General features: G+C 69.8%; 82 protein-coding genes and 1 tRNA gene (1 of these 83 only partly in view). 40 read left to right on the top strand and 43 right to left on the bottom strand.

Annotated features, from left to right (window positions below):
• Positions 1-95: 95 nt before the first annotated feature.
• Genes paaC through AB0O24_RS01760 form a run of 4 tightly spaced genes read left to right on the top strand, consistent with a single transcriptional unit; the run spans position 96 to position 3328 of the window.
• Positions 96-932, top strand: coding sequence for a 1,2-phenylacetyl-CoA epoxidase subunit PaaC (gene paaC, locus AB0O24_RS01775; RefSeq protein ID WP_275796052.1), 837 nt, complete (start codon positions 96-98; stop codon positions 930-932).
• The gene (gene paaD, locus AB0O24_RS01770; RefSeq protein WP_275796050.1) at positions 926-1411 is read left to right on the top strand and encodes a 1,2-phenylacetyl-CoA epoxidase subunit PaaD; all 486 of its coding nucleotides are present in this window, start codon (positions 926-928) and stop codon (positions 1409-1411) included. The genes paaC and paaD overlap by 7 nt, the downstream gene beginning before the upstream one ends.
• Positions 1411-2550 carry a 1,2-phenylacetyl-CoA epoxidase subunit PaaE gene (paaE, locus tag AB0O24_RS01765; protein ID WP_363372108.1) on the top strand — a complete coding sequence of 380 codons (1140 nt, stop codon included), beginning with the start codon at positions 1411-1413 and terminating at the stop codon, positions 2548-2550. The genes paaD and paaE overlap by 1 nt, the downstream gene beginning before the upstream one ends.
• A 7-nt stretch (positions 2551-2557) precedes the next feature.
• Positions 2558-3328, top strand: a complete 771-nt coding sequence (locus AB0O24_RS01760) for an enoyl-CoA hydratase-related protein (RefSeq protein ID WP_363372106.1) — start codon at positions 2558-2560, stop codon at positions 3326-3328.
• Here the strand turns inward: AB0O24_RS01760 and AB0O24_RS01755 are convergent.
• Positions 3315-3809, bottom strand: coding sequence for a hypothetical protein (locus tag AB0O24_RS01755; protein ID WP_307385656.1), 495 nt, complete (start codon positions 3807-3809; stop codon positions 3315-3317). The genes AB0O24_RS01760 and AB0O24_RS01755 overlap by 14 nt on opposite strands.
• Before the next feature lie 83 nt (positions 3810-3892).
• Between AB0O24_RS01755 and AB0O24_RS01750 the strand changes: the two genes are divergently transcribed.
• On the top strand, positions 3893-4627 hold the full coding sequence (locus AB0O24_RS01750; RefSeq protein WP_363372104.1) for a hypothetical protein: 735 nt from the start codon (positions 3893-3895) through the stop codon (positions 4625-4627).
• A gap of 57 nt (positions 4628-4684) precedes the next feature.
• On the opposite strand, the gene AB0O24_RS01745 is transcribed toward AB0O24_RS01750, so the two are convergent.
• Positions 4685-4969 carry a Fe-S cluster assembly protein HesB gene (locus AB0O24_RS01745; RefSeq protein WP_363372101.1) on the bottom strand — a complete coding sequence of 95 codons (285 nt, stop codon included), beginning with the start codon at positions 4967-4969 and terminating at the stop codon, positions 4685-4687.
• 136 nt (positions 4970-5105) lie between these two features.
• Positions 5106-5957: a LuxR C-terminal-related transcriptional regulator gene (locus AB0O24_RS01740; RefSeq protein WP_363372098.1), complete on the bottom strand. Its 852-nt coding sequence runs from the start codon at positions 5955-5957 to the stop codon at positions 5106-5108.
• Between the two features lie 144 nt (positions 5958-6101).
• On the opposite strand from AB0O24_RS01740, the gene AB0O24_RS01735 reads away from it, so the two are divergent.
• Together AB0O24_RS01735 and AB0O24_RS01730 are read left to right on the top strand one after the other, a co-directional pair.
• On the top strand, positions 6102-6455 hold the full coding sequence (locus AB0O24_RS01735) for a DUF485 domain-containing protein (protein ID WP_275797705.1): 354 nt from the start codon (positions 6102-6104) through the stop codon (positions 6453-6455).
• Positions 6452-8068 carry a cation acetate symporter gene (locus tag AB0O24_RS01730; RefSeq protein WP_363372096.1) on the top strand — a complete coding sequence of 539 codons (1617 nt, stop codon included), beginning with the start codon at positions 6452-6454 and terminating at the stop codon, positions 8066-8068. The genes AB0O24_RS01735 and AB0O24_RS01730 overlap by 4 nt, the downstream gene beginning before the upstream one ends.
• A 144-nt stretch (positions 8069-8212) precedes the next feature.
• Here AB0O24_RS01730 and AB0O24_RS01725 read toward each other — a convergent pair whose 3' ends face one another.
• The gene (locus AB0O24_RS01725; RefSeq protein WP_363372093.1) at positions 8213-8746 is read right to left on the bottom strand and encodes a methylated-DNA--[protein]-cysteine S-methyltransferase; all 534 of its coding nucleotides are present in this window, start codon (positions 8744-8746) and stop codon (positions 8213-8215) included.
• 199 nt (positions 8747-8945) lie between these two features.
• Here AB0O24_RS01725 and AB0O24_RS01720 point away from each other — a divergent pair, with 199 nt between their 5' ends.
• Together AB0O24_RS01720 and AB0O24_RS01715 are read left to right on the top strand one after the other, a co-directional pair.
• Positions 8946-12653 carry an AAA family ATPase gene (locus AB0O24_RS01720; protein ID WP_363372090.1) on the top strand — a complete coding sequence of 1236 codons (3708 nt, stop codon included), beginning with the start codon at positions 8946-8948 and terminating at the stop codon, positions 12651-12653.
• A gap of 5 nt (positions 12654-12658) precedes the next feature.
• Positions 12659-12916: a hypothetical protein gene (locus AB0O24_RS01715; protein WP_363372087.1), complete on the top strand. Its 258-nt coding sequence runs from the start codon at positions 12659-12661 to the stop codon at positions 12914-12916.
• 47 nt (positions 12917-12963) lie between these two features.
• On the opposite strand, the gene mscL is transcribed toward AB0O24_RS01715, so the two are convergent.
• Genes mscL through AB0O24_RS01700 form a run of 3 tightly spaced genes read right to left on the bottom strand, consistent with a single transcriptional unit; the run spans position 12964 to position 14344 of the window.
• Positions 12964-13383, bottom strand: a complete 420-nt coding sequence (mscL, locus tag AB0O24_RS01710) for a large conductance mechanosensitive channel protein MscL (RefSeq protein ID WP_058595036.1) — start codon at positions 13381-13383, stop codon at positions 12964-12966.
• Positions 13384-13430: 47 nt separating this feature from the next.
• On the bottom strand, positions 13431-13730 hold the full coding sequence (locus AB0O24_RS01705) for an FmdB family zinc ribbon protein (RefSeq protein WP_363372083.1): 300 nt from the start codon (positions 13728-13730) through the stop codon (positions 13431-13433).
• A 17-nt stretch (positions 13731-13747) separates the two neighbouring features.
• Complete coding sequence (locus tag AB0O24_RS01700; protein ID WP_363372080.1) at positions 13748-14344, bottom strand: 5-formyltetrahydrofolate cyclo-ligase; 597 nt, start codon at positions 14342-14344, stop codon at positions 13748-13750.
• A gap of 62 nt (positions 14345-14406) precedes the next feature.
• Here AB0O24_RS01700 and galU point away from each other — a divergent pair, with 62 nt between their 5' ends.
• The 4 genes from galU (at position 14407) to AB0O24_RS01680 (ending at position 17335) form a co-directional block, all read left to right on the top strand.
• Positions 14407-15297, top strand: coding sequence for a UTP--glucose-1-phosphate uridylyltransferase GalU (gene galU / locus AB0O24_RS01695; protein WP_058595103.1), 891 nt, complete (start codon positions 14407-14409; stop codon positions 15295-15297).
• A gap of 4 nt (positions 15298-15301) precedes the next feature.
• Positions 15302-15925, top strand: a complete 624-nt coding sequence (locus AB0O24_RS01690; RefSeq protein WP_275801035.1) for a GNAT family protein — start codon at positions 15302-15304, stop codon at positions 15923-15925.
• Positions 15926-16117: 192 nt separating this feature from the next.
• Complete coding sequence (locus AB0O24_RS01685) at positions 16118-17167, top strand: hypothetical protein (RefSeq protein WP_058627547.1); 1050 nt, start codon at positions 16118-16120, stop codon at positions 17165-17167.
• Between the two features lie 92 nt (positions 17168-17259).
• Positions 17260-17335 (top strand) — tRNA-Ala (locus tag AB0O24_RS01680).
• Positions 17336-17408: 73 nt separating this feature from the next.
• Here the strand turns inward: AB0O24_RS01680 and AB0O24_RS01675 are convergent.
• Entirely contained in the window at positions 17409-17843 is a 435-nt protein-coding gene (locus AB0O24_RS01675) for a VOC family protein (RefSeq protein ID WP_363372076.1), read from the bottom strand.
• A 112-nt stretch (positions 17844-17955) separates the two neighbouring features.
• Between AB0O24_RS01675 and AB0O24_RS01670 the strand changes: the two genes are divergently transcribed.
• Entirely contained in the window at positions 17956-18711 is a 756-nt protein-coding gene (locus AB0O24_RS01670) for an alpha/beta hydrolase (protein ID WP_363372073.1), read from the top strand.
• Positions 18712-18777: 66 nt separating this feature from the next.
• Here the strand turns inward: AB0O24_RS01670 and AB0O24_RS01665 are convergent, their stop codons facing one another.
• Positions 18778-20280, bottom strand: coding sequence for an MFS transporter (locus tag AB0O24_RS01665; RefSeq protein WP_363372069.1), 1503 nt, complete (start codon positions 20278-20280; stop codon positions 18778-18780).
• Positions 20281-20402: 122 nt separating this feature from the next.
• On the opposite strand from AB0O24_RS01665, the gene AB0O24_RS01660 reads away from it, so the two are divergent.
• The gene (locus tag AB0O24_RS01660) at positions 20403-21050 is read left to right on the top strand and encodes a TetR/AcrR family transcriptional regulator (RefSeq protein ID WP_363372066.1); all 648 of its coding nucleotides are present in this window, start codon (positions 20403-20405) and stop codon (positions 21048-21050) included.
• Positions 21051-21144: 94 nt separating this feature from the next.
• Here the strand turns inward: AB0O24_RS01660 and AB0O24_RS01655 are convergent, their stop codons facing one another.
• Positions 21145-22239: an oxygenase MpaB family protein gene (locus tag AB0O24_RS01655; protein ID WP_275799715.1), complete on the bottom strand. Its 1095-nt coding sequence runs from the start codon at positions 22237-22239 to the stop codon at positions 21145-21147.
• A gap of 116 nt (positions 22240-22355) precedes the next feature.
• On the opposite strand from AB0O24_RS01655, the gene AB0O24_RS01650 reads away from it, so the two are divergent.
• Positions 22356-22967, top strand: a complete 612-nt coding sequence (locus tag AB0O24_RS01650) for a TetR/AcrR family transcriptional regulator (RefSeq protein ID WP_307385671.1) — start codon at positions 22356-22358, stop codon at positions 22965-22967.
• A gap of 58 nt (positions 22968-23025) precedes the next feature.
• Here the strand turns inward: AB0O24_RS01650 and AB0O24_RS01645 are convergent, their stop codons facing one another.
• From AB0O24_RS01645 to AB0O24_RS01620, 6 genes are all read right to left on the bottom strand, one after another.
• Complete coding sequence (locus tag AB0O24_RS01645) at positions 23026-24612, bottom strand: hypothetical protein (RefSeq protein WP_363372062.1); 1587 nt, start codon at positions 24610-24612, stop codon at positions 23026-23028.
• Positions 24594-25337, bottom strand: coding sequence for an ABC transporter ATP-binding protein (locus AB0O24_RS01640; RefSeq protein ID WP_058614160.1), 744 nt, complete (start codon positions 25335-25337; stop codon positions 24594-24596). Before AB0O24_RS01640 ends, AB0O24_RS01645 begins: the two co-directional genes overlap by 19 nt.
• A 138-nt stretch (positions 25338-25475) precedes the next feature.
• Positions 25476-26768, bottom strand: a complete 1293-nt coding sequence (locus AB0O24_RS01635) for an ABC transporter permease (RefSeq protein ID WP_363372060.1) — start codon at positions 26766-26768, stop codon at positions 25476-25478.
• Positions 26768-27577 carry an ABC transporter ATP-binding protein gene (locus AB0O24_RS01630; RefSeq protein ID WP_363372058.1) on the bottom strand — a complete coding sequence of 270 codons (810 nt, stop codon included), beginning with the start codon at positions 27575-27577 and terminating at the stop codon, positions 26768-26770. The genes AB0O24_RS01635 and AB0O24_RS01630 overlap by 1 nt, the downstream gene beginning before the upstream one ends.
• Positions 27574-28617: an efflux RND transporter periplasmic adaptor subunit gene (locus tag AB0O24_RS01625; protein WP_363372056.1), complete on the bottom strand. Its 1044-nt coding sequence runs from the start codon at positions 28615-28617 to the stop codon at positions 27574-27576. Before AB0O24_RS01625 ends, AB0O24_RS01630 begins: the two co-directional genes overlap by 4 nt.
• A 159-nt stretch (positions 28618-28776) precedes the next feature.
• Positions 28777-30264 (bottom strand): amino acid permease, encoded by a 1488-nt coding sequence (locus AB0O24_RS01620; protein ID WP_275799707.1) that lies wholly within the window; start codon positions 30262-30264, stop codon positions 28777-28779.
• A 159-nt stretch (positions 30265-30423) separates the two neighbouring features.
• On the opposite strand from AB0O24_RS01620, the gene AB0O24_RS01615 reads away from it, so the two are divergent.
• From AB0O24_RS01615 to AB0O24_RS01605, 3 genes are all read left to right on the top strand, one after another.
• The gene (locus tag AB0O24_RS01615; protein ID WP_058627514.1) at positions 30424-30771 is read left to right on the top strand and encodes an Lsr2 family protein; all 348 of its coding nucleotides are present in this window, start codon (positions 30424-30426) and stop codon (positions 30769-30771) included.
• Positions 30772-30773: 2 nt separating this feature from the next.
• Positions 30774-31529 (top strand): acetolactate decarboxylase, encoded by a 756-nt coding sequence (locus AB0O24_RS01610; RefSeq protein WP_275799706.1) that lies wholly within the window; start codon positions 30774-30776, stop codon positions 31527-31529.
• A gap of 90 nt (positions 31530-31619) precedes the next feature.
• Positions 31620-31958 carry an Lsr2 family protein gene (locus AB0O24_RS01605; RefSeq protein ID WP_058613441.1) on the top strand — a complete coding sequence of 113 codons (339 nt, stop codon included), beginning with the start codon at positions 31620-31622 and terminating at the stop codon, positions 31956-31958.
• Positions 31959-32008: 50 nt separating this feature from the next.
• Here the strand turns inward: AB0O24_RS01605 and AB0O24_RS01600 are convergent, their stop codons facing one another.
• Positions 32009-33082, bottom strand: coding sequence for a Glu/Leu/Phe/Val dehydrogenase dimerization domain-containing protein (locus tag AB0O24_RS01600; protein WP_363372052.1), 1074 nt, complete (start codon positions 33080-33082; stop codon positions 32009-32011).
• Positions 33083-33446: 364 nt separating this feature from the next.
• On the opposite strand from AB0O24_RS01600, the gene AB0O24_RS01595 reads away from it, so the two are divergent.
• Positions 33447-33923, top strand: a complete 477-nt coding sequence (locus AB0O24_RS01595; RefSeq protein WP_363372049.1) for a YbaK/EbsC family protein — start codon at positions 33447-33449, stop codon at positions 33921-33923.
• A 133-nt stretch (positions 33924-34056) separates the two neighbouring features.
• Here AB0O24_RS01595 and AB0O24_RS01590 read toward each other — a convergent pair whose 3' ends face one another.
• From AB0O24_RS01590 to AB0O24_RS01575, 4 genes are read right to left on the bottom strand one after another with little or no spacing between them, the layout of a single operon-like run.
• On the bottom strand, positions 34057-36003 hold the full coding sequence (locus tag AB0O24_RS01590) for a glycogen debranching N-terminal domain-containing protein (protein ID WP_363372047.1): 1947 nt from the start codon (positions 36001-36003) through the stop codon (positions 34057-34059).
• Entirely contained in the window at positions 36000-36914 is a 915-nt protein-coding gene (locus tag AB0O24_RS01585; protein ID WP_363372044.1) for a carbohydrate ABC transporter permease, read from the bottom strand. Before AB0O24_RS01585 ends, AB0O24_RS01590 begins: the two co-directional genes overlap by 4 nt.
• Complete coding sequence (locus AB0O24_RS01580; RefSeq protein WP_307385681.1) at positions 36911-38044, bottom strand: sugar ABC transporter permease; 1134 nt, start codon at positions 38042-38044, stop codon at positions 36911-36913. Before AB0O24_RS01580 ends, AB0O24_RS01585 begins: the two co-directional genes overlap by 4 nt.
• Positions 38045-38046: 2 nt before the next feature.
• Complete coding sequence (locus AB0O24_RS01575) at positions 38047-39285, bottom strand: extracellular solute-binding protein (RefSeq protein ID WP_363372041.1); 1239 nt, start codon at positions 39283-39285, stop codon at positions 38047-38049.
• 188 nt (positions 39286-39473) lie between these two features.
• Between AB0O24_RS01575 and AB0O24_RS01570 the strand changes: the two genes are divergently transcribed.
• Positions 39474-40472, top strand: coding sequence for a LacI family DNA-binding transcriptional regulator (locus AB0O24_RS01570; RefSeq protein ID WP_363372038.1), 999 nt, complete (start codon positions 39474-39476; stop codon positions 40470-40472).
• Between the two features lie 121 nt (positions 40473-40593).
• Here AB0O24_RS01570 and AB0O24_RS01565 read toward each other — a convergent pair whose 3' ends face one another.
• Positions 40594-41367, bottom strand: coding sequence for an IclR family transcriptional regulator (locus AB0O24_RS01565; RefSeq protein ID WP_363372036.1), 774 nt, complete (start codon positions 41365-41367; stop codon positions 40594-40596).
• 61 nt (positions 41368-41428) lie between these two features.
• Here AB0O24_RS01565 and hutH point away from each other — a divergent pair, with 61 nt between their 5' ends.
• Positions 41429-42958 (top strand): histidine ammonia-lyase, encoded by a 1530-nt coding sequence (gene hutH / locus AB0O24_RS01560; RefSeq protein ID WP_363372034.1) that lies wholly within the window; start codon positions 41429-41431, stop codon positions 42956-42958.
• 20 nt (positions 42959-42978) lie between these two features.
• Here hutH and AB0O24_RS01555 read toward each other — a convergent pair whose 3' ends face one another.
• The 4 genes from AB0O24_RS01555 to AB0O24_RS01540 form a co-directional block, all read right to left on the bottom strand.
• Positions 42979-43443: a histidine phosphatase family protein gene (locus tag AB0O24_RS01555; protein WP_363372032.1), complete on the bottom strand. Its 465-nt coding sequence runs from the start codon at positions 43441-43443 to the stop codon at positions 42979-42981.
• A gap of 196 nt (positions 43444-43639) precedes the next feature.
• A complete protein-coding gene (locus tag AB0O24_RS01550) occupies positions 43640-43990 on the bottom strand; it encodes a gamma-glutamylcyclotransferase family protein (RefSeq protein ID WP_275799731.1) in 351 nt (116 codons plus the stop codon).
• A 38-nt stretch (positions 43991-44028) separates the two neighbouring features.
• Positions 44029-45300, bottom strand: coding sequence for a DUF445 domain-containing protein (locus AB0O24_RS01545; RefSeq protein ID WP_363372227.1), 1272 nt, complete (start codon positions 45298-45300; stop codon positions 44029-44031).
• On the bottom strand, positions 45300-46463 hold the full coding sequence (locus tag AB0O24_RS01540; RefSeq protein ID WP_363372029.1) for an acyl-CoA dehydrogenase family protein: 1164 nt from the start codon (positions 46461-46463) through the stop codon (positions 45300-45302). Before AB0O24_RS01540 ends, AB0O24_RS01545 begins: the two co-directional genes overlap by 1 nt.
• Positions 46464-46541: 78 nt before the next feature.
• Here AB0O24_RS01540 and AB0O24_RS01535 point away from each other — a divergent pair, with 78 nt between their 5' ends.
• On the top strand, positions 46542-46946 hold the full coding sequence (locus AB0O24_RS01535; protein ID WP_058595075.1) for a hypothetical protein: 405 nt from the start codon (positions 46542-46544) through the stop codon (positions 46944-46946).
• 28 nt (positions 46947-46974) lie between these two features.
• Here AB0O24_RS01535 and AB0O24_RS01530 read toward each other — a convergent pair whose 3' ends face one another.
• On the bottom strand, positions 46975-48180 hold the full coding sequence (locus AB0O24_RS01530; protein WP_275799733.1) for an MFS transporter: 1206 nt from the start codon (positions 48178-48180) through the stop codon (positions 46975-46977).
• Between the two features lie 385 nt (positions 48181-48565).
• Between AB0O24_RS01530 and nrdH the strand changes: the two genes are divergently transcribed.
• The 6 genes from nrdH to AB0O24_RS01500 all read left to right on the top strand — a co-directional run bounded on the left by nrdH (position 48566) and on the right by AB0O24_RS01500 (position 53918).
• Entirely contained in the window at positions 48566-48799 is a 234-nt protein-coding gene (gene nrdH / locus AB0O24_RS01525) for a glutaredoxin-like protein NrdH (RefSeq protein ID WP_058595077.1), read from the top strand.
• A gap of 28 nt (positions 48800-48827) precedes the next feature.
• Positions 48828-49268 (top strand): class Ib ribonucleoside-diphosphate reductase assembly flavoprotein NrdI, encoded by a 441-nt coding sequence (nrdI, locus tag AB0O24_RS01520; protein ID WP_275799734.1) that lies wholly within the window; start codon positions 48828-48830, stop codon positions 49266-49268.
• Positions 49250-51406, top strand: coding sequence for a class 1b ribonucleoside-diphosphate reductase subunit alpha (gene nrdE, locus AB0O24_RS01515; protein WP_275799735.1), 2157 nt, complete (start codon positions 49250-49252; stop codon positions 51404-51406). The genes nrdI and nrdE overlap by 19 nt, the downstream gene beginning before the upstream one ends.
• A 35-nt stretch (positions 51407-51441) precedes the next feature.
• Positions 51442-52416 carry a class 1b ribonucleoside-diphosphate reductase subunit beta gene (gene nrdF, locus AB0O24_RS01510; protein ID WP_013585931.1) on the top strand — a complete coding sequence of 325 codons (975 nt, stop codon included), beginning with the start codon at positions 51442-51444 and terminating at the stop codon, positions 52414-52416.
• Positions 52417-52521: 105 nt separating this feature from the next.
• A complete protein-coding gene (locus tag AB0O24_RS01505) occupies positions 52522-53301 on the top strand; it encodes a nucleotidyltransferase domain-containing protein (protein WP_363372025.1) in 780 nt (259 codons plus the stop codon).
• Positions 53298-53918, top strand: a complete 621-nt coding sequence (locus AB0O24_RS01500; protein ID WP_363372022.1) for a metallophosphoesterase — start codon at positions 53298-53300, stop codon at positions 53916-53918. Before AB0O24_RS01505 ends, AB0O24_RS01500 begins: the two co-directional genes overlap by 4 nt.
• Before the next feature lie 10 nt (positions 53919-53928).
• Here the strand turns inward: AB0O24_RS01500 and AB0O24_RS01495 are convergent, their stop codons facing one another.
• The 5 genes from AB0O24_RS01495 to AB0O24_RS01475 form a co-directional block, all read right to left on the bottom strand.
• A complete protein-coding gene (locus tag AB0O24_RS01495; RefSeq protein WP_363372019.1) occupies positions 53929-55368 on the bottom strand; it encodes a tetratricopeptide repeat protein in 1440 nt (479 codons plus the stop codon).
• 270 nt (positions 55369-55638) lie between these two features.
• A complete protein-coding gene (locus tag AB0O24_RS01490; protein ID WP_363372016.1) occupies positions 55639-56172 on the bottom strand; it encodes a hypothetical protein in 534 nt (177 codons plus the stop codon).
• Positions 56173-56381: 209 nt separating this feature from the next.
• Positions 56382-56678 (bottom strand): response regulator transcription factor, encoded by a 297-nt coding sequence (locus AB0O24_RS01485; protein ID WP_363372013.1) that lies wholly within the window; start codon positions 56676-56678, stop codon positions 56382-56384.
• A 282-nt stretch (positions 56679-56960) separates the two neighbouring features.
• Entirely contained in the window at positions 56961-57887 is a 927-nt protein-coding gene (locus AB0O24_RS01480; protein WP_275799738.1) for a nucleoside hydrolase, read from the bottom strand.
• Entirely contained in the window at positions 57884-58732 is an 849-nt protein-coding gene (locus AB0O24_RS01475) for a ribokinase (protein WP_275799739.1), read from the bottom strand. The genes AB0O24_RS01480 and AB0O24_RS01475 overlap by 4 nt, the downstream gene beginning before the upstream one ends.
• Before the next feature lie 97 nt (positions 58733-58829).
• Between AB0O24_RS01475 and AB0O24_RS01470 the strand changes: the two genes are divergently transcribed.
• Positions 58830-59222 carry a nuclear transport factor 2 family protein gene (locus AB0O24_RS01470; RefSeq protein ID WP_275799740.1) on the top strand — a complete coding sequence of 131 codons (393 nt, stop codon included), beginning with the start codon at positions 58830-58832 and terminating at the stop codon, positions 59220-59222.
• 21 nt (positions 59223-59243) lie between these two features.
• Here AB0O24_RS01470 and AB0O24_RS01465 read toward each other — a convergent pair whose 3' ends face one another.
• Both AB0O24_RS01465 and AB0O24_RS01460 read right to left on the bottom strand, forming a co-directional pair.
• Complete coding sequence (locus AB0O24_RS01465; RefSeq protein WP_275799741.1) at positions 59244-59729, bottom strand: hypothetical protein; 486 nt, start codon at positions 59727-59729, stop codon at positions 59244-59246.
• A 4-nt stretch (positions 59730-59733) separates the two neighbouring features.
• Positions 59734-60759 (bottom strand): FUSC family protein, encoded by a 1026-nt coding sequence (locus tag AB0O24_RS01460; RefSeq protein WP_275799742.1) that lies wholly within the window; start codon positions 60757-60759, stop codon positions 59734-59736.
• Positions 60760-61179: 420 nt separating this feature from the next.
• Here AB0O24_RS01460 and AB0O24_RS01455 point away from each other — a divergent pair, with 420 nt between their 5' ends.
• On the top strand, positions 61180-61644 hold the full coding sequence (locus tag AB0O24_RS01455; protein ID WP_275799743.1) for a DUF3817 domain-containing protein: 465 nt from the start codon (positions 61180-61182) through the stop codon (positions 61642-61644).
• Between the two features lie 8 nt (positions 61645-61652).
• Here the strand turns inward: AB0O24_RS01455 and AB0O24_RS01450 are convergent, their stop codons facing one another.
• The 5 genes from AB0O24_RS01450 to AB0O24_RS01430 all read right to left on the bottom strand — a co-directional run bounded on the left by AB0O24_RS01450 (position 61653) and on the right by AB0O24_RS01430 (position 66050).
• Positions 61653-62210, bottom strand: coding sequence for a hypothetical protein (locus tag AB0O24_RS01450; RefSeq protein WP_275799744.1), 558 nt, complete (start codon positions 62208-62210; stop codon positions 61653-61655).
• A 28-nt stretch (positions 62211-62238) separates the two neighbouring features.
• Positions 62239-63345, bottom strand: a complete 1107-nt coding sequence (locus AB0O24_RS01445; protein WP_275799745.1) for a class I SAM-dependent methyltransferase — start codon at positions 63343-63345, stop codon at positions 62239-62241.
• Between the two features lie 70 nt (positions 63346-63415).
• On the bottom strand, positions 63416-65080 hold the full coding sequence (locus AB0O24_RS01440; protein ID WP_363372007.1) for a thiamine pyrophosphate-binding protein: 1665 nt from the start codon (positions 65078-65080) through the stop codon (positions 63416-63418).
• A 16-nt stretch (positions 65081-65096) separates the two neighbouring features.
• Positions 65097-65246 (bottom strand): hypothetical protein, encoded by a 150-nt coding sequence (locus AB0O24_RS01435; protein WP_166671746.1) that lies wholly within the window; start codon positions 65244-65246, stop codon positions 65097-65099.
• A gap of 24 nt (positions 65247-65270) precedes the next feature.
• Positions 65271-66050: an EI24 domain-containing protein gene (locus tag AB0O24_RS01430; protein ID WP_363372005.1), complete on the bottom strand. Its 780-nt coding sequence runs from the start codon at positions 66048-66050 to the stop codon at positions 65271-65273.
• Positions 66051-66165: 115 nt separating this feature from the next.
• Between AB0O24_RS01430 and AB0O24_RS01425 the strand changes: the two genes are divergently transcribed.
• The 5 genes from AB0O24_RS01425 to AB0O24_RS01405 all read left to right on the top strand — a co-directional run bounded on the left by AB0O24_RS01425 (position 66166) and on the right by AB0O24_RS01405 (position 72548).
• Positions 66166-66999: a hypothetical protein gene (locus AB0O24_RS01425; protein ID WP_275799748.1), complete on the top strand. Its 834-nt coding sequence runs from the start codon at positions 66166-66168 to the stop codon at positions 66997-66999.
• A gap of 102 nt (positions 67000-67101) precedes the next feature.
• Positions 67102-69627 (top strand): ATP-dependent Clp protease ATP-binding subunit, encoded by a 2526-nt coding sequence (locus AB0O24_RS01420; RefSeq protein WP_363372002.1) that lies wholly within the window; start codon positions 67102-67104, stop codon positions 69625-69627.
• A gap of 488 nt (positions 69628-70115) precedes the next feature.
• Positions 70116-70997 carry an LLM class flavin-dependent oxidoreductase gene (locus AB0O24_RS01415; RefSeq protein WP_363371999.1) on the top strand — a complete coding sequence of 294 codons (882 nt, stop codon included), beginning with the start codon at positions 70116-70118 and terminating at the stop codon, positions 70995-70997.
• The gene (locus AB0O24_RS01410; protein ID WP_363371997.1) at positions 70994-71770 is read left to right on the top strand and encodes an LLM class flavin-dependent oxidoreductase; all 777 of its coding nucleotides are present in this window, start codon (positions 70994-70996) and stop codon (positions 71768-71770) included. Before AB0O24_RS01415 ends, AB0O24_RS01410 begins: the two co-directional genes overlap by 4 nt.
• Before the next feature lie 157 nt (positions 71771-71927).
• Positions 71928-72548 carry a hypothetical protein gene (locus AB0O24_RS01405; RefSeq protein ID WP_275799753.1) on the top strand — a complete coding sequence of 207 codons (621 nt, stop codon included), beginning with the start codon at positions 71928-71930 and terminating at the stop codon, positions 72546-72548.
• Positions 72549-72656: 108 nt separating this feature from the next.
• Here AB0O24_RS01405 and AB0O24_RS01400 read toward each other — a convergent pair whose 3' ends face one another.
• A complete protein-coding gene (locus tag AB0O24_RS01400; RefSeq protein WP_363371993.1) occupies positions 72657-73586 on the bottom strand; it encodes a GNAT family N-acetyltransferase in 930 nt (309 codons plus the stop codon).
• 91 nt (positions 73587-73677) lie between these two features.
• Here AB0O24_RS01400 and AB0O24_RS01395 point away from each other — a divergent pair, with 91 nt between their 5' ends.
• On the top strand, positions 73678-74085 hold the full coding sequence (locus AB0O24_RS01395) for a hypothetical protein (protein ID WP_081319288.1): 408 nt from the start codon (positions 73678-73680) through the stop codon (positions 74083-74085).
• 94 nt (positions 74086-74179) lie between these two features.
• Here AB0O24_RS01395 and AB0O24_RS01390 read toward each other — a convergent pair whose 3' ends face one another.
• Positions 74180-75826 carry a RecQ family ATP-dependent DNA helicase gene (locus tag AB0O24_RS01390; RefSeq protein WP_363371990.1) on the bottom strand — a complete coding sequence of 549 codons (1647 nt, stop codon included), beginning with the start codon at positions 75824-75826 and terminating at the stop codon, positions 74180-74182.
• A 205-nt stretch (positions 75827-76031) separates the two neighbouring features.
• Here AB0O24_RS01390 and AB0O24_RS01385 point away from each other — a divergent pair, with 205 nt between their 5' ends.
• Both AB0O24_RS01385 and AB0O24_RS01380 read left to right on the top strand, forming a co-directional pair.
• Positions 76032-77636: an ATP-dependent DNA ligase gene (locus AB0O24_RS01385; protein WP_363371987.1), complete on the top strand. Its 1605-nt coding sequence runs from the start codon at positions 76032-76034 to the stop codon at positions 77634-77636.
• On the top strand, positions 77633-78259 hold the full coding sequence (locus AB0O24_RS01380; protein ID WP_363371985.1) for a hypothetical protein: 627 nt from the start codon (positions 77633-77635) through the stop codon (positions 78257-78259). Before AB0O24_RS01385 ends, AB0O24_RS01380 begins: the two co-directional genes overlap by 4 nt.
• A gap of 93 nt (positions 78260-78352) precedes the next feature.
• On the opposite strand, the gene AB0O24_RS01375 is transcribed toward AB0O24_RS01380, so the two are convergent.
• Both AB0O24_RS01375 and AB0O24_RS01370 read right to left on the bottom strand, forming a co-directional pair.
• The gene (locus AB0O24_RS01375; RefSeq protein WP_058596910.1) at positions 78353-79213 is read right to left on the bottom strand and encodes an NYN domain-containing protein; all 861 of its coding nucleotides are present in this window, start codon (positions 79211-79213) and stop codon (positions 78353-78355) included.
• A gap of 915 nt (positions 79214-80128) precedes the next feature.
• A complete protein-coding gene (locus AB0O24_RS01370) occupies positions 80129-81112 on the bottom strand; it encodes a Gfo/Idh/MocA family oxidoreductase (protein ID WP_363371982.1) in 984 nt (327 codons plus the stop codon).
• 83 nt (positions 81113-81195) lie between these two features.
• Here AB0O24_RS01370 and AB0O24_RS01365 point away from each other — a divergent pair, with 83 nt between their 5' ends.
• On the top strand, positions 81196-81429 hold the start of the coding sequence (locus AB0O24_RS01365) for a M20/M25/M40 family metallo-hydrolase (RefSeq protein ID WP_275799759.1). Its footprint extends 1089 nt past the window's final position; 234 of the gene's 1323 nt are visible here — the first part of the coding sequence; its start codon is at positions 81196-81198; its stop codon lies beyond the right edge, outside the window.

Genomic DNA, 81429 nt, shown 5'->3' with positions numbered 1-81429 from the left:
AGGGACCTGACGCGGCCCAGGTGGCTGAGCCTGTCGAAGCCCCCGACGCGGGGGGCCGGTCCCTTCGACAGGCTCAGGGACCTGACACGGCCCAGGTGGCTGAGCCTGTCGAAGCCACCGACCCGCACGGCGACGTCTCTCTCGACGCCCGCGAGCTCGCCGCCGAGCTCGCCGGGGGAGAGGACCGCGCCACCGACCCCGATGTCGCCGCCTACGCGCTGCGCCTCGGCGACGACGCGCTGATCCTCGCCCAGAACCTCTGCGGCTGGATCGCCCGCGCCCCCGAGATCGAGGAGGACGTCGCCCTCGGCAACATCGCCCTCGACCTGCTCGGCCACGCCCGCTCCCTGTTGCGTTACGCGGGCAGCTACGACGGTCGGACCGAAGACGACCTCGCCTACTGGCGCGACGAGAAGGAGTTCCGCAGCGCCTGGCTCTTCGAACTCCCGAACGGCGACTTCGCCCACACGATCGTCCGCCAGCTCCTGGCATCCGCGTACCTCGTCGAGCTGTACCGCGACCTCACAGCATCCACCGATCCGGTGCTCTCCGCCGTCGCCGCGAAGGCCGAGAAGGAGGTCGACTACCACCGCGACCACGCCGTGCAGTGGACACTCCGCCTCGCCGGCGGAACCGACGAGTCGCGGCGCCGCTTCCTCGTCGCCCTCGACGACACCTGGCCGTACCTCGACGAGCTGTTCCGCGACGAACCGCTCCACGACCGACTCGACGGGGTCGCGGTGCGTCCCTCGACGCTGCGCACGCGGGTCGACGAGGTCGTCGCGACGGTGTTCGCCGAAGAGGACGTCGAGGTTCCCGGCATCCCGTTCTCGTCCGCCGGAGGTCGCCGTGGCATCCATCACCCGTCGTTCGGACCCCTGATCGCCGAGATGCAGGTGCTGGCCCGCCGACACCCGGGGGCGACATGGTGACCGCGACCGCCGAGTACGCGCGCAAGGTCGCCGCCGCCGTGGTCGACCCCGAAGTCCCGGTGCTCACGATCGACGACCTCGGCGTGCTCCGCGATGTGCGAGTCGACGGCGGCACCGTGACCGTCACGATCACCCCCACGTACTCGGGATGCCCCGCGGTCGAGGCGATCCGTGACGACATCGTGCTCGCCCTCACCTCGGCCGGTTTCGACCGTGCGGTCGTGCAGACCACCCTCACCCCGGCCTGGACCACGGAGTGGATGAGCGACGAAGGCCGCCGCAAGCTCGCCGAGTACGGCATCGCCCCGCCGACCGGGCGTGCTCCGGCCGGCCCCATCCGACTGAAGCTCAGCGTCGCGTGCCCCCGCTGCGGCTCGCTCGACACGCGCGAGGTCTCGCGCTTCGGCTCCACCTCGTGCAAGTCGCTGTGGGAATGCCGCGCCTGCCTCGAGCCCTTCGACCACTTCAAGGCCCTCTGATGACGATGACGGATGCCACGCCCTCGCGCGTTTCGACCACACCCGCCCCGCGCGCCCGCGCGCGCTTCCACACCCTGCGCGTCGCGGACGTGCGGCCCCTCACCCCGACCGCGATCGAGGTGACGTTCGCGGTTCCCGACGAGATCGCCGACGCCTTCGACTACGCGCCCGGTCAGTACGTCGCCCTGCGCGCCACGGTCGATGGGGAGGAACTCCGCCGCTCGTATTCGCTGTGCCGCCCGCCCGCTCGTGGCGCGATCAGTGTCGGCATCAAGCGCGACCCCGACGGACGCTTCTCGTCGTGGGCGCACGAGGGCCTGCGTCCGGGCGACGAGATCGAGGTCATGAGCCCGCAGGGCACCTTCGTCTCGAAGGCCTCGACCTCGACAGGGCACGTCGTCGCCATCGCGGCCGGCTCGGGCATCACCCCGATCATGGCGCTCGCCGCGGGCGTCCTCGAGCGCTCCGCCGACAGCCGCATGACGATCGTCTACGCCAATCGCTCGTCGACCGACGTCATGTTCGTCGACGAGCTCGCCGACCTCAAGGACCGCTACCCGTCCCGCCTCACGCTCCACCACGTGCTCTCGCGCGAGCAGCGCGCCGCCCCGGTGTTCTCGGGCCGACTCGACGAGGAGCGCCTGCGCCTGATCCTGTCGCGACTCATCGATCCGGCATCCGTCGATGAGTGGTTCCTCTGCGGTCCCTTCGCCCTGGTCGACGTGTGCCGCGAGGCGCTCGCCGAGGTGGGCGTTCCGCGCGAGCGCGTGCGCTTCGAGCTGTTCACGGCCGGTGACGGCGACGCCCCCGCACAGACCGGGGGAGCGCGCCCCGTGCGCGTCCGCGCCGACGAGCCCGTCCGCTCCATCGAGGTCACCCTCGACGGACAGTCGGCGCACGTCGACAGCCCGGTCGCCGCGAATGAGACGATCCTCGCCGCCGCCCTCCGTGTGCGTCCCGACGTGCCGTTCGCATGCGCGGGAGGGGTGTGCGGCACGTGCCGCGCGCGGGTCATCGAGGGATCGGTGTCGATGACCGACAACTACGCGCTCGAGCCCGACGAGATCGAGCGCGGATACGTGCTGACCTGCCAGTCGCACCCGACCTCCGACGCCGTGCGCGTCGACTACGACGGATAGGGATGCCGTGATCGACTACTCCTTCGCCGACGACCTCGCAATCATCACGCTGAACGCGCCCGCGCGGCGCAACGCGCTCGGTCTCGAGGCGCTGACTGCGCTCGCCGAGGCGTACGACCGCGCCGAGGCTGACGGCGCCCGCGCCGTCCTGCTCCGCGGCGAAGGGCCGTCGTTCTGCGCGGGACGCGACATCTCCGGCGTGGACCCGGCGACCGACGACGTCGCCGGATACCTCGACGCCACGCTCGCGCCGCTCCTGCGTCGCATGGCGGCTTTTCCCGCGCCGACATTTGCCGCCGCTCAGGGCGCGTGCCTCGGCGTGGGCCTCGGTCTGCTCATCGCCACCGACGTCGTCTTCGTCGCCGACGACGCGAGAATCGGCTCGCCCTTCGCCGCCCTCGGCGCGACCCTCGACTCCGGCGGTCACGCCCTGTTCGTCGAGCGCCTCGGCACCCACGCCACTCTCGACCTCATCTACACGGGCCGGATGCTGACGGGCGACGAGGCCGTGCGCGCCGGGCTCTTCTCACGGGTGGTTCCGGCATCCGAGGTCCAGGATGCCACCGAGCTCGCCGCCCGCCGGGCCGCGGCCGGACCGACCGAGGCGTTCCGCGCCAGCAAGCGCATCGTCACGGCGATCCGCGACGAGCGGCTGGGCCTGTGGGAGGCGATGGCGCTCGAGAACCGCGCGCAGGCCGCCCTCTCCCGGACGGAGGACTACCGCGAGGGCTTCGCCGCGTTCCAGGCGAAGCGCGCGCCGGTGTTCACGGGGCGCTGACGTCCGCGTCGCTCGCGCGCACGAACGGGAGGCACTGCCCGTCGTCGACGTTGCCGTACTCGAGGCACAGCCCCGGGCCGGAAGCTCGGAGGTTCACCGAGAAATCGTCTCGCGGATCGTGGACGTGAGGAATCACGGACACGGAGCCGCTGTCGCGCGTGCCGGTCGGGTCGAAGAAGAGCCACTCACCGTCCAGGTCGACCGTGTCGTTCCTGTCGAGCTCGACGGGCTCCGGTTGCGAGGGATCACTTGTCACCGCCGCGCGGGGAACATGCTCGAGTCGCACGGTGCCGTCTTCATCGAAACGGAGGATGGCGGAATGCTCGTTCTTCGGCGCTGTCCATTCGCCGATCAGATCGTCGCTCGTCTGGAGAGGAGGGGGCGAGGCAGCGCACGACCCGCACAGCGCGACGAGCAGAATGGGTGCCACCGTCTTCGCGACGCGCGAGGCCGCGGTGCCGAAGAGGGGCCGCGCTTCCATGGTCGCAGTATGACATTGCGCCGCGACCGGCCCGTCCGTCCGCGTGCGCCGCTCGCGCAGCCGGCCGGTGATTGAATCGGCTCATGTCGACAGACGAAGAAGCCGAACTCGCGCAGCTGCGTCACCGGGCGTACTCGCCCTCCGCCGACATCGCGTCGGATCCCGACGCCGTGCGTCGCCTGGTCGAGCTCGAGGCCCGGGCGGCCGCGGACGAGCGGGTGCCCGAGCCGGCCCCGGCGGCGCCAGACGAGCCCGTCGCCGCTCCCGAGGACGAGATTCCGGATGCCATCCCCGAGCGGTCGCGGTTCACGCTGCCGCGTCTGCGCCGGTCGACGGTGATCATGCTGGGAGCGGCTGCGCTCGTGGTGGCGACCCTCGCCACGCTGCTCGTCGTCGTGCAGCGCGTGCAGACCGACCCCCTCCAGGCCGGAGCGACGCAGATCGCGCGCCTGGCTCCGGACCCGACCTTCGAGGCGCCGAGCTCGCTCACCGTGGGGATCACGGGCAACGTCACGGCCTTCGAGGAGTTCGAGGGCTTCCGCGTGATCTCCCAGCCGTCGTACTTCGACGCGGAGGGCGCTGCCCGCTGCATGACGGTGTGGCAGCCGGAACTGCTCGACAGGGCGGGTGGTGGCGGGTTCTCGTACGACGGCAAGTTCTTCCTGACCACCTGCGGTGCCGGTTCCTTCCCGGCGAGCATGACGATGCTGCTCCGAGAAGAAACCCCCGAGCGCGCGCAGACCGACTTCCCCGCGGGGACCGCCCTGCAGTTCGTCTACGATGCGGCGAACAACGAGATCGTCGTCTTCCGCGGCTGATGTCGGAAACGACGATGCCCCGGCACGCGGCCGGGGCATCGTCGAACGGGGCGGTCGTCAGGCCGCGGTGGTCACCGCGAACTGCACCGAGCCCTGGGGGTCGATCTGCGCGTCGAGGACGCGGTCATCGAGCACGGCGGCGGCATCGGTGTCGAGGAACACGCGCGCGCCGGCGTTCTCGACGACGGCGTCCTGGGGCTGCGGACCGTCGACGACCGACAGCGTGAACTGCGACTCGGGCGAACCCGCGCCCTCGATGCGCACCCCGCCCTGAGCGGCGTCGGGGTACTGCGCGGTGATGGTCTTGACGGCGGTCGTGGCCTCTTCGGTGAGCGTCAGCATTCGTGGCTCTCCTTCTTTGTCGACGACAGGAGCCAGCCACGATGCCGAGAATCCGCGCGGCTCTCAACCTCTGGCATCCATTTCCAGGGGATTCCCACCGAGCGCTCAGAGGTCACACGAAGGGCCCGTGCGGCGATCAGGGCAGCAGACCCGCGCGCCTCGCCCGTGCGACGGCGGCGTGCCGCGTCGAGGCGTCGAGCTTGGCCATCGCCGACGCGAGATACGACTTCACGGTGGTCTCGCGGAGGTGAAGGGATGCCGCGATCTCGCCGTTCGTCGAACCGACGGCCGCGCACGCCAAGACGTCGATCTCGCGGCGCGACAGGTGGATGTCGGCGTCCTCGCCGGAGCGGGGAGCGTCGCCGGTGAGCGCGGCCAACCGTGCCTCGAGCTCCTCGAGTCGCCGGCGCACGTCGTCGTCACCGACCGTCGCGGCGATGCTGCGCAACTGCGCGTAGCTCTCGCGGATCTCCTCACGCACGCCGACGCTCAGCCCGGTGTCGCCCACCGGCATGCTCGAGAGGCGCCGATCCACTTCTTCGCGGACACGCAGTTCGGTGCCGAGTTCTCCGGCGACGTCGAAAGCCGGTCGCGCCTCGAGCTCGCCGACCGGGGCCTGTGCCCACGACCCGCAGTACAGGACGCCTCGCGCGTGACCGCGGACGAGCACGGGGACGGCGAAGAGGGTCGCGATTCCCTCGCCCAGAATGGCCCGGTCGTAGTCGTGGGTAATGGACCGCGCGGTGCGGTAGTCGAGCGTCATGCGCGGTCGTCGTTCGACGAGGGCCCGTCCGCCGAGGCCGCGCTCAGCGCGGACGACCAGGCCCTCGATACTGCGCGTGCGCGCACCGACGATCGTCGAGACGTGGACGGCGCCGTCGTGCTCCAAGCCGCCGAACGCCAAGGGGAAGTGGGTGCGGCGCGCGAGCTCGGTGACAGCGTGCGACACCAGCGTCGCGTCGTCGCGAAGAAGAGTCGGTGCTCCCACGAGAACTACCTACTTCCGGGGGTGACGGCTGCGTCGCCGCCTTTCGTAGCGTCGACCCTACCACCGGGAGCGCTACCACGATCCCGGGTCACCATCCCCCCATCGGTGCGAGGTTGCACCGGTCCCATGAGGCAAGGAGGCCACATGACGGACAGAAGGATCGACCCCGCTCGCGGGGGCGGCGTCGACTACATCACGGTTGAGGAATCGCCCCGCTTCCGCGAGTTGAAGAAGCGCCAACGCAGCTTCATCTTCCCGCTCGCGGTCGCGTTCCTCGTCTGGTACTTCGTCTACGTGCTGCTGTCGTCGTTCGCCCCGGCGTTCATGGCGCAGCCCGTGTTCGGTGCGGTGACGGTCGGACTGCTGTTCGGCCTCGGGCAGTTCGTCACGACCTTCGCGATCACGATGGGATACGTCGCCTACGCGAACCGTCGGCTCGATCCCATCGCCGAAGAGCTGCGTGACGAGCTCGAGCGCACGGAGCGGGGGTCGAAGTGAACGAGGTCTTCGGCACCGTCCACGCCGCCGTTCAGACGGTCGAGAACAACCCGGTTCTGAACATCTCGATCTTCGGAGCCTTCGTCGCGGTGACGCTGTTCATCGTCATCCGTGCCAGCCGCAACAGCAAGACGGCGGCGGACTACTACGCCGCCGGGCGTTCGTTCACGGGGCCGCAGAACGGCTTCGCCATCGCGGGCGACTACCTGTCGGCGGCCTCCTTCCTGGGGATCGTCGGCGCGATCGCGATCAACGGGTACGACGGATTCCTCTACTCGATCGGCTTCCTCGTCGCGTGGTTGGTGGCGTTGCTGCTGGTGGCCGAGCTCATGCGCAACACCGGCAAGTTCACGATGGCCGACGTCCTCTCCTTCCGGCTGCGGGAGCGCCCGGTGCGGATGGCCGCGGCCATCACGACCCTCGCGGTGTGTTTCTTCTACCTGCTGGCGCAGATGGCGGGCGCCGGCGGACTCGTCTCGCTGCTCCTCGGCATCACCGAGCGTCTCGGGCAGTCCATCGTCGTCGCGGTCGTGGGCCTGCTCATGATCGTCTACGTGCTCATCGGCGGGATGAAGGGGACCACGTGGGTGCAGATCGTCAAGGCGTTCCTGCTGATCGGCGGCGCCGTCGTCATGACGATCTGGGTGCTCGCGATCAACGGGTTCAACCTCAACACGCTCCTCGAGGCCGCCGTCGCCGCATCGCCGAAGGGTGAGGCGGTGCTCGCTCCAGGTCTGCAGTACGGCAAGAACCCGTGGGACTTCATCTCCCTCGCGCTGGCGCTCGTGCTCGGCACTGCGGGTCTGCCGCACGTCTTGATGCGCTTCTACACGGTGCCCACGGCCAAAGAGGCACGCCGCTCGGTGGTCTGGGCCATCTGGCTCATTGGGCTGTTCTACATCCTCACCCTCGTGCTCGGTTACGGTGCGGGCGCCCTCGTCGGACCGGATGCCATCCTCGCGGCACCGGGAGGCGTCAACGCGGCTGCTCCACTGCTCGCCCTCGCCCTCGGCGGACCGATCCTGCTCGGGTTCATCTCGGCCGTGGCCTTCGCGACGATCCTCGCGGTGGTCGCCGGTCTGACCATCACCGCGGCTGCCTCTTTCGCTCACGACATCTACGCGAGCGTCGTGAAGAAGGGGGACGTTCCGCCCGACGGAGAGGTGAAGGTCGCGCGGCGCACCGTCATCGTCATCGGCGTCCTCGCGATTGTCGGAGGCATCGGGGTGCAGGGGCAGAACGTCGCCTTCCTGGTCGCCCTGGCCTTCGCCGTCGCGGCGTCCGCGAACCTCCCGACCATCCTCTACTCGCTCTTCTGGCGCCGTTTCACCACGCGCGGCGCAGTCTGGAGCATGTACGGCGGGCTCGGCTCGGCTCTCGTGCTGATCGTCCTGTCTCCGGTGTTCTGGGGCACGCCCACCAGCGTGTTCGTCAACACCGGCGTGGCGATCTGGCCGCTGAACAACCCGGGCATCGTGTCGATCCCGCTGGGGTTCCTCCTCGGATGGCTCGGGTCGATCACCTCGCGTCGCGCCGAGGACGCGCGCAAGGCCGCCGAGATGGACGTCCGCTCGCTCACCGGCTTCGGCGCCGAGAAGGCGTCCAGCCACTGACGATCCCGTTCGGATCGGGAGCGCCCGGTCTCGTCGGCACCAGCCGTCGGGCCGGGCGCTTCCCGTTTCGGCGGCAGCGCCCGGGTCCGTCGTGCGTGGCCTCCCTCGTCGCCGCGCCGGTGCACCGGGCCGCACGAGAGGACGTCACCCACCCCCGCGCAGTCCCTCACGGAGCACGACGTCATTCTCCAGCGACAGCAGGTACTCCTTGACCTCGGGGTGTCCGCCGTACTCGCCGATCGATCCGTCGGCGCGCACCACGCGGTGAACGGGGACGACGATCGAGAAGGGGCTCTTCGCGCACGCCGTCCCTACGGCCCGCGCTGCTCCGGGCGCACCCGCCAGGATTGCGACCTCGCCGTACGACGCCATCTCGCCGTAGGGGATCTTGACGGTGGCCTGGAGCGCCGTCCGCGTGAATCCCTGCACCAGTCGCCAGTCGAGCGCGACGTCGAAGTGTCGTCGCGCCCCGTCGAAGTACTCGTCGAGCTGCGTCCGCAGGTCGACGGCGCCCTCGGGTTCGGGTTCGGGGAGAACCCCGAGCCGCTGCGCGATCTGCGCCCGAGCGAGGTCCATCCCGTCGTGCGCGACGTCGAGCCGCACCAGGGCCTCATCGACGAAAGTGAGCAGGATCGGGCCGACAGGGCTGTCGTATTCCGTGCTGGTGACTGTGTTCATGTGCTCATCCTCGTGACCGGGCGGACCGTCCGTCGGGGCGGCGTCGCGAAAGGGGGACAGCCCGGCGATTCGGCATCCTGGGGAGGAAGAGCCGATCCGACGGCGTGTCGCGGATTCCCGCAAAACCCGCCCCGGCTACGCCCCATCCGGGAATGCCCGGCTTAGTCTGGCAGGTGTGTGGCGAGCTGAGGAGGACACCGTGAGCGGTGCCGACGGAGACGTTCCCTCGTCGACCGTCGATCCGGGCGAGCTGCGACTGTCGGAGCCCGGCATCGTGGTCCGCCACGTCGCCGACCCCGAGCGCGATCGCATCCGCGCCGAGGCGGCCGCCCTGGGTGGCCGATCCACGCTGCTGCGGTTCGACGACGCGCTCGACGCCGGCATCGATATCACGAAGGCTCACCCCGGGTCGCTGCCCCAGTTCATCACCGGTCGGGCGACGCTGCTCTCCAACCTCTTCCGCGACGAGGTGGCGCTGCGCACCGCGCGACTGGCGGCCGAGCGCATCACGGCGAAGAACGTCGAGCTGCGCACCGCGCGCGGCCTCGAGCCCGTCCATCTCGCCGTGGGTCTCGCCGCGTGGAAGATCGGGGGAGTGGAGTGGTCCTCGCCCGTTCTGCTCCGGCCCCTCGCGATCCGTCGCCACAACGGCGATTTCGAGCTGAAGCTGCACGGTGCTTTCGTGATGAACCCCGAGCTGGCCCGCGCATTCCGCAGCCACCTCGGTATCCACATCGACAGTGCCGCTCTCGCCGGCCTCGCCTACGACCAGGGCGTGTTCAAGCCGCAGCCGGTGATCGATCACATCCGTCGCCTGACCACGCACGTCCCGACGTTCGTGGTGCACCCGCGCTTGGTCATCTCGTCGTTCGCCGACGTGGGCTCGGGCATGGCCCGCGACACGCAGCATCTCGACGACACGCTCCTGAACGCCCTCGCCGGGCACCCGGACGACCGTGCGCGGATCACCGTGCGCCGCGAGGACCCCGTCATCGTCAGCCCCGACGAGCGCCCGCCGGCGTCCGACACCCTCCTGCTCGACGCGGACGCTGAGCAGGAACGCGTCCTCGCCCGAATCGCCGCAGGCCACTCGCTCGCCGTCCACACGCTCCCCGGCACCGGTGGTACCCAGACCGTGATCAACGCGGTGGGACAGCTGGTGCACGCCGGAAAGCGCGTCCTCGTCGTCAGCGCCCGCCGCTCCACGCTCGACGGCATCCGTCACCGCCTCGCCGGGGTCGGTCTCACGGGGCTCGCGGTCTCGCCGAACCACGTGCGCCGCGACCTGATCCGCGCGATCGGCCGCAACGAGAAGGCCGAACAGCCCAAGGTCGCCGAGATCGACGACGCGCTGCTCCGCCTGCGCACCGTCCTTCGCGACTACCGCTCGGCCGTGACGGAGCCGCACCTGGCGCTGGGGGTCTCGGCCCTCGACGTTCTGCGTGCGCTCACGGCTCTGGCATCCACCTCCCCGCCGCCGTCGACCGCCGCCCGCTTCGATCTGGCGACCATGGAACGACTCGCCGGGCGCCGCGATGCGGCCGCGCGGGCGCTGGCGATGGCCGCGCGTCTGGGCGAGTTCCGTTTCGGACCCGACGACTCCCCGTGGTACGGCGTGAGCTTCACGCGCACGGAAGACGCGAGAGCGGCGCACGACCTCGCCGGCAAGCTCCACACGAACGACGTACCGCGCCTCCTCGAGCGCGGATACGAGCTCATCGCGCAGACGCGCATGCGTCCGTTCCAGACGGTGTCCGAGCTCGGCGCGTACCTGAAGCTCCTTCAGGGCATCCGCGAGTCGCTCGACCGCTTCAGCCCGAGCGTCTTCGAGCGCCCGCTCGGCGAACTCATCGACGCCCACTCACCGCGTCGCGACGCGTCGCCGATGAGCGGCCCGAACCGCCGTCGCCTCAAGCGCCTGTCGAAGGAGTACGTGCGCCCCGGCGTCCACGTCACCGACATGTACGAAGCGCTCGTGCGGATCCAGCAGCAACGCACCGAGTGGCAGCGCGTCGTCGAGGCCGGCGTCACGCCCGAAGTGCCCCTGGGCCTCGCTGATGTGCACGTCGCCTGGCAGCGCGTCGACGCCCTGCTCGGCGAACTCGATCAGATCCTCGGCCGTCAGGGGTCGGAGCGCCTCGCGACCCTGCCGGTGCACGAGCTCGTGCGCACGCTCGCGGGTCTCGCCGCCGAGTCGACGTTCTTCGACAATCTCGTCGAACGTGCGCAGCTGCGCTCCGAGCTCGCCCGCCTCGGGCTCGAGCCGCTGCTGGTCGAGCTGTCGGTCCGCCACGTTCCCGAAGAGCGCGTGGGCAACGAACTCGAGTTCGCGTGGTGGCAGTCGGCGCTGGAGCACCTCTTGCGCACCGACCGCGCGCTGCTCGGCGCGAACACCGCCGTGGTCGATCGTCTCGAGCGCGACTTCCGTCTCGTCGACGAGGCGCACGCTGCCGCCGCGGGTCCGCTGCTGGCTGCCGAGCTGGCGAAGCAGTGGCGCATCGGCATCGTCGATCACCCCGACGAGGCCGCGGCGCTCAAGCGTTCTCTGAAGGACGGGTTGCACACCGCGACCGAGATCTCGGATGCCGCGCCGACCCTGCTGCGTACCCTCGCGCCCGTGTGGCTCGCTTCGCCGTACGAGGTTCCGGACGTGCCGACCGACCTCGCCTTCGACGTCGTTATCATCGCGGACGCCGCGGCCCTATGCCTCGCCGAGGCCGCCCCTGCCCTGCGTCGTGCCCGCCAGGTCGTGCTCTTCGGCGACCCGGTGGTGCAGAAGCCCACCCCCTTCCGCGTGAGCGCGTCGATCACGCCGGCGCCCGACGAGGCGGACGACGTGCCTTTCGACGAGGTCTCGGTCTTCGAGCGCATCGCCGAGCTCCTCCCCGTCGAGACGCTCACCCGCAGCTACCGCGCGGGCGGCGAAGATCTGGCGCAGCTCGTCAACGATGCGTTCTACGGCGGTGAGATCGTCTCCCTCCCGTGGGCCGGCTCGTACCTCGGCCGCGGCAGCCTCAGCGTCGACTACGTCGAGAACGGCGTGGGAGCCCCTCACCCGGTGAGCGGCGCCGTCGAGAGTCCGGATGCCGAGGTCGCCCGCGTCGTCAGCATCGTCATCGAGCACGCGGTCAACCGCGCGTCCGAATCGCTCATGGTCGTCACCGCGAGCCGCACCCACGCGGAGCGCGTGCGCGCCTCCGTCGAGGCGGCGCTCGCGGGCCGTTCCGACGTCGCAGCCTTCGTGTCTCGGGATGCCGCCGAACCCTTCGCCGTGCTCACTCTCGAGGAGTCCGTGGCCGAGAGCCGCGACCGCGTGGTGTTCTCGCTCGGTTTCGGTCTCACCCGTCACGGTCGCGTTCTGAGCGACTTCGGTGACCTGTCGACCCCCGACGGCGAACGCCTCCTGACGGTCGGCATGACCCGCGCGCGGCGCTCGATGGTCATCGTGTCGTCGATCCGCCCCTCGGCCTTCGACGACGGGCGCCTTGAGCACGGGGCCGCGACGCTGATGGGCATCCTCGGGTCGGTTGCGTCGCGCGGCCGCGAGAGCCGCCTCGAAGACCTCGCCGATCCGCTCACTCGCGCTTTGGCACGGGAGTTGCGCGCGCTCGGCGTCGAGGTCGACCTCGACTACCGGGGACTCCTCCCGCTCGTGGCCCGCCACGGCGGAAAGGCCGTCGTCGCCGAGAGCGACCCCGAGACCATCGGCGAGTCCCTGCGCGAGACGCTCCGGCTGCGTCCGCAGATCCTGCGTCGTCTCGGTTGGCACTACGTGCGCGTGCACGCGTTCGATCTGTACAGCGACCCCGCGGGAGTGGCATCCCGGATCGCCGAACTGCTCGGCGTCGCACCCGACGACCCCGCCGACTCCGGGACCACCACCGAGCCCCTCGACCTGCCCGGTTGAACGTGATGAGCACGACCCCGGATGCCACGGGTACCGCGGGCGATCCGGACCCGGAGCTCCCGCGCGACAACGCTGCATCGCACGAGGAACGTCAGCCGGTGATCCGGATCCCCGGCGCGCGCCGTGCGCGGCTGCTGCCGGCACCGGGCACGACGGCGGAACCCGCCCCCGCGGACGACCCGCACCGGGGTGGAGGGCCGGGGCCGGTGGCATCAGGTCCGAATGACGACCGCATGCTGCGCGACGTTCCCCCGCACTACTGACGAACGGGCCCGCGCCGATGCCGGCGCGAGCCCGTTCGTCGAGGCGGTCAGGCCTTGTTCTGGCGCTCCAGGAGGTCGCGGATCTGCACGAGGAGCTCCTGCTCGGTGGGGAGCTTGGGCTCTTCGGATGCCGCGTCGGTGACGCCGGCGCGGGCGGCGGCGCGCTCCTTCCAGCGGTTCATCGGGAAGACGAACACGAAGTACACGATCGCGGCGACCGCGAGGAAGTTGATGACGGCGACGAGGATCGATCCGAACTCGAACGTCGCGATGCCGCCGAAGATCGTCGGAACCGAGAGGTTGAGGTTCGTCAGATCGCCGATCTGGAACACGAATCCGATGAGCGGATTGATGAAGCCCTGGACGATTGCGTTGACGATCGCGGTGAAGGCTGCACCGATGACGACGGCGACCGCGAGATCGATCACGTTGCCGCGGAGGATGAACTCTTTGAATCCCTTGATCACGTTTGGTCTCCTGGGGGGTCGAGGGTCTGCTGGCGAGGGGCGACGCGTCAGGACGACGACGAAGCCGTCGAAGTCGATGATGACGAGGTCGACGACGATCCGCCACCGCTTGCGCCGGTCGAGCTCGACGAGCCGCTCGACGACCCGCTGCTGGACGAGCTGCTCGACGAGCTCCGGGAGTCGGTGCGGTAGAAGCCCGACCCGTTGAACGTCACGCCGATCGACCCGTATTGCTTGCGGAGGTCTCCGCCGCACTCGGGGCATTCGGTGAGGGCCGCGTCGGAGAACGACTGGACGGCGTCGAAACGGTGTCCGCACTGCTTGCAGGCATACGAGTAGGTGGGCATGGTGCTTCTTTCGGGTGTCAGGCGGGGGAGGCGGCGATACGCACCGTGCGCGTCGGGGTCACGATGCCCGAGACGGGCTGGTCGTGCACGTCGCGCGGAACGTCGTCGACGAATTCGGAGTCGAAGATGACGGCGTAGACGGGAGGGCACTTCTCCATCGAGCCGAGGGTCTTGTCGAAGTAGCCCCGGCCCCAGCCGAGGCGCATGCCGCGCCGGTCGACCGCCGCCGCGGGGATGACGAGAAGATCGACGTCGTTCACGGCGATCGGTCCGAGCACGTCGCCGACGGGCTCGGGGAGGCCGAACAGTCCCTCGGCGATGTCGGCGTCGGGCGTGGCGACCGCCCAATCGAGCAGCCCGTCTTCGCGCGTGATCGGAAGAAGGACCCGGATGCCGCGCGCCACCGCACCGGCGACGAAGGCATGCGTGCCGGGTTCGGTGGTCGTGGACAGAAAACACGAAATGCTGCGTGCGCCGAGCCTTTCGACCAGGGCGTCGAGCTGTTCTTTGACGCCGTCCTCGGCGATTTCGCGCGCGTGCGCAGAAATGATCTGGCGTCGTTCGCGAAGATCGGCGCGTAATGCGCGCTTGGCCTGCTCGATGCTGTCGGGCATGCAGTAAGTGTAAGTGCGCGTCCCGTCACGCCGCCGTCACAGGAGACCAGTAGGGTATGCCCATGCCTCATAAGCCCTTCAAGGCCGTCATTCCGGCCGCAGGACTCGGTACGCGCTTCCTTCCGGCCACCAAGGCCATGCCGAAGGAGATGCTGCCGGTCGTCGACAAGCCGGCCATTCAGTACGTCGTCGAAGAGGCCACCGGCGCCGGTATCGACGATGTCCTGATCATCATCGGCCGCAACAAGAACAACATCGCCAATCACTTCGACTCGATGCCCGAGCTCGAGGCGAAGCTCCGCGAAAAGGGCGACAGCGACAAGCTCGCCAAGGTCGAGCACTCCTCCGACCTCGCCGATGTGCACATGGTGCGCCAGGGCGAGCCCAAGGGCCTCGGTCACGCCGTTCTTCGCGCGCGCAGCCACGTGGGCGACCACCCCTTCGCGGTCCTTCTCGGCGACGACCTCATCGACGAGCGCGACCCGCTGCTCACGACGATGATGGAGCAATACGACAAGCGCAACGCGACCGTCATCGCTCTGATGGAGGTCGACCCCGAGCACATCCACCTCTACGGCGTCGCCGCGGTCGAGCCCACCGAAGAGGACGGTGTGGTCAAGGTCACCCAGCTCGTCGAGAAGCCGAAGGCCGAGGACGCTCCCTCCAACCTGGCCATCATCGGCCGCTACGTGCTCGGACCCGACGTGTTCGACATCCTGGAGCACACCGAACCCGGCAAGGGTGGCGAGATCCAGCTGACCGACGCGCTCGAAGAGCTCGCCAACGGCGGCGGCGACGGTGGGGGCGTGTACGGCGTGGTGTTCCGCGGCCGTCGCTACGACACCGGCGACCGCGTCGACTACATCAAGGCGATCGTCCAGCTCGCCGCGGACCGCGACGACCTGGGCCCGGCGCTGCGTCCGTGGTTCAAGGAGTTCGCGGCGGGTCTCTGACCCCATGGATCTCTCCGTCCCACGACGGCACGGCGAGGTGTCGATCCGTCTCATCCGCAACCGCGATGCGCGCGTCCTTCAGCAGCAGCTGATCGACAACCGCTCGTGGTTGCGGCCGTGGGAGGCCACGAGCCCCGATGGTCCGGTGTCGTTCGACATGCGCCTCGGCATTCGGCGGCTCATGCAGCAATACCGCGACGGCGTCGGCGTTCCCTTCGTCATGGAGTGGAACGACGAGGTCGCCGGTCAGCTGAACGTGTGGGGTGTCTCGCGCGGCTCGCTCGCGTCCGCGACGATCGGGTATTGGGTGGCGGAGCCGTACGCCGGACGCAACATCACCACGATCAGCGTCGCGCTGGCCACCGACATCTGCTTCACCTCGCTGAACCTGCACCGGGTCGAGATCTGCATCCGTCCCGAGAACCACGCGAGCCTGCGGGTCGTCGAGAAGCTCGGGTTCCGGTACGAGGGGCTGCGCCGTCGATACATCCACATCGACGGTGATTGGCGCGACCACTACGCCTTCGCGCTCGTGCGCGAGGAGGTCCCGCACGGTGTGCTCGACCGCTACGAGCGCGGCCAGGTGCCGCCGGACGCCGCCCGCGTCCCTCCCGCCGACCGGCTCTAGTCTTTCGGTCGCTCCCGACCACTCGCGCCCGCGCCCGCGTGGCGAGACTGCATCGCGCTGACATTCCCACTGCAGGCTGCAATGGAGATGTCAGCTGGATGCAGTCTGGGCTGGTCGGCGGAGATCGCGCGGTCAGCGACGACACGCGCGGGGATGCCGAGCTGTGACCGTCCCGTGACCTACCGTGTTCACATGGGTGGACAGGTTCTCGGTGGCGGGGTGATCGTCTTCGTGGCGGTCGCGCTGTGGCTCGTCTATCTTCTGCCGTCATGGCAGAGCCGACACCGGTTCACCTCGGCCGAGCGCAACGCCGTCCGCCTCAACCAGGCGCTCCGCGTACTCGCCGAGACGGCGGAGACGCCCCGTGAGGTCCACCTCGAACTCACCGCGCGGACGGCGCACCAGCAGCAGAAGATCGCGCGTCAGGTGCAGGCCAAGAAGGCCGAGATCGAGCTCGCCGAGGCGAAGGCCCGACTCGAGGTCGCCCGCCTCGAGAACGCCCGCGACCGTGATCTCGTGAAAGAGCAGCGCGCTGCCGCCCTCGAACTCGCGCGGGCGGAACGCGCCGCCGCCGTGCACGTCGCTCGTGCCGAGCGCGCCGCGGCTCTCGAGAAGGCCCGTGCCGAACGCGAGGTGGCCATCGAGCGTGCCCGCGCCGAGCGCGCCGCGGCGGTCGCCCACCCCGAAGCGCGTCGTGCCAAGGCGCGCCGCCGCTTTCGCCTCGCCACGTCGGTATTCGCCCTCGCCGGCCTGATCGCGGCCGTTGCCGGAACCGTGATGGTCGTCGCCGGTGGGGGACCTGTTCTCCTCATCGCGGGTTCGACTGGGGTCGTGGCGTCCGTTCTCCTTCTCCGTCGTCTCGCGGTCGTGGCCTCTCGGGGCGTCGCTCGCCCGGCGGTCGTCGCCGAGGAACGCGTGGCAGCGGTGGTGCAGGACTTCGCTCCGGCGGCTCCTGCTCCGCGTCAGACCTGGACGCCGCGCGAGCTCCCGCGGCCGCTCGTCGCCTCGGCCGGCTCGCGCGCTGCGGCTGTCGTCGACGAACAGCTCGCCCGCGAGGCCCTGCGTGCCGCCGCCCGCGAAGAGGCCGCCCGCGAGATCGCCGCTGCCCAGGCTCCGACCCCGATCGAGACCGCGCGTCCGGCGGCTGCTCCCTCGCCGTACGCGGCGATGGGATACGTCGACGACACCGAGATCGAGGACCACGTTCGCCGACTGCTCGAGCGTCGCGCGTCGGGTCAGTGACAGGCCGCATGCCGCCCTCGGCATGACGCGCCCGGGCGGTCGGCTCCGCGCGGGCGTCGGGCTCGCGGCGTGATAGTGTTGTGGAGTTGTCCGGGCCTGTGGCGCAGTTGGTAGCGCGCCTCGTTCGCATCGAGGAGGTCAGGGGTTCGAATCCCCTCAGGTCCACCAGATAGCCAAGAAGAACCCCGCTCCGGCGGGGGTCTTTCTCGTTGCGAGGAACGCGGCTGCCGGCCTTCGTGTCTCAGGCTCTATTGCCTTCCGCCCACCCACCCGGCGCCGCGATGTTGAACATCCACGCCACGCCCCACGGGTCGATGATCTCGCCGTAGAGGTCGCCCCAGACCTGCTTCTCGAGAGGCTGGGTGACCTGGGCGCCGCGGTCGACGAAGCGGTCGTAGAAGCCCCGGACACGGTCCGTCTCGTCGCTCATGAAAGCGGCGTGCATGCGGCTCTTACCCCAGCCCTCGGCGGGTTCCTCGAAGCCGTCGGCGCCCATGATCGTGAAGCCGTCGGCCGAGAGCTCGGAGTGCATGACTCCGTCGGCGGGAGCGTCCGGGATGCCGAAGTCGGCGAAGGTGTTGATCGACAGCTCGCCGCCGAACACCGATTGGTAGAAGGTCATCGCCTCGCGGGCGGCACCGGCGAACGAGACGTAGACAACGAGGGAGGTCGACATCGAGGCATCCTTCTGCGTGGGGGATTCGCCCTCACGATAGACCTCCCGCGTTCGCCGCCGGAAGACCCCGATATGCTCGGGCAAAGCCCGCTCGCCCCTCAGGGAGAAGCCCATGATCCTCGCCCACGACGTGTCGGGTTCCGGCCCGCTGCTGGTCCTCCTGCACGGCATCACCGAGGATCGGCGCAGCTGGGATCCGGTCGATCTGACGCGGAGCTTCACGGTGGTCCGGGTCGACATGCGGGGGCACGGTGCGTCGGCGGCTGAGGAGCCGTACGACATCCCGACGCTCGCGGCCGACGTGCACGAGACGCTTGCGCAGCTCGCCGAGAACGACGTCATCCCCGCAGAGCTGCCGGTGGTCGTCGGCCACTCGATGGGTGGCATCGTCGCGACGGCCTACGGAGCGCTCTTTCCCGCCCGCGCGGTGGTCAACGTCGACCAGCCCCTGCAGCTGGCCGGGATGCAGGGGCAGGTGCAGCAGGCCGAGGAGATGCTCCGCGGCGACGGCTTCCCGCTGTTCATCCAGGCGATGTTCGCGCAGATGGCGGGCGGCCTGGATGCCGACGAGATGGCGCGGGTCGATGGCATCCGGTCCCCGAAGCAGGACGTGGTGCTCGGGATGTGGCAGCCGCTGCTCGAGGACTCTCCCGAGAAGCTGTCGGAACTCGTGACCAGCCTGACCAGGATCCCTGCCGACGTCCCGTACCTCGTGATCACCGGGCTCGATGCGGGTCCCGAGTACGCGGCGTGGCTGCAGCAGGAGATCCCGCACACCGTGCACGAGGTATGGCAGCCGCCCACCCACTACCCGCACCTCGTGGACCCGCAGCGCTTCGTGGCACGGGTCGAAGAGTTCGTCAGCTGAGAGCGGCGGGCCCGCCCCCGAGAGGGTGCGGGCCCGCCGTGTGGGGCGTTGCGTGCCCGCGGGGAGTCAGTGCGCCACGACGGGCTCGGCGGCTCCATCGGTCGGGGTCGGGCGCTCCGCGAGCAACGCCGCCGTCTCTGAGCGGGTGCGGAACAGCAGTCCCGCCACGACGGCGCCGACGGCGAAGATCCCGGTGGCCCACCAGTACACGGTGGAGTAACTGGCCACCGCGGCACTTGCGATGACCTCGGGCGAGGCAGGTGCGTGGGCGGTGATGTAGTCGGTCGCGGCGGCGGCGGCGATCGTGTTCAACATCGCCGTGCCGATCGAGCCGCCGACCTGCTGGCTCGTGTTCACGAGCGCCGACGCCACGCCTGCGAAGTGCCGGTCGACCCCGAGGGTGGCGGTCTGCATGGAGCCGGGCATGATCGTGCCCATCGCGCTTCCCATGACGACGAGCGCCGGCAGCACGTTCGCGACGTACGAGCTGTCCAGGTCGAGCCGCGTGAGGAGGAGCATGCCGAGCACCCCGAGCGTCATCCCGATCGTCACCATGATCTTCGGCCCGAAGCGCGGCAGGAAGACGTTCGTCGACAGCTGGGCCGCGAGAACGAGCATCACGATCATGGGCAGGAATGCGAGACCGGTCTGGATCGGGCTGAACGCCAGCGAGACCTGCAGGAAGTAGGTCACGAAGAGAAAGATGCCGAACATGCCGGCACCGGCCACGAGGATCGAAATGTAGGCGGCGGCGCGATTGCGATCGCGCAGCACCTGCAACGGAAGGAGGGGGTGGGCGGCGCGGCTCTGCCACGCCACGAAGGCGGCGAGCAGGACGGCGGCGGCGATCAGAGTGCCCCAGGCCAGGGGAGACTCCCACCCGTCGGTCTCGGCGTTCGCGAAGCCGAACACGACCCCGAACAGGCCGGCCGAGACGAGCAGCGTGCCGGGCACGTCGAGCCGCGGTCGCGGCCCGTGACGCTCGATGCGCGGGACGAAGACCAGCACGCCGATCACCGCCACGGCGGCGATGACGACGTTGATGTAGAGGTTCCAGCGCCAGTCGAGCTTCTCGGTCAGCACGCCGCCGAGCAGGAGACCGACGGCACCGCCGGCGCCGGCGATCGCCCCGAACACGCCGAACGCGCGGGCGCGCTCCTTCGGCACGGTGAATGTCGTCGTGAGGACAGCCAGCGCGGTCGGGGCCAGCAGTGCCCCGAAGGCGCCTTGGAGAGCCCGGGCGGCGACCAGCGTGGCGAAGTCGGGTGCCGCTCCGGCCCACGCCGACGCCACCGCGAAACCGATGAGGCCGACGACGAAGGTGAGCTTGCGCCCGATCAGGTCGGAGAGCCGGCCACCGAGCAGCAGCAGGCTGCCGAAGGCGAGCGAGTAGGCCGTTATGACCCACTGCCGATCGCCGTTCGAGAATTCGAGATCGGCTTGGGCGGCGGGCAGCGCGATGTTCACGATGGTCGCGTCGAGGACGACCATGAGCTGGGCGAGGCCGACGATGACGAGCGTCAGCCAACGGCGGCGCGAGGGCGGCACCGAGGTCGAGGAGGAGGTCATGGGCGACACCATATACGGAACTGAGCAGTTCCGGAAACAGCCAGTTCCGAAATTCATCCGGTCCGCTTAGACTGAGGGCTCGGCGGGATCGCCGGAAGAGACGAAGAAGGGGGTCGGCTGCGATGACGCCGCTGGAGCTCATCGACGCAGAAGCCGTCGACACTGCCGACGAGCAGTCCGGACCGGGGCGCAAGCGCGATCGATCACGGGATGCCGAGATCCTCGACGCCGCGCTCGACGTCCTCGCCGAGACGGGGTACGACGGAATGACCATCGACATGGTCGCCGCCCGCGCGCGAGCGGGGAAGGCCACCGTCTATCGTCGCTGGGCGTCCAAGGAGGAGCTCGTCCTCGACGCCGTGGCGTGCATGAAGCGCGATGATCTCCGTGCGCGCGACGTGCCCGACACGGGAACGCTCCGCGGAGATCTCGTCGCGATGGTCAAGCCGCTCTCGATCGAGGAGGGGGAGAAGAAGCTCCAGGTCATGGCGGGCATCGTGTCGATGCTCTCGCGCTCGCCCGAGCTCGCCGATGCGGCGCAGACGGCGCTCGTCGCTCCTCGTCTGGAGCTCAACAAGATGCTCATCCGTCGCGCGATCGAGCGCGGCGAGGTCCCGGCCGACCGGGACGTCGACATGATCGCCTCCGTCGGCTCGGCGATGATCTGCTATCGCACTCTCATGCAACGCACGCCGATCACCCCGGAGTACGTGATCTCGGTCATCGACGACGTCATCCTGCCCGCTCTGGGCGTGACTCGCGCGACCTGAGCAGGCGTCGGGGCGACGGCCGTCGTGTCGTGACGTCCGCCGCCCCCGTCCGGTCAGCTGGCGCAGCCGCGGATGCCGGTGCGCACGACGATGGTCACGCCTTCGCGCGGAACTCCTCTTCCAGGCGACGCGCGCTGGTGATCAGATCCACACCGTCCGGGCCCCAGAGCAGCTTCATGATGCGGGCCTCGCTGTCCGGGCTCTGGATGGCGCGGATGTCGCCTTCACGCGCGCGGATCGCGTCGCCGGAGGCGTCGACCTGCTCGCGCGTCCGGCCGGCCGCCAGCTGCAGTTTCTCGGGGAGGATGGCCGGCATGACGTCGTGCCAGTCGTTGTAGGTCTCGGCGAGGACGTCCGTGGCGAGTGCGTGGCTCGGATGCCAGTTCGTTTCCGCCACCTGACGGTACTGCAGCATCATGTCGACGCCCGTTTCGAGATCACGGAAAACGCTCTCGCGGTGGCCGAAGTAGGGCGAGTACTTCTCGTAGAGCGCGTCGAGGTCGGCCATGCTGTGCGGGATCTCCGACTCCTCGGCGCCCACGAGCCGGAGGTACGGCGCCATCTCGGCGACGTACTGGTCACGCTCTTCCGGTGAGAGCGGGCGCGGCGGTTCGTCTCCGTGCCAGGCGAGACTTTCGTACGCAAGGAGCATCGCGTGCATCTCCGTGATCGCGGCCCACATGGCGTCGCGGGGTTCGGCTGCGGCATACCCGCCGAGCGACGCGTCGTCGGGATCGATCACCGGACCCTGCACGTGGCCGTGGATACGGTGCAGGTGGGTCGCCATCCGCGTCGCGGTCTCGGTGTCGCCCAGCCACATCGGTGCGTGCATCCCCGAATTGCGCTGGAACCGCTCGAAGAAGTCGAACCAGGTGAACTTGCCGGAGCGCGCGCGCCGGGAGATGGGGTCGGCGTCTCGGATCCCCGCGGTGATGGGCTTGTAGAGGAACTGCAGGACGGCTTGGGCGGGACTCTCGAACACGATGATCGCGGGATGCAGAACCACCTTCCACGTGACCGACCCCGGGCCGAACAGCCCATAGTCCACGGATCCGTCGAGCGCGAGAGAGTGGCCCGCCGGCACGACGTCGCCGAACCGTCGCCATCTCGCGATGTCGCCCCACAGAAGCTCCTCGGTGAGGACGAACGGTGCGTTCGCTGAGCCTGCCGGCGGGAGGGTGGTGGTCATCTGGGACTCCTTCGTCACTTACGTACGGATATCGTACGTAAGTGACGTTAGACCCATCCCCTCGTCCATGCAACGGTCGGCCCGTCCCCGGGATCGCCGTCGGTATCGTGGACCGCGTGGCGGAGACTCGACAGCGAACCGGCCGCCCTCGTGACCCCGAGATCAACGCGAGGGTGTTGATGGCGGCGCAGCGCGTCTATGCCGCATCGGGTCGAGCGGGTCTCACGTTCGACGCCGTCGCCCGCGAGTCAGGCGTCGGTAAACCCGCGATCTACCGCCGATGGTCCTCGGCGGACGAGCTGCTGGACGAAGCTCTGCGTTCGCACGTGCTCGAGCCCGCCCAGACGGACGGGACGGACATCCGCGGTCACCTTCGCGAGATCGCTCTCTCGGTGCTGCGACTCATGTTCTCCGACCAGGGCAGTTTCGTCCTGCGCGTGAGCGCTGAACGCGCCTCGCAGCCCGCCGTCTTCGACCAGTACTTCGAACGACTGCGTACGGTCATCCACGTCGGCAATCGCGGCCTGGTGCAGGCGGCCATTGAGCGAGGCGAACTGTCGGATCGATGCGACGCCGACGTGCTGCTGCAGGCGATCACGGGTTCGGCGCTGGTGGGAACCCTGATGGGCTTCGCGCCGTCTCCGTTCGACGACCCGCTCGCCGCCGAGAGCTACTGCGAGCGCGTCGTCGATCAGGCCCTTCGCGGAGCCGGCCCCTCGTCGGCCTGACGTCGGCACTGAGATCGCCCGGCCCCGACCCGGCGCCGGGCGAACGGCATCCGCCCCTCTACGCCCCCTGGAACCACCGCAACTGAACGAGCAGGCCCGGCGCGTTGGCGTCGAAGCGTTTGCCGCCGAGCACGACGCCGGCCGCCAGCACCGCGACGCCGAGCACCGGCCCGACGACGAACGCGATCCACCCCGCGAGACTCGACCCGGCGAACGTGGCGATCATGGCGGGGATCACCGTCGGCAGTCCGATGACCGCGACGAGGGCCCAGCACAGGAAGAACGTCAGGAACATCGAGAACGACGAGCCCGGCACGCGCTTGAACGGCGAATCGCCGGGCGCCGGGGTCGGGACGACGAGGAACGCCGAGCTCACCGCGCTGATGCCGAAGCCGATGAGCGTCAAGCCGAGCGAGGCGCCGAGCACCGGCGGCAGGAGATCCCACCGTCCCGAGATCGCGAGAGTGACGATGTCGGCGGCGACGACGAGCGGAACAGCGACGCTTGCGGTGCCCAGCGTGCGCCCGAGTCGATCCGCACGGCCGCGGATACCGGTCTGCATGACGGTCGCGAAAGCCGTGCCGTCGTACGAGATGTCGGAATAGGGGAGGACGCCCGCGAAGAAGCCGACCAACAGGCCCGACAGCGCGAAGAACGGAGTGCTCACATCCCACTGCGAATAGAGCAGAACGATGATCGGGGCGAAGGGGATGAGCAGCAGCTGCCGGATGTAACGCAGGTCGCGGGTCCACGACGTGAGCGAGCGGGCCCAGGTCGCGCCGACCGGGTTCGACGGCATGATGCCGAACCAGCCGAGCGAGCCGGTCTTGCGCTTCGTCGTCGACCGCGCGGGCGGGGCGATGACGGACGCCGACAGGTTGCGGAACCACAGCACCCACAGCACGGCGAGAGTCGCGACGGCGATCACGAACTTCAGGATCGCGGTCAGCCACGAGCCGGTCGCGAGGTCTCCCGGCACGGCCCAGGCGGCGCCGATCGGCGTCCACGAGATGGCGCCGACGAGCGTCTGCAGCTGCAATCCCTGCTCGGTGGCGGACTGCACCGCGTTCAGGATGCCGATGAGGATCGGGCTCGCGAAGATCACCAGCGCGAAAGCGACGAGGCCGATCAGCTCCTTCGTGCGCCGGCCGCCGCCGATTCCGGATGCCAGCGCCGTCACGGCGCGCGAGGCGACGACGCAGATCAGCACGCCGATCGGGACGCACACGATCGCGGCGATCGCGGCAACCGGCTCATGCACCCACACGAGGAAGGTGAGCAGACTCGCGACGACGGTCGCGAGGCCACCGACGCCGGTGAGCCCGCCCGCGGTGATCGCGATCATCATCTGCGTGGTGGTCATGGGGAAGGGTGCGAGCTTCGCGGGATCCAGCGTCGTGTCGACGCCGGTCGCGAAGATCGGACCGACGACCCACCCGAGGATCAGCACGGCCCCGGCTCCCGTGACGGCGGCACGGGCCGTGTCGAAGTCGAGCGTGCCGACGAAGAACAACCCGACCGCCGCGAACAGCAGCATCCAGAGCGCGCCGATCACGCCGAAGATGAACCCGACCAACTGCATCGGGCTGCGCGCGAGGGTATTGCCGAGGACGCGGAAACGGATCCTCAGGACTGTCGCAACCACTGCGGCCCCTCCGCGTGGTGGCGGCCGCCGACGAGCTCGACGAACCGGTCCTGAAGCGTCTTCCCGGCGCGCACCTCATCGACGGTTCCGGATGCCAGCAGCCGGCCCTGCGCGATGACGGCAACGTGATCGCACATGCGCTGCACGAGGTCCATCGAGTGGCTCGAGACGATGACCGTGCCCCCGGACGCGGTGTAGCCGCGGAGGATGTCCTCGATGTTCGCCGCCGACACGGGGTCGACCGACTCGAAGGGCTCGTCGAGCACCAGCAGACGCGGCGCGTGGACGAGGGCGCACGCGAGCGCGACCTTCTTGGTCATGCCCGCGGAGTAGTCGACGACGGGCGTGCCGGCGGCCTCGGTCAGGTCCATGATGCGCAGGAGGTCGGCCGTGCGCGTGGCGACCTCGTCGCGCGTGAGGCCGAACATCATGCCCGTGTAGGTCACGAGCTGTTCGCCGGTGAGGCGGTCGAAGAGCCGCACCCCGTCGGCGAGGTTGCCGATCAGCTTCTTGGCTTCGACCGGCTGCGCCCACACGTCGACGCCGTGGATGTGAACCGTTCCGGCGTCGGGGCGCAGCAGTCCCGTCGCCATCGAGAGCGTCGTCGTCTTCCCGGCGCCGTTCGGACCGACCAGGCCGTAGAACGACCCCGCGGGGACGCGGAGGTCGAGACCGGCGACGGCGACCTTCTCGCCGAACCGCTTCACGAGGCCCGTGATGTCCATCGCGGGGAGCGAATCGGTGGGCGTCGGGGGAGCGACCCCGTCGGGCAGGGCGGAGGGCGGCGGCACGGCGCTCGAGGAGTCGGTCACGTTCCGAACCTATCGGGCGCTCCGCCGCGCCGCGAGGCTCCGGCGCGGACGTCAGTAGCGGATCGCGTCGATCACCTTGACCCGCACCGCGACGAGGGCCGGCAGCAGGCCCGCCAACGCCCCCACCGCGGTGGCCGCGACGAGACCGACGATCGCGGCGTCCACGGGGAAGGGCGGGAAGTCGCTGACCATGCCCTGACCGACGAGGTCGCGCATCGCCGGGGACTGCACGATCAGGATCGCCGCCACCACGCCGAGGGCGCCCGCGACGACCGTGGCGACCACGCTCTCCATCATCACGGCGAAGAAGACCCGACCCGCCGTCGCTCCGAAGCTGCGTCGGATCCCGATCTCGCGCACTCGCTGCTTGACCGTGACTAGGGCGATGTTGACCAGGCCCAGCGCGCCGAGCAGGAGGACGAGCACCGCGATGCCGATCACGACGAGCTTCGTCACCAGGAACGGATCGTTGCCGTATTGCGCCCAGTCCTGCCGCGAGACGTTCACCTCGGTGCCGTCGCCGAGGGCCGCCTGCAGGTCGCGCGTGACGGCCGCTGTGAGGGCGTCCGCGAGTTCGGGCGGTACCCACATCTCGTACTGGCTCTGCGGTGCTCCTCCGCCGCCGTACGGGTCCGCGGCCGCGGCGGCCGACCCGCGTTCACCGGTGGCGGCCTTCTGCATCGCCTCCGCGTGCCGCGCGAGCATGATCATCGTCGGCTCGGTCTCCCACGTGCTGGCGGGAGTCACCCCGACGACCACCGCGAGCGTGCCGCCGGCGGGGATTCCGGATGCCGCGCCCGGGACGCCGTCGCCGCCGAGGGCCACCACGGGGTGGCTTTCGAGCGGTGGCCGGCCCATGCGGTCCCAGAAGACCTCGTTCACGATGATCCGCGGCGCGAGCTGTTGCTCGTCGGTCGGCGAGAACCACGAGCCCTCGGTGAGTTGGACGCGGTGCATCTCTCCGAAAGGCTGGTCAACGGCCTGCGTTCCGACCTGGACCGCGCCCGTCGCGAACGGGACCATCTGGACGGTGTTCTGCACACGCGACGCGTAGGAGATGTCGTAGCGCTCGAGGACCTTGCTCCACGCGGCATCCATGTCCGCCGGGTCGATCGCCCCATCCAGACGGAACGCGGAGACGTAAAGCGTGGCTGGCCTGCCGCCCTGACGTTCGCTGAGCTCCTGGTTCGCCTGCTGCACGATCGCGCCGAGGGCGACCACCGTGGTCAGCGAGCACACGGCCACGGCGACGCCGATGAGCGAAAGGAGCACGCGCGTGCGGTGCACGCGTACCTCCTGCCAGGCCTCGAGCAGAGCGCCGACGAAGCCGGTGAGCCCGCGCATCAGGCGTCCTTCCGATCATCGGCGAACAGGTCGAGCACGTCGGCTTCATCCTCAGCCGCCTCACCGCTCGGCTCGACCGGCGCCATCTCGCGGATCTCGCGGCGCGTGAGCGGCTCGAAGGCGGGATCGTCGACGGGCGTCAGGATGCCGCGATCCAGGCGGAAGTGCCGGCGCGCGCGCCGCGCGATCATCGGGTCGTGCGTGATGACGACCTGCGCCGCGCCGGTGCGCTCGGCGACGTCGTCGATGAGCTCCATGACGCTCTGGCCGGTGTCGAGGTCGAGGGCACCCGTGGGCTCGTCGGCCAGGATCAGGCGCGGCCCGCGCACGAGGGAACGGGCGATCGCGACGCGCTGCTGCTCTCCGCCGGACAGGCGGTCGGGCATGCTGTTCAGCCGGTGCCCGAGACCGACCAGCTCGAGCATCTCGGCCGCGATCCGTTTGCGCCGCCAGAACGTCCGTCCCGACGAGTAGAGCAACGGCATCGTGACGTTCTCGAGTGCCGTGCGTCCCGCGAGGAGGTTGAACTGCTGGAAGACGAAGCCGATCGACGCGCCGCGCAGTCGATCGCGTCGGGCGCTCGAGTAGCTCTTCACCGGGCGATCGTCGAAGCTGATCACGCCGCTGGTGGGAAGGTCGAGCAGACCGAGCAGGTTCAGCAGAGTGGACTTCCCCGAGCCGGAGCGGCCGACGATCGACACGTGGTCGCCCGGTTCGATGGTGAGGTTCACCCCGGAGAGGATCGTCAGGGCGGGCTGATCCGGAGGGATCACGGTGCGGGTGACGTCCTCGAGTCGGAGGAGGCTCACGACGCCGGTACCGACTCGCAGAACATCGTGCCGTCGGGGTACGTGGTGCAGTTGTCTCCCGCACCCGATCCCGCCATCGCCCCGGGGGCGAACTCGAGCACCTCTTCGCCCTCGGTCAATCCCTGCGTGATCTCGACCTGGGTCCCGTCCGTCAGGCCGAGGGCGACGGGGCGCTCCTCGGTCGCGCCGTCGGCCGTCGACACCCAGACCGTGCCGCTCTGGGCGGCGCCCCGGACGGCGGTGGTCGGGACGACGAGCACGTTCTCGGCCTTGCCGCCGGCGATGGTCATCTCGGCCGCGAGCCCGGCGAACACGGTGACGTCGCCGGGGACGGCGCACGTCACGGTCGTCCCTGAGCCGCCGCCCGAGGAGGAGGTGCCGCCGCTCGTCGACTCCCCATCGCCGGAGCTTCCCGCGAGAGGCGTGACCAGGCGGAGGTTCGTACACGTGAAGGGTGCGGGCCCGCCGGTGATGGCGACCGAGGCTTCGGTGGGGCGGTTGAGCAGGCGGTACTGCTGCGCGGCCTCGAGCGTCCCCGTCACCGAGAACGTCGGGGGAGCGACGTTCCCCGCCGCCATGCCGACCGTGACGTCCTGACCCTCGAGCACGGCGAGCGAACTGAGCGTTCCACCCGCGGGCGCCGTCACGTCTTCGTAGCGGAAGATCGCGGGCTTCGGCTTGCCCTCCTCGTCCACGCTGTCGGCGGGATCGCGCTCGATCGGGACCTTGACGTTGAAGATCACGTCGCCCTGATTGACCGCAGATCCCTGCGTGATGAAGATCCTGTTGACGACCCCGCCGGCGGTGGACTTCACCGGAACCGCCGGGTCAGCCGCCACGGCGGCGGTGACGACGACGTCGTTCGTGATCGTCCCGAGCGCTGCCGGAATGCGCGGCTCGACGATCGCGCCTGTCGGCTCGGCGGGAGACGCGTCGGCCGGCCGATCCGGGAAGAACGCCAGCTTGATCAGAGCGGCCGCGACCAGCGCGACCAGAAGCAGACGCAGAATCGGGAAAACCCAGGTGCGTGCGATCCCCATGAAACCCCCCGGAGCGGTGATCGTCGTCGACGGACGCTTCTCACCCTAGGGGGAGGGGCATATCGCGCACGTATCGCCTGTGGTCTCGCCGTCTGCTTCATCGGGGCAGCGGGGCCCCGGCGGAACGATGTCCGCCGGGGCCCTGGCATCCGGAATCGATCAGTCCTTCGGTCGAGCGATGACCTGAGGCGTCACGTCCTGCATGCCGACGCGCGCGTGCCGGCGCGAGTACGCGAAGTAGATCGCGAACCCGATCGCCAGCCAGATGAGGAAGCGCAACCACGTCTCGACCGACAGGTTGAGCATCAGGTAGGTGCAGATCGCCGCCGACAGGATCGGAAGCACCGGGCTCAGCGGGACGCGGAATCCGCGCTTGAGGTCGGGCCGCGTCCGGCGCAGCACCACCACGCCGATCGAGACGAGCACGAAGGCCGAGAGGGTGCCGATGTTGACCATCTCTTCGAGGATGCCGACCGGCGTGAGGCCGGCCACGACCGCCACCACCGCGGTGACGATGATCGAGATGACCCACGGGGTGCGGAAGCGGGGGTGCACCTTCGCCAGAGCGCCCGGCAGGAGTCGGTCGCGCGACATGGCGAAGATGATGCGCGTGGCTCCGATGAGCAGCGTGAGCACGACGGTGGTGAGGCCCGCGACGGCGCCCGCCGCGATGACGGTGGCCATCCAGGTCTGGCCGTGGAAGGCGAAGGCCTCGGCCAGCGCCGCCTTCGGGTTCAGCTGGTCGTAGGGGACCATTCCCGTCACGACGATCGCGACCGCGCAGTAGAGGATCGTGCAGATGACGAGCGAGGCGATGATGCCGATCGGCAGGTCGCGCTGAGGCTTCTTCGTCTCTTCGGCGGTCGTCGCGACGACGTCGAAGCCGATGTAGGCGAAGAAGACCAGCGCTGCACCCGCGAGGATGCCGCCGACGCCGAACGTCGCCGGCTGCAAGCCGGAGAGGAACTGCAGCAGGGGCTGCGTCAGGCCCGAGGTCGACTCGGTGGGGACGGATGCCGGAATGAACGGGTCGTAGTTCGCCGGGGCGATGAACATGATGCCCGCGATGATGACGAACAGCACGATGAACAACTTCACCGCGACGAGGACGAGATTCACCCGCAGCGATTCCTTGATGCCGATCGTCATCAGGCCACCCAAGACGAGCACCAGGAGAATGGCCGGGATGTCGACGACGCCTCCCGAGCTGATGGCCGCGGGCAGGGCGACGCCGAGCTGCTGCAGGAAAGCCGAGAGATAGGCGCTCCACCCCTGCGCGACGACGCTCGCGCCGAGGAACATCTCGAGGATGAGGTCCCACCCGATGATCCAAGCGAAGAGCTCGCCCAGCGAGGCGTACGAGAACGTGTAGGCCGAGCCCGAGACCGGCACCGTGGACGCGAATTCGGCGTAGCACATCGCCGCGAGGCCGCAGGCGATCGCCGCGATGACGAAGCTGATCACGACGGCGGGACCGGCGACATCGTGGGCCGCGCGCCCGGTGAGGGTGAAGATACCGGCGCCGATGACCACGCCGACGCCGAAGACGGTCAGGTCGACGGCGCTGAGGGACTTCTTCAGCCGGAACTCCGGCTCGTCGGTGTCGGCGATCGACTGCTCGACCGACTTCGTGCGGAATAGGCTCACGCGCAACTCTCCTAACGGGCGCTCTCCGTGCGAACGCCACGGGGGAGGATAGCGCTTCCCGTCGCTCGTGCCTATCGCCCCCTGAACGTGCGCGAGAGGGTGTATGACATTCTCGAATGTCGCTGTCAATTGCGGAAAAGGTGTAGCGTTTTATGCATCATGGCAATCAAGCACATCACTCACCTTGTTGACGATCTCGACGGCTCCGTCCTCGAAGAGGGCGAAGGAAAGCAGATCACCTTCTCCGTCGAAGGCCGTGCCTACGAAATCGATTTGTCGAACCGCAATGCGGATAAGTTCTACAACGCCATCGCTCCTTTCGTCGATGCCGCGCGCTCGGTGTCGCGGACGACGACCACGTCGCGTCGCCCTCGTGCCGCACGCCGCGACAACGACCTGGATCTCGGCGCGGTGCGCGAGTGGGCGCGGGCGAACGGGCACACGGTGAGCGATCGCGGTCGCGTTCCCGCCGCGGTGCTCGAAGCGTATTCGGCCGCTCAGTCCTGATCGTGGCGGGGGACATTCGCCCCGCAGCAGTGATCGACCCGGGTGTCGTCACGCAATTCGCCGCTCTCGACGCCCTTCTGGGTGGGTTGTATTCCACCGGTATCACCGTGGGTGACGCGCGCGCCCTCGGTGATACCGGCATCGGATGCTGTGAGCGATTCGGCGGCGAAGTCATCGTGCTCGACGGTGAATTCTTCGCGTGCACCACGGAGGGGCCTCCTCGTCGCATGAGCGACGACGAGACCATGCCGTTTCTCGACATGTGCTCTCTCGGGGAACCGCTCTCCCGCACCGTCCGCGACCTCGACGGACCGGCGCTGGCGGCGGAGATCGACGGCGTCCTCGTCAGTCGGAACCTGTTCCACGCGATCCGCCTGGACGGCGTCGTGGCGCGGGTTCGTACGCGCCTCACGCCGCGCGAACAACCGCCGTTCCGACGTCTCGCCGAGGTCACCGCGGAGCAGATCGAGACGGTATCCCACGACGTGCGCGGAACGGTCGTGGGGTTCTGGATGCCGGGCCTCTATCAGGGCATCACCGTCGCGGGTCTTCACCTGCATTTCCTCAGCGAGGACCGTGCGCTCGGTGGTCACGTTCTGGAGATCTCCGTCCGTGAGGCGGTTCTGCGGGTATCCGCGTACGCGCGATTCGCGCTACACCTGCCCACCGACGACGAATTCCTCTCGAACGAACTCACGCACGATGAGGATCGCCGGATCGGTGCGATTGAGGGCGGTGCTTCTCGCTCCGAGGGGTGAGGGGATGTGTTCCGATCGGCGGGTTAGTCGAGGGGTGAATTACCATTCTTTCGCCCCGCGACGCCATATCGCCGGTCTTATGATCGCGGCATGGCCAAGAAGCACATCACGCAGTTGATCGACGATCTCGACGGTTCCGTCCTCGAAAGCGGATCGACGATCACATTTTCTCTCGAGGGTCGCGCCTACGAGATCGATCTCTCCGAAAAGAATGCCGCGAAGCTGCGCGAGGCATTCGAACCGTTCACGACGGCGGCGCGCTCGATCGGCTCATCGAACCATGCCGCACATCGCGCGTCGCGCGGCCGTGTTCCTTCTTCTCGAGACCTCGCGGATGTGCGTGCCTGGGCGGAGAAGAACGGGCACTCGATCAATCCGCGCGGTCGCATTTCCTCCGCTGTTCTCTCGGCGTACGACGCCGCACACTGACCGAAAAGAATCCGGATGCCGCGAGAGCGCGGCATCCGGATTCTTCGTGTTCAGACCAGAGCGTCCGAACGGGCGCCTTCGCGCAGGCGCTCCGCGGCGACGCCCTCGGCGGCCGCAAGCGGCGTGACCCCGCGCGACTCGGCTTCATCGAAGATCCGGCGAAGCGTGTCGCCGATACCCGCCACGCGCGCCATGATCTCGTCGCGGGTTCCGCGCTGCTTGGCCTCGAGGTCGAGGTAGATGACCCCGCCGGCGTTCACGACGAAGTCGGGCGCGTACAGGATGCCGCGCTGCGCCAGCCGGTCGGCCCCGGATCGGTCCGCGAGCGGGTTGTTGGCGGGTCCGCAGACCGCGCGGGCGTCCAGCGCATCGATGACCTCGTCGGTCAGCACGCCGCCGATCCCGGCGGGGACGAAGACGTCCGCGGCGACCAGGTGCGCCTCGTGCGGCTCGACCCACGCTGCCCCGAGCTCAGCGGCGAGCGCGCGCTTGGCGGGATTCACGTCGGTGACCGTGAGCACGGCGCCCTCGGAGGCAAGTCGGGCGGCGAGTCGGCTGCCGACCTGGCCGAGTCCGGCCACAGTGATGCGGCGCCCGGCGACGTCGCGGACGCCCACACTCCGCTCGAGGGTGGCGATGAGCGAGGCGTACACGCCGAGGCTCGTCGGCCCGGCGGGCTCACCGGAACCGCCGCCCGCCTCGGGCAGGCCCACGACGTGGGAGGTCCGCTCGCTCACCACGAGCATGTCGTCGGTGGTCGAGCCGACGTCTTCGGCGGTGCGGTACAGGCCGCCGAGGCTTTCGACGGCGTCACCGAGATCGAGGAACGCGGCGCGGCGTCGGTCGGGGTCGAGCACCGTGCCCGGCGGCAGACCGATCACCGACTTCCCGCCCCCGGCATCGAGGCCCGCGGAGGCGTTCTTGAGCGTCATCGCCGCCGAGAGGCGGAGGGCGTCGCCGAGAGCGTCGCTCCAGGTGGGGTAGGTCCACAGGCGGGCACCGCCAAGAGCGGAGCCCAGCACCGATGAGTGCAGGGCGACGGCGATGAAGAGGCCGCTCCGGCTCCCCGTCACCACCTCCACGCGCTCGTGGGAGAAATCGGGCAGGGGCAGGGCGTGGGTCATCGCGATCCTTGTCGTCGGCCACCTTGTGGGTGGCGCTTTCCGGGTGCCGCGGCTTTGCGGCATCCGTCCTCCATTCTGACTCGCTCGTGCTCCGGGCGCGAGGGCGGCGCGCCTGTCGGTGTGCCGTCAGGCGGAGATGACGGGCGACACGCCGTTTCGGAGGCGCCGCGGCGGGCGTGTCGGGGGAGAACTCCGCCGGACGGGTCGCGGCGCGCGCGCTCCGGGCGCGAGGGCGGCGCGCCTGTCGGTGTGCCGTCAGGCGGAGATGGCGGGCGACACGCCGTTTCGGAGGCGCCGCGGCGGGCGTGTCGGGGGAGAACTCCGCCGGACGGACCGCGGCGCGCGTGGCTCTAGGCTGTCGGGCATGACCGACGCCCTCCCCACTCGCAGCCGTCTCGTCGCCGCTTCGCTGGAGTCCGCGGGCATCGCGGGCAAGATCATCGTCCTTCCGGATGCCGCATCCACGGCGGCCCTGGCCGCTGCGGCCCTCGACGTCGAAGCGGGCGCGATCGCGAACAGCCTCGTGTTCTGGAGCGACGACGAGCCCCTCCTCGTGATGACCAGCGGAGCGCACCGGGTCGATACGAAAGGCCTCGCCGAGCGTCTGGGGCGCGGGGCGATCCGCCGAGCGACGCCCGAACAGGTTCTCGCAGCGACGGGTCAGCCGATCGGCGGCGTCGCCCCGACGGGGCATCCCGCTCCGCTCACCACGATCGTCGACGAGGCGCTGGCCGCCTTCCCCGAGATCTGGGCGGCCGGCGGCACTCCGCACACGGTGTTCCCGCTGACGTTCGACGAGCTCGTGCGATTGACGGGCGGAACGGTCGCGAAGGTCGACTGAGCCCGGCCCCGGGTTTGGGGCGCGTTTTTCCGTTTGGGGCGTGGAATGTCGCGCCCCGAACGGAATCGCGCGCCCCGAACCGAGCGGCGCGCCGGACCAGAGGGGGAGGGGGCGGGCCGCGGCGGGCGCGGGGTCAGGCGTGGGGCGCGAGCGCGGTCAGGCAGACCACCGCGGCGGCGGCCGACCAGGCCTGGGGGCGGCAGGCTGCGGGGTAGGGGGTCGGCACCGACGAGTGGCTGCGCGGGTCGCCCGCGTGCAGCTCGGGAACGCGGTAGGCGAAGCCCTCCGCGGCGTTGAGCAGCCCCTCGACCGCCGTTCGGGCGTCGTCGCGGAGTCCCGCCCGGAGCATCCCATGGGCGGCGATCGCGGTGTCGTGCACCCACACACTGCCGCCGTGGTACGACAGCGGCCAGTAGCCGGCGGCATCCGTCGACATGGTCCGGATGCCGTACCCCGTCGACATGCTCTCGCCCAGCAGCAGCGCAGCGACGTGCTCCTCCTCTTGGGGCTCGAGGATGCCGGTGCCGATCAGGTGGCCGATGTTGCTGGTGAGCGTGTCCACCGGACGCTTCGCGCGGTCGAGGGCGACAGCCGGGTACCGCCCCTCGGGCGTCTCGACCCAGTACGCCTCGGCGAAGCGCGCCTTGAGGTCAGCGGCCCAGGATCGCCAGAACGCCGCGTCGGCGGCATCCGGTCCTTCCCCGAACTCCTCGAGGAGCGCAGCGCCGGCGAGAGCGGCCTCGTACGCGTAGGCCTGCACCTCGCACAGGGCGATGGGTCCCTCGGCGAGGCGACCGTCGCGCCACTGGATCGAGTCGCCGGAGTCTTTCCACCCTTGGTTCGACAGGCCGGTGCCGAGGCGATCGATGTAGTCGAGGAATCCGTCGCCGTCGCTGTCGCCGTGGTCGCGGATCCAGCCGAGTGCGGCGCGCAGTGCCGGCAGCAGTTCGCGCACGTCGGCCTCGGGCATGCCCGCACGCCACGCGTCGCCCAGCAAACAGATCCACAGCGGTGTCGAGTCGACGCTCCCGTAGTACTTCGGGGGCAGCACGATGCCCTCGCCCGGCATCTCGAGCGCGGACGCCCGCAGCTCGTGCAGGATCTTGCCCGGCTCCTGCGCCGTCTGCGCGTCGTCGTCGGTGCCCTGCAGGCGCGCGAGCACGCGGAGAGTGGATGCCGCGATCTCGCGGTCGAGCGGGAGGGCGAGGCGCGCGGCCCAGATCGAATCGCGGCCGAACAGGGTGAAGAACCACGGGGCGCCGGCGGCGAAGAACTCGTCGTCGGGGTGCTCGGGCAGCACGAGGCGGAGAGCGTCGAGATCGTCGAGGGCGGTGCGCACCCAGCGGCCGAGGCGAGGATCGGGCGAGCTCGCCGCGACCGCCGCCGCGTCCCACCGGGCGGGCGCGGTCGCCGCACCCACGACGAGGGTGTCGTCGCGGAGGGTGATCGTCCACGCCACCTCGGCGGTGCCGAACGCGGGAAGGTCCACGTGCCAGCGCGCCTCGACCCCCTCGGGACCGGATGCCACGCGGCCCCCCGGAGCGACGAGCTCGAGGCCCTGCGCGCCGGCGTCGATCGTGGCGCGGTCTCCGTCGATGTCGACGACCGCGGTGCGGGCGTGCGCGTGCCCGGACTTGACCTCGTGCAGCTGGGCGAACTCGGGCGAGAGCGCGAGGTGCAGTGCCGTCGAGATCGGCCGGTCGACGCGCGAATGCAGGGTCCAGGTCTCGCTCAGCCGTCCGTCGGCGACGCGGCGGTCGCGGAGCAGACGCACCTTGGGGTCGGGGGTCGTGTCGTCGAGCCCGCGGAGCAGACCGCCGAGGACGAGACGCGAGGCGCCGTCGGGGGCGGCCGAGATCCATTCGACGGGGGAGTCGTCGCACGTCAGCGAGAGCGAGCGGACGTGCCGCACGTCGCCGTGGTAGACCCCGTGCACGGGGGCGGCACCCATGTCACCCGTGGTGTCGGACCACACCTGGGTGGGGGCTCGCAGCACGATCACCGCGTCGTCGAGCAGCGGTTGCAGGGGAGTGGTCTCGGTGGTCGTCCCGGCCGGTGAGGTGGTGGGGGCGGCGGTCATTCTTTGACGGCTCCTTCGCTGGCGTTCATGATGCGGCGCTGGAAGATGAAGAACACCACGGCGACGGGGATCGTCATGATGGCGGCGGCCGCGAGCTTGAGGGGGAATTGGCTGCCCTGACTGAGCTGGCCGCTCGCGAGCGAGGCGACGCCCTTGGTCAGGGTGGTGAGTTCGGGGGACTGGGTGGAGATGACGAAGTGGCTGAGCTCGTTCCAGGAGCCCTGGAACGACAGGATCACGATCGTGATCAGAGCGGGTCGTGCCATCGGCAGCACGACCGACCAGAAGATGCGGAACGTGCCGGCCCCGTCGATGCGCGCCTGCTCCTCGACGGACGGCGGGATCGACTCGAAGAAGTTCTTCATGATGAAGACACCGGCGGCATCCACGAGGAGCGGGAGGATCATGCCGGCGTACGAGTCGTAGATGCCGAGCTGGTTGATGACGAGGAACTTCGGGATCAGCAGCACGACGGTCGGGACCGCCATGACGGCGACGAGCCCCGCGAACACGAGACCGCGTCCGCGGAACTGCAGACGGGCGAGCGCGTAGCCGGCGAGCGAGTTGAAGAACACCCGACCCGTGGTGACGAACACGGTCACCACGACGGAGTTGCCGAACCACACGGGGAAGTCGGAGTTCAGGAACAGCCGTTCGTAGGCCGCCCACGTGAAGGGCTGCGGCGTCAGCGAGATCGGATCGGCCGCGGCCGCGGCATCCGTCTTGAACGACGTCGCGACCTGGACGAGGAACGGATAGATGTAGATGAGGGCGAGGACGATGAGCAACGCGTAGAGGCCGACCTGCCAGCCCAGGGCCCTGCGCGACAGGCGGTGCTTCGCGGGGCGCGGCGGGCCGTCGAGGCGCTGCTCGGCGAGCACCGTCGTCTGCGGGGTTGCGGTGGCGGTCATCGCCGGGCTCCCTTCGCCGTTGCGGGGGCTTTCCGGGCGGCCGCCCGCACCTCGTACCGCCGGATACGCCGGCGAGACACCGGGCGGTCGCGCAGCACGAACCGCTGGAGGATTGTCAGCGCGACGATGATCACGAAGAGCACGAAGGCGATCGCCGCGCCCTGCCCCCACTGCTGCGACAGGAACGCCGAGGAGTAGCTGAGGTAGGCGGGGGTCAGCGTCGTCTTGCCGGGACCGCCCTGCGTGCCGGTGTAGATCTGGTCGAACACCTGCCAGGTGCCGATGAGGCCCAGGGTGAGCACGGTGAACAGCACGGGCTTGAGTTGAGGGAGCGTCACCCGCCAGAAGCGCTGCCACCCGTTCGCTCCGTCCATCATCGCCGCTTCCTGCACGTCGCCGCCGATGTTCTGCAGGCCCGCGATGAACAGCAGCATGAAGGTTCCCGAGGTCGTGAACACGGCCATGAGGATGAAGGCCGACATCGCCACCGAGGGGCCGGCGAGCCAGTCCCACCACGAGACTCCGAGCAGCGTGTTGTCGGTGAGGAAGGCCGGGCCGCTCGTGACGCCCACGGCGCCGAGCAGGTTGTGCACGACTCCCGAGGGGTCGCTGAACCAGTTCGGTCCGTTGATGCCGAGCCACGACAGGACCTCGTTGATGGCTCCGGACGACGAGAAGAGGAACAGCCAGAGCACGGTGATCGCGACGGAGCTCGTCACCGAGGGGAAGTAGAAAGCGGTGCGGAAGAAGCCGCGACCGCGCAGGATCGCGCGGTTGACCAGCACCGCGAGGAAGAGGGAGAGCGCGGTCTGCAGCGGCACGACCAGAAGGACATACCAGGCGTTGTTGCGCAGGGCCGTGCCGAAGTCGCGTTCGGCGAGGCCGCCACCGGTGGTGACCGCGGCGTAGTTGTCGAGGCCGACGAAGCCGACGTTCGACGAGAAGGGGCTGCCGCGCCCGGTCCAGTCCGAGAAGCTCACCCACAGGGCCATGACGACCGGCACCAGCAGGAATACTCCGAGGATGATCAGCACGGGGGCGGTGAAGAGCCAGCCGGCGGCGGCCTCGCCGCGCCGGATCCCCGGGGAGGGAGATCCGGCGCGACGCGGCGCTGAGGTGAGAGCACTCATGGCTACTTGGTGATGGCCTCGAGGTTGGACTGCGCCGTCTTCAGCAGCGCCTGCGGGTCGCCGGTCTTCAGCGACTCCAGCTGCGCGTTGAAGTCGGTGATGACGTCGGCGGCTCCGGCCATGTTCGGCGGGAACTGCGCGTACTCGGCGCCCGCGAGGAAGGCGGTCTGGTCGGGGTTGGCGCTCGACCACGCGTCAGCCGCGGACTGGATCGACGGCATCGGGCCGAACGCCTCCGAGAAGGCCAGCTGCTGATCGGTGCTCGTGAGGTACTGGACGAGGTCGCGCGCCTGCTGCTGGTTGCCGCTGTCGGCGGCGAGCCCCCAGCAGTTGGTGAACTGCAGCGTGCCCTTGCCGCCGGGACCGGCCGGAAGCTCGGCGACGGTGTATTTCACATCGGGATAGTCGGCCTTCATGGCGCCGGTGATCCAGTTGCCCTCGATGACCATCGCGGCCTTCTGGGTGCCGAGGGCTTCGCCACCCCACCCGGCTCCGACGTCGGAGGCGAACGCGAAACTGCCGTCGTTGAGGTGGGTCTTCACGTAGGTCAGCGCCTCGACGTTCGCGGAGCTGTCGGCCGTCGCCTTGCCGTCGGTGACGAGGCCGCCTCCGGCTTGCGCCATGAAGGCGCCGACGCGCTGATACTCGGCCCCGAACGCGAGGCCGACGCGCCCGTCCGCGGTGAGCTTCTGGGCGACGGATGCCAGCTGGTCCCAGGTCGTGGGGATGTCGGCATCCGTGAGCCCGGCGGCCGACCACAGGTCGGTGTTGATGATGAGCGCCAGGGTCGAGAAGTCCTTAGGGGCGCAGGAGAACTTCCCGTCGATGGTGAAGTTGTCGACGAGCGAGGGGTAGAAGTCGCTCTTGTTCTCGAGGTCGTCGCCGTACGCCGCGATCGATCCGTTCGCGGCGTAGCCGGCGAGAGCCTCGGGCGCGAGGTAGAAGAGGTCCGGCGGGGAGCCGGCCGCGAAGCCCTGCGAGAGCTGCTGGGGGAGGTCGTTGGCGGTCTGGACCTCGGCCTGGACGCCGGACTTCTCGCTCCACGCCGCGACGGCGTCGGTGACGGCCTTGGTCTCGGCATCGCCGGAGGAGCCGATGAGGATGCTGAGCTTTCCGCTTCCGGAGGCCTGCCCTTCACCGGGGGTGTCGTTGAAGCCCGAGCCGCAGGCGGTGAGCGTGAGCGCTCCGGTGGCGAGCAGGGCGCCCGCGGTGAGCCAGAGGCGGGCTGGATGCCGTGTCATGTGTCTCTCTCCTTCGATGAGGCATGCGACCCCTCCGCATGTGGTCGGAGGGTCAAAGTTTGAACGTTCAAAGTTTGATGCGACCACCGTACGAAAGGCCGGTCGCGCCTGTCAAGTGGTTGTCGTGCGCCTTAGGCTGACGGTCTGGTGGCGCGCGCCGCCGGCGTCGACGAGCGAGGGGGGACTGCGTGGCGAAAGCGCCCACCGTCGACGATGTCGCCCGTGTCGCCGGCGTCTCGCGGCAGACAGTGTCGAACGTCGTGAACACGCCCGACATCGTGAAGGAAGCGACACGCCTGCGCGTGGAAGCGGCCATCGCCGAGCTGGGATACCGACCCCACGCCGCCGCGCGGCGCCTGCGGACCCGCCGTAGCTCGACCATCGGCATCCATCTCGATCCCTATGCGGGCGGGATCTCGGGTGTCGTCCTCGACCGATTCGTGCACGCCCTCACGGAGCGCGCCGGCGACCGCGACATGCGCGTGCTCCTGTACGCGGCGCGCACGCCCGAGGAGGAGATCGCGCGGCTCGGCGATCTGCTCGAAGGGGGAGAGGTGGATGCCGTCGTCGTCACCGGTACCTTCCACGGCGACCCCCGAACCGGCTGGCTGACCGCGCGCAACCTTCCGTTCGTCTCGTTCGGGCGCCCGTGGGGCGAGGACGACGTCGAGGCCCCGGCGCACCTGTGGGTCGACGTCGACGGCGCCGCGGGAACCAGGGCCGCGACGGCGCACGCCCTCGCGCGCGGCGGCGGTCGCGTGGCCTTCCTCGGATGGCCCGGCGGATCGGGTACCGGCGACGAGCGCGAACGCGGCTGGCGCGAGACGGTGGCCGACGGACCGCGGTGGGTCGTCGAAGAGAACGTCGGGGCCGCACGCGATGTCGTGGCCGCGGGCCTCGCCGCCGACCCCGGCGTGACCGGTATCGTCTGCGCGAGCGACTCCCTCGCGATCGGCGCCCACCTCGCGGTCACGCTCGCGGGACGCGACGACGTCACGATCGTCGGCTTCGACAACACCCCCGCGGCCGAGGCGCTCGGACTCTCGAGCGTCGAGCAGTTGCCCGAGCGCGTGGCATCCGGGGCCCTCGATCTGCTCATGGGTGAGAACGGGACGGTGGTCGCCCCGCGCGCCGCCGTCGCGGGCGGTGCCCACGTGCTGGTGGAACCGCGTCTGGTGGTGCGCTGACGGGAGCCCGCTCCTTCCCGCGGGTCGGGCCGGGTGGTTTGGGGCGGGATCTTCCGTTTGAGGCGCGGAATATCGCGCCCCGAGCGAAATTACGCGCCCCAAACCTGCGCTGCGCCAGGGCTCAGGCGTGCCGGCCGATACGGCGGGCGAGCTCGGTGGCGGTTCCGGATGCCGCTGAGGCCAGCGCCTCGGCATCGTGGGCGGGTCCGTCGGCGGGCCACGTGATCGCCACCGCCGCGGCCGGCCACCCGGCGTGGTCGAGCACCGCGGCGGCGACGGACCGGAATCCGGGCGTGATCTCGCCGTTCTCGCTCGCGTAGCCGTCGGCTCGCACGAGCCGGAGCACCTCGCGCAGTTCACGCGGGGTCGCGGGGCCCACCCCGTGACGCTCGGTCAGGGCCGTGGCATCCGGGAACAACGCCCGCACCTGCTCGCGGGGGAGCGCCGCGAGCATCGCGCGACCCGTCGCGGTGAGGTGTGCGGGCAGCCGCACGCCCACGTCGGTGACGAGCGTGGGGCGGCGCGGAGCGCGCTCCTCGACGATGTACAGCACGTCGCGTCCGGCCAGCACGGCGAGGTGCGCACCCTCGCCCACGCGATCGGAGAGCGCGGCGAGCAGGGGCCGACCCAACCGTGCGAGCGGCTGCTGTCGGGCGTAACCACCGCCGAGTTCGAACGCCGCGGTGCCCAGGCCCCAGCGTCGATCGCCGGGCAGGTGGACCACGTATCCGTGCTGCTCGAGCGTCGCCAACAGGTGATAGGTGCTCGAACGGGGGATTCCGAGCGACGCGGCGATCGTCTGCGCGGCGATCGGCCCGGGCTGGCGCGCGAGCAGCGAGAGGATCCGCAGCGTCTGATCGGCGGCGGGCACCTGCGGTCGCGTGTTGTCTGGCATGACAGACACAGGATGCCAGATCCCCGCCGATCCGCGTTCTCGCACGCGATGGAATCGGCGTATGCACTCCATCGTCACCGTCGGTTCCGTCCCCCTCGCCCCCGCCGATGTCGTCGCCGTCGCCCGGCACGACGCCCGGGTGACGGTCGATGCGGTGGCGATGCGGCGCGTCGCGCAGACCCGCGCGCTGATCGAGGGGCTCGCGGACGACCCGCAGCCGCACTACGGCATCTCCACGGGATTCGGCGCGCTGGCCACGACCTTCATCGCGGAGGACCGGCGCGCCCAGCTGCAGGCGAGCCTCATCCGCTCGCACGCCGCCGGCACCGGCTCCGAGGTCGAGCGCGAGGTCGTGCGCGCCCTCATGCTGCTGCGGCTGCAGACGCTCGCGACCGGACGCACGGGCGTGCGCCCCGTTGTCGTCGAGACCTACGCCGCGCTTCTGAACGCGGGAATCACCCCGATCGTCCGAGAGTACGGATCGCTCGGGTGCTCGGGTGACCTCGCCCCGCTCTCGCACGTGGCACTCGCCGTGATGGGCGAGGGGGACGTGCGCGACGCGGACGGGCGGTCGATGACCGCGGGCGAAGCGCTCGCCGCCGCGGGGATCGAGCCGGTGCTCCTTCGCGAGAAAGAGGGCCTTGCCCTCATCAACGGAACTGACGGAATGCTCGGGATGCTGCTCCTCGCCGCGCACGATCTCGAAACCCTTCTCACCACCGCCGACGTCGCGGCGGCGATCTCCGTCGAGTCGCAGCTGGGGACGGATGCCGTCTTCGCAGCGGATCTCATGGCGCTGCGGCCGCAGCTCGGTCAGGCAGCCTCGGCGGCCAACCTTCGGGCGTTCCTGGCCGGCTCTGCCATCGTCGCCAGCCACCGCGGCCCGGAGTGCACGCGTGTCCAGGACGCATACTCGTTGCGCTGCGCGCCCCAGGTGCACGGCGCGGCGCGCGACACGCTCGCTCACGCGACGGCCGTGGCCGACCGCGAGCTCGCGTCGGCTGTCGACAACCCCGTGGTGACGGTGGACGGACGCGTCGAGTCGAACGGCAACTTCCACGGAGCACCGGTCGCCTACGTGCTGGATTTCCTCGCGATCGCGGTGGCGGATGTGGCATCCATGTCGGAGCGACGCACCGACCGGGCGCTCGACGTCGCTCGCAGCAACGGGCTGCCGCCGTTCCTCGCCGACGAGGTCGGCGTCGATAGCGGCCTCATGATCGCGCAGTACGCGGCCGCCGGGATCGTGTCGGAGCTCAAGCGCCTCGCCGCGCCCGCGTCGGTGGACTCGATCCCCTCGAGCGCGATGCAGGAAGACCACGTCTCGATGGGGTGGGCCGCGGCGCGCAAGCTCCGCCGGGCGCTCGACGGCCTCGCTCGCGTGCTCGCGATCGAGGTGATGACCGGATGCCGTGCCCTCGACCTGCGCGCCCCGCTGCAGCCTGCGGCCGCCACCGGTGCCGTGCGAGACCTCGTGCGGACCCGCGTCGAGGGGCCGGGCCCCGATCGTCTCGTCTCGCCCGAGATCGAGGCGGTGACCGAGTTGGTCGCCTCCGGAGATGTCGCGCGGGTCGCGGTCGAGGCGGTCTGACCCGGGCGAGCGCCCCCGAACTAGGGCGTCAGTACCTCGAACTCGTCGGGGGCCGTGGCATCCACGTCGTCCCACGTTCCGTCGTGCCACGTGAAGATGGCCACGGCGCACGTGACCATCCGCACGTCGCGGTCGGCCAATCGCGAGACGAGTGCGCTCATCCCGGGGTCGTGCGCGACGACCATCACCTCGTTCGCACCGGCCTCGCGTGCGGCGTCGAGGAGTTGCGCGGGGTCGGCGAGGTACAGGTCGTCGCGGAGTGTGACCTCGACCTCGAACTCGGCGGCGAAGGCCTCGGCGGTGGTCGCCGCGCGGAGAGCGGTGCTCGACAGCAGCACCTCGGGGCGCACACCCCGGCGGCTCACCGCTCGCGCGACCTGGGGAGCGTCGCGACGACCGCGCTCGTTGAGCGGACGGTCGTGGTCGGCAAGGCCCTCGTCGGCCCAGTCGGACTTCGCGTGCCGCGCCAGCACCAGTTGGATCATCGTTCCTCCGCGTCACGCCGGTGTCGCGGGTTCGAGGAGCCGCCCGCGTTCCACCGAGACAACGATATCGTCGGCCTCCGACATCGGCCGGGGGCTGGCGCTGTCGGGGTATGGCGTGCTGCGGGCCCCTGTCGGCGGCGCGCGGCTCCGAGCGCCGGGATCCGACGCCTCGACGCCAGATCTCAGACGCCGAGATTCAGGCGCCGACGTAGACCCACGCCTCCCGGCCGCTGACCAGGATCGCCGAGGTACGCCGGTAGAGCGAGACCTCGTACTCGTCCGCCGCGTCGAGCTCGTCCGGCGTGAGCTCGAGCACCCGTCCGAAAACGCGATCTCGCGGATCACCCGTGTGGCGCAGGATCGGGTGCGAGTCCAGCCCCGACAGCTGAGCGACCCGTTCGTCGTCGATGTCGACCCATTCGAGGCGGTAGCCCGGCAGGGCGTCTTCGTCGCTCGGCACGCGGCGACCGAACGTGTCGAGCTGAACGTCGGGCAGCAGCAGCGTGCCGTACGAGAAGAGGAACTCCCGACCCGAATCGTCGCTCACGCGCTCAGGCTATCGACCCCCGCGTTCGGTCGATACGGTCACCCCCAGAAGAGGTGCGCGATCGTGAAGATCGCGAGACCCGCGAGGGCACCGACGATCGTGCCGTTGAGGCGGATGTACTGCAGATCGCGGCCCACCATGAGCTCGATCTTCTCGGTGGTCTCTTCGGCATCCCATCTCTCGACGGTGTCGGTGATGATCGAGGCGATGTCGTGGCGGTACCGCCCGACCACGAAGACCGCCGCGTCGGTGACCCACCCGTCGACGCGCCGCTGCAGGGTCTCGTCGTTCTGGAGGCGGACACCGACCTCGGCGAGAGCCGCGGTCGCGCGCCGTCGCAGCGCGCTGTCGGGATCGGCGAGCGCGGTGAGCAGGCCGGTCTTGGCGGTGTTCCAGGCGTCCGCCGCGAGCTGGCGGACGCGCGGGCTGTCGAAGACGGCGGCCTTGGCCTCTTCGAGGCGCACCATCGTGGCCGGGTCGTGCTGCAGGTTGTCGGCGAGTCGGGCCAGGTATCCGTCGATCGCGCCGCGCGCCTGGTGGCGGGGATCGGCGCGGACGGCGTCGACGAAGCTCACGGCCTCGCGGTAGATCGTGTCGTCGACCAGGCGCAGGGCGAGGCTCGGCACCCACGCGGGCAGACGCTGGGACACGAGCCCCTGGAACACCTCGCGGTTGTTGCCGAGCCAGACGGCGATGTTGTCGAAGGCGAGGTCCACGGCGCCGTGGTGTGCCCCCGAACTCACGACGCGTTCGAGCCACCCGCCGACCGAGGGGCCCCAGTCGGGGGAGAGGAGGTGTTCGCGCGCGAGGTCTTCGATGAGACCCTGCACGTCTTCGTCGCTGAGGGCGCGCAGCACGCTCGTCGCGAGCGTCGCCCCCTCGGCGGCGAGTCGCTCGGCGTGGGCGGGCTCGGCGATCCACGCCCCCGCGCGCGCCGCGAGGGGCGTCGACTCGAGCTTGGTGCGCACCACGTCACCCTCGAGGAAGTTCGTCTCGACGAACTCCCCGAGCTGGCGTCCGATCTCGTCTTTGCGACGGGGGATGATCGCCGTGTGCGGGATGGGGAGGCCGAGCGGATGCCGGAACAGAGCCGTCACCGCGAACCAGTCGGCGAGGGCACCGACCATGCCGCCCTCGGCGGCCGCACGCACGTACTGCAACCACGTGACGTCGCGCTGGAACGCGAACGCGACGGCGAAGATGACCGCCATCCCGATCAGCGCGCCGAGCGCGACCCCCTTCATCCGGCGCAGGGCGCGCCGTCGCTCCTGGTCGGCGGGGCTCAGCAGCGCGGTCGGGGTGCGCGACATCACGACGACACCGGTCCGAGCCACGCCGTCGCGGCGGCGGAGTGCGCGGATTCGGGGTCGGAGGGGTGGAACATGCCGGCGAGCACATCGCGGTAGAGCCGGCTGAGCTTGCTGTGCGCCGAGTACGACGAACCGCCGCCCACGAGGATCGCGTCGTCGACGACCGCCTTCGCCGTCGTGACGGCGCGATGCTTGATCCCGGCGAGCAGCGAGAACCACCGGCCGCCGTGATCGACGAGGGTGTCGACATCGGTGCTCAGATCGGCGAGTTGCGGGGGCAGGGCGTCATAGGCGATCGCCATGTCGGCGATCCGCCAGCGGATGTCGGGGTCGTTCGCGTACGTCGTTCCGCTCTTCTTCGATCGGCGCGCGTGTGCGGTCTCGACGGCGAGGTCGAGGGCGCGACGGGCGATACCCGTGTAGACCGAGGCCAACAGAATCTCGAACACCGCGAAGATCCCGAACACGAGCGGGTCGGGTTGAGGTCCGGGCGCGAGTCGGCGCACGACGCGCTCCGCGGGGGAGGTCGCGCCGTGGAGTTCGGTGGTGCGGCTCTGCGTGCCCCGCATGCCCAGAGTGTCCCAGTCGTCGCGCGTCACGACCGCGTCGGTCCGGTCGAGGAAGGCGAACACCATCCGCGGCGCATCGGGCGAGGTGGTGTCGAGCCCGTGCACACCGAGGTGGTCCCAGACCGGGGCCAGCGAGGTGAAGATCTTCGTGCCGGTGAACGAATAGCTGCCGTCGGCCCCGGGGCGCGCCTCGGTGTCGCTGCCGAAGAGCACGAGGTCGTTGCCCGCCTCGCTGATGCCGAAGGCGAAGACCTCGCCCGCAGCCGCTCCGCGCTGAACGAACGCGAGGTCGTCGATCCCGCGGTCCCGCAGGACCTTCGCCACGCCCGTCCAGACCAGGTGCATGTTGATCGCGAGGGCCGTCGCCGGCGCGGCGCCGGCGAGACGCTGCTGGAGCACCGACGCCTCCGCAAGGCTGAGGCCTGCGCCCCCGCGATCGGTGGGGACCAGGATGCCGAGGTAGCCCGCCGCCCGCAGCTCGTCGAGGTCGTCCTGGGGGAACGTGTTGTCGCGGTCGTGCGTCACGGCCCGCTCGCGGATGCGCGCGAGCAGATCGTCGGGCAGGAACCGAGCGGGATCGAACGGGGTGGTCATGGCATCCATTCTGTCGTCGTCGGTGGGCCGCGGGGCGTCCCGGCCCGAGAGTCCTCACCGCCCCGCAGAATGGATGCCATGATCTCGACCGAGATGGCCCTCGCCCTGCGCGAAGCGGGGCTGGTGTGGCATCCGCGATCCGGCGACAGGTTCCAGCTCGACGAGCCGGAGTTCGAGGCGGACGTCTTCACCGTGAGCGAGATGACGGTCGAGCCGCGGGACTATCCGACGGGGCGCATCCTCGCGTTCAACGGCACGACCGAGTGGGCGCTGGACTCCGTGGCCACCGAGGACGCGCTGTGGTTGCCGTCGGAGTCGCAGCTGCGCGAGATGCTCCGCAGCGCCTTCCGCTCGCTGCGTCGCCTGTCGGACACGTACGAGGTCGAGATCTCGGTCGGCGGCGCGAGCGTCGTGTTCGACCACCCCGAACCCGCGGACGCGTACGCGCTCGCCGTGCTGGAGCTGTTGCGTCGGATCCAGTGAGGGTCGGTGCCGGACGCCGGGCCTCAGCTCAGGTGATCGTCTCGACCGGTTCGGTGTCGGGGATCGGCGTCGAGTCGCGGTGACGAAGGTCGGGGAAGCCCTTGACGAAGACCGCGGCCACGGCGAAGCCGGCGAGGGCGAACGCCGCCGCGGCGATGTACGCGCCCTGCGGGCCGATGCCGTCGACGAGGAACCCCGCGACGGCGGATCCCGCGGCGGCGCCGATGAGCTGACCGGTGCTGATCCACCCGTAGGCCTCGGCGGTCTCGCTGAACCGGACGCTCGCCGAGGTCATCGCGAACATCACGGCGAGAGCGGGGGCGATGCCGGCGCCCGCGACGAGGAGCGTGGCGCCGAGCCACCAGGCGTTCAGCGACACGATCGTGAGGGAGAGTCCGAGAGCGACGATCGCCAGGCGGCGCGCCATGGCCCACGGGCCGATCGGGATGTGACCGAACGACAGGCCTCCGGCGAGGCTGCCCACGGCGAACACGGCGAGGACGAGACCCGCTTCGAGGCCGCCGTGGTCGAAGGTCGCCACGACTCCGGCCTCGACCGCGGCACACGCTCCGATGAGCAGGAAACCGGTGGCCGTGGCGAGGAGGACGGGAGGCTTGCCGAGCACGCGGCCGAGGGCGCGACGGCTGCGCGGGATGCGCACCCGTCCGACCTCGGGGCTCAGGATGAACCAGGCGCCGCCGCCGAGAAGGATGACGACGACGAGCAGCAGGCCCGGGACCGTGCCGGCCTGGGTGGCGACGAGGGTGATCAGCACCGGTGCGAGCACCCAGATGATCTCTTGCAGCGACGCGTCGAGCGAGAACAGCGGGGTGAGCTGCTTCGAGTTGACCATCTTGGGGTAGATGGTGCGCACGGCCGACTGGATGGGCGGCGTCGACAGGCCCGCGATCAGCCCCAGGACCATGTAGAGGGGGAGGGGCATCTCGATGAGCGCGAGGGTCGCGATCGCGGCGGCGCACACGAGGAGCGTGACGGTCAGCACGCGACGCATTCCCCAGATGCCCATCCAGCGGCTCGTGATCGGGCCCGAGATCGCCTGACCGACGCTCGTGGCCGCGAGCACGAGACCCGCCGCTCCGTAGGAGCCGGTGACGTGCTCGATGTGCAGGAGCACGGCGAGGCTGGTCATGCCGTTGGGGAATCGCGCGGTCAGCTGGGCGGCGATGATACGCCCGACGCCCGGGGTTCGGAGGAGTTCGCGGTAGCCGGCCACGGGACAACGCTATCTCGCCCCTCCGACATCGATGCAGCGGTCGGTGAGGCGCCGTCGCGCGACACGCCGCGACACGCCGGAGGTCGAAATCCACCGCCTGTGCAATGTCGGAACCCCCCTCTAGCGTGCGAGCTGTGGATGGATGCCGGAAGCCCCGGCGAGATCCGCGGAACGGCGGGCATCGCATGGCGTCAAAGAGGTGCGCGACCTGTGGATGAAATCGTGGAGAACCTGTGTTGTACATGGGGAGAGCGGTGGAAAATCACACTCGTGTAACTACTACCCCTTGTGGTTCCACCTGATGTCCGTCCCCATATGTAGTATTGAGGTCCCGGCGGGCCCCGCTCGCTCGGAAGATGAGTTTCCCCGGGAGAAAGAGAACAGAATGGCGATCACGGTCTACACCAAGCCGTCGTGCGTTCAGTGCACGGCCACCTACCGCGCGCTCGACTCGAAGGGCATCGAGTACGACGTGCTCGACCTGTCGGAGGACCCCGCAGCCCTCGAGCAGGTCAAGTCGCTGGGCTACCTGCAGGCCCCCGTCGTCATCACCGACGAGGACCACTGGTCGGGCTTCCGTCCCGACAAGATCGACGAGCTCGCGTCGCGCCTGGCGTGACACCGCGACAGGCTCACCGACCCCCGTCATGAGCGCTGTCCTGTCGGCGACCACGGCTCCGCTGCTCGTCTACTTCTCGAGCGTGTCGGGAAACACCGCACGTTTCATCGAGAAGCTGGGCATGCGGGCCCTGCGCATCCCCCTTCGGCCGACCGATTCGCCCCTCGTCATCGACGAACCCTTCGTGCTGGTCACCCCCACTTACGGTGGGGGTGCCGGCCGAGGCGTCGAGAAGGGCGCGGTCCCCAAGCAGGTCATCCGCTTCCTCAATGAGGAGCGGAACCGACGACACATCCGTGGAGTCATCTCCGCGGGTAACACGAATTTCGGTGAGGCGTTCTGCCTCGCCGGCGACATCATCAGCCGTAAGTGCGACGTGCCGCACCTGTATCGGCTGGAAGTATTCGGCACGCCCGACGACGTCGAGCGCGTCACCGAAGGATTGGAACGATGGTGGAAGTTGAGCTGACCGACGTGGACTTCAAGACCGAAGCGCGCTTCGAGGGCCTGGATTACCACGCCCTGAACGCGATGCTGAACCTATACGACGCCGACGGCAAGATCCAGTTCGACGCCGACAAGCGCGCTGCGCGGGAGTACTTCCTGCAGCACGTCAACCAGAACACCGTGTTCTTCCACTCCCTCAAAGAGCGTCTCGACTACCTGGTCGAGAAGGAGTACTACGAGCCCAAGGTCCTCGAGAAGTACTCGCTGGAGTTCATCCAGGAGCTCAACGATCGCGCCTACGGCAAGAAGTTCCGCTTCGAGACGTTCCTGGGCGCGTTCAAGTACTACACGAGCTACACGCTCAAGACCTTCGACGGCAAGCGTTACCTTGAGCGCTTCGAAGACCGCGTCGTCATGACGGCCCTCGCGCTCGCCGACGGCGACCAGCGCCTCGCTGTGCAGCTCGTCGACGAGATCATCTCGGGCCGCTTCCAGCCGGCCACTCCGACCTTCCTCAACGCCGGTAAGGCCCAGCGCGGCGAGCTCGTCTCGTGCTTCCTGCTCCGCATCGAAGACAACATGGAGTCGATCGCCCGCGGCATCAACTCGGCGCTGCAGCTGTCGAAGCGCGGCGGCGGTGTCGCCCTGCTCCTGTCGAACATCCGCGAGTCGGGTGCCCCGATCAAGCAGATCGAGAACCAGTCGTCGGGCATCATCCCCGTGATGAAGCTCCTCGAAGACAGCTTCAGCTACGCCAACCAGCTCGGCGCGCGCCAGGGCGCCGGCGCGGTGTACCTCAACGCGCACCACCCCGACATCCTGCGCTTCCTCGACACCAAGCGCGAGAACGCCGACGAGAAGATCCGCATCAAGACGCTGTCGCTGGGTGTCGTCATCCCCGACATCACGTTCGAGCTCGCCAAGAACGGCGAGGACATGTACCTCTTCTCGCCTTACGACGTCGAGCGCGTCTACGGCAAGCCGTTCGGTGACATCTCGGTGACCGAGAAGTACCGCGAGATGGTCGACGACCCGCGCATCAAGAAGACCAAGATCAACGCGCGCGAGTTCTTCCAGACCCTCGCCGAGATCCAGTTCGAGTCGGGCTACCCGTACATCATGTTCGAGGACACGGTGAACAAGGCCAACCCGATCGCCGGTCGCATCAACATGTCGAACCTGTGCTCCGAGATCCTCCAGGTCAACACGCCGACCACGTACAACGAGGACCTCTCGTACGACACCATCGGCAAGGACATCTCCTGCAACCTCGGCTCGATGAACATCGCCCTCGCGATGGACGGCGGCGACCTCGGCCTCACGGTCGAGACCGCGATCCGTGCCCTCACCGCAGTGAGCGTGCAGAGCCACATCGCCTCGGTGCGTTCGATCGAAGACGGAAACGACCGCTCGCACGCCATCGGCCTCGGCCAGATGAACCTGCACGGCTACCTCGCTCGCGAGCACGTCTACTACGGCTCCGAAGAGGGCATCGACTTCACGAACATCTACTTCTACACGGTGCTGTTCCACGCGCTGCGGGCCTCGAACCGGCTGGCGATCGAGCGTGGCACGGCTTTCGACGGCTTCGAGAACTCCACCTACGCGTCGGGGGAGTTCTTCGACAAATACACCGAACAGGTGTGGGCCCCGCAGACCGAGAAGACGAAGCAGCTGTTCGCCGGCATCCAGATCCCCACCCAGGACGACTGGCGCGAGCTGAAGGCTTCGGTGCAGGCGCACGGCATCTACAACCAGAACCTGCAGGCGGTGCCGCCGACCGGTTCGATCTCGTACATCAACAACTCGACGAGCTCGATCCACCCGATCGCGTCGAAGATCGAGATCCGCAAGGAAGGCAAGCTCGGTCGCGTCTACTACCCGGCGCCGTTCATGACGAACGACAACCTGGACTACTACCAGGACGCGTACGAGATCGGCTACGAGAAGGTCATCGACACGTACGCCGCCGCCACGCAGCACGTCGATCAGGGCCTGTCGCTGACGCTGTTCTTCAAGGACACCGTCACCACGCGCGACATCAACAAGGCGCAGATCTACGCGTGGAAGAAGGGCATCAAGACCATCTACTACATCCGCCTGCGTCAGCTGGCGCTCGAGGGCACCGACATGACCGAGTGCGTCTCGTGCATGCTCTGATCCGCTGATCCCGACGATTCCGACAAAGGACACTCATGGCTGAGAAGCTGCAGCTGCTGAACCACGTGCAGGCCATCAACTGGAACCGCATTCAGGACGACAAGGACCTCGAGGTCTGGAACCGTCTGGTGAACAACTTCTGGCTCCCCGAGAAGGTGCCGCTGTCCAACGACATCCAGTCGTGGAACACGCTCACCCCCGAGGAGCAGACCCTCACCATGCGCGTGTTCACGGGGCTCACGCTCCTCGACACGATCCAGGGCACGGTCGGCGCCGTTTCGCTCATCCCCGATGCGATCACGCCGCACGAGGAGGCCGTCTACACGAACATCGCGTTCATGGAGTCGGTGCACGCGAAGAGCTACTCGTCGATCTTCTCGACGCTGTGCTCGACGAAGGAGATCGACGAGGCGTTCCGCTGGTCGACCGAGAACGAGTTCCTTCAGAAGAAGGCGCGCATCGTCATGGACTACTACCGTGGCGACGACCCGCTCAAGCGCAAGGTCGCCTCGACCCTGCTCGAGTCGTTCCTCTTCTACTCAGGCTTCTACCTGCCGATGCACTGGTCGAGCCGCGCGAAGCTCACCAACACGGCCGACCTGATCCGCCTCATCATCCGCGACGAGGCCGTGCACGGCTACTACATCGGCTACAAGTTCCAGCGCGGCCTCGAGACGGTCGACCAGGCTCGTCGCGACGACATCAAGGACTACACGTTCTCGCTGCTCTACGAGCTGTACGACAACGAGGTGGGCTACACCCAGAGCCTCTACGATGCGGTGGGCCTCAGCGAAGACGTGAAGAAGTTCCTCCACTACAACGCCAACAAGGCGCTGATGAACCTCGGCTACGAGGCGATGTTCCCATCGTCGGTGACGAATGTGAACCCCGCGATCCTGTCGGCCCTGTCGCCCAACGCCGACGAGAACCACGACTTCTTCAGTGGGTCGGGCTCCTCGTACGTCATCGGCAAGGCCGAGGCGACCGAGGATGACGACTGGGACTTCTGAGTCCTAGGAGGTCGTGCTCGTGTGTTCGCGTCTCGTTGCGGGGAGGATGATTACGAGTTGTCGTGAGATTGCTAAGACTCCCTCAAGGCACCAGGAGTCAGTCAGATGATATTCAATTCGTCCGCGGCCTTGCGCGGGGTGGGTGTGCCGGACAATATCATCCGCGACTTTCCCCGGCTGCCCCGCGATTTGATGGGACTGCTTATCTACGGCAGTCGGGCACGAGGCGACTCGGTAGAGGGGTCGGATTTAGATGTTCTGGCTCTAGTTCCTTCGTCCCGCCCAAGCAAAACGGTGGGGGACGTAAGCGTCAGTTTCTATACGCCCGCTCAGCTCGCTACGGGTATTGGCACCCTGTTTGGTGCTCATCTTAGCCGCGATGCGAAAATATTGTGGGATCCGTCTCTCGCCTTGCGCACGTGTATCGATGCCATGGGGGAGGTCGACGCGGCGAGATTGTTCGTGCGCACGCGTGCGATGTCTTCGTTATTTACGACGCCGCAAAACGATCTGCCAAAATACCTGGACGGGATGCTGAGGCATGCGCGTTACTTGTTGCGAAGTGGCTTGTATGCCCAGGCAATTCAGGACGGTGAGCCCTGCTTTTCTGTTCGCGAGATCGCGGATCGCAAGCGGGACCTCTCGCTAGCTGATTTGTTGGCGTCGCGGCGCCGAGATAGCGCGTCGCGGGCCGAACTCGACGAATGTCTCTCGCGCCTCTGTGACCTGACCGGCGAATTTCCCGCAAGCAAACACGGTTCTCTAGAGGCAACCGTCGTGAATGAATGGGGCTCGACTGGAGACTTGCTATCAGCAGCCTTCCTCATTCTTGGTTCTTCCGGTGGAGGGTCCGTCTACGCGGAAGTGGAAAAGATTCTACTGTGAAAGAGATCGCATTTGTTGGCGATGTGCACGGATCGCTAAACGCGCTCGAAGGTATCCTTGATGCGCTGCGATCGCGGTCCATCGAGCGAATTGTGTTCCTGGGGGACTATGTCAACAAGGGAATTGATTCCAGGGCGGTCTTGGAGAGGCTCATAACTGAGTCGGCAAATGGTCTGGTTACCCTTCTCCGAGGGAATCACGAAGCAGCATTTCTCGAGGCGCTGGACAGTCGTGATCTGCGGATCTTCCTCAAAATGGGCGGCGCGGCCACAGTTCGTTCGTACGTCGGCGGACATGTTGGGCCGGATGCGATAGGAGCGCTCCTGAACGCTGTCCCGGCGGTCCACATAGACGCTCTTCGGGCGATGCCCATTCGCTTCGCTACCAGGACGCTTGTCGCTCAACACGAGCCGCTTGGACGAGCGCGCCTGCTGAACATTGGTAGGTTCGCCGTCACGGCGCACCGCCCCGTGGGTATTACGCCCAGGATTGGACGCCTATCAGCAGAGATAGACACGGGTTGCAGCGACGAGGGCGGCCGCCTCACATCATTCATGTGGCCGAGCCGCGAGTGCATTCAGATTGGCGCGGATGGAAACGTGGTGGACGTATCGTAGGGTGGGCGCGTCAGCGGACGCCCATCTCCTGAAGCAACCACTCAGCGCGGGCCGCACCGTCCGCGTTACTCATCTTTTCGTTAACTTCTTTACATTTACGCGCGTGCTCTTCGGCTTTCCCAATCTGGCTGTCGGCGCGGTAGCACTGCGCGAGCAAGAGATGAGCGATGGCCACGCCTCGCGTGTTGGCAAACTGACGGTTCAACGCGAGCGCACGGTCGGCGTGCTTGAGGGCAACCTCACTCTTGCTGTCGCGGAGATACACCTGAGCCAGAAGTGTCGCGATGTTGGCGTGAAGTGCCGTCGGTGCAGAATTCTTTACCTTCTCCTCCGCGGCGAGCGCGTGATCGAGCGCGGCGGATAGGTCTCCGTTCGCAACAGCAAGCCGCGCCAGGTTCACAAGCGATTGCGCAACATCCCGCTCTGTTCCGGACGTTTCCCGGATATCAAGCGCTTCGTTGAAGGCGACGGCTGCGTCGTCATATCTCTCCAGCTTTTGTGTAGCGATGCCAAGGTCATCAAGGATTCGACTCCGAATGCGCCTCGTGATGTCGTCATCCTGGGCTAGCAGTGACAGCGCGCTCTCAAGTCTGCCCACCGCGTCATTAAGCTTTCCCTGTCGACGGAGTACTCCGGCCTGTGCTGCCAACGCTTCTGCCATCAGGCTCGAGAAGATTGGAGAGGCGCCTTCTACGCACTGGTCAATGGCATCTTGTGTGACCTGCAGCGCCTCATCCAGTTCGCCCTGTCGTGCCAGCAATTGGGCAAAGGCGAGATTTTCGATTGGACCGCCGAGCGCTGCGGCCTCCTGTAAGCTGGCTCGACCGGGGATGGGTTGTCCGAGTTCCACCAATTTTTCTCCGACCACTCTGAGGCGTGCAGCCTTGAGCATTTCCTTGCCGGTAGAAGAAATGAGATCGATGTGTCGCGGGCTCTTTGCCGCCAATGCCATTTCCTCCCATCCCGTGAGCCTTTCTGCTAGCTTCTCTTTCAGTTCTCGGAGATCGGCGGTGTTCTCGAAGAGCATTGGGTGATCATTGATCATCTGCTGCTTGAGGTTCTTTACGCGCTCCTCGGGCGTGGCGTGCTTCATAAATGAGACCCATACGTCCCTCATGGGTTGATCGCTCTGCCCCAATTCGAGGAGCCCGGTGAATAGCTCTTCCTCGGTGCCCGACGTGTATCCCCACGGGCTCCCAGGCTCCGAGCCCCACCGTTCCTTGAACAGAACAACCATGAAGTGGCTTTCGCTGATCAATTCATTTATTTCTTCTTGAGGGCGCCGAGCCGTTCCTCTGACTTGCTCCCATCCCACGACCTCGAAGTGAGCTCTTGCTCTTGCGCGGTGCCGCCTGTTGTGTTCTTCGACTGTGGTCTTCACCACGAGACGCTCGTCTGCGAGATCGCCCGGGGTGGCCAAAAAGATTCGGAGAGGAAGAGGACTGGTCACGTCACGACTCTATAGCGACGGCACACAATTGCGCCGGGACGTTCGCGAGTTTGTCGCGCGGTTCGAGGGGCCTTCGAGAGTTCTTACGTCCGAGGTCTACTTCAGCGATAGTTATCTCGACCTTCGGCTGGCGCGCGGAGGCCGCGTCAACGATCGGTCGAAGCGTCAGGTCCGCAGGTAAACACATCTCGCGCAGCGTTCGTGAAAGACGTCGTGGTCCTTGACCACCGTCAGCGGCGGTCCAGCGCGCCGGTACCGTCACGCTCCCAATCATCGACTGACCGCACTGACGACCGTCAAGGAATACGCCCTCTGCTCAATGAAGGCCATCGGCGCCGGCGCGAACAGCGACGATAGGCGCACCGCCTCCCAAGCGAGATTTCCTATCGCTATACATCGCGGTTGGCGGCGTGGTTCAACAGTCGCCGCGGCTTCTAACTTAAAGTCGGAGCCCGGCCACACCCGCCCCTCAAGCGTGTCCAACAGCAGCTCGACCGCCGAGCCCTCCATGCCGCGCACCCAGCGCTGCGTATCGGACGCGTGCGACGACACGGTGCGTCCGCGCTCCCCGCGTTCGAGGCGCACGTCGATCTGGCCGCGCGCGACGCTGACCCCGCGCAGCGCGCCCGCGGCGACCATCGCGGCGAGCGGGTCGTGCAGCGCGCAGCGGCGGTCGGGGAACACACGCCCCTCGTAGAAGTCGAGGTAGGCCGGGAGCATCGCGGCCAACGCTCGGGGGAGCGCGCCGGGGATCGCGTCGAGGCGTACGAGGTCGGTGGCATCCGGGGCCTGGGTCATCGTCACGTCGAGGGGGGACGGCGGTGATGTCCCAGTCCTGCGCGAACACGACGGCGGCGATGAACAGTCAGATAGAGACTCACGTCCGGGGCCTGCGAAGGCGGTTAGATTCGGGCGCGGACTGCGGGCGTTCGTCCGAGTGTCACTACCGCTTCAGGGCTCAGGGAACATTGTGATCACCGCGCGATGGGTTCCCGGCATCCGGTCTCTCGCGGTCAGTGGGCGTCGTCGAGCAGGCCGGCGTCGTACGCCAGGATCGCGAGCTGCACGCGATTCTGCACGTTCAGCGCGGTGAACACGCTGCCCAGGTGCGCCTTCACGGTCGACGGCGAGCAGTGCAGCAGTTCGGCGATCTCGGCGTTGGTGTGGCCCGCGCCGACCTCCCGCGCCACCTCCTTCTCGCGCGGGGTGAGCACCGCCAGGCGCGCCCGGGCGGTCTCGCGAATGGCCTCGACGATCTCCAGGGGTGGGGTGTCTTTCACGAGATAGCCGCTCGCGCCGGCCTTCAGCACAGCCAGAACCTGCGCGTCGACGTCGAATGTCGTGAGGGCGAGGACCTGAGGGGGATCGGGGGACCCGCGTGGCGCAGAGCTGACCGGCGGCCGCGGCGCGGGGTGACGTCGAGAAGGGGATGACGTGGCGACCCGGTACCTCGGCCGGGGTCGGGCGGCGAGCCGTCGCGCGGAGTTCATGCGCGACACGCCGCGCGAGCGTCGCCGCGGGCGGCGTTTCGGCGCTCGACTCCGCGTGAGGGTACGGCCGGCGACCGGCCTGGAGCGGGAGGTCGGAGAAACTCAGCCCGGCCACACCCGCCGCTCGAGGCGGTCCAGCAGCAGCTCGACCGCCGAGCCCTCCATGCCGCGCACCCAGCGCTGCGTATCGGACGCGTGCGACGACACGGTGCGACCGCGTTCGCCGCGTTCGAGGCGCACGTCGATGCGTCCGCGGGCGACGCTGACCCCGCGCAGCGATCCCGCGGCGACCATCGCGGCGAGCGGGTCGTGCAGTGCGCAGCGGCGGTCGGGGAACACGCGGCCCTCGTAGAAGTCGAGGTAGGCCGGGAGCATCGCGGCCAACGCGCGGGGGAGAGCGCCGGGGATCGCGTCGAGGCGCACGAGGTCGGTGGCATCCAGGGTCTGCGTCATCGTCACGTCGAGGGGGACGACGGTGATGTCCCAGTCCTGCGCGAACACGACGGCGGCGGCCTCGGGGTCGTTGTGGATGTTGGCTTCGGCCCACGCGGTCACGTTGCCCGAGTGCGAGAACGCGCCTCCCATGATCACGAGCCGATCGAGAGCGGCCACCCCGGGGGTCTCGGCGTACGCGGCGAGGTTCGTGAGAGGTCCGAGGGCGAGCACGGTGAGATCCGGATGCCGCTGGGCCAGGTGATCGATGAGCTCGACGGCCGCGCGGGCGTCATGTGCGCGGGCGGCGGCCGTCAGCGCGATCCCGCCGACCCCGTCCGCGCCGTGGACGTGCGGGGCCCCGCCGGCGTACTCACGCCCGCGGAAGTCGTGCGCTCCGATCGCAACGGGGATGTCGTCCACCCCGGCGAGCTCGAACAGCGAGAGGGTGTTGGCGGCCGCGCGGGCGGCATGCGTGTTCCCCGACACCGTCGTGACGCCCACGATCTCGACGTTCGGCTCGGCCAGCAGGTACGCCAGGGCGAGGGCGTCGTCGATGCCGGTGTCACAGTCGACGAGGATCGGGCGGCGGGTCATACGGATGCTCCGTACGCGTCGAGGGGTTCGAGGGCGGGTTGCGACGCGTCGTCGGCGACGGCCGCGGCTCCCACGGCGCAGGCGCGTGCGAGGGCGTCGGCCTCGGCGTCACCGCGCAGGAGTCCGCACACGAGCGCCGCGCAGAAGGCGTCGCCCGCTCCGACGGTGTTGCGGACGGTCGTGCGCACTCCTTCCGCCGAGGCGACGACCTCGCCGTGGCGGTACAGGCGGGCGCCGTCGGCGCCGAGCGTCACGCAGAGCAGCGGAGCGTCGTGCACCTCGGGGAGCTGCGCGTACTCCGTCTCGTTCACGATGACGAGGTCCGAGCGCTCGAGGACCCCGGGGGGCAGCGGCCGCGCGGGAGCGGCGTTCAGTGCGAGGTAGCCCGCGGTCTCCGCGGCGGCCGAGACGACGGCATCCGAAACCTCCAACTGCATCAGCACCGCGGCGCCGCTCTCGATGCCGAGTGCGCCCGGGTCGATCGCCGCGTTCGCGCCGGCGCACACGACGATCGAGTTCTCGCCGGTCGCATCGACGACGATGAGCGCGGTGCCGGTGGCGGCCTCGGTGGTCTGCACGCCCGAGGCGTCGATGCCCACGGCGGCCAGCTGATCCCGGATGCCGCGCCCGTCGAGGTCATCGCCAACCGCGCCGACCATCCGCACCTGGGCGCCCAGTCGGGCGGCCGCGACGGCCTGATTCGCGCCCTTCCCGCCCGGTCCGCGCTGGAGCACCCCGTCCGCGACGGTCTCTCCTGCGGCCGGAGCACGCTCGACGCGCGCGGTGAGGTCGACGTTGATCGCGCCGACGACGGTGAGATGGGGGACGGCAGAAGACGGGCTCACGAGGACCCAGCATGTCACGGCCCGCCGACATCGCCGGCGACGCGGGCGGGTGACACGCGTGCGCGACATGACGGCGCGAGTGCGCGACGATGTTCGCATGACCTTCGACGACGCCCTCCGCGACCTCGAGCGCGCCCTGGATGCCATGGGCCACGGCGATCCGCGCCCGTTCGCGTCGCTGTGGACACGGACCGACGACGCCACCCTCATGGGCGGGTTCGGGACGCACGCGACGACCGCCGCCGACGTCGCGGCCACCCTCGAGGTCGTGGCGCGCCGCTTCCGCGGCGGAACCCTCGTGCCCGAGTACGACCGCGTGCTCGTCGGCGACGACTGGGCGATGACCGCGGGGCGCGAGAGCGGTGTGCTGTCGGTCGACGGCGCCGAGCCGCGGGCGTTCGTCGTCCGCGTCACGCACGTCTGGCGCCGCGAAGACGGCGCCTGGCGCATCGTTCACCGGCACGGCGACCACACCACGACGCCGGTCTGAGTGCGGCGCGCCCCGGCCCGATCAGTGCAGCAGCAGCTTCGCCACGATCAGCAGCCCGGCGATGACCGCGGCGCCGACGGCGGTGAGGATCACCACGATCGGCGAGTAGCCGCGAAGGCGCGCGCCGGTCGTCGCCACGGCGACGAGATAGGCCATCGCCACGCCGACGCCCCACAGCAGAGCGGTCGGAAGGTCGACGCCCGTCGCCACGAGCACCACGACGACGATCAGGGGAAGGAAGGTGACCGACACCATCGGCGCGCTCACCGCGAGGTGGTGTCGGACGATCGACGACGGGCGCTTCGCCGAGACGTCGCCGAGCGAGTAGGCGAAGACATGGGTCGCGAAGTAGACGACGTTCGTCAGCGCGACGACGAGGATCACGTCGCTCAGATCGGCGTCGCCGAGACCGATGAGAGTGGATGCCGAGACCAGGGCGCCGTAGCATCCCGCACTGATCCGCTCGGCGGCATCGGTTCCGAGACGGCGGGCGTTTTCGGCATCCATGGGGTCAGTTTGCCGGGGAACGGCGCCTGAGCCCCGCCGACACGATCGCCACCACGGTTCCGACGGCGACGCCGATGACCGTCTCGAGCACGCGATCGCGCAGCAGCAGGTCGGGCGTGACCGGTGAGGCGAGCGAGACCATGAGGAGCGCGAGCGGAGTGATGAAGATCATCGCGATGCCGTAGTTGCGGCCCACGAACAGCTCGGCGCCGGCCTGCAGGGCGACGGCGACGACGATCACGAGCCACGGCGGCAGGTCGAGGGCGAGGAGTCCGGCCGCGATCAGCACGCCGAGGAGCGTTCCGACCAAGCGCTGCACACCTCGGATGAGACGGGCCGTCACGTGCGCACCGCCGACCGCGGCGACCGCGCCGACCATGGCCCAGTACCAGTGCGTGCCGATCAACAGCGCGCCCGCGATGCCGGCGAGCAGAGCCGCGACGCCGACCGTCGCCGTCATCTCCCACGCGACGGGACCGATCGGCGGGCGCGTGCGCTCGGGGCGTCGCCACGACGCGCGGCGGCCGAGCGCGAATGCCGTCGTGACGACGAGGCTCCAGACGACGCTCGCGCCGCCGACGAGCAGCACGAGGCCGAAGGTCGCCGCCGTCGCGGGAAAGCTCGCCGTCGCCCCCGCAGCGAACACCGCGAACAGGGCCCCCGGCGGGTGCCAGCGCTTGCGGTACGCGAACAGGGTCACCGCGGCCGCCAGCACGGCGACGACCGCGACGCTCGCGAGCGCGGGCGTCGCGAGGAACGACAGGAGCGTCCCGACGAGCATCGATCCGACGAGGACGGCGCCGGCGGTCGCCTGCATCCCGACGCGCGTGCGCGGGCGGTCGGCGCGGCCGTACAGCGCGGCGAACGCGCCGAAGCTCGCGTACACGCTGAGATCGAGGCGGCCGATCAGAAGAAGGACGAGAAGGGGAGCACCGACGCTGATCACGGCCCGCAGCGCGACGCGATGATCGCCCTGTCGCGGCCCCACCCGGATGACCCCGGTCCACACGCGCCCCCGGGATTCCGCCATCCCTCCAGCCTACGCGCCCCCCATAGGGCGCTCGGATCCGCCTCCGCGGCGGGCTGGGCGAAACTCCTGAGATAACGGGGCTGTGGCACCTCGGGGCGCCGTGGCACGCCCAGCGCTCCCGAATGCTCAGGAGTTTGGCCCGGGCGCGGTGCGGCCATCCCGCCCCGCGTCGTCAAGTCCCTGGCATCCGGTCGCCGATCTGATGGGGTGGAGGAATGGACACCGAGCGAGAGAAGCGCCCCATCGAACCCGGTCCCGAGCCCGACACGTCGACCGCGGCCGAGGCCGACAGGTCGGACCCGTCGCTCGAGGAGGACGACCAGCCCACCGAGTGAGCGTCGTTCGACGTCGAGGAGACCCGGGATGCCGCGGCCTCGGGTTCCGTAGGGTGGAAAACCCCGACCCTGCCCGAGGAGAGACGTGTTCCGCACGCCCCTGACCCTGTTCCGCACGCTCGCGATCGCCGAAGCGGTCTCGTGGACCCTGTTGATCGGCGGGCTCATCCTGCGGGCGACCGCCGACCTCCCGATCGCGGTGAGCATCGGAGGCGGTATCCACGGGTTCGTGTTCCTCGCCTACGGCGCGACGGCGGTGCTCGTGGCGCTGAACCAGCGATGGGGATTCGTCCCGGCGGCCGTCGCGATCGTCAGCGCCGTGATCCCGTACGCGACGATTCCGACTGAGGTGTGGCTGCAGCGGTCGGGACGGCTCCGCGGCGGGTGGCGGCTCGACGACAGCGGCGACCCGCGCGACAGGCGTCCGATCGACCGAGCGCTGCGGTTCTTCCTGCGCCGGCCGTGGGTGCTCGGGCTCGTCCTCGTCGCCGTCGTCGCGCTCGTCTTCGTCGTGCTGCTGGTCGTCGGCCCTCCCGGCGGTAAGGGCTGACGTCCGCCTCAGCGCACCCCGATGCGCGCGGGAGCCGACGAGAGCGAGCAGGCCGCCACGGCCGTCTCGACGGTTCCCGAGATCGTGACGACCGCGAGACCGGTGCCGACGTACGTCACCATCCCCTCGCTCGCGGGCGTCGAGCCGGTCGGCCCCGAGAAGCGGTGCACCGTGGTTCCCGCCCGTCCCGAGACCGAGACGGTCAGGTCCACGCCGTCGATCGGACCGGTCTCCGAAGACGCTCTCCACTCGACCGCCGCGACGCCCCGGCCCCAGCTCATCGCCGTCAGGGTGAGCGCGCCGCACTCCTCGCCACCGACCGCTTCGGTGCGCAGTGCGACCCCCGGCGGGGTGGTGTTGGCTGCGCACACGGCGATGCCGTGACGGCGCGCGTACTCGCGGCCGCTCGCGTCCACGCGCGAACAGTCGGCGAAGAGCGGGGTCGTGACCGTGGTGCCGAGCGGGTCGGAGTAGGCGGCGACAGCGGCCGTGGCGGGCGCGCCGATCGCGAGGAGGACCGTCAGGGACGCGGCGGCGCCGAGCATCCCGATGACACGACGTCGCATGGCGCCTCCTCGCGCTGATGACGAGAATCTACGCCGTCCGGGTCGACACCGTCACCGTGAACTTGCGATCGCGGGCGACCTGCCGGGTCGGCCCGACGAGACGCTCGAGGGCGGGCCGGTACTGCAGCGCGGAGTTCCACACCGTCCAGAGTTCGCCGCCCGGACGGAGCACACGTGCCGCCTCGGCGAACATGCGCGGGGCGATGCCCTCGGTGACCGCTGCTCCCGAGTGGAACGGCGGGTTGAGCGCGATGAACGACGCAGTGTCGTCGGGCCGGCTTCGCAGCATGTCGTCGCGCACCACGGTGACCCGGTCGGCGACGCCGTTGGCCTCGGCCGTCGCGCGCGCCGACTCGACCGCGATCGCGGACTGGTCGCACGCGAGAACCCGGAGGGAGGGATGCCGTGTCGCCAGGGTCGCGGCGACGATGCCGGTGCCGCACGCGAGGTCGATAGCCTCCGCGTCGCGCGGCTCGGGGAGGTGGGCCAGGAGAAGCCGGGTGCCGATGTCGAGCGACGCCCCGGCGAACGCGCCGCCGAACGCGCGGATCTCGAGTCCGTCGATCCGCGCCCTCTCCGGTTCGGGGTCGGCGCCGTCGTGCGGCCCGCGGGCGATGAGGACGCGCGACTTCTGTCGGGCGTGCGAGACGTCGACCCGCTCGAACCGTTCGCGGAGCACGTCGTTCATCGTCAGGGTCATGTGCTTCAGCCGCCCGCCCGCGAAGACGACCACGTCCGGGTGGGCGTATCGGGCGATGAGCCCTGTGATGTCGTGCAGCTCACGCAGCGCCCGCGGCAGACGCAGCAGCACGACGCGCGCGTTCTCGAGGAGGGCGGCATCCCGGGCGTGCGAGGTGAACGATCCGGTGAGCTGCGTCGTCTCGGCGTTCGCCGCGAGGGCCTGTTCGCCGGTGAGCTCGTCCTGATGTACCCGGATGCCGCGCGCTCCGGCAGCGGCCGAGGCCAGGGTGAGTGCCCCGTAGGCGTCGCCGATCACGACGAGCTGTCCGTCCGCGAGACACGCACGGGCCTCGGCGGACTCGTCGAGGATCAGCCGGTCGGCCGCGTCCACGGCGAGCAGGTCGGGTGCCTCGAGATCGGGCCAGCGGCGGAGGGCATCGAGTGAGAACGGCACTCGGACACGGTACCCGGCGCGCGACCTCGCCGACGGCGGCGGACCGGCGAACCGAGCCGGGAGCAGAACGTCAGGACCGGCGGTTCGCGGCGGCCGCGGCGGCGGCCAGGTCGGCGAGTACCGGCGGCACATCGTCCTGCGGGACGACCGCCTGGATGAGCGTCAGCCCCTCCGATCGCCGCGCCGCGGCGAGTGCGTCGCTGAGAGCCCCGACGGTGTCGACGCGCACACCGACGTTCGTACCGGCGGGATCCATCGCGCCGAGGAGCGCGGTCCAATCCCACGTCGCGATGTCGTTGTACTCCTCGTGCAGGCCGTGGATCACGCGCTCGACCGTGTAGCCGCCGTTGTCGACCACGACGATGACCGCCGGCACGCCGTGGCGCACGAGCGTACCGAGCTCGGCGCTCGTGAGCTGGGCGGCGCCGTCGCCGATCAGCAGCACCGGGCGCCGCTCGGGTCGGGCGAGCGCGGCACCGAGGATCGCCGGCAGCGTGAAACCGATCGCGGCCCACAGCGGCTGACCACCGAACACGACGCCGTGGGGCAGGCGTTCTCCGGCCATGCCGTAGAACGACGTGCCCTGGTCGGCGAGCACGGTGTCGCCGTCGCGGAGGAAGGCGGCCACCTCGTGCCACAGCGCCGACTGCGACAGCGCGTCACCCGCTTCGGCGGGCGGTCGCGGAGCGACGGGCGGGGCTCCCGCATCGACCGCGAAGCGACCGGGGAGCGCGGCGAGTTCGTCGGCGACGGCGTCGAGGGCGTCCCGCATCGCGAGCGGGCGGAAGTCGTCGTCGCCGATGCGCGCGTGCTCGCCGCGGATCTCGATCGTGCGCGCCGGGTCGATGTGCTGCGAGAAGAACCCGCTCGTCAGATCGGTGAACTGCACGCCCGCCATGACGAGCACGTCGGCTTCTTCGATGCCCGCGCGGACGGCGGGAGCACTCGCCGCACCGAGGTAGGGACCGAGATACCCGGATGCCGACTCGTCGACGACGCGGCGGCCCCACAGCAACGAGGCGTGCGGCACTCCGCTCTCGAGGACGCGGTGCAGGTGGTCTTCGGCGTCGAGGCGCGCGACGAGGATGTCGGCGAGGACGGCGGCGGAGTCGGCCACGGCCAGCCGAGCGGCGACCGCATCGCGGAACCGGGTGAGCACCGCGGGGTCGGTGACGGTGTCGGGGGAGGGGAGCGGCTCGGACGGAGGGTCGACGGGCGTCTCGCCGATGTCAGCGGGGATCAGCAGGTATCCCGGTAGGCGCCGATGGCGCACCTCGGTGACGAGGCGGTCGATCTGGGCCGTGGCATCCGTCGCCGTCAGCACTTCTTGAGCGGCGGTGACCTCGGCGGTCATGCGGGCGAAGTGGCCGAAGTCGCCGTCGCCGAGGGAGTGGTGGCTCGCCCGCCCGGCTGCCTGCACCGCGGTGGTGGGAGCGCCGACGACGTGCAGGACCGGGACGTGCTCGGCGTAACTGCCGGCGACCGCACTGATGGCGGAGAGTTCGCCGACGCCGAAGGTCGTGCTGAGGGCGCCGAGGCCGTGGAGGCGCGCGTAGCCGTCGGCGGCGTAGCCCGCGCCGAGCTCGTTGGCGCATCCGACCCATTCGATGAGCGGGTGCCGCTCGACGTGGTCGAGGAAGGCGAGCGTGAAATCGCCTGGGACGCCGAAGAAGTGCCGTACTCCCGATTCGGCCAGTCGATCGAGGAGGTAGTCGGCCACGGTATAGGTCGTCATGGCCGATGCTCCCGGTTTACCGCGTGCCGAAGTGGAAGGGCAGCGCCAACGATGCCGCGACGAGGAGGATGCCGAGGGCGAAGAACAGCGCGGGCGCCGCGAGCGAGAACGAGAGGCCGGTGAGCAGCATGCCCCCGACGAACAGGATGAGCGAGACGATGAACATGAGGATCCCTTCGGTCGCTCCAGGCTACCGTGCCGGGTCGGCGGGTCGTGCCTCGGGCTCGACCGCGTCGCGGGACGGTTTCTCGCCGAGCGCGGCGTGCGCCCAGAGCGTGCTCCCCGCCACGGCCGCCGGCATGATCGCGACCGCGCCGAGCGGGACGAGGAAGCAGATCTGGGTCGCGACGCCGAACCCGAGGGCCTTCGCGCGGTGCTCGCGAAGGAGGGTGCGTCGCGCCCGGCGGTCGAGGCCACGGGCCGAGAGCGCGCGGGAGGTGAGTTCGTCGGCGAGGAGCCAGCCGGTCAGCAGGAGGCCGACGACACCCCCGAGCACGCCTCCGACGAGGGGGATGAGCCCGAGCAGCCACGCGAGAAGAGCGACCAGGATGCCACGGAGCACCAGCCGCGCGCTGTCGCCCACTCCCCGCCAGAAGCCGTACTCGACGTTCGGCACCGCGCCGAGGGCGGAGCGCTCGGTCGCGCGCCAGATCCGGTCGTAGATCGGCTCGCCGACCGTCAGAGTCACGGCGGTGAACGAGACGGCGAAGAGGAACAGCACCGCACCGAACGACGCGACCCCGATTGCCACGCGGAGGGCGGCGGCCCAGAACGGTTCCCATCCGTCGGCGAACGGCGTCCAGTCGTCGACGAGGCTCGGAAGCCAGAAGCCCCACCCCACGAGCGCGGCGCCGAACGCCAGGCCGACGACGGCACCGGGGATGAGCCCGAGTGCCATCGCGCCGGGCGTGCGGCGCCACTGGCCGAGACCGCGGAGCAGGAGGCCGGCGCCGGCGAGGAATTCGCGCATGCCGACGAGTCTGGCAGACCCCTCCGACACGGGTCGGGCTGCGCCGACGGTCGGGGTGGTCGGGCATGCGCGCCCCCGGGCTCGTCGTGTCGGGGGTCGATGCCAGGATGTGGGCATGCGGATCCGCACGACGTCGACCCAGCGCACCTATCGATACGTGCGGTTGTCGATCGTGGCGGCGACCCTCGTTCTGGCGGTGTCCGTGGGGCTCGAGGTCGCGAGGGCGGGTGTGCTTTCCTCGATCAGCGCTGCGTTCTACACACCGGCAGGCCATCTCTTCGTGGGGAGCCTGTGCGCGATCGCGTTGGCGCTCCTCGTCCTCTCCGGGCGCAGCATCGAGCAGGGACTCCTCGACGTGGCGGCGGTGTTCGCTCTCGTCGTCGCGCTGGTGCCCACGCCGATCTCCGACGCTTCCTGCGAGGGCGCCGCGGTGTGCGTGCCGGGTGCGGCGGTCGCCGGAGTGATCAACAACGGCGTGTCGGTGGCATCCCTCTCCGTCGTCGTCCTGATCTCCGCCGCGGTCCTCGCGCGCACGCAGGGGTCCGCGGGGTGGGGGACCGTCGTGACGCTGGTCGGGATCGCGCTGATCGTCGTCGGATTCGTGTCGTGGGCTCTCGCCGACTTCCCGACGTTCCTCCGCGGTGCGCACAACGTCGCTGCCGTCGGGTTCTTCTCGGTGATCGGTGTGGTCGCCGCCGTGTCGGCGTGGCGGCCCCAACGCGCCGCGCGTCGCTTCCGGATGCTGTACGCCGTGGTCGCGGTCGGCATCCTGGGGGTGCTGATCGCCCTGGTCGCGGTGCTGGTCGCCGGAAGAGCGGCGACGGCGACCGTGGGGGGTGTGCCGGCGATCTTCCTCGGGGAGTCTGTCGTGGTGGTGCTGTTCGCGGTGTTCTGGCTCGTGCAGACGGTCGAATTCTGGGACGCCCCCGATCCCGCGCTGCGCGCGTGAGATTGCCGGGAATAACCTCGGAACCACGTCGTTGAAGTTGATACATAGCCGCTCAAGTCTCAAACTTGAGTGAGCTTGACTCATGTATCACAGGAGACATTCGTGCCCGAAGACTTCACCCCCGACGCCGGGGACAACGGCGCCCAGTCGTTCGACGAGTTCCTCGCCCGCTACCTCGCGGGGGAGCGCGCCCGCGCCGAACGGTCCATCGACCTCAGCAGGTTCCTGAGCGCCCGCACGCAAGAGGCGTTGCAGGCGGCGGGCCGGTACGCACTCGGTCGGGGCCAGCGCGAGCTCGACGCCCTTCACGTGCTCCACGTCCTCGTGGGGCAGTCGCCCGCGCGCGAGGCCGTGTCGCGCCTCGGCGCCGACCCGGTCGCGATCGCCCGCGCCGCCGAGAGCCGGCTCCCGGCGGCCGGTCCCGCTGCCGACGTCGACGGGGCCGTCGTCGCCGGTTCCGTCCAGCGCGCGCTGTTCCACGCCTTCCAGGTCGCGCGGGCCGCAGGATCCACCTACGTCGACCCCGACCACCTCTTCTTCGCGCTCGTGCTGGCGCAGGACGCGCCCGCCGGGCAGATCCTCGCGCAGGCCGGTGTCACGGCCGAGGCCCTGACCCAGGGCGTGCGCGAGACCGTCGTGGGCGGCGAGCCGACTTCCGCGCCCGAGCAGACGGCATCCACGACCCCGAATCTCGACCGCTTCGGCACCGATCTGACCGCCCTCGCGACGGCGGGCGAGCTCGACCCGGTCATCGGCCGGTCCGACGAGATCGAGCAGACGATCGAGATCCTCAGCCGCCGGACGAAGAACAACCCGGTCCTGATCGGCGAGGCCGGCGTCGGAAAGACCGCGATCGTCGAGGGACTGGCTCGTGCGATCGTCGCCGATGAGGTTCCCGATCAGCTCCGCGGCACCCGCGTGGTCTCGATCGACCTCGCGGCGATGCTCGCCGGCGCACGTTATCGCGGCGACTTCGAGGAGCGTCTGACGCAGACGATGGAGGAGATCGCGGCATCCGAAAAGCTCGTCGTCTTCATCGACGAGGTGCACACCCTCGTCGGCGCGGGCGGCAGCGGCGACGGATCGATGGACGCGGGCAATATCCTCAAGCCGCGTCTCGCGCGCGGCGACGTGCGTCTCATCGGCGCGACCACGCTGCGTGAGTACCGCACGATCGAGAAGGACCCCGCTCTCGAGCGGCGTCTGCAGCCGGTGCGCGTGGGCGAGCCTTCGCTGACGGATGCCGTGGAGATCCTCCGCGGTCTGCGTTCGGCGTACGAGGAGCACCACGCCGTCACCTACACCGACGACGCGCTGCGCGCCGCCGTCGAGCTGAGCGACCGGTACCTTCCCGACCGCGTGCTCCCTGACAAGGCGATCGACCTCATCGACCAGGCCGGAGCGCGCCTGCGTCTGAAGCTCGGGGTCTCGGTCGACACCTCGTCGCTGTTGGAGCGGCTCGCCACTCTCGAGGCGGAGAAGAACGCCGCCGTCTCAGCCGAGCACTACGAGGAGGCCTCGCGCCTGCGCGACGAGATGGCCGCCGTGCAGGCCCGGCTCGACGAGGCGACGCGTGGCCCCCGGGTCGCGGCCGTGGTCGACGAGCCCGAGATCGCCGCGGTGATCAGCCGGTCCACCGGCATCCCGGTCGCCCGACTGACGGCGACCGAACGCGGACGCCTTTCGCAGCTCGAGAACGAGTTGCACGCCCGGGTCATCGGGCAGGACGACGCCGTCACCGCGGTCGCCAGGGCCGTGCGCCGCAACCGCACGGGCATGGGAGACGAGAACCGTCCCGTCGGTTCGTTCCTCTTCCTCGGCCCCACGGGCGTCGGCAAGACCGAGCTCGCGAAGGCCCTCGCGGGGTCGCTCTTCGACGACGACGGTGCCGTGATCCGTTTCGACATGAGCGAGTTCGGCGAGCGCCACACCGTGTCGCGCCTCGTCGGTGCCCCTCCCGGATACGTCGGCTACGACGAGGCGGGTCAACTCACCGAGCGCGTCCGGCGCAACCCTTACGCGGTCGTGCTGTTCGACGAGATCGAGAAGGCTCACCCCGACGTGTTCACCCTGCTGCTGCAGGTGCTCGACGACGGACGCCTGACCGACGGCCAGGGACGCACGGTCGACTTCCGCAACACGGTGATCGTGATGACCTCGAACCTGGGCGCCGAGATCCTGGCATCCCGATCCGGGGCGATCGGGTTCACCACGACGGGACGCGAGTTCGAAGCCTCGGACCTCCGCGACCGGGTGATGGGCAAGCTGCGCGAGGCGATGCGGCCCGAGTTCCTCAACCGCATCGACGACATCGTCCTGTTCCAGAAGCTCGAGAAGAAGCAGCTGCGCGAGATCGTCCGGCTGCTGCTGGGCGCGTCCGCGCGGCGGCTCGCCTCGCGTGAGGTGGTTCTGGAGGTCACCGAGGCCGCCGTCGACCGTCTCGCCGACGTCGGGTACGAGCCCGAGTACGGCGCGCGGCCCCTGCGCCGGCTCATCCAGCGCGAGGTCGACGACCGCATCGCCGACCTCTTCGTCTCGGGTGAGCTGAGCGACGGGGGAGCGGTGACGGTGGATGCCGACGCCTCGGGCTTCGTCGTCCGCGCGGCGTCGGCGGCTCTCGCGGCGTAGGGCCGTCGGGCTCCAGGCCCTCGGAACCTTCGGGTTCCGGGGGCCTTTCGCGTGTTCGGGGGATATCCGCGGGACGGTACGGGGTGGTCGGTGGTCGGTGGCCGAGGTCGGGGGTGGGCGGCCGAGGTCGGGGGTGGGCGGCCGAGGTCGGGGGTGGGCGGCCGTCGGGTCGGGGCCGGCGTGGGCCGTGCCGTCGCGCGGAGTTCGGGGGTGACACTCCGGTGGGGGCGGTGTCGGGGCGGCGTGTCGGTCGTGATCTCCGCCGGAGGGTACGCGGCAGGCCGTGAGAGGGCGGCCGGCGGGCCGGCGTGGGGCCGTGCCGCCGCGCGGAGTTCGGGGGCGACACGCCGGTGGGGGTGGGCCGGTGTGGGCGTGTTGCCGGTGATCTCCGCCGGACGGTACGCGGTAGCACGTGGGCCCCCAGCAGATCGGCCCACCGGATGCCACGACCCTCGCCCGATGTCGGAGGTTCGGGGCAGAGTAGAGGGATGAGTCGTATCGGCACGATCTTCAGCCCCTACCCCCACCCGCCCGAGCAGCTGCGCGACGCCGCGCGCGCGGCGGAAGACGCCGGCATCGAGGAGCTGTGGCTGTGGGAAGACTGCTTCCGCTCCTCCGCTTGGGCCGCCGCAGCCGCCGCCCTGGCCGTCACCGATCACCTGCGCATCGGCGTCGGGATCGCGCCGTTGCCCCTCCGCAACGTCGCCGCCTCGGCGATGGAGGTCGCGACGATCGAGCGCATGTTCCCCGGGCGGCTCCTCCCCGGTTTCGGACACGGCGTACAGGACTGGATGCGTCAGGTCGGGGCGAAGGCCGCCTCGCCGCTCACGCTCATGCAGGAGCAGCTCCCCGCCCTCCGCTCGTTGCTCGCGGGCGACACGGTCAGCGCCGAGGGGAGGTACGTTCGACTGCGCGAGGTCGCCCTCGACTGGCCGCCCGCCGAGGCTCCGCTCGTCTACGCGGCGGCCGAGGGGCCGAAGACGCTGGCTCTCGCCGGTGCCGTCGCCGACGGTGTCATCCTCGACAGCCGGCACACGGTCGACGAGATCGCCGAGGCCGTCGGCGTGGTGCGGGCGGGGCGAGCGGATGCCGGTCGCGACGGCCGCACCGACGTCGTCGCCTACGTGCTCACGGCCTTCGGTCCCGACGCCCGCGAACGGGCAATCGCCGCGGCGGGTGACCGACCCGATGCCGGGGATCGGGTGCTCGCCGGCTCGGTGTCGGAGGTCGCCGACGGCGTCTCCCGGTTCCAGGCCGCGGGTGTCGACGACGTCGTGCTGCTTCCGACCGATGAGGTCGACCTCGCGGCCTTCTACGCCGCGGTCGGTCAGGTGGCGATCGCTGTCCCGAACGCCGGAGGGGTGTCATGACCCGCGGTATCGTCTCGCTCGGACTCGCGGGAGCGCTCGGCCCCGACGCCATCGCGCGCATCGCCCCCGAGGTCGAGAGAGCCGGGTTCCACGCGCTCTGGATCAACGACACCCCCGACGGCGACGCTCTTGCCGCGCTCGCCGCGGCGGCGACGGTGACCGAGCGCCTGCACCTCGCCACGGGAGTCGTGCCCGTCGACCGTCGACCCGGTGACGAGATCGCCGCGGAGGTGGCATCCCTCGGTCTTCCCCTCGACCGGTTGACGCTGGGCATCGGGTCCGGCGTGGCGAAAGAGGGGGCACTGGCACGCGTCAGAGACGCGATCGAGGTGCTGCACGGCGCGGGCATGCCGCGTGTGCTCGTCGGCGCGCTCGGCCCGAAAATGCGCCGCACCGGCGTCGAGCGGGCCGAGGGGGTGCTTCTCAACTGGGTGCCGCCGGTCGAGGCACGCGCGCAGACCGAGGTCCTTCACGAGGTCGCACCGGCCGCCCATGTCGCCGTTTACGTGAGAACGGCGATCGTTCCCGGCGCCCGAGCACGCCTCGCCGCCGAGACCGAGCGATACGCGTCGTTCCCGAACTACGCCGCGAATTTCGCGCGGATGGGGGTGGATGCCGCCGACACGACGATCCGCGACGTCACCGAGCTGAGCGGTGCACTCGAGGCGTACACCGCGGTGACCGACGAGGTCGTGCTCCGCGCGATCGTGCCGGAAGACACGGTGGAGGCCTACGTCGATTTCGTGCGGCGGACGGCACCTTCGCCGAGCTGACGGGAGGGGGCGCCGCCGATCCGTCTTCGCGCGGGCCGACGGCGACAGTCGTCGCACGGTTCTCGCGCCGGCCGATCCGTGCCTGTCGGCGTGCCACGGCGGTGGCTGCGGGACCCCGCGCGGATGTTCGCCGCGCCTCGCGCCGTAGCATGGGCCCATGCGGCGACTTCCGGTGACCCTCGTGACGATCGCGGCCGCTGCGGCGCTGCTCTCCGCCTGCACCGGTGCGCCGGCGGCCGGGGACGCTCCGACAGGGAACGCCGCGGCGGCCTCGGTCGGCCCACCGCCCGCCACGGAGTCGAACCTCGGTTCGGAGCCCGCTCCGACGCCCGCGTCCACGCCGGACGCCGCCTCGATCGCCCAAGCCGATGCGTGGCTCGGCGCGATCGCACTGCCCGCGGGGGCGGTGCGCACGGACGACAACACCCGGTTGTACACGTCGTTCGCCGGATGGATCTGCGCCCCCATCGCGGGGCGTCACGGGGAATGGCTCGTCCCGAACACCGGTGTGGACGAGACGATCGAATGGATTCGTGATAACCCGCCCGCCGGTCTCAAGGCCACGACCGGGGGCGGCTCATTCGGCGATGCCCCGCCGCCGACCTCCGCCACCGTCGCCTTCACCCCGGAAGACCTCTCCCAGCAGGGCGTCCTCTTCCGAGTGGATCGGAGAGGTTCCAGCGTCGCGGTGCAAGCCGACGTCGTCGCGCTCGGCTCGACCTCGGTGTGCCCGACGCCCGATCCCGGCACCAGCTTCGGTCTTCCCGGTCAGGGCTGATCCGGCGCGGATGGGACTTCGATTCAGCAGCGTCGGCACACGCGGTCGCACTCGTCGAGCGCGAGCTGCCGGGGAGGAAGGACTTCTCGCACCGTCCTGACGCAGGGGCTACCGGACCATCCTCAGGGTTCGGGGGATCGGCCCGAACGTCGATACGGCGCCGTCGGGGCGGAACCCGTTGCGTCGGTAGAACGCCTCAGCACGCGGATTGTCCGCCGCGACCCAGAGCGATGCGTGCCGGTCTGCGATCACAGCGTCGAGCAGCGCCTGCCCGGCACCGTTGCCGTGCGCCGACGAGAGGACGTAGAGCGCCGTCACTTCCTCGGGACGCACGGCCTCGGGCTCGGGCGTCCGTTGCGCGGCGGCGAAGCCGATAATCTCGCCGTCGGCCACCGCGACCATCGGGGGTGTGGCGGTGTCTTCGAGGGCAGTCGTCCACATCTCGATCCGACGCTCGACGGCGAACCAGGGGTTCATTTCGGGGTCGTCGACGAACTTGCCGTAGGTCTCGCGCCAGGACCTCGCGTGCACGCGGGCGATGGCCGTGGCATCCTCAGGGGTGGCCGGACGGATGACGACGACCTGCGGCCCCACCCCGGCGTCCGCGATCACTCGATCGATCCAGTCCCTGCGGGGGAGCGCGGCGATCTCGTCGCGCGCGAACCACCCCACCTCGAGAAGCTCGTCCTGGTCGGCGACGGCCGCGCTCAGCAGCTCGCAGTCGTAGGCGGTGGTCACGTATCCGACCTGATCGCCGTTCGGGTAGGTGACCATCATGGGTTCCCCACCATAAACGCCGACGATCGCGCGGATGCGCACGGCGGCTCCGGTTTCTTCGCCGACCTCGCGGTGCAGGGCCTCGGCCGGCTCTTCGCCGGGTTCCACCGCTCCGCCCATCAGGCTCCACAGCCCGGAGTGACGGTGGCGGGCCAGGAGGAACCGATCCCGGTCCCGGATCACCGCGGTCACTCCCGGCAGGAGCAGTAGGTCGGTTCCGATGCGCGAGCGGATCGAGGCGATGTAGTCCGAGACGGGCATGCGGCGAGTTTAGGGAACGCGACGCACGCCGCACGCCGACAACGCTCGCGCGACCGGCCCTCGACCGCGTCGTGAGTGAAAGACTGACCGGATGCCACGCCCCCGAGGTCTCACCATCCGCTCCGTCGCGCGCGGCGGCCTGGCCCTGCTCCTGGTCGGCGCCGGCGTCAGCCACCTGACGTGGGGTCGTCGCGGCTACCGCATCGTCGTGCCCGGCTGGGCGACGAGAATGCTCCACACCGACAAGGACGCCATCGTCGTGGCATCCGGAGCGGCCGAAGTGCTCCTCGGCACCGCGCTCATCGCGCTCCCGCGAGAACGCGGACGAGTCGGCGCGGCGATCGCCGCGTTCTTCGTCGCGGTGTTCCCCGGCAACGTGCACCAGTGGCGCACGGGTCGATCGGCACCCGGCCTGAACACCGATCGCGCGCGGTTCGTCCGGCTCTTCCTGCAGGTCCCGCTCGTGGCGTGGGCCTGGTGGGCGACGCGTCGGCGCTGACGTCGCGCCGAGTTCCGCTCTCGCCGCGGGACGCTCCGCGCCCCGCCCCGCCGCCCTCCACCCGCAACGGCGACCGCAGACGACGCGGGATGCTCTACGCCGCCTCCCCGAGCTCCAGGATGCCGTTCTCGAACGCGGCGCGGGCGAGGACCTTGTATCCGTGTTCGGGGAAGAAGACCGTCAGTCGGTCGTCCTCGATGCCCATGACCGTGCCGGTCCCGAACTCCGCGTGTTGGACGGTCGAGTCGATGCGGATCCCGCCGTCGTCGTTCGCGTGCGTGGCCTCGACCGGCGCGACGACGCCGTGATCGCACCTGTCGCAGGAACCGCACGATGCGGGACTCTCGACACCGAAGTACTCCAGCAGAGCACGGCGGCGGCAGTGCGTGGTCTCGGCGTAGCCGCGCATGATCTCGATGCGCGAGGCACGGATGCGCTCCTCGGCCTCGTCGCGCTCGCGCACGGCAGCGACGGCGTCGCCGGCCGAGACCTTCTTCTGCACGGAGACGCCCTCGGCTCCCGACACGGCCAGACCGCTCGCGACGAGCTGGTTGAGCACGCGCCCGATGACTCGCACGGAACGGCCACTCCGCTCAGCGACGTCTTTCGCCCGGAGCGGCTTGCGCGAGCGGCGCAGCACATCCCAGACACCGGCGATGTCGCTGCGCTTCGTGTGCCCGCCGGCGAAGAACGACCGCAGCGAGAAGTCCTCGGCGCGATAGTGGAGGATCGCCCGCGCGGGCTGACCGTCGCGCGCGGCGCGGCCGATCTCCTGCGCGTAGGCATCCAGCGACTCGGTCACGTCGGCGTGCACGACGAGGCGCACGTCGCTCTTGTCGACGCCCATCCCGAACGCGGAGGTGGCGACGACGACGTCGAGCTCGCCGGCGCTCCACGCGGAATGCACCTCGTCCCGTCGCTTCTGCGCCATCGCGCCGTGGTACGCGGCGGCACGGAGACCGAGGTCCCGCAGTTCGTCGGCGTACAGCTCGGTGCCCTTGCGCGTGGCCACGTACAGCAGCGCGGGGCCGTCGGCATCCTGAACATCCGCGATCACGGCGCGACGCTTGTCGGCGTCGTGCTCATGGCGGCGGACCGCCATGTGGATCTCGGGGCGGTCCATGCCACGTACCTCGAGGTGGGGATCGCGCATGCCGAGGCTCGAGACGATGTCGTCGCGGACAGGGGCGGATGCCGTCGCCGTCAGCGCCAGCACCGGAGGATGCCCGAGTGCCTCGACGGCATCGCCGATGCGCGCGTAGTCGGGGCGGAAGTCGTGTCCCCAGGCGGACACGCAGTGCGCTTCGTCGACCACCACCAGCCGCACGTCGGCGCGCGCGAGTCGATCGAAGACCTCGGGGTTGGCGAGCTGCTCCGGCGCGAGGAACGCGTACACGGCGTCTTCGCCCTCGATCGCCGCCCACGCGGCCTTCCGTGCCGAGGCGCTCGTGCGGGAATTCAGCGCGACGGCGGCGGGAGCGTCGGGGGCGGCGTCGATCGAGTCGATCTGGTCGCGCTGCAGCGCCAGCAGAGGCGAGATGACCAGCGTCGTCCCGCCCAGCTCGCACCCGGCGATCTGGTACACCGCCGACTTGCCCGCGCCCGTCGGGAACACCACGAGCGTGTCGCGCCCGCCCACGACGGCGTCGATCGCCTCGGCCTGGCCGGGCAGCAGGTCGTCCCAGCCGAACACCTCGCGGGCGGTGCGGGCGGACTGTTCGAGGGTGGCGGGTGCGTTCACGGTGCCTCATTCCTGGGGGAGACCCCCAGCACACCCTGAACCTCCGACATCGCCTCGGGGGTTGCGAGCAGGGGGCGCGTATGGAAGACCGGGCCGTCACCCGCCTTGTAGGGCCCGCCGTCCCGGCATCCGGCTCGACGTGCCATGGCGGTCGCGGTCGCGCAAGCGTCGAGGCGATGTCGGAGGGGGATGCCAGGATGCCGACATGCTCTTCGGCGACATCGAAACGGCCCTCGCGGCAGTGACGAGCACGCGCTCGCGCCTGGCCAAAGTCGACGCCCTGGCCGCCCTGCTCCGCGGCCTCGAGCCGGACGAGATCGCTCCGGCGGTGGGTCTGCTCACGGCGTCGCCCCGGCAGGGCCGGCTCGGCGTCGGCTGGCGAACGCTGTCCGCACGGGGAGGGTCGCACGCGGCGGATTCGACCCTCACGATCGGCGAGGTCGACGAGGCGTTCTCGCGTCTCGTCGAGATCGGCGGAGCGGGATCCGCTGCCGCGCGCACGGTCCTCCTCGACGACCTCGCGTCTCGCGCGACCGCGAGCGAGTGGCAGCTCCTGGTCCGGATCATGACGGGCGAGCTGCGGACCGGCGCCCTCGAGGGCGTCCTGCAGGATGCCATCGCGCGAGCCGCAGAACGCGACGGCGCCGCGGTGCGGCGGGCCGCCATGCTGTCGGGCGATCTGGGTGAGACCGCCGTGATCGCCCTGACCGGCTCGGTCGATGACCTCACCGCCGTCGGGCTCGTGGTCGGCCGCGGCGTCCAGCCCATGCTGGCGTCCACCGCCGCGACCGTGGCGGAGGCTCTGGAGGCCGCGGGCCGAGCGTCGGTGGAGTACAAGCTCGACGGTGCGCGGGTCCAGGTGCACCGGCACGGCGATGAGGTGCGCGTGTTCACCCGGACGCTCGCCGACGTCACGCACCGCGTGCCTGAGATCGTCGAGGTGGCGCGATCGCTCCCCGTCGACGACGTGATCCTGGACGGAGAGACGCTCTCCCTCGACGGCGACGGCGCCCCGCGCCCGTTCCAAGACACGATGGCGCGCTTCGGCGCCGAAACGGCCCGCGAGATCGCTCTGCGGCCGTGGTTCTTCGACATCCTGCACGTCGACGGTCGTGACCTCATCGACGAACCGCTCGAGGCGCGCCTCGCCGAGTTGCAACGCGTCGCGGGGGAGTACCGCATCCCGGCGCTTCTGACGGACGACGCCGGTGACGCTGACGCTTTCGCCCGGGCGGCGCTCGATGCGGGGCATGAGGGCGTGATGGTGAAAGGTCTCGACGCGCCGTACGCCGCCGGGAGGCGGGGGAAGAGCTGGCTCAAGGTCAAACCGGTGCACACATTCGACCTGGTGGTGCTCGGCGTCGAGCGAGGGTCCGGACGCCGCGCGGAGTGGCTGTCCAACCTGCATCTCGGGGCGCGTGACCCCGAGGGTACGTTCGGCGACCCCGGCGGCTTCGTGATGGTGGGCAAGACCTTCAAAGGGCTGACCGACGAACTCCTGCGGTGGCAGACCGCGCACTTCGCCGACCGCGCGACCGGTGAGGTGCCCGGCGGCATCCGCGTCGTCCCGGATACCGTGGTCGAGATCGCGATCGACGGGGTTCAGCGGTCGGTGCGGTATCCCGGCGGGATCGCCCTGCGCTTCGCCCGTGTGAAGGCCTACCGCCCCGACAAACCGGCGGTCGAGGCCGACACGATCAGCACCCTCCGGGCGATGCTTCCGGGTGGTGGTGCCGGAGCGGATGCCGAAGAACCGACGGGCGACCGAGGCGGAACGGCGACCTCCGCCGACGAGAGGACGACACGATGAGTCTGGCTCCCTGGCTCGACGGCGAACTGGGCTACCGCAGCTTCGGTACACCGGGCGCCCCGCGGGCGGTTTTCGTCCTGCGTACGGGCGACGTCTCGACGACGGATCCCGATGCGCGCGTGACCTCGGGGTATGACGTGCGGGTCGTGGCGGTGGGGCTCGACGCCCCCGAACTCGAGGATCCGCCGGTGTTCGGCGGACAGACGCCCGCGGGCCTGACCGTCGAAGCGCTGCGCGATCTCCTCGAGCGTGAGGCTCCCGGCGCGACTGTGGGACTCGTGGGCGAGCGGGCGGCCGGGCCGATTGCGATCTACCTTGCCGCGGCGATGGGGCCGGTCGTCGACCGCCTCGCGATCGTCGGCGTGGCGAGTCCGTCCGACCCCTTGAGTCGCGACCTGCGGACCCCTCTCCTCGACCATCTCGACGCGGAAGCGCTCGTGATCGTCGGGGGAGAGGGACCCGCCGCGATCGCCGACGCCGAGTGGTACGTCGGGCGCATGCGGGCGGCCGAGATGGATGTCGTGCCCGACGACGAGATCGGCTCGGTCAACGGAGAGATCACGCTCACGGCGGTATGGGGCCGCGTTCTCGCCCATGTCGCCCCGGGTGCCGCGCGTCGATGATTCGCCGCTGATGTCGGCTCAGCGCCGCCGACGCGTCGCGGGATGGACCGCGCGCTCTCGAATCGCCGACGGATCAACGGCGGGATTGCCGGGTCAGCCCCGCGACACCGCCTTGACCTGCACGACGTTCGACTCCTCGTCGACCTCGACGTGGTCCGTCTGCGCCTTCAAGAAGTCCGAGAAGCTCCGGAACCCGAGCGCCTTCTCGCTGAACGAGGGATCGAGGCGCTTCATGAGGTCCTTCACGGCGGAGGCGTGCAGCCATTCGCCGTCCGCGCGCTCGCCCTCGAGCTGCATCGCGCGGTCGAGCAGGTCGACCGCCGGGTCCTTCGAACGCTTGCGGGCGCGCGGCCTCGAGGGCGCGGCATCCTTCTTTGTCTCCGCCAGGTTCGGGATGCCGGGAAGCGAATCGTACGAATCGAACCGGTCGCACGCCGCGGCGAGCGACTTGGCCGTCGAACCGGCCACGCCGACGCCCACGACGTAGCGCCCGAGTCGCTTGCAGCGCTGGGCCAGGGGAACGTAGTCGCTGTCGCCGGCGACGATGACGACGTGGGTGAGGTCGGGCAGGCGGAACATGTCTTCGACGGCATCCACCGCGAGGCGGATGTCGGCGCCGTTCTTCGCATAAGCGGCCGCGGGGAAGAGCTGAACGAGGTCGACCGCGCGCGCCACCAGCTGCGACCGGTACTCGGCGTTCACGGGGGCCGACCAGTCGGCGTAGGCGCGCGTGAGCACCAGTGTGCCGAACGATGCCGCGTAGTCGATGACGGCGCCGACGTCGATGGTCGCCTTGGTGAGCCGGTCGGCGATCTCGGGGTCCATCGGGTTCTCGGCGATCTTCTGCCGATCCCGCGAGTACGCGTTGCGGCCGTGCACCCGGTCGTACCAGGACATCACGATGTTGTCGAAGTCGAGATAGACGGCGACGCGGGCGCTCTGCGTTTCGGGCATGGCATCCAGTCTCACCCGTCGGAGCGGCCAGGGCCAGTCCGCGGTCGGTCGCCGGGGGAATGGATCCCGTGGGCCGGTGCTGCGACCGGGGTGGGGTGTGTGCCGTCGTGCGGAGTTTGGCCGCGGCGCGCCGGTTGGGGCCGCCGCGTGGCGGCGTGTCGTGCACGGACTCCGCGCGACGGTACGCCCCGAGTGCCTGCCGCTCGTGCGAACCGCGCACGAACTCCGCGGGACGGCACGCCCCGAGTGCCCGCCGCGCGTCGGCCACGACCTCCGCCGGACGGTACGCCCCGGCGGTCCGCCGCCGGCGAATGGATGCCGTGGGCCGGTGCTGCTGTTGGGGTGGGGTGTGCCGTCGTGCGGAGTTTGGCCGCGGCGCGCCGGTTCGGGCCGTCCGGTGACGGCGTGTCGGCCACGAACTCCGCGCGACGGCACGCCTCGAGTGCCCGCCGCCCGTACGAACCGGTGCACGACCTCCGCTGGACGCCACGTCCCGGGCGCCGCACGCCAGGGGGAATGGATGCCAGTGGATTGGTGCTGCGACCGGGGTGGGGTGTGTGCCGTCGTGCGGAGTTCGTCCGCGGCGCGCCGGTTCAGCCCGTCTCGTGGCGGCGTGTCGGCCACGAACTCCGCGCGACGGCACGCCCCTAATGCCCGCCGCCCGTACGAACCGGCCACGGACTCCGCGGGACGGCACGCCCCGTACGCCACGCCGGGGGAATGGATGCGGTGGGCCCGTGCTGCGACCGGGGTGGGGTGGTGCCGTCGTGCGGAGTTCGGCCGCGGCGCGCCGGTTCAGCCCGTCTCGTGGCGGCGTGTCGGCCACGGACTCCGCGGGACGGCACGCCCCCGGCGGCCCGCCGCCCGGGAGTGGATGCCGCTGCCCCGGCGCCGCCCCCGAGAACCGACCCGGACTCAGCGCTCCCCGGGGTAGACCACGCCGATCTGGCGGCGCACCTCGTCGAGAACGCCCATGATCGCGACGGTCTCGTCGATGGGCAGCACGTCGCTCGAGGTCACGCCGGCCGCGACGAAGCGCTCGGCGGCCTCGGCCTGGAACTGCATGCCGCGACCCTCGATCGAGGTCGTGAACTCCTCGAGCAGGTCGCCCGCGGGTGAGACCACGCGGAACGAGGTCGGGGTGTACCAGACCCGGTCGATCTCGATCCGGGCCTCGGTGCCGACGATCTGCGCTGTGTTCGCTCCCGCGCCGCGCGAGGAGGACACGGTGGTCGAGAGGGCGCCGCCGGGGTGCACGAAGAGCGTGGCGACGTCGGCGTCGCTGCCGGTATCCGACAGCCGGGCGACAGCCGAGACGCTCTCCGGCAGGCCGAGCACGTCGACGGCGAACGAGATCGGATAGATGCCGAGGTCGAGCAGGGCACCGCCCCCGAGCTCGAGGGCGTTGAGGCGGTGAGCGGGGTCGGTCGAGATCTTCTGCGTGTGATCGGCTGAGACCACACGGATCTCACCGAGGGTCCCCTCGGCGATGATCTCGCGGATGCGCACCATGTGCGGGAGATACCGGGTCCACATCGCCTCCATGGCGAGGAGGCCCTTCTCGGCGGCGCGGTCGCGGATGATCGCGGCTTCGGTCTCGTTGAGCGTGAAGGGCTTCTCGACCAGGACGTGCTTGCCGTGGTCGAGGGCGAGCAGCGCGTTGTCGACGTGACCCGGGTGCGGCGGGGCGATGTAGACGATGTCGACCGTCGGGTCGCTCACCAGCTCTTCGTAGGACCCGTGCGCGTGCGGGATGTCGTACGTCGCGGCGAACTCGCGCGCGCTCTCGATGCGGCGCGAGCCGACGGCGGCGACGTCGAGACCCGCCGTGCGGAGGTCGGAGGTGAAGGCGTGGGCGATGCCACCTGTCGCGAGGATGCCCCAGTGCAGTCCGGTCATGCTCCCACCGTATCGGCGGCGTCCGACACCGACCGTCCCGTCTGCGCGAGAAGTCCCGGATGCCGCGGGCATAGGCTCGCTGCATGACGCCCGTCGAGCGATTCCGCGAGCTCCTGCGCATCCCCACCGTCTCGCGGGCGGACCCCGCCGAGGTCGATACAGCCCGGTTCGACGAGTTCCATGCGGCGCTCGAGCGGCTCTACCCGCTGACCCACGCCCGGCTGGAGCGCGAGGTCGTCGCCGGTCACTCCCTGCTGTACCGGTGGGCGGGGGAGACGGCCGATGCGCCCCTGGTGCTCCTCGCGCACCAGGACGTC

Source organism: Microbacterium sp. NPDC086615 (genome assembly GCF_040686055.1).
GTDB lineage: Bacteria > Actinomycetota > Actinomycetes > Actinomycetales > Microbacteriaceae > Microbacterium.
The sequence above is the reverse complement of the archived record's forward strand: the minus strand, read 5'-3'. Positions and strand labels throughout refer to the sequence as shown.

Bases quoted from the DNA above. Each gene is read 5' to 3' on its own strand.
- AB0O24_RS01750 (WP_363372104.1), top strand. From the start codon at position 3,893: ATGTCGACAGACGAAGAAGCCGAACTCGCGCAGCTGCGTCACCGGGCG.
- AB0O24_RS01440 (WP_363372007.1), bottom strand. From the start codon at position 65,080: ATGACGACCTATACCGTGGCCGACTACCTCCTCGATCGACTGGCCGAA.
- AB0O24_RS01540 (WP_363372029.1), bottom strand. From the start codon at position 46,463: ATGACCACCCCGTTCGATCCCGCTCGGTTCCTGCCCGACGATCTGCTC.
- nrdF (WP_013585931.1), top strand. From the start codon at position 51,442: ATGGCTGAGAAGCTGCAGCTGCTGAACCACGTGCAGGCCATCAACTGG.
- AB0O24_RS01380 (WP_363371985.1), top strand. From the start codon at position 77,633: ATGAGTCTGGCTCCCTGGCTCGACGGCGAACTGGGCTACCGCAGCTTC.
- AB0O24_RS01640 (WP_058614160.1), bottom strand. From the start codon at position 25,337: ATGGACATCACGGGCCTCGTGAAGCGGTTCGGCGAGAAGGTCGCCGTC.
- AB0O24_RS01715 (WP_363372087.1), top strand. From the start codon at position 12,659: ATGAGCACGACCCCGGATGCCACGGGTACCGCGGGCGATCCGGACCCG.
- nrdI (WP_275799734.1), top strand. From the start codon at position 48,828: ATGAGCGCTGTCCTGTCGGCGACCACGGCTCCGCTGCTCGTCTACTTC.
- AB0O24_RS01685 (WP_058627547.1), top strand. From the start codon at position 16,118: ATGGGTGGACAGGTTCTCGGTGGCGGGGTGATCGTCTTCGTGGCGGTC.
- AB0O24_RS01545 (WP_363372227.1), bottom strand. From the start codon at position 45,300: ATGTCGCGCACCCCGACCGCGCTGCTGAGCCCCGCCGACCAGGAGCGA.
- AB0O24_RS01745 (WP_363372101.1), bottom strand. From the start codon at position 4,969: ATGCTGACGCTCACCGAAGAGGCCACGACCGCCGTCAAGACCATCACC.
- AB0O24_RS01370 (WP_363371982.1), bottom strand. From the start codon at position 81,112: ATGACCGGACTGCACTGGGGCATCCTCGCGACAGGTGGCATCGCCCAC.
- AB0O24_RS01460 (WP_275799742.1), bottom strand. From the start codon at position 60,759: ATGGCGGAATCCCGGGGGCGCGTGTGGACCGGGGTCATCCGGGTGGGG.
- AB0O24_RS01410 (WP_363371997.1), top strand. From the start codon at position 70,994: ATGACCCGCGGTATCGTCTCGCTCGGACTCGCGGGAGCGCTCGGCCCC.
- AB0O24_RS01615 (WP_058627514.1), top strand. From the start codon at position 30,424: ATGGCAATCAAGCACATCACTCACCTTGTTGACGATCTCGACGGCTCC.
- AB0O24_RS01605 (WP_058613441.1), top strand. From the start codon at position 31,620: ATGGCCAAGAAGCACATCACGCAGTTGATCGACGATCTCGACGGTTCC.
- AB0O24_RS01595 (WP_363372049.1), top strand. From the start codon at position 33,447: ATGACCGACGCCCTCCCCACTCGCAGCCGTCTCGTCGCCGCTTCGCTG.
- AB0O24_RS01625 (WP_363372056.1), bottom strand. From the start codon at position 28,617: ATGGGGATCGCACGCACCTGGGTTTTCCCGATTCTGCGTCTGCTTCTG.
- paaD (WP_275796050.1), top strand. From the start codon at position 926: ATGGTGACCGCGACCGCCGAGTACGCGCGCAAGGTCGCCGCCGCCGTG.
- AB0O24_RS01400 (WP_363371993.1), bottom strand. From the start codon at position 73,586: ATGCCCGTCTCGGACTACATCGCCTCGATCCGCTCGCGCATCGGAACC.
- AB0O24_RS01700 (WP_363372080.1), bottom strand. From the start codon at position 14,344: ATGCCCGACAGCATCGAGCAGGCCAAGCGCGCATTACGCGCCGATCTT.
- AB0O24_RS01470 (WP_275799740.1), top strand. From the start codon at position 58,830: ATGACCTTCGACGACGCCCTCCGCGACCTCGAGCGCGCCCTGGATGCC.
- AB0O24_RS01555 (WP_363372032.1), bottom strand. From the start codon at position 43,443: ATGATCCAACTGGTGCTGGCGCGGCACGCGAAGTCCGACTGGGCCGAC.
- AB0O24_RS01690 (WP_275801035.1), top strand. From the start codon at position 15,302: ATGGATCTCTCCGTCCCACGACGGCACGGCGAGGTGTCGATCCGTCTC.
- AB0O24_RS01465 (WP_275799741.1), bottom strand. From the start codon at position 59,729: ATGGATGCCGAAAACGCCCGCCGTCTCGGAACCGATGCCGCCGAGCGG.
- hutH (WP_363372034.1), top strand. From the start codon at position 41,429: ATGCACTCCATCGTCACCGTCGGTTCCGTCCCCCTCGCCCCCGCCGAT.
- AB0O24_RS01395 (WP_081319288.1), top strand. From the start codon at position 73,678: ATGCCACGCCCCCGAGGTCTCACCATCCGCTCCGTCGCGCGCGGCGGC.
- AB0O24_RS01635 (WP_363372060.1), bottom strand. From the start codon at position 26,768: ATGCGCGGGCTCACCGGCTTCGTCGGCGCTCTGCTCGAGGCCTGGCAG.
- AB0O24_RS01590 (WP_363372047.1), bottom strand. From the start codon at position 36,003: ATGACCGCCGCCCCCACCACCTCACCGGCCGGGACGACCACCGAGACC.
- galU (WP_058595103.1), top strand. From the start codon at position 14,407: ATGCCTCATAAGCCCTTCAAGGCCGTCATTCCGGCCGCAGGACTCGGT.
- nrdE (WP_275799735.1), top strand. From the start codon at position 49,250: ATGGTGGAAGTTGAGCTGACCGACGTGGACTTCAAGACCGAAGCGCGC.
- AB0O24_RS01575 (WP_363372041.1), bottom strand. From the start codon at position 39,285: ATGACACGGCATCCAGCCCGCCTCTGGCTCACCGCGGGCGCCCTGCTC.
- AB0O24_RS01565 (WP_363372036.1), bottom strand. From the start codon at position 41,367: ATGCCAGACAACACGCGACCGCAGGTGCCCGCCGCCGATCAGACGCTG.
- AB0O24_RS01665 (WP_363372069.1), bottom strand. From the start codon at position 20,280: ATGACCTCCTCCTCGACCTCGGTGCCGCCCTCGCGCCGCCGTTGGCTG.
- AB0O24_RS01480 (WP_275799738.1), bottom strand. From the start codon at position 57,887: ATGACCCGCCGCCCGATCCTCGTCGACTGTGACACCGGCATCGACGAC.
- AB0O24_RS01450 (WP_275799744.1), bottom strand. From the start codon at position 62,210: ATGCGACGTCGTGTCATCGGGATGCTCGGCGCCGCCGCGTCCCTGACG.
- AB0O24_RS01675 (WP_363372076.1), bottom strand. From the start codon at position 17,843: ATGTCGACCTCCCTCGTTGTCTACGTCTCGTTCGCCGGTGCCGCCCGC.
- AB0O24_RS01385 (WP_363371987.1), top strand. From the start codon at position 76,032: ATGCTCTTCGGCGACATCGAAACGGCCCTCGCGGCAGTGACGAGCACG.
- AB0O24_RS01735 (WP_275797705.1), top strand. From the start codon at position 6,102: ATGACGGACAGAAGGATCGACCCCGCTCGCGGGGGCGGCGTCGACTAC.
- AB0O24_RS01425 (WP_275799748.1), top strand. From the start codon at position 66,166: ATGCGGATCCGCACGACGTCGACCCAGCGCACCTATCGATACGTGCGG.
- AB0O24_RS01535 (WP_058595075.1), top strand. From the start codon at position 46,542: ATGATCTCGACCGAGATGGCCCTCGCCCTGCGCGAAGCGGGGCTGGTG.
- AB0O24_RS01585 (WP_363372044.1), bottom strand. From the start codon at position 36,914: ATGACCGCCACCGCAACCCCGCAGACGACGGTGCTCGCCGAGCAGCGC.
- AB0O24_RS01505 (WP_363372025.1), top strand. From the start codon at position 52,522: ATGATATTCAATTCGTCCGCGGCCTTGCGCGGGGTGGGTGTGCCGGAC.
- AB0O24_RS01660 (WP_363372066.1), top strand. From the start codon at position 20,403: ATGACGCCGCTGGAGCTCATCGACGCAGAAGCCGTCGACACTGCCGAC.
- AB0O24_RS01755 (WP_307385656.1), bottom strand. From the start codon at position 3,809: ATGGAAGCGCGGCCCCTCTTCGGCACCGCGGCCTCGCGCGTCGCGAAG.
- paaE (WP_363372108.1), top strand. From the start codon at position 1,411: ATGACGATGACGGATGCCACGCCCTCGCGCGTTTCGACCACACCCGCC.
- nrdH (WP_058595077.1), top strand. From the start codon at position 48,566: ATGGCGATCACGGTCTACACCAAGCCGTCGTGCGTTCAGTGCACGGCC.
- AB0O24_RS01655 (WP_275799715.1), bottom strand. From the start codon at position 22,239: ATGACCACCACCCTCCCGCCGGCAGGCTCAGCGAACGCACCGTTCGTC.
- AB0O24_RS01435 (WP_166671746.1), bottom strand. From the start codon at position 65,246: ATGTTCATCGTCTCGCTCATCCTGTTCGTCGGGGGCATGCTGCTCACC.
- AB0O24_RS01725 (WP_363372093.1), bottom strand. From the start codon at position 8,746: ATGAACACAGTCACCAGCACGGAATACGACAGCCCTGTCGGCCCGATC.
- AB0O24_RS01580 (WP_307385681.1), bottom strand. From the start codon at position 38,044: ATGAGTGCTCTCACCTCAGCGCCGCGTCGCGCCGGATCTCCCTCCCCG.
- AB0O24_RS01415 (WP_363371999.1), top strand. From the start codon at position 70,116: ATGAGTCGTATCGGCACGATCTTCAGCCCCTACCCCCACCCGCCCGAG.
- AB0O24_RS01600 (WP_363372052.1), bottom strand. From the start codon at position 33,082: ATGACCCACGCCCTGCCCCTGCCCGATTTCTCCCACGAGCGCGTGGAG.
- AB0O24_RS01375 (WP_058596910.1), bottom strand. From the start codon at position 79,213: ATGCCCGAAACGCAGAGCGCCCGCGTCGCCGTCTATCTCGACTTCGAC.
- AB0O24_RS01430 (WP_363372005.1), bottom strand. From the start codon at position 66,050: ATGCGCGAATTCCTCGCCGGCGCCGGCCTCCTGCTCCGCGGTCTCGGC.
- AB0O24_RS01405 (WP_275799753.1), top strand. From the start codon at position 71,928: ATGCGGCGACTTCCGGTGACCCTCGTGACGATCGCGGCCGCTGCGGCG.
- AB0O24_RS01705 (WP_363372083.1), bottom strand. From the start codon at position 13,730: ATGCCCACCTACTCGTATGCCTGCAAGCAGTGCGGACACCGTTTCGAC.
- AB0O24_RS01670 (WP_363372073.1), top strand. From the start codon at position 17,956: ATGATCCTCGCCCACGACGTGTCGGGTTCCGGCCCGCTGCTGGTCCTC.